This window comes from Pseudomonas sp. KNUC1026 (assembly GCF_021650705.1).
GTDB lineage: Bacteria > Pseudomonadota > Gammaproteobacteria > Pseudomonadales > Pseudomonadaceae > Aquipseudomonas.
Map to the genome: position 1 here is coordinate 745779 of NZ_CP087138.1, position 115343 is coordinate 861121.

Consider the following 115343-nt stretch of genomic DNA (forward strand, 5'->3'; position numbering starts at 1 on the left):
CGCGAGCAGGTTGTTGAAGTCGTGGGCGAGGCCGCCGGTGAGTTGGCCTACAGCTTCCATCTTCTGTGATTGCCGAAGTTGATCTTCCGAGCGCAGCAGCTCTTCGGTTCTTTCAGCCACGCGTTGCTCGAGTGAGTCGGTCAGTGCCCGCAGCGCAGCGATCGCGCTGTCGCGCTCACCTTCCACGGCACGGCGCCCTTCCAGGTCGATCAGCACACCTGGAAACGTTGAGGGCACCCCATCGGCGCTAAGCCTCACCTGCCCGTTGGCTTCGAGCCAGTAATACTGGCTGTCGGCGCGCCGGGTCCGGTATTGGTAGACGAAATGGCCGCCACGACCCACGGCTTCATGAATAGCGGCCAGCAGGCCGTCCTTGTCATCCGGGTGAACGGTTTCGACAACTTGTTCCAGAGGGAACCCTTTACGGCCGAGGGCAGGGTTCAGCCCGAAAGTGACCGCGAAGGATTCATCGACCGAAAACAGATCTTTTTGTATGTCCCAGACCCAGGTGCCGATGATCGCTCCGGCCGACAGCGCGAGCTGTACCCGCTCGATATTTTCGCGTGCCAGCGCCTCCGCCGCTTTTCGACCGGTGATATCCCGGAACAGGATCGAAACCTGGCGCCTGGAGGCCGGCTCTACCCGCGAAGCCGATACTTCGATGTCCCGGCCTGCCGCAAGGAAGTAGCGCTCGAAGCGAACAGGCTGGCCGGTTTGGAGGACTGCGCCATACAGCGCTACCCACTCATCTGCGTCCTCTGGTTCGAGCTCCCTGATGGTTTGCCCCAGGATGTCGGCGATGCCGGTCTGCCGTTCATAGCCAAGATTCGCTTCCACGTGCCGGTAGTCGCTCAACGGCCCGTGAGGGCCGTCGAAGAACTCGATCACGCAGAACCCATCGTCGATTGCCTCGAACAGCACCCGATAACGGGCGTCGCTCGTTGTGCGGGCCTCGTCCGCCTGGCGCTGCGAAGTGATGTCGCGGGCCGTGCCAGAAAACCGCACCGGTTTGCCATGGCTGTCTGTCTCCATCAGGCCGGTACGGTTGATCCACCTGACCTCGCCGGTGTCCGGCCGTTGAATACGATAGTCGACATTGGCGATGTATTCACCTTGTGCGCGACCCGCAGCGGTCGAAACCCGGCTCGCGTCTTCGGCAATGACCAGTGCCTGGACGTCGACCGCAGGATAACTGGCCGCTGGCGTCAGCCCATACAGCCGGAAAAACTCAGGCGTCCCATACAGCACATCATTTGCCAGGTCGACATTGAACAGCCCTACGCCGCCCGCTTCCTGGGCTCGGCGAAGCAACTGCTCGGTTTCCTTCAGCGCTTTGCCGGCCAGATGCTCGGCCGTGCGGTCCCGGAAGATCTTGACGAAGCCGATGTGCTCGTCTTGCTCATCACGCAACGGCATCATTTCGCCCGATGCCCAGAAACGCTCTTCGCCCTTGCGCAAATGCCAGCGCTCGTCGGTTGCACGCCCCTCTCTCAGAGCGCAGCGCATTTCGTATTCGGCGCGGCCCTCGGCGCGGTCCTCCGGCACAAAAAATCGCGAAGCGTCCTGGCCGCGCATTTCCTCCGCCGTCCACCCCATCACCTGTTCAGCGCCAGCGTTCCAGTCGGTGATGATGCCTGCCGTGTCGGTCACGACGATGGCGAACTCGGTGGCGCTATCGAACACTGCCTTGGCGCGGGCGGTGTCTGCGCCTGAGTGCCTAGCCTTGGCGCGAAGTTGATGAATCTCGGCTTCAAGCGCCTCACGAGAGAGATGGCTCAGGTGGTCTTGGGACAACGAACGACTCCCTATGGCCGCTGGCCATGAATTGGGCAGGAAACTCCACGTGCGACATCGGCAGATGGCAAATGACTGCCGAAGTGAGGCAGCACGGCGCATGGGCCCCGGCTATTGGTGCGCAACGCAAGTGATGCTACCGGACTTGTGCCATCCCGGCTGGCACGCCGACGATCGGTCGACGGCTACCTTCTGATGGGTGGCCCGCGCCTTGAGGATTCGCCCTCGACCACTCCTTGAACGGCCCAGTGAGTTCTTGCCAGCATCGCAAGATGCACCCGCACTTTCGGACGATTCACCCTTGAACCCTTCGGCACTACACGTATTGAGGCTCACATTTTTTATCGGATGTGTACATTGCCGAATCCCCGTGGCGATAGGCCGTTATGGCCTTCCTCGTGCTGGGGACGAGGGCCTACATTCGCGCCCCTCGAGCTTTTGCCCGGGAAGTATTCATCGACAAGGAGCCAAGCGTTGAGCGCCATCAACACCCTCAAGTACCTCTTCCTGTGTGTCGGCCTGCTCATGCTCGCCGGCGCGGTCACAAGCTGGAACAACTCGCGCACGTTCATGGCCACTGCGCTCACCGCTCAAGGAGAAGTGATCGACCTGCTGCCTGAACGCAGCGAGAACGACTCGTTGACCTACAGCCCTGTGGTGGCGTTTATCACCGCAGAAGGTGAACACATCGAGTTCACCAGCTCCACCTCAAGTTACCCACCGGCCTATGCGCCGGGTGAGCAGGTAGAGGTGTTCTATCAGCAAGGCAAGCCGCAGGATGCGAAGCTTGGCGGCATGTTCGAGCAGTGGGGGGTGGTGCTGATTTTCGGTTTCATGGGCCTGAGCTTCGGCGCTATCGGTGCGGGAAAACTGCTCGTTCAGCGCCTGAAGCGCAGTCGTCGGGAAGGGCTGATACGCACAGGCAAAGCTGTCACTGCCAAGGTCGAGTCGGTTGCGCAGAAACCGAGGGTGAAGGTCAACGGCCGGCACCCTTGGGTGATTCACTGCCAATGGCACAACCCGGCTACCGGCCAGGTGCATCTGTTCATCGATGCACGCAATCCGCGCCAAACACCATGTGGACATGCGCTCGCTGCCTGCGCTGGCGGGTTGATCAAGGCGTTGGATATATCCGCGCGGCGAAGGCTTTGTCCTGCTCACTGAGCTCAAGGTTGTGGCCGACTTCCCAATCACCGTGCGTCAGCTCGTTGCGCACCGGGTAGTGCATGATCGATGAGCGATCGTAGCGGGTGAAACCGTGGCCTCGCTCGGGCAGGCGGCCGAGTACCTGGTCGTCCACGGTTGCCTTGTCATGACCTTTTTCGGCGTACCAGGCGTAGACCTTGTCGAGGTCCCAGGGAATATTGGCTTGCGGGTGCTGATGTTCATGCTCCAGCCCCAGGGCATGCCCGAACTCGTGCATGACCGTAGCTTCGAAGCGTTCCTCGCCCGGGCGTACGCTCAACACCATGGTGGGTACCCAGGGATCATTGGCTTTGGCATCGGTACCGATCAAGGAGTAGTTGCCAGGGCCTTGCACACTGATGCGGATATCACCCTTGCCTTCGCCCGGCTCACCTTCACGCCCATCGATGAATTCCAGTGTCAGGTTGATGTGCGGCTGCCATTTGAGCACGGCGTGCTGGATGGCCTGCCAATGAGCGAGGTCCATCGGGTCATCGATCCAGGCGATGTTCAGCACGCGGCCGTTGGCCCAGAAGCGCGAATGAGCGCCGGCCGCACGCTTGCGCCGCGACTTGCCGGCGGGTGCAGCTTCGGGCGCTCGCTCAGCGCGGCTTCACGTGAATCGAAAAAATCAGGCGTATGGGGGTGCTGGCAGTTGATCAACATGGTTGAAGCTCCAGTGAAGTGGCCGGCGACAGTAGGTCAACAGGCTCGGCTAACCGGAACATTCATGTGCCACCCGAACAATGTGTTATGCCACCTGAGCACTCGCCTGCCGCCCCGGCACCGCCTCCAGCAATGCCTGGGTGTACGGATGAGCCGGTTGCCCGAACACCTGCCAGGCCGGGCCTTGCTCCACCACCTCGCCCTGGCGCATCACCATCACTCGATCCGCCAGTTGCGCCACCACCGCCAGGTCGTGGGACACGATCACGCAGGCGATGCCCAGCTCGCGCTGCAGTTCGGCCAGCAGGTCGAGGATCTGCCGCTGTACGGACACATCCAGCGCCGACACGGGTTCATCCAGCAATAACACCTTCGGCGCCAGCGCCAGTGCCCGGGCAATGGCCACGCGCTGGCGTTGGCCGCCGGACAGTTCGTGAGGCAGCCGATCCAGAAAATGCACGGGCAAGTGCACCTGTTCCGATCAGGCGTTGCGCCGCCTGCTCCAGCGCCGCACCCTTGGCGATGCCGAAGGCCAGCAGCGGCTCGACGATGCTGTCGAACACCGTCAGCCTCGGGTCGAGCGCCGCGAAGGGATTCTGCTGCACCAACTGGATCTGCCGGCGCAACGGGCGAAATTGCCGCCAGCGGTAGCGGCTGACGTTCTGCCCGGCGACCCACACCTGGCCGCTGTCGGGCTGCTCAAGCCCGAGCGCCAGGCGCAAGGTGGTGCTTTTGCCGGAGCCTGACTCACCGACGATGCCCAGGGTTTCACCTGCGCGCAGTGCCAGGCTCATCCCTTGGAGAGCCTGGAAGCTCGTCGGCTGGCCCTTGATACGCGGCAGCGCGTACGCCTTGCTCACATCCTCCATCTTCAGCAGCGGCTCGCCCTGCCGCGCGGGCCGGGCTTCGCGTGGTACGGCAAAGGCCGGTGCGGCGGCCAGCAACTGGCGCGTGTAAGGCTGCGCCGGGCGCGCCACCACTTGCCGCGCAGGGCCTTGCTCGATCACCTGGCCGTTGTGCATCACCAGCAAACGGTCGGCCCGCTCGGCGGCCACGCCCAGGTCGTGGGTGATGATCAGCAGCGCGATGCCGCGCTCGCGCACCAGCTGCTCCAGGTGGTCGAGAATGCGCCGCTGCACGGTCACGTCCAACGCGCTGGTGGGCTCGTCGGCGATGATCATTTGCGGCTCGCCCGCCAACGCGATAGCGATCAGCACCCGCTGGCGCATGCCGCCAGACAACTCGTGGGGATACTGGCGAGCGCGCAGGGCAGGGTGGTCGATGCCGACCTGTTCCAGCAGTGCGAGCACGTCCTGGTCGACGCTGCGGTAACGCCCACCTTTGCTCAGGCTCAAGGCTTCGCCGATCTGCCGGCCGATGCGCTGGGTAGGGTTGAGGCTGACCATCGGGTCCTGCGGCACCAGGCCGAGCGTGCTGCCGCGCAGGGCGCGGCGCTGGCGTTCGCTGGCGTGGCTGTAATCTTGACCGTTGACTCGCAACTGGCCGGCGCTGATGCGCGCGTTACCGGGCAGCAGGCCGAGCAGGGCGTTGGCCAGGGTGGTCTTGCCCGAGCCTGATTCGCCGACGATGGCCAGGGTTTCACCGGGCCGGATCGCCAGCGACACCTCACGCAATGCCAGGACCGTTTCGCGGCCGGCCTGGTAGCTCACGCTCAACTGGCGCAGGTCGATCAAGGTGGATGCTCACTCATCGCGAGGTCTCCTCCAGGGTGCGGGCAATGTGATTGAGGCTGAACACCACCGCCACCAGAAACGCGCCCGGCAGCAGCGACACCCAGGCGCTGTGATCAGAAAGTGCCGGCCGGTGGCGATCAGCGTGCCCCATTCAGCCGCCGGCGGGGCCGCGCCGAAGCCCAGGAAGCTCAAGCCGGCCGTCGCGAGAACGGCTGCGCCGAAGTCGAGGGTGGCCAACACTGCCACCGGCCCCCAGGCGTTGGGCAGAATGTGCCGGCGCAGCGTGCCGAGCCAGCTGACCCCGCCAAGGCGGGCGGCCTCCACATAGGGCAAGGTCTTGACCCGCAGCACCTCCGCGCGGGTGGTACGGGCGAAGCCCGGGACGATGCCCACGCCCACCGCCACGGCCACCGGCAACGTGCCGAAGCCGATGGCGGTGACGATCGCCAAGGCCAGCAGCAGGCCGGGCAGCGCCAGCAGCACATCGATCACCCGCATGATCAGCGCATCCACCCGGCCACCAGCAAAGCCTGCGAGCACGCCCAGCCCAAGCCCGCCCAGCAGGGCCAGGCCTACGGCGAGCAAGGCGGCGCTGATCGACAGGCGTGCGCCGTACACCACCCGCGTATACAGGTCGCGCCCCAACTCATCGGTGCCGAACCAATGCTGCGCGTTGGGCGCGATCAGCTTGGCCAACGGGGCAGTGGCATTGGGGTCGAATGCGCTGAGCGTCTGAGGCAACAGCGCCGCTGCCAGTGCAAACGCCACCACCAGCACGGCCAGGACGAAACCTGGCCGGCGCCATAACCGCCGGGTGGCGGCCCACTGGCGAGCCCAGCGGCCCTGGCGGCGCCAAGCCTTGCGGCCAGCGGTGTTCAGCGCCAGGGGCGCTTCGGAGGCGATGGGCATGTCAGGCTCCTGAAGGGGCAGGGGTTCGGTGAGTGATGCGCGGGTCGAGCAGCGGGTAGATCAGGTCCACCAGCAGGTTGACCAGCACGAAGGCGGCCGCCGAGACGCTGACGATCGCCAGCACCACGGGAATGTCCTGGCGCAGCACGGCCTCCTGCGCCAGCCGGCCCACGCCGTTGCGGCTGAAGATGGTTTCCACCAGCACTGCGCCGGAAACGGTATTGCCCACCTGCAGGCCGAACAGCGTGAGGATCGGCAGCGCAGCGTTCTTGAAAGCGTGGCGCCACTGCACCTGCGCCCGGCTCAGGCCCTTGGCGTAGGCGGTGCTGATGTAAGGCTCGCGCCATACGCCCTGAAAGCCCCGCTGCAACACCTGCGCGTACACCGCCGCACTCGGGATCGCCAGCGTGATGGCGGGCAATACCAGGCTTTGCACACCCTGGCTGCCGGTGGCGGGGAACCAGCCCAGCCCGAAGGCGAATACCTGGATCAGCAGCAACCCCATCCAGAACACCGGCACCGAAAACCCCAGCGACGGCAGCCTTGCCAGTGCGGTTTTGAGCGGCTGCCAGCGCACCAGCGCGGCCAGGTAACCCAGGCCAACGCCGCCGAGCACCGACAGCAACACTGCCAGGCCGGCCAGTTGCAGGGTTTGCGGCAGGCGCTCGGCCAGCAGTTGCGCGACCGGCCGGTTCAGCGACAGCGACTGGCCGAAATCCCCGTGCAGTGCGCCGCCCAGCAGGTGGAAGTACTGCGCGAACAGGCCGCGGTCGAGCCCGTAGTAGGCCTGCGCCTTGGCGAGATCCTCCGGCGACAGCGAGTCCGCCTCCATGCCCGCAGCGCTGAGCATGATCGACAAGGTGTCGCCTGGCAGCAGGTAAAGGATGAAATAGGTAATGGTGTAAGCGCCCCACAATACCAGCAGCGCCTGGCCGAAACGCCGCACCAGGTAGCGGCTCATGGCGTGCTCACCTTGATGTCGCCCAGCAGTGCGAAGCCTTCGGCCGTCCAGTGGAAGCCCTGCACCTTGGAGGAGGTGGCGGCCTGCCACACCCGCTCGTAGATCGGGAAGGCAGAAGCCTCGTCCAGCAGCAGGTCTTGCAGGTCGCCGTAGGCCTGGGCGCGCTGGCCGTTGTCGGTGGCGGTGATGCCGGTGTCGAACAATGCCGTTGCCCTGGCCAGGGTCTGCGGCTCGATAGGTATTGGTGGCGAAGGTGGAGCTGTTGGCGCTGCGTGGGTCGAGGATGGTTTGCAGGATGATCGGGTCGGCGCGGGTCATGTAGGTCGAGCTCAGGTCGTAACGGCCCTGGCTGTTGACGGCGGTCCATTCGGCGCGGGTGACCACCGAGAGTTTGAGGTCGATGCCCACCTTGCGCAGTTGGTCCTGCACCAGCACGTCGCCTGCGGTCTCGCTGGTGTTGATGTTGTAGCTCAGCGCCAGGCGCTTGCCGTTCTTCTGGCGGATGCCGTCCGCGCCTTTCGACCAGCCCGCCGCATCGAGCAGGCGTTCGGCGCCGGCCGGGTCGTAGGCGAGCTTGGCTGCCTGGTTCTTGAAGTAAGGCGTGGTGCTGTCGTACACCCCGCTCACCACCGGGAACTGCGGGCTGTAGACGGTACTGGCGTAGGTCTTGCGGTCGATGGCCTTGAGCAGCGCCAGGCGCACCTGTTTGTCACCCAGGATCCGCCCGTCACGGGTGTTGGGGTACAGGTTCAGTGCCGGGCCTGGCAGGGCGCGGCTCTGAATGGTCGCGCCCTTGGACTGGTAGAGCTTGGCGTCGACTTCCGAAAACGGGTTGCGTGGCCAGAGGATGTCGGCCTGGCCCTGCAGGAACAGGCCGTTGCGCACGCTCTCCTCTGGCACATAACTGATGTCGACGCTGTCGAGGTAGGCCTCGCCCTGGTTCCTGGTATTGGCCGACGCCCAGTGGTAACCGGTGCGCTTGACCAGCCTGGCGCCCACTTCCGGGGTGTAGTGCTCGAGCACGAAAGGGCCGCTGCCGATGATCTTGCCCAGCGAGCGTTCCTTGGCACTCAGCGCATAAGACGCAGGGGCCAGGATCGCAAGGTTGGTGGTGGAGGCGGCCTGCAAGAAGCCCGCGTTGGGTTTGGCCAGCACCAGTTTCACGGTAAAGGGGTCGACCACTTCGGCGTGGTCATAGCCGGCCAGGTAGGTTGCGCCAAAGGTCGCCGGCAGCTGGCTGGCGAAGGCCTTGTCGCTGTCGAAGGCGGTTTTCACCGCCTGCGCGTCGAAGCGTTCGCCATTGCTGAAGGTCACGTCGTCGCGCAGGTGGAAGGTGTAGGTCAGCGCGTCGCCGCTCACTTCCCAGCTTCTGGCCAGCCACGGGATGATCTTGCCGGTGTCGGGGTCCTGGTCGGTCAGGGATTCGGCCACATTGCGCAGCAGCACCCGGTGCTCCAGCCAATAGACCTGAAAAGGGTCGACGCTCACCAGTGTGGTGTTGTCGCCGAAGAACGCGATCTTGAGGGTCTTGGCCTGGCTTTGCGGCGTAGAGGGCGAGCAGCCGGAGAGCCCGCTCAGGGCGCCGGCCAGGGCCAGGGTGGTCAGGGCCAGGCGCCACGGCCGGGCTTTTACGGTGGGCTGCATGCAGAAACGTCCTTGATCGAGAGGGCGGCGGGCGAATCAGTCGGCGTAGGCCAGGGTTTCGCGGTCGAGCTGGCGAATCAGCGCGTCCCAATGCAGCTGGATGACCGGGTTGTCGCCCGAAGCGGTCGCGGCCGACTGCTCACGCACTTTTTCGATGGCCGCTGGCGGGGCGTGCAGCAGGTCGGCATTGCCGCCGGCCTGGGCGGCGATCTGGATATTGCAGGCGCGCTCCAGGCCATGCAGCTCGCGGAAGGCATGCTCGATGCTGACCCCGCCGGTGAGCAGCCCGTGGTTGCGCAAGATCAGGATGTTGCTGTCGCCCAGGTTGGCCACCAGGCGCTGCTGTTCGTCCAGGTCCAGCGCAACCCCTTCGTACTCGTGGTAAACCACGCGGCTGTAGTAGGCCAACGCGTGCTGTGACAGCGGCAGCAGGCCACCGCGCTGCGCAGACACCGCAGCGCCGTCGCGGGTGTGGGTGTGCAGCACGGCTTTCAGGTCGGGCCGAGCGCGGTGGATGGCGCTGTGGATCACGTAGCCTGCCTGGTTGATGCCCAAACCCAGCGGGTCGTCGACCAGGGTGCCGTCGATGTCCACTTTCACCAGGTTCGAGGCGCTGATCTCGTCGAACAGCAAGCCATAGGGGTTGATCAGAAAATGCTCGTGTTCGCCGGGCACCCGTGCGGAAAAGTGTGTGTAGATATGGTCGGTCCAGCGCAACTGCGCGGCGATGCGGTAGGCCGCAGCGAGCGTGACGCGTACTTCCCATTCTTCCGGGAAACGCGCTGGCGAAGCGTGGGGCGGGTGGCGAGGTTGGCAAGCGAGCTCATGGGGGCTCCTGATACGAATCAGCGAAGGTGCCCATGGCGGTGAACCCTGGGCGCGGAAAGCAGCACGGTTGCAGGCTGCGTAGGCGCCTCAGGGCGATGAGGTGGCTTGGAAACGACGATATTTTTATATTCGAAGGCTGTAAAAGGTTATTTGGCTATAAGCTAATCATCAGTATTTCTGAATTAAAAAGCGGCAGATTATGCGCCGCTGGAATATTCTGGGCGCTTGTCGAGGCCGGAGAACCCTTGCATGAAAATAGATGACATCGATGCTTTCATCGCCGTGGTGCGCTCGCAATCCCTGGGCGTAGCGGCCGAGGCCCTGCAACTTACGCAATCGGCCATTACCCGCCGCCTGCAGAATTTCGAGGAAGCGCTGGGTGCAGTTCTGCTCGATCGCCACACCAAGCCGATGAAGCCGACCGCCATCGGCTGGCGAGTGTACGAACGCTGCCAGGCGGTGATGCGCGAGGTGGATGCGCTGCGCGAGCTGGTGGCCGAAGATGCCAGCCCTTCGGGCACGCTGCGCCTGGGCGTGCCACAGACCATTGGCGATGCGGTTTTGCTTGAGGCACTCCAGGGCATGAAGGCGCGCTTCCCCGAGCTTCAGGTGCAGGTGGCCCACGGCTGGGGTGGCAACCTGGTGCAGCGCATCGAACGCCGTGAGCTTGATGCTGCTGCGGTGTTGTTCCCGGCGGGCAAGGTGTTTCCCGAAGGCGTTACGGGGCAGTCGCTGGCACAGATGCCTTTGGTGGTGGTCGGGGCCAAGGACGCATCTGCGCGCAAACGTTGCAAACTGGCCGAGTGCCAGGCGCAGGGCTGGGTGCTCAACCCCGATGGTTGCGGGTTCCGCGCCGGGCTGCAGCGGGCCCTGGCCGAACAGGGGCAGGGTTTGAAGGTGAACCTGGAAATCTTCGGCACCGACCTGCAACTGGGCCTGGTCGCCAGCGGCATGGGCCTGGGGCTGGTGCCCGAGCCGCTGCTGCAGGGCAGCCGCCACCGCGAGCGGCTGGAGGTGATCAACGTCAGTGACTTCCGCCCCGTGATTGACCTGTGGCTGGTGCAGGCTGCGTTCGTCGGCAACCTGCAAGGCGCGGTAGACCTGTTCGGCGATGTCGTCGCAGCAGGGGCTGGCAGTGCGCGCGCAAGTGGCTTGAGGTGCGTTTTCGGCATATTAGGATATGCCTAAATTGAATTTCACTCAGGTGGTGGTGGGCCTTTAACGTAGCGCTCAGTTCAACCACGTCTTGAGACCGCGCACGCGGATCGGGCTCCTCGATCAATGGAGACGATCTTGCCAGCGCCACCTGCCAACCCGCTCGACCCTGACTTTCTCGCCCAACTGACCGCGGCGCTGGCCGAGCACGCCGAGCGCTACGACCGCAGCGGCGAGTTCCCTGCCGATTGCATCGCGTTGCTGCGCGAGCGTGGCCTGCTGGCGCTCACGGTGCCGCAGGCCTTCGGCGGTGGCGGCGCAAGCCTGGCCACCGCGCGCCAGGTGGTCAGCGCTGTGGCGCAGGGTGAACCCTCCACCGCGTTGATCCTGCTGATGCAATACATCCAGCACGCCCGGCTGCACCACAGCCCGCGCTGGCCCGCGCACTGGAAGCAGCGCCTGGCGCTGGATGCGGTTGAAACCGGCGCGTTGCTCAACGCGTTGCGGGTCGAGCCCGACCTGGGCAGCCCGGCCCGCGGTGGCTTGCCCGCCACCATCGCCCGGCGCACCCCGGAAGGCTGGCGCCTGAGCGGGCGCAAGATCTACTCCACCGGCAGCCATGGCCTGAGCTGGCTGCAGGTGTGGGCGCGCAGCGACGATCCCGACCCGCTGGTGGGCAACTGGCTGGTGCGTAACGGCAGCCCTGGCATTCGTATCGAACCCACCTGGGACCATCTGGGCATGCGCGCCACCTGCAGCCATGACATGGTCTTCGAGGACGTGCTGGTGCCGCTGGACCAGGCGGTCAGTGTGTCGCCGGCCAGTGCGCCGCATGCCGAATTCGACAATGAAGACCAGCTGTGGATGGCAGTGCTGCTAAGCAGCCTGTATGACGGCATCGCTCGCGCCGCCCGCGACGACTTTCGACGCTGGCTCAAGGCGAGGGTGCCCGCCAACCTCGGTGCGCCACTTGCGACACTGCCGCGCTTTCAGGAGCGCCTGGGGCAGATCGAAAGCCTGCTGCTGGCCAACCAGGCGTTGCTCGACAGCGCTGCCGAGGGCCGTGTGAGCCCGGCCCAGGCCCCTGCGATCAAGTACCTGGCGACCCGCACCGCCATCGAAGCCGTGAGCCTGGCCATCGAGGCGGGTGGCAACCCCGCGCTGGACCGGCGCAACGCCCTCGAACGGCACTACCGCAATGTCCTTTGCGGGCGCATCCACACCCCTCAGGACGACAGCGCCCTGATTGCCATGGGCAAGTTGTCGCTGGCCGGGTAATTCACATTGCTCGGGCCGCTTCAGGCCCGAGCAACATTGGCGCCCTCGGTACGGAGGCTGCACTTCAAGCGACGTGATCGCGCGTCGCCGCCTTGCTGTAGCGATTCTCCGGCCGTGCCAGGCCAAGGTGCTCGCGCAGCGTCACGCCGCTGTACTCCCTGCGTGCCAGGCCCCGTTGCTGCAGCAGCGGCACCACGTAGCGGGTGAAATACTCGAGGCCGTCGGGCAGCACGTTGTTGACGATGAAACCGTCGGCGCCACGCTGTTCGAACCAGGTTTGCAAACGGTCGGCGACCTGTTCGGGTGTGCCGGTGAATTCGCGGGTGGGCTTGGCAAAGCGCAGGGCGACTTCGCGCAAGGTGAGGTTTTCGTTTTGCGCCAAGGCTTTGATCTGCTCGGAAGTGCCCTTGTGGCTGTTGGCGCCTAGTTCGCCAAGATTCGGGAAGGGGGCGTCCAGGTCGTGGCGAGTGAAGTCGTAATCATTGAACGGCCGGCCCAGCGCAACGATAGCGTCCTCGATGCTGACCAGGCCCACCGCTTGCTGATAGCGCGCCTCGACCTCTTCGGGCGTCAAGCCGACGATAGGGCGGATGCCCGGCAGGATCGACAGCGTTTCGGGATCGCGCCCGGCCTGCGCAGCTCGTTGTTTGAGGTCCCGGTAGTAGGCTTGGGCCTCGCCGAGGCTGGCCTGATGGCAGAAGATGGCGTCGGCGTTCTGTGCAGCGAAGCTGCGCCCGTCATCGGAAACGCCAGCCTGGAAAATCACCGGCTGCCCCTGCTGCGAACGGGCGATGTTCAACGGGCCTTTGACCTTGAAGAACTCACCCTGGTGATTGAGGACGTGCAGCTTGCCGGGTGCGAAAAACTCGCCACTGCTTTTGTCATAAGTGAAGGCGTCGTCCTCCCAGGAATCCCACAACCCCTTGACCACATTCAGGTGCTCTCGGGCGATGCGATAGCGCACTGTGTGAGGTGGGTGCTCGGCCTTGCCGAAGTTGTCGGCGGTGCCCGAGAGCCAGGAGGTCACCACATTCCAGCCGGCGCGGCCGCCGCTGATGTGATCGAGCGAGGCCAGTTGCCGCGCGACCTGGTAGGGCTCGGTGTAGCTGACGGTAATGGTGGCCACCAGGCCGATGCGTTCGGTGACCGCCGCCAGGGCCGAGAGCACCGTCAGCGGCTCGAAGCGGTTCAGGTAATGGGGGCTCGAGCGTTGGTGGATGTGCAGGCTGTCGGCGATGAAGGCGAAGTCGAACTTTGCAGCTTCTGCGAGGGCAGCTTGCTGCTTGTAGAAGGGAAAATGCGTGCTGGCATTGGGTAGCGCATCGGGGTGGCGCCATTCGCCCCAACCGTGACCGACGCCGTGGATCATTACCCCGAGTTTCAATTGCCGTGTGCTCATGCCGTGCGCTCCTGATGGTCGTGGACGATGGGCCTCCACCAGGCGAGGGGTCGGCATGCGTTCACGCTAGAGGCATGGGCTGCGCTTGTGAAATCACTTTTGGTTCTAAATTAATGATTCGTTTCTGGAAACTTGCCCGGCACAGATCATGCGAGCCGGGCAAGTTGCCGCTTTTAGCGTGTGACGAATTCACGAATGCGCTGCGCGCCTTCGATGCACTCGGCCAGCGGTGCGACCAGGGCCATGCGCACACGCCCGGCACCCGGGTTGTGGCCATTGGCCTCGCGAGGAGATAAGAACCAGGCACTACGGTCACGTGTTGCTGCTCGAACAGCTCGCGGCAGAACGCTGCATCGTCGCCGCCCACGTTCGGCCACAGGTAGAAGCTGCCGTCGGGGCGCTGTACGTCCATCACCGGCGACAGGATGTTCAGCACCGCGTCGAACTTCTCGCGGTACAGGTCGCGGTTGGCACGCACATGGGCTTCGTCGTTCCAGGCGGCGATGCTGGCCAGCTGGGTTTGCACCGGCATGGCGCAGCCGTGGTAGGTGCGGTAAAGCAGAAAGGCTTTGAGGATGTCGGCGTCGCCGGCCACGAAGCCTGAACGCAGGCCGGGCAGGTTGGAGCGCTTGGACAGGCTGTGGAACACCACACAGCGTTTGAAATCGCTGCGGCCCAGCTCCGCGCAGGCGGTCAGCAGTCCGGGTGGCGGGGCGCTCTCGTCGAAGTACAGCTCGCTGTAGCACTCGTCGGCGGCGATCACGAAGTCGTGCTCGTCAGCCAGGGCGATCAGGCGTTTCAGGGTGTCGAGAGGAATCAGCGCACCGGTCGGGTTGCCTGGCGAGCACAGGAACAGGATCTGGCAGCGCTGCCACACCTGGGCCGGCACGGCGTCGAAGTCCGGGTTGAAACCGTGGCTGGCCAGGCATGGCAGGTAGTGCGGCTGCACGCCGGCCAGCAACGCTGCGCCTTCGTAGATCTGATAGAACGGGTTGGGGCTGACCACCAGGCCGTCGGCGCCACGCTGGGCAACGGTTTGCACGAACGAGAACAGCGCCTCGCGCGTGCCGTTGACCGGCAGCACGTGGCGGGCCGGGTCGAGCCAGCCGGCGGGCACGCTGAAGCGCCGCTCGCACCACTGCGCAATCGCCTCGCGCAGTGCCGGCAGGCCAGCCGTGGTGGGGTACACCGCCATTTGCGCGAGGTTGTCGCGCAGTGCCTGGGCGACGAACTCGGGCGAGGCGTGCTTGGGCTCGCCGATCGACAGGGCGATGTGGCGCCGCCCCTGGGTGTGTTCGGCGCCCGCAAGCAGCGCGCGCAGTTTCTCGAAGGGATAGGGTTGCAGCTGGTTCAGGGCGTCGTTCCATGGAAGTGTTCGCAGGTCAGATGCTGATGCGCGACAGGTCCGGCTGCTCGACCGATAGCTGTTTGACGATCGCCTCCTGGAGGCGCGCACACAGTTGCGGGTCGGACAGCGGCTGGTTGGCCGCGTCGGTGATGAAAAAGACGTCTTCGACGCGCTCGCCCAAGGTGGCGATCTTGGCGTTCTGCAGCGAGAGGTCGAAGTCCAGGAAGATCTTGCCCACGCGCGCCAACAGGCCCGGGCGGTCGGGCGCGGCCAGCTCCAGCACCGTCACCGGGCGCTGGGCATCGTTGTGGATGGTCACCTGCGGCGCAAAGGCGAAATGCTTGAGCTGGCGCGGCACCCGGCGCTGGATGATGGTGGGGTAGTCGTCGGGGTTGCGCAGTGCCTCGGTCAGGCCCAGGCGGATACGTTCGATGCGTGCAGGGTCGTTGCCGATCGAGCCACCTTCGTTGTCCAGCACGATGTAGGTGTCGAGGGTGAACTGGCTGCTGGAGGTGATGATGCGCGCGTCATGGATGTTCAGGTTGAGCTGGTCCATGGCGGCCACGGTCACGGCGAAGAAATCGTGCTGGTCAGGGGCGTAGATGAAGATCTGCGTGCCGCCTTCGAATTCGCGCTGGGTGGTTTCCTTGATCAGCACCAGCGGGTCGCCGCTGGGCGGCTGCTGGAGGATCGCATCGGTGTGCCAGGCCACATCCCCCGAGGTATGGCGCAGGAAATAGTCATCGCCCAGCTGCGACCACAGCTGCTCGACCTCGTCCGGGTCGGTGCCGCCACGTACCAGGGTGTCGAGGGCAGCGTTCTGGGTGTGGCGGATCTGCTGCTCGCGGTCGACCGGGTTTTCAAGGCCCCGGCGCAGTGCCAGCTTGGTTTCGGTGTACAGCTGGCGCAGCAGGCTGGCACGCCAGGAGTTCCATAGCGACGGGTTGGTGGCGTTGATGTCGGCCACGGTCAGCACGTAGAGGTAGTCCAGGTGCGTCTGGTCGCCGACGAACTGGGCAAAGTCGTGAATCACCTGCGGGTCGGAGAGGTCCTTGCGCTGGGCGGTGGTGCTCATCACCAGGTGGTTCTGCACCAGCCACACGATCAGGCGGCCGTCCCAGGCGGGCAACTGATGCCGTGCGCAGAAGGCCTCGGCGTCTACCGCGCCCAGCTCGGAGTGGTCGCCACCGCGGCCCTTGCCGATGTCGTGGTACAGGCCGGCCATGTAGATCAGCTCAGGCTTGGGCAGCTTGCCCATCAGCTTGCTGGCCAGCGGGAATTTCTCGGAAATGGGCGTGTACTGCAGCTTGCGCAGGTGCTTGATCAGGTTGAGCGTGTGCGCATCGACCGTATAGATGTGGAACAGGTCGTGCTGCATCTGCCCGACGATGTGGCCGAACTCCGGCAGATAGCGGCCCAGGATGCCGTAGCGGTTCATCCGGCGCAGGTTGCGGTGGATGCCCACCTCGCACTTGAACAACTCGACGAACAGGCTGGTGTTGCGGATATCGTTGCGGAAGGTGTCGTCGATCAGGTGCCGGTGTTCGCGCAGCAGGCGGATGGTGTCGGCGCGCACACCTTTGATGTCCGGGTTTTGCGCCATCAGCACGAAGATTTCCAGCATCGCGAAGGGCGTGCGCCGGAACACATTGGCGTGGGTTGCTTCGATGTAGCCGTCGTGCAGCTGGAAGCGCGAATTGAGCGGGGTGAGCGTGCGGCTGCTGTCGTCGGCCAGGATCACTTCTTCGTAATGCTGCACGATCAGGTCGCTGAGTTCGGCGATGCTCATCACCACGCGGTAGTACTGCTGCATGAAGCGCTCGATGGCAAGCTTGGCGTCGCCGTCGGTGTAGCCCAGCAGCTCGGCGATCTTGCGCTGGTAGTCGAACAGCAGCCGGTCTTCGGCGCGGCCGGCGAGCATGTGCAGGGCGTAGCGCACCTTCCAGAGGAACTCCTGCGAAGACGCCAGCAGGCTGATCTCGCTCTCCACCAGAAAGCCCTGGCTGGCCAGGGCCTGCAGGTTCAGGGTGCCGAAGTGCCGGCGGGCTACCCATAGCAACGTCTGGATGTCACGCAGCCCGCCAGGGCCGCCCTTGACGTTGGGCTCCAGGTTGTATTCGGTGTCGTTGTACTTGTGATGGCGCGCCCTCTGTTCCTCGCGCTTGGCCAGGAAGAACTCGCGGCTGGGCCACATCCGCTCGGTAGCGGTGGCTTCGAGCATGCGCTTGCGCAAACGGTCGGGGCCGGCAACGGTTCGGCACTCCATCAGGTTGGTGATGACGGTGAGGTCCGCCTGCGCCTGTTCGGCGCACTCGTCCACCGAGCGCACGCTCTGGCCCACTTCCAGGCCTATGTCCCAGAGCAGGGTGAGGAACCGTTCGATCGGCTCGCGGAACACTTCGTGGTCTGCGCTTTCGAGCAGGATCAGCAGGTCGATGTCCGAATATGGATGCAGCTCGCCGCGGCCGTAGCCGCCGACCGCGACCAGGGCGATGTCGGCGTCTTCGCTCCAGTCGAACTGGGCCCAGGCCTGCTGCAACAGGCAATCGACGAACCAGGCGCGGTCTTCGACGAGTCGGCGCACGTCGCGGCCCTCGATGAAGCGCTGATCGAGCACTTCGCTGGCCTGGCGGATGGCCTTCTTGAAGGCAGCGATCGGGCTGGCCTTGAGGGCCAGCTCGGCCTGGAACTGGCCACGGTCGAACAGCTCTGGGTCCATCTGGGGCATCGGGCGGCCTTCCTTTATATGAGTGCGAGCACCAGTCAGTTGCTGCGGGCGAGGGTGTCGTCGCTGCGCAGGGTCAGGATCTCGTAGCCGGTGGCGGTCACCAGAAGGGTGTGCTCCCACTGGGCCGAGAGCTTGCGGTCCTTAGTGATGGCGGTCCAGCCGTCGCCGAGCAGGCGGGTGTCGGCCTTGCCCTGGTTAATCATCGGCTCGATGGTGAAGGTCATGCCTTCCTTGAGTTCCAGGCCTTCGCCGGCAACACCGTAGTGCATAACCTGCGGTTCTTCGTGGAAGACCTTGCCGATGCCGTGGCCACAGAACTCGCGTACCACCGAGAAGCCGTTCTTCTCGGCGTGTTTCTGGATGACCGCGCCGATATCGCCCAGGCGCGCACCGGGGCGCACGACCTCAATGCCGAGGTACAGGCACTCCTGGGTGATCTTCGACAAGCGCTCGGCCCACTGCGGGACGGTGCCTACGTTGAACATGCGGCTGGTGTCGCCGTGGTAGCCATCCTTGATGACGGTGATGTCGATGTTCAGCAAGTCGCCGTTTTTCAGTGGCTTCTCGTTGGGAATGCCGTGGCACACCACATGGTTGATCGAAGTGCAGATCGACTTGGGGAAGCCCTTGTAGTTGAGCGGGGCGGGGATGGCCTGCTGCTCGTTGACGATATAGTCGTGGCAGATGCGGTCCAGTTCCTCGGTGGTCACCCCGGGCTTGACGTAAGGTTCGATCATTTCCAGCACTTCGGCGGCCAGGCGGCCGGCGATGCGCATTTTCTCGATATCCTCGGGCGTCTTGATGGTCACGGTCATGAATGCTCTCTTGGCGCCGGAGCGCTTGAAACGGTGTGTAAAGCGGCGATTCTACCAGAGCCGTCAACGGTACGCCGGGGCCGCTGGCGGGGTGCCATTGTTGCGCGATTGGCGGCAGGGCGCAAAATAGGCAGTGCCGGCTTCGGGGCGGTTCCTTCTGTCAGGGAACTGTGGTATAAAGTGCGCCGCTTCGCGGGGGTGTCCCTGCGAGGCTCAAACCCACACACGTATCGACACGATGACCTGGGTGCCGAAGGCCCTGTGCCGGAGGTTGGATCATTGGGATACGTGGAGGCCTAACCCGACTTATCAAGGAACTATCATGTCCCAAGTCAACATGCGCGATATGCTGAAGGCCGGTGTGCACTTCGGCCACCAGACCCGTTACTGGAACCCGAAAATGGGCAAGTTCATTTTCGGCGCGCGCAACAAGATCCACATCATCAACCTGGAAAAAACCCTGCCGCTGTTCAACGAGGCTCTGACCTTCGTCGAGCGTCTGGCCCAGGGCAAGAACAAGATCATGTTCGTCGGCACCAAGCGTTCCGCTGGCAAGATCGTCGCCGAGCAGGCTGCTCGTTGCGGTTCGCCGTACGTCGATCACCGCTGGTTGGGCGGCATGCTGACCAACTACAAAACCATCCGCCAGTCGATCAAACGCCTGCGCGAGCTGGAAACCCAGGCTGAAGACGGTACCTTCACCAAGCTGACCAAGAAGAAGCTCTGATGCGCTCGCGCGATCTGGAGAAGCTGGACCGTTCGCTGGGTGGTATCAAGGACATGGGCGGCCTGCCTGATGCCCTGTTCGTCATCGACGTCGATCACGAGCGCATCGCCATCAGCGAAGCCAACAAGCTGGGCATCCCGGTCATCGGTATCGTCGATACCAACAGCAGCCCGGAAGGCGTCGATTACGTCATCCCAGGCAACGACGACGCCATCCGCGCCATCGAGCTGTACATGACTGCCATGGCTGACGCCGTGATTCGTGGCCGCAACAACGTGGGTGGCGGCACCGAAGAGTACGTGCAGGAAGAAGCCGCCAACACCGCGGCTGAAGGCTGAGTCGTAGGCCAACTGGCACGGCTTGTCACGCAAAAGGGGGCTAGGCCCCCTTTTGCCACCTTCAGGATCGGCGCCCGCGTTCGTAACCTTCGCGCGCGATGATCCAAGATTCGAGCGCCCGCACCGTCGGGTGGTCTGGTCGAAACTTATCCAAGAGGATTTTGAAATGGCAGAAATTACTGCAGCGCTGGTCAAGGAACTGCGTGAGCGTACCGGCCAAGGCATGATGGAGTGCAAGAAGGCTCTGGTTGCCGCCGAGGGCAATATCGAGAAGGCCATCGACGATATGCGCGCTTCCGGTGCCATCAAGGCTGCCAAGAAAGCCGGCAACATCGCCGCTGAAGGCGCCATCGCCGCTCGCGTCGAAGGCGGCCGTGGCCTGATCATCGAAGTCAACTCGCAGACCGACTTCCTGGCTTTGCAGGACGACTTCAAAGGCTTCGTCAAGGACAGCCTGAACGAAGCGTTCGAGCAGAACCTCACCGACGCCGCTCCGCTGATCGCTTCGCGCGAATCGGCCCGCGAGGCGCTGGTTGCCAAGTGCGGCGAGAACGTCAACATTCGCCGCCTGGCCTCCGTTGCCGGCGACACCGTCGGTGCCTACCTGCACGGCCACCGCATCGGCGTTCTGGTTGTGCTCAAGGGCGGTAACGAAGAACTGGCCAAGCACGTTGCCATGCACGTTGCTGCCAGCAACCCTGCCGTAGTTTCGCCTGATCAGATCTCTGCCGACCTGGTTGCCAAGGAAAAGGAAATTTTCCTGCAGCTCAACGCCGACAAGATCGCTGGCAAGCCAGAGAACATCGTTGAAAACATGGTCAAAGGCCGTATCAACAAGTTCCTGTCCGAAGCCAGCCTGGTCGAGCAAGCGTTCGTCATGGACCCTGAAGTCAAGGTCGGCGAACTGGTCAAGAAAGCCGGTGCAGAAGTCGTTTCCTTCGTTCGTTACGAAGTGGGCGAGGGCATCGAGAAGCCGGTCGACAACTTCGCTGACGAAGTTGCTGCCCAGGTAGCTGCAGCCAGCAAGCAGTAATTCGGTTTCGCTGGTTGTGAACAGAGGCTGCCCGCTGACGCGCGCAGCCTCTTTTTCAAAGCAGGGCAGGGTGTGTACGAAAGGTTGGCGATTGCCTGTCTTTCGTACACAACTTGAAACCCGGCGCCAGGCTTATCCGGCCAGGTCGGGATGGCGCGATAGCGCTAGAGTTATCCGGGGCATAAAGTGCTCCAGGGATTTTTGAAAACAAACGCCGCAGGAGAGATACGCAATGGCCCAGCAGGTGAGTGGTCGGCAGCCTCGCTACAAACGCATTTTGCTCAAACTCAGTGGCGAGGCCCTGATGGGGTCCGAAGACTTCGGTATCGATCCCAAGGTGCTGGATCGCATGGCGCTCGAAGTTGGCCAGCTGGTTGGCATCGGCGTGCAGGTCGGCCTGGTGATCGGTGGCGGCAACCTGTTCCGCGGCGCCGCATTGAGCGCTGCCGGCATGGATCGAGTCACTGGCGACCACATGGGCATGCTGGCTACCGTGATGAACGCGCTGGCGATGCGTGACGCGCTGGAGCGTTCGAATATCTCCGCTATCGTCATGTCCGCCATCTCCATGGTCGGTGTGACCGATCATTACGATCGCCGCAAAGCCATTCGCCACCTCAAGACCGGCGACGTGGTGATCTTCTCGGCCGGCACCGGCAACCCGTTCTTCACCACCGATTCCGCGGCCTGCCTGCGTGCGATCGAGATCGACGCGGACGTGGTGCTCAAGGCCACCAAGGTCGATGGCGTCTACACGGCCGATCCGTTCAAGGATCCGCATGCCGAGAAATTCGACCGCCTCACGTATGATGAGGTGCTGGACCGCAAGCTGGGCGTGATGGACCTCACGGCGATCTGCCTGTGCCGTGACCACAAGATGCCGCTGCGAGTCTTCAACATGAACAAACCCGGTGCCCTGCTCAATATCGTGGTGGGTGGCGCCGAAGGTACTCTGATCGAGGAAGGTGTGGAATGATCAACGACATCAAGAAAGATACCCAGGAACGCATGGGCAAGACCCTGGAATCGCTGAGCCATAACCTGGGCACCATCCGTACCGGCCGCGCGCACCCGAGCATCCTCGAAAGCGTGAAGGTGCCGGCCTGGGGTAGCGAAATGCCGCTCAACCAGGTGGCTGCAATCTCCGTGGAAGACGCCCGTACCCTGAAGATCGTCGCTCATGACAAGTCGCTGGGGCTGCCATCGAGAAGGCCATTCTGACCTCCGACCTGGGCCTGAACCCCTCCAGCGCCGGTACCACCATCCGTGTACCGATGCCGCCCCTGACCGAAGAAACCCGCAAGGGCTATACCAAGCAGGCCCGGGGCGTTGCAGAGGACGCCCGGGTTGCTGTGCGTAACGTGCGCCGCGACGCCTTGGCCAAGCTCAAGCAACTGACCAAAGACAAGGAAATCAGCGAGGACGAAGAGCGCCGCGCTGCAGACGAAATCCAGAAGCTGACCGACAAGCACATCGCTCAGGTCGATACGGCGCTGGAAGTCAAGGAAAAGGACCTGATGGCCGTCTGAGGCCAAGCTTGCCCCATGGAAAAGACCAAGCCCGTTATGCCACAGCAAGTCCCTCGACATGTGGCGATCATCATGGACGGCAACAATCGCTGGGCCAAGAAGCGCCTGCTGCCCGGTGTCGCCGGGCACAAGGCCGGGGTCGATGCGGTGCGTGCGGTGATCGAGGTGTGTGCCGAGGCCAAGGTCGAGGTGCTGACCCTGTTCGCGTTTTCCAGCGAGAACTGGCAGCGCCCGGCCGACGAGGTGGGCGCGCTCATGGAGCTGTTCTTCACCATGCTGCGCCGCGAGGCGCGGCGGTTGAACGACAATGGCATCAGCTTGCGCATCATCGGCGACCGCAGCCGCTTTCATCCCGAGTTGCAGGCTGCCATGCGCGAAGCCGAGGCCCAGACGGCGGGCAACCAGCGTTTCATTCTTCAGGTCGCCGCCAACTACGGTGGCCAGTGGGATATCGCTCAGGCGGCGCAGCGCCTCGCGCGTGAGGTGCAGGCCGGGCACCTGCGCCCGAAGACATTACCCCGGGTTTGTTGCAAACCTGCCTGTCCACGGGTGATCTGCCGCTGCCGGACCTGTGCATTCGCACGGGTGGCGAGCACCGTATCAGCAATTTCCTGCTATGGCAGTTGGCCTACGCGGAGCTTTATTTTTCCGACCTGTTCTGGCCGGACTTCAAACACGAAGCCATGCGCACCGCGCTGGCCGATTACGCCTCGCGCCAGCGTCGCTTTGGCAAGACCAGCGAGCAAGTCGAGGCCGGAGCCCGAGCCTGATGCTAAAACAACGCATTCTTACCGCGCTGGTGCTGTTGCCCATCGCTCTGGGAGGGTTTTTCCTTCTTGAAGGCGGCTGGTTCGCCTTGTTCATCGGCGCGGTAGTCAGCCTCGGTGGCTGGGAATGGGCCCGCATGGGCGGCCTTCAGGCTCAGTGGCAGCGAGTAGCCTACGGCCTGTTCGTCGCCCTGGTGCTGTTCGTGTTCTACCTTTCACCAGGTGTGGCACCCTGGGTGCTGGGCCTTTCGGTGATCTGGTGGGCGTTGGCGACCTTCCTGGTCCTTACCTATCCGCGCAGTGCCGCACACTGGGACAACGTTGCCAGCAAGCTGGTGATCGGCCTGTTGATCCTGTTGCCGGCCTGGCAGGGCCTGGTTCTGCTCAAGCAATGGGCGCTGGGTAACTGGCTGATCGTGATGGTGATGGTGCTCGTGTGGGCAGCCGACATCGGCGCGTATTTCTCCGGGCGTGCCTTTGGCAAGCGCAAGTTGGCGCCCCAGGTGAGCCCTGGCAAAAGTTGGGAAGGCGCCTATGGTGGGTTGGCGCTCAGCCTGCTCATCACCCTGGGGGTGTCTTTCTATCGGCACCTGGGCGCGCTGGAGGTGGTGCTGGCTTTGCTCGGCGCGGCTCTGGTGGTTTTCATTTCGGTGGTGGGTGATCTCACCGAGAGCATGTTCAAGCGCCGCGCAGGCATCAAGGACAGCAGCCAGCTGCTGCCAGGGCATGGCGGGGTGATGGACCGTATCGACAGCCTCACCGCCGCGGTGCCGCTGTTCGCCGTGCTGCTTCGGGCCGCCGGCTGGGGCGCGATGTGAGCGCGGTGCAACGTATCACGGTGTTGGGTGCGACCGGCTCGATCGGGCTGAGCACGCTGGATGTCATCGCTCGCCACCCCGAACGTTACGAAGTCTTCGCGTTGACCGGCTACAGCCGTATCGAGCAGCTGCTGACGTTGTGCGAGCGGCATCGGCCGGTTTTCGCAGTAGTGCCGAGCGAACCTGCTGCGGTCGCCCTGCGCCAGGGCCTTGAGGCTCTCGGCCTGGGTACGGAAGTTCTGCTTGGTGAGCAGGGGCTGTGCCAGGTTGCCCAGGCGCCTGAGGTCGACGCGGTGATGGCCGCTATCGTGGGTGCAGCTGGCCTGGCACCAACGCTGGCAGCGGTGCACGCTGGCAAGAAGGTGCTGCTGGCCAACAAGGAAGCGCTGGTGATGTCTGGCGCCCTGTTCATGAAGGCAGTGCGCGAAAGCGGGGCAGTGCTGCTGCCCATCGACAGTGAACACAATGCGATTTTCCAATGCATGCCTACGGATTACCGCCGCGGCCTGGCGCCTATCGGTGTGCGCCGCATCCTGCTGACTGCCAGTGGCGGGCCGTTTCGCGAAATGCCCGCGCAGGCGTTGGCGCAGGTCACGCCCGAGCAGGCCTGCGCCCACCCCAACTGGTCGATGGGGCGCAAGATTTCAGTGGATTCGGCCAGCATGATGAACAAGGGGCTCGAACTGATCGAGGCTTGCTGGCTATTCGATGCGCGGCCCGACCAGGTCGAGGTGGTCGTGCATCCGCAGAGCGTGATCCATTCGCTGGTCGATTACGTGGATGGCTCGGTGCTTGCGCAGTTAGGCAATCCCGACATGCGCACGCCTATCGCCAATGCGCTGGCCTGGCCCGAGCGTATCGACTCAGGTGTTGCTCCACTGGATCTGTTCAGCATCGCCCGCCTCGACTTCCAGCCCCCGGCGCTGGATCGTTTTCCGTGCCTGGCACTGGCCTTCGAGGCTGCGCGGGCGGGCGGCAGTGCGCCGGCAACGCTGAACGCAGCCAATGAAGTCGCCGTGGCGGCGTTTCTGGATGGGCGTATTCGCTTTACCGACATTCCCTGCCTGATCGACGCGGTGCTGCAAGCCGAGCCGGTGGTGGCGCTTCAGGCCCTGCCGGCGGTGTTCGAAGCCGACGCCAGGGCCCGCGCACAGGCTAATCAATGGTTGACTCACGCAGGGCAATGAGGTCCGATGAGGCGCACGCATCCGCCTCTTGACGCCTGGCCTTCCCGAGACTGGAGACACGAATGAGCGCGCTCTACATGATTCTCGGCACCCTGGTTGCACTGGGTGTGCTGGTCACCTTCCATGAGCTTGGCCATTTCTGGGTCGCGCGCCGCTGTGGCGTGAAGGTACTGCGGTTTTCCGTGGGCTTCGGTACGCCGCTGGTGCGCTGGCATGACCGCCATGGCACCGAGTTCGTGGTTGCGCTGATTCCCTTGGGCGGTTACGTGAAGATGCTCGACGAGCGGGAGGGCGACGTGCCCGCCGTGCTGGCGCATCAGGCATTCAACCGCAAGCCGGTGCTGCAACGCATCGCAATCGTGGCTGCAGGCCCGATTGCCAACTTCCTCCTCGCGATTGTGTTTTTCTGGGCGCTGGCAATGCTGGGCACCCAGCAGGTACGGCCGGTGATCGGCCAGGTACAACCGGGTAGCCTGGCGGCTGTCGCGGGCCTGGCCCCTGGCCAGGAAATCGTCTCGGTCGATGGCCGGGAAGTGCAAGGCTGGGCAGGCGTGAACCTGGCGCTGGTCAGGCGCCTGGGTGAAACGGGCGGCCTGGCCCTGGGCGTTATCCAGGAAGGCAGCACCCTGCCGGTGGTGCATCAGGTGCAGCTTGATCGCTGGCTGCAGGGTGCCGATGAACCAGACCCGATCCGCTCGTTGGGCCTGCAACCGTGGCGGCCGGCGCTGGAGCCGGTGCTGGCCGAGCTCGATCCTGAAGGGCCGGCGCAGGCTGCGGGATTGCGAGCCGGCGACAAGCTGCTCGCGCTGGACGGCCAGGCGCTGGGCGACTGGCAGCAGGTGGTTGATCGGGTACGTGAGCGTGCTGGCGCCAAGGTGATTTTCAGCATCCAGCGCGGTGATGAGCGCCAGCAAGTGCCCGTCACGCTCGCCAGCCGCGGCGAGGGCAAGGCGGCAGCCGGTTACCTGGGTGCAGGTGTGAAACCGGTGCAATGGCCGGCGCAGATGCTTCGCGAGGTTCGCTATGGTCCGCTTGAGGCAGTAGTAGAGGGTGCGCGCCGTACCTGGTCGATGAGTGTGTTGACCCTTGATTCGCTGAAGAAAATGCTGTTCGGCGAGCTATCTGTAAAAAACTTGAGTGGGCCGATAACCATTGCTAAAGTGGCGGGCGCTTCGGCCCAGTCGGGCCTTGGGGATTTTTTGAACTTCCTGGCGTACCTGAGCATTAGCCTTGGAGTTCTGAATTTGCTGCCCATCCCTGTACTGGATGGCGGGCATTTGCTGTTTTACCTGATCGAGTGGGTGCGGGGCCGTCCCGTATCGGATCGGGTGCAAGGCTGGGGGATCCAGATTGGTGTCAGCCTGGTGGTCGGGGTCATGTTGCTTGCCCTGATCAACGATCTGGGTCGGTTGTTGTAACGCATCGCTCAATTGCGAACCTGCCGCCTGTGCGGCAGTTTGTTTATTGCCGTAAGGAACAAGAAAGGACTTCATGAAACGTCTGCTGCTTACCGCGGTGCTTTCCGCACTGATGATCGCCGAAGTTCACGCCGAGTCCTTCACTATCTCCGATATCCGTGTCAATGGCTTGCAACGGGTCTCCGCCGGTAGCGTGTTCGGTGCGCTGCCCATCAACGTCGGTGACACCGCTGATGACACACGCCTGGTGGATTCCACCCGCGCGCTGTTCAAGACCGGTTTCTTCCAGGACATCACCCTGAACCGTGATGGCAACGTGCTTGTCATCAACGTTGTCGAGCGCCCGTCGATCGCCAGTATCGAGATCGAGGGCAACAAGGCCATTTCCACCGACGACCTGCTCAAGGGGCTGCGCCAATCCGGCCTGTCCGAGGGTGAGATCTTCCAGCGTGCCACGCTCGAAGGCGTGCGTAACGAGCTGCAGCGCCAGTACGTTGCGCAGGGTCGCTACTCGGCGTCGGTCGACACCGAAGTGGTCACCGAGCCGCGCAACCGTGTTGGCCTGAAGATCAAGATCAACGAAGGTACCGTCGCTGCCATTCAGCACATCAACGTGGTGGGCAATACCGTCTTCCCCGAGGACGACCTGCGCGACCTGTTCGAACTCAAGACTTCCAACTGGTTGTCGTTCATCAAGAACGACGACAAGTACGCTCGCGAGAAGCTCTCCGGTGACCTGGAGCGCCTGCGTTCCTACTACCTGGACCGCGGCTACATCAACATGGACATCACCTCCACCCAGGTGTCCATCACCCCCGACAAGAAGCACGTCTACATCACCGTCAACATCAACGAAGGTGCCAAGTACACCGTTCGTGACGTGAAGCTGGCCGGCGACCTCAAGGTGCCCGAGGACCAGATCAAGGCCTTGCTGCTGGTGCAGAAGGGCCAGGTCTTCTCGCGCAAGGTGATGACCAATACCTCCGAGCTGATCACCCGTCGCCTGGGTAACGAAGGCTATACCTTCGCCAACGTCAACGGCATGCCACAGCCCCATGACGATGACCACACCGTCGACATCCTGTTTACCGTCGACCCGGGCAAACGTGCCTATGTCGATCGCATCAATTTCCGTGGCAATACCAAGACCGACGACCAGGTACTGCGCCGCGAGATGCGCCAGATGGAAGGCGGCTGGGCGTCTACTTACCTCATCGACCAATCCAAGACTCGCCTCGAGCGCCTTGGCTACTTCAAGGAAGTGAACGTCGAAACACCGGCCGTGCCAGGTGTCGATGATCAGGTTGACGTGAACTACGCAGTTGAAGAGCAACCCTCCGGCTCGATCACCGCCAGCGTCGGTTTCGCCCAGAGCGCGGGCTTGATCCTGGGTGGTTCGATCAGCCAGAACAACTTCCTGGGTTCCGGTAACAAGGTCGGCATCGGCCTGACCCGGTCCGAATACCAGACCCGCTACAACTTCAACTTCGTCAACCCGTACTTCACCCCCGATGGCGTGAGCCTGGGTTACAACGCCTTTTACCGCAAGACCGACTACGACGAGCTGGATGTCGACGTTGCAAGCTATGCGGTGGACAGCCTAGGCGCAGGCCTGAACTTCGGTTATCCGATCAGCGAGACCTCACGCCTGAACTTCGGCCTGACCGTGCAGCGCGACAACATCAACACCGGTACCTACACCGTTGGCGAGATCTACGACTTCATCAACCGTGAAGGCGATAGCTTCACCAACTTCAAGGCATCGGCCGGCTGGTCCGACTCGACGCTCAACCGCGGTACCCTGCCGACACGTGGCCACTCGCAGAGCCTGACCTTCGAGACCACTACCCCGGGCAGCGACCTGTCGTTCTACAAGATCGACTACCGTGGCCAGGTGTTCGCACCGATCACCGACACCTACACCCTGCGCTTCCATACCGAGCTGGGCTACGGCGACGGCTATGGCTCCACTTCGGGCCTGCCGTTCTACGAGAACTACTACGCGGGCGGTTTCAACTCCGTTCGTGGCTTCAAGGACAGCACTCTGGGCCCACGCGGCACACCTGCTACCGCCGATCCGGATCAGGACGATGTGGCCTTCGGTGGCAACGTGCTGATCACCGGCGGCGCCGAGATTCTGTTCCCGATGCCGTTCGTGAAGGATCAGAAGTCATTGCGTACCTCGTTGTTCTGGGACGTGGGTAACACCTTCGATTCCAAGTGCCAGTACAAATCGAGCAACGATGCAGCGCACCCGGTACGCAATCAGGACTGCGGCACCATCGACTTCTCCAACATGGCGGCTTCCGTCGGTGTCGGTGTGACCTGGATTACCGCTCTGGGGCCACTCAGCTTCAGCCTGGCGATGCCGGTCAAGAAGCCTGACAATGCCGAGACGCAAGTATTCCAGTTCTCCCTGGGCCAGACGTTCTGACGTCTGCCCTTCAACATCACACAAGGTTTCTGCAGGAGTTCATCGTGCGCAAGCTCACCCAATTGGTCATCGTCGCAGCGGCCATGATCGCTACCCCGGCATTTGCCGAAATGAAGGTCGCTGTTCTGAACTATCAGATGGCCCTGCTCGAATCCGATGCCGCCAAGCGTTACGCTGTCGATGCGGAGAAGAAGTTCGGCCCGCAACTGAACAAGCTCAAGGCTCTGGAAGCCAGTGCCAAGGGCATTCAGGATCGCCTGGTCAGCGGTGGCGACAAGATGCAGCAAGCCGAGCGCGAGCGCCTGGAGCTGGACTTCAAGCAAAAAGCGCGCGACTTCCAGTTCCAGTCCAAGGAATTGAACGAAGCCAAGGCGGCAGCCGACCGTGACATGCTGCAGCAACTCAAGCCCAAGCTCGATGGCGCTGTAGAGTCGGTCATCAAGCAAGGCAACTTCGACCTGGTACTTGAGCGTGGCGCCGTGGTTGACGTGAAGCCTCAGTTCGATATCACCCGCCAGGTGATCGAGCGTATGAACCAGGCCAAGTGAGCAGGGCATTGAGCATAACGCTCGGCCAGCTGGCCGCTACGCTGGGCGCCGAACTACGCGGCGCCGAAGCGCTTGAAATTACCGGGCTTGCCACCTTGCAGGAGGCAGGCCCGTCGCAGTTGAGCTTCCTTGCCAACCCCCAGTATCGAAAGTTTCTCGATACTTGCGCGGCAGGCGCAGTGTTGCTCAAGGCGGCAGATGCAGAGGGCTTCGCCGGTAATGCGTTGATCGTGCCCGACCCGTACCTTGCCTATGCACGCATTTCCCATCATTTCGATCCTAAGCCCAGGTCGCCTGCGGGCGTGCACCCCAGCGCGGTGATCGCTGCCGATGCGGTGGTAGACCCGTCGGCCAGTATCGGCCCTTTTGTGGTGATCGAGGCCGGTGCGCGGATTGGTGCGGGCGTTACGCTCGGCGCCTATTGCTTCATCGGCGCGCGCTCCGAAGTGGGTGACGGCGGCTGGCTGGCGCCTCGCGTAACGCTGTATCACGACGTACGCATCGGCAAGCGGGTGGTTATCCAGTCAGGTGCTGTGCTGGGCGGGGAGGGCTTCGGTTTCGCCAATGAAAAAGGCGTCTGGCAAAAAATCGCCCAGATCGGCGGCGTAGTCGTCGGCGACGACTGCGAGATCGGCGTGAATACCGCCGTCGACCGTGGTGCGCTGGCCGACACCGTGCTCGGCAACGGGGTGAAACTCGACAACCAGATCCAGATCGCCCACAACGTGCAGATCGGTGACCACACCGCGATGGCGGCCTGCGTAGGCATCTCCGGCAGTACCAAGATCGGCCGTCACTGCATGCTGGCCGGCGGAGTTGGCCTGGTGGGGCACATCGAAATCTGCGACAACGTCTTCATCACCGGCATGACCATGGTGACCCGCTCGATCACCGAACCGGGCGCCTATTCATCAGGCACTGCGATGCAGCCTGCCGCAGAATGGCGCAAGAGCGCTGCGCGCATTCGCCATCTTGATGACATGTCGCGGCGGCTCACACAGGTCGAAAAGCGTGTCGATGCCGTGACCCAAGGCAGCGCCGCGCCATCTGATGGCTGATATCCGCTCACTATCAAGCACGCGCCGCCTATAATCTGCCGTCTTGATCTTATGAAGGGGCGCCGCGTATAGGCGGCGCCTGACTTTCCATATACAGGCTTTTCCACGACATGATGGACATCAACGAGATTCGCGAATACCTGCCTCACCGTTACCCGTTCCTGCTGGTGGACCGCGTGGAGGAGCTGGACGTCGAGGCCAAGCGCATTCGCGCGTACAAGAATGTCAGCATCAACGAGCCTTTTTTCAATGGTCACTTCCCCGCGCACCCGATCATGCCGGGCGTTCTGATCATCGAAGCAATGGCTCAGGCGGCCGGTATCCTGGGTTTCAAGATGATGGGCGTCACGCCTGCCGATGGCACCCTCTACTACTTCGTCGGCTCCGACAAACTGCGTTTCCGCCAGCCCGTTCGCCCAGGTGACCAGCTGGTGTTGGAAGCGCGCTTCGTGAGCAGCAAGCGCCAGATCTGGAAATTCGACTGCGTCGCCACCGTCGCCGGCAAGCCGGTGTGCTCGGCCGAGATCACTTGCGCGGAACAGAAACTATGAGTTTGATCGACCCTCGCGCGATCATCGATCCCTCGGCGAAGCTCGCCGAGGGTGTCGAGGTGGGCCCGTGGTCGATCGTTGGCGCGGATGTAGAAATCGGTGAGGGCACGGTCATCGGCCCTCATGTAGTGCTGCGTGGCCCCACGCGGATTGGCAGGTTCAACCGGATCTACCAGTTCTCCTCGATAGGTGAGGACACCCCTGACCTGAAATACAAGGGTGAGCCCACCACGCTGGTGATCGGCGATCACAACGTCATCCGTGAGGGCGTGACCATTCACCGTGGAACAGTGCAGGATCGGGGCGAAACCACTCTGGGCGACCACAACCTGATCATGGCCTATGCCCACATCGGCCACGACAGCGTCATCGGCAACCACTGCATTCTGGTCAACAACACCGCCCTGGCCGGCCATGTTCATGTGGGCGACTGTGCGATCCTGTCTGGCTATACGCTGGTGCATCAATACGTGCACATCGGCGCCCACGCCTTTTCCGGGATGGGCACTGCTATCGGTAAGGATGTCCCAGCCTTCGTGACGGTCTTCGGCAACCCGGCCGAGGCGCGCAGCATGAACTTCGAAGGCATGCGCCGCCGTGGGTTCAGCGATGCCTGCATGCAGGCCCTGCGCCGCGCCTACAAAACGGTCTACCGAGAAGGGCTTACCGTCGAGCAGGCGCTCACCGCTCTTGAGGCCCCGGCCCAGCAGCATCCCGAAGTCGCAGTGTTCCGTGATTCGGTAGCGCAGTCCAACCGCGGCATCACTCGCTGATGGAGGGCGCAAAGCCCTTGCTCATCGCCCTGGTGGCCGGTGAGGCGAGCGGTGACATCCTCGGCGCCGGGTTGATGCGCGCACTCAAGGCGCGCCACCCCGACGCGCGTTTCATTGGCGTGGGTGGGCCGCTGATGGAAGCCGAAGGCATGCAATCGTACTTCCCGATGGAACGCCTTGCCGTCATGGGCCTGGTCGAGGTGCTGGGCCGCCTGCGCGAGCTGCTGGCGCGGCGCAAGGCGCTGGTGGCCGACCTGCTTTCAGCCAGGCCGGATCTCTTCGTCGGCATCGATGCGCCTGATTTCACCCTCAATATCGAACTGCAATTGCGCCAGGCCGGTATCAAGACCGCGCACTATGTCAGCCCATCGGTTTGGGCGTGGCGGCAGAAGCGGGTGCTCAAGATTCGCCAGGGCTGCGACCTGATGTTGACGCTGTTTCCTTTTGAGGCACGCTTCTACGAGGAGCAGGGTGTGCCGGTGCGTTTCGTCGGGCATTCACTGGCCGATACCATCGCTCTCGAGCCAGACCGCGCGACAGCCCGCCAGGCCCTCGGCCTGCCGGAGCAGGCTCAGGTGGTAGCGCTGATGCCGGGGAGCCGAGGCGGGGAGGTGAAACGCCTGGGTGCATTGTTCTTCGATACCGCCGAGCGACTGCTCGCGCAGCGGCCAGGCCTTCGCTTCGTGCTGCCCTGCGCCAATGCGCAGCGTCGTCAGCAGCTCGAGGCAATGCTGGCCGGCCGCGCGCTGCCGGTGACGCTGCTCGATGGTCAGTCGCACCTTGCGCTGGAGGCCTGCGACGTGGTGCTGATCGCTTCCGGTACTGCAACCCTTGAAGCATTGCTGTACAAGCGCCCGATGGTGGTGGCCTACCGCCTGGCGCCGCTGACCTTCTGGCTGCTCAAGCGGATGGTCACAAGCCCATGGGTGTCGCTGCCCAACCTGCTGGCGCAAAAAGCGCTGGTGCCCGAAGTGCTGCAGGATGACGCGACGCCCGACCGTCTGGCCGAAACCTTGTCGCCGTTGCTCGATGGCCAGCAGCACCAGACCGAAGGCTTCGATGCCATCCACCGCACGCTGCGCCGTGACGCCTCCAACCAGGCCGCCGAGGCCTTGTTGCAATTGATTCACCGCTAACACAGAGGAGCGCTCAGCCATGGCATCCAGGCAGCTGCAAATGGGGCTCGATTTCGAGCTGGTCGAAGAATACGTCGCGGGTGTGGACGAGGTCGGCCGCGGGCCGCTTTGTGGCCCGGTGGTGACGGCCGCGGTGATCCTGGACCCGGCACGCCCGATCCTGGGGCTCAACGACTCGAAGAAGCTCAGCCAGGCGCGCCGCGAAGCGCTGTACGACGAGATTCGTGAAAAGGCGCTGAGCTGGCACATCGCCCGCGCCGAAGTGGTGGAAATCGACACCCTCAATATTCTTCACGCCACGATGCTCGCGATGCAGCGTGCGGTCGAGGGCCTGCACATCACACCGCGCCGCGCCCTGATCGACGGCAATCGTTGCCCGCGCCTGGCTATGCCTGCCTCTGCGGTTGTGCAGGGGGACTCCAAGGTTCCGGCCATCGCTGCAGCCTCGATCCTGGCCAAGGTCAGCCGTGACCGGGAAATGGCCGAGATGGAGCTTGCCTACCCTGGCTACGGTATCGGCGGCCACAAGGGCTACCCGACGCCTGTGCATCTGGAAGCCTTGGCGCGCCTGGGTGCGACGCCTATCCATCGGCAGTCTTTCGCCCCCGTACGCGCCGCTCTGGAAGCGCGTGGCGGCTTGATTACCCTGGCAGCGTTGCCTGCATGATCGCCGGCAGCGCGTGCTGCCGGTACAATCGTTTTTTCGCCCATCGCCACAGACAGGATCAGCATGTCGGTCTCTTTCGTCCATCTGCGCCTTCACACCGAATATTCCCTGGTAGACGGCCTGGTCCGGATCAAGCCGCTGGTCAAGGCACTGGCGGGCATGGGCATGCCGGCGGTGGCGGTTACCGACCAGTCGAACATGTGCTCGCTGGTCAAATTCTACAAGGCCGCCATGGGCGCGGGCGTGAAGCCCATCTGTGGCGCCGACCTCTACCTGGCGGGCAAGGATGCCGATGCGCCGCTTTCGCGTATCAGCCTGCTGGCGATGAACGGCGAGGGCTATCGCAACATCACCGAACTGATCTCTCGCGGGTTCATGGAAGGCCAGCGCGACGGCCTAGTGGTGTTGCAACGCCACTGGATCACCGAAGCTTCTGCCGGTGTGATTGCCCTGTCGGGGGCAAAAGAGGGCGACATCGGGCAGGCGCTGATGGGCAGCAGCCCCGCAGAAGCGGATGCGTTGCTGGCCGGCTGGATGAGCACTTTTCCTGGCCGGTTCTACGTCGAACTGCAACGCACCAATCGCGCAGGTGACGAGGAGTACCTCCACGCGGCTGTAGCGCTCGCTGATCGCCACGGCGCTCCGCTGGTGGCTACCAATGATGTGCGCTTCATCAAGGCCGAAGATTTCGAAGCGCATGAAACACGGGTGTGCATCGGTGAAGGCCGGGCGCTGGACGATCCGCGCCGCAACCGTGGCTACAGCGACCAGCAATACCTCAAGAGCGCGGAGGAGATGGCCGAGCTGTTCAGCGACTTGCCCGAGGCGCTGGAAAACACCGTCGAGATCGCCAAGCGCTGCAACATCGACGTGAAGCTGGGCAAGCACTTCTTGCCCGACTACCCGATCCCCGATGGTATGACCATCGACGAGTTCTTTCGCAAGGTGTCGTTCGATGGCCTCGACGATCGCCTGGCCGTTGTCTTGCCGCCGGAATCGGAGAATTACGAAGCGCGCAAGCAGGTCTATCTCGACCGCCTGAATTTCGAGATCGACATCATCCTGCAGATGGGCTTTCCCGGTTACTTCCTGATCGTGATGGACTTCATCCAGTGGGCCAAGAGCAACGGCGTGCCCGTGGGCCCCGGCCGCGGCTCGGGTGCCGGCTCGCTCGTTGCCTATGTGCTGAAGATCACCGACCTTGACCCGCTGGAATACGACCTGCTGTTCGAGCGCTTCCTCAACCCCGAACGGGTATCGATGCCCGACTTCGACGTCGACTTCTGCATGGACGGCCGTGACCGGGTGATCGATTACGTGGCCGACAAATACGGCCGCAACGCCGTGAGCCAGATCATCACCTTCGGTTCGATGGCGGCCAAGGCGGTAGTGCGTGACGTAGCGCGGGCCCAGGGCAAGTCTTTCGGCCTGGCCGACCGGCTGTCGAAGATGATCCCGTTCGAAGTGGGTATGACGCTGGAAAAAGCTCATGAGCAGGAGGAGATGCTCCGGGATTTTCTCACCAGCGACGAGGAAGCTGCCGAAATCTGGAGCATGGCGCTCAAACTCGAAGGGGTTGTGCGTAACGTCGGCAAGCACGCCGGTGGTGTGGTCATCGCGCCAACCAAGCTCACCGATTTCTCGCCCATCTATTGCGATGAGTTCGGCGATGGCCTGGTAACCCAGTTCGACAAGGACGACGTGGAAGCCGCCGGCCTGGTGAAATTCGACTTCCTCGGCCTGCGTACGCTGACGATCATCGACTGGGCCCTGGAGACCATCAACCGCGACTGCGAAAAGACCGGCGAGGCACCGCTCGACATCGCGCACATTCCGCTGGACGACAAGCCGACCTACGCGCTGCTGCAAAAGGCTGAAACCACGGCGGTCTTCCAGCTCGAATCCCGCGGCATGAAAGAGCTGATCAAAAAGCTCAAGCCCGACTGCCTCGAAGACCTCATCGCACTGGTGGCGCTGTTCCGCCCAGGCCCGTTGCAGTCGGGCATGGTGGACGACTTCATCAACCGCAAGCATGGCCGTGCCGAGCTTGCCTGGCCGCACCCGGACTACCAGTACGATGGCCTGCAGCCGGTGCTTGCGCCCACTTACGGCATCATCCTGTATCAGGAACAGGTGATGCAGATCGCCCAGGTGATGGCCGGCTACACCCTTGGCGGTGCCGACATGCTGCGCCGGGCGATGGGCAAGAAAAAGCCCGAGGAGATGGCCAAGCAGCGCGGCGCGTTCATCGAAGGTTGCACGGCCAACAATATCGACCCGAACCTGTCGGGCAACATCTTCGACCTGGTAGAGAAGTTCGCAGGCTACGGCTTCAACAAATCCCACTCCGCTGCCTATGGCCTGGTGTCGTACCAGACTGCCTGGCTGAAAGCGCACCACCCTGCAGCGTTCATGGCGGCGGTGCTGTCGGCGGACATGCACAACACCGACAAGGTCGTGACCCTCATCGAGGAAGTGCGCAGCATGAAGCTGCGCCTGGACACCCCCGACGTGAACATGTCCGAGTTCAAATTCACGGTGAACCTGGACGGGCGCATCGTCTATGGCCTGGGCGCGATCAAGGGCGTGGGCGAGGGCCCGGTGGAGGCGATCGTCGAAGCCCGCGCCAGCGGCCCGTTCACCGACCTGTTCGACTTCTGCAGCCGGGTCGACCTCAAACGCATCAACAAGCGCACGCTCGATGCACTGGTGCGCAGCGGCGCACTGGATCGCCTGGGGCCGTTCTTCAACGATGAGCTCAAGGCGTACCAGGCGACCGTCGACCAGAACCGCGCGACGCTGCTGGCGGCAATGGAAGAGGCGATCAAGTCCGCCGAGCAAGCGGCCCGCAGCCACGACAGCGGCCATGTCGACCTGTTCGGCGGGCTGTTCGAGGCAGAGGATGTGGATGTCTATGCCAGCTATCGCAAGGCCCGCCCGCTCGCGCTCAAGGAGCGGCTCAAGGGTGAAAAGGACACGCTCGGCCTTTACCTCACAGGCCACCCTATCGATGAATACGAAACCGAAGTGCGGCGCTTCGCCCGCCAGCGCATCGTCGACCTCAAGCCTGCACGCGATACCCAGACCATCGCCGGAATGATCGTGGCCATGCGGGTGATGAAGAACAAAAAGGGCGACAAGATGGGCTTCATCACCCTCGACGACCGCTCCGGGCGAATCGAAGCTTCGCTGTTCGCCGATGCCTTCGTGGGCGCCCAGCACCTGCTGCAGAACGATGCGGTCGTGGTGGTTGAGGGGGAGGTGAGCAACGACGACTTCTCCGGTGGCCTGCGCTTGCGCGTCAAGCGGGTCATGACCATCGAGGAAGCGCGCACGCAATTGGCTGAAAGCCTGCGGGTGAAAGTTGCAGGCACCGAGCTTGCGCGGCATATGGGCTGGCTGGGAGAAACCCTGCAGCGCCACCGCGGTGCGTGCCCGGTTACGGTCGACTACACCGGCAGCGACGCCAAGGCGGTACTGCAACTGGGGGAAAGCTGGCGAATCGACCCTGCCGATGCGCTGATTCAAGCGCTGCGTGACCAGTTCGGGCGGGAGAACGTCTTCCTCCAGTATCGTTAACCAAGATTTTATCTCGACCTCAAGGCGCCATTTACGTATGGTATGGCGCCACACGGATCAACCGGCCGCCAGGCCGTCGACCCAAGACGGAAAGCTATGAACCCGAATTTTCTGGATTTCGAACAGCCCATCGCGGACCTGCAAGCCAAGATCGAAGAGCTGCGTCTCGTTGGTAATGACAATTCGCTGAACATCAGTGACGAAATCTCGCGGCTGCAGGAAAAAGCAGCACGCTGACCGAAAGCATTTTCGGCAACCTGACCAGCTGGCAGATCGCGCGCCTGGCCCGCCACCCGCGCCGCCCGTACACCCTGGACTACCTCGAGCACATCTTCACCGAGTTCGAAGAGCTGCACGGCGATCGCCACTTCTCCGACGACGCGGCCATCGTGGGCGGTACCGCGCGTCTTGATGGCAAGCCGGTCATGGTCATCGGCCACCAGAAGGGCCGCGAAGTGCGCGAAAAAGTACGCCGCAACTTCGGCATGCCGCGCCCGGAGGGCTATCGCAAGGCCTGCCGCCTGATGGAAATGGCCGAGCGCTTCAAGATGCCGATCCTTACCTTCATCGACACGCCCGGCGCCTACCCGGGCATCGATGCCGAGGAGCGCAACCAGTCTGAGGCCATTGCCTGGAACCTGCGCGTGATGGCTCGCCTGAAAACCCCGATCATCGCAACCGTCATCGGCGAAGGTGGCTCCGGCGGCGCCCTGGCGATCGGTGTGTGCGACCAGCTCAACATGCTGCAGTACTCCACCTATTCGGTGATCTCCCCAGAAGGTTGCGCGTCGATCCTGTGGAAAACCGCCGAGCGCGCTTCCGATGCTGCCGAAGCCATGGGCATCACTGCCGATCGCCTCAAAGGCCTGGGCATCGTCGACAAAGTCATCCCTGAGCCGTTGGGCGGGGCGCATCGCAATATCGCCGAAGCCTCCTCAAGCATCAGTGATTCGCTGATCGAACAGCTCGACAAGCTCAAGGCACTGGACATGCCCAGCCTGCTCGACCGCCGCTATCAGCGCCTGATGAGCTACGGCCTCTGAGGCTGAGCGTGAGCGGGGCGCGGCGATGAACCTGGCCGACGCCCTGCTCGAGCACCTGGCACCCTGGCGCGCTGCGCCGGGCTGGGTGGTCGGCCTTTCCGGAGGCCTTGATTCCACTGTCCTGCTGCATCTTCTGAGCGATCTCGCTCGCCATCACACGCTGCCGCCCTTGCGCGCCGTGCATATCCATCATGGTCTTCAATCTGTAGCCGATGCCTGGCCCGTGCATTGCGAACGGCTATGCCATGCGCTTGGCGTCGAGTTGCGTGTGTTGCAGGTAGCGGTTGCCAGCGGCGCCAGCATCGAGGCGAGGGCGCGCGAGGCTCGCCATCGGGCATTGGCCGGCCAGCTTTGCCCGGGTGAGGCATTGCTGTTGGGGCATCACCGTGACGACCAGGCTGAAACCGTGCTGTTTCGCCTGCTGCGTGGGGCAGGGGTCAAGGGCTTGAGCGGCATGGCCGGCCATCGCCCTATGAGCCCCGGGACCCTGCTCCGGCCGCTGCTGGCGGTTCCTCGTCAGCATCTGGAAGCCTACGCAGAGGCCCATGGATTGGAGTGGGTCGAAGACCCGACCAACGCGCAGGCCGACGCTGACCGCAATTTCCTGCGGCATCGGATCCTTCCGGAGTTGAGCAAGCGTTGGGCCACTGCACCGGCGCGCATTGCCCAGGCGGCGGAGCACATGGCCGAGGCGCAGGCATTGCTGGACGAGCTTGCGGTTCAGGACCTGGCGGCAGCCAAGCCTGCCGCTTTCACCTGGCTTGGGCTGCCTTGCCTTGCGCTTGATCCGTTGCGCCGGCTGTCACCTGCGCGCCAACGCAATGCGCTGCGGCATTTCCTCCAAACTCTGACGCTCATGCCAGATGCCCGCCACTGGCAAGGCTGGGAAGACCTGCGTGACGCACGGCTGGCGGGTGAGCCTGCCTGGCGCCTGGCAGGGGGCGAGCTGCGCCGCAGTGGTGAATACCTCTGGTGGCTGGCAAGCCCATGGTTGCAACCTGTGCCGGATGCGCCACCTGGCTGGCCGGCTCCGCACCAGCCTCTGGCGCTCCCCGGTAACGGCCACGTCCTGCTCGCGCACGTTCCGCCAGGGGCATTGCAGGTGCGCTACCGCCAAGGTGGGGAAACGCTGGTGTTGCCGGGGCGTGGCCGCCGCGACCTCAAGCGCTGGTTACAGGAGCAAGGTGTGCCGGCGTTCGCGCGCGGTCGCTGGCCTTTGCTGTTCGCAGATGGCCAGCTGGTAGCGGTGGCAGGGTTGGCGATGGCAGCAGGCCAGGAGCCCCTGCTGCGCTGGTGCCCGCCGACGAACGCGCAGTGTTTGTGATGAAAGGGCAGTTCCGGTAGACTACCCTCCCTTCTTGATACAGCTTCCGGCAGGCCCTTCAGGGCACCGGTAGCTGGCGATTCTCCTTCGCTTTCCCGGGCGGCCAAGGCCGCTTTAACGCAGACTTCTAGGGTTTTTCATGACGCGCTACATCTTCGTCACGGGCGGTGTTGTTTCTTCTTTGGGGAAAGGCATCGCGTCGGCTTCATTGGCGGCCATCCTGGAGGCGCGGGGGCTGAAGGTCACCATGCTCAAGCTGGACCCGTACATCAACGTCGACCCCGGCACCATGAGCCCGTTCCAGCATGGTGAGGTCTTCGTGACCCACGACGGTGCCGAGACCGACCTCGACCTGGGCCACTACGAGCGGTTCATCCGCACCACCATGACCCAGAACAACAACTTCACCACCGGCCGCGTGTACGAGCACGTATTGCGCAAGGAGCGCCGTGGTGACTATCTGGGCGCCACCATCCAGGTCATCCCGCACATCACCGACGAGATCAAGCGCCGTATCATCAAGGGCGCCGGCGATGCCGACGTCGCGCTGGTAGAGATCGGCGGTACCGTTGGCGACATCGAGTCGCAGCCGTTCCTCGAAGCCATTCGCCAGCTGCGCGTCGAAGTGGGCGCCAAGCGTGCCATGCTGATGCATCTCACCCTGGTGCCGTACATCGCCACCGCAGGCGAAACCAAGACCAAGCCCACTCAGCACTCGGTCAAGGAGCTGCGCTCGATCGGCCTGCAGCCAGACGTGCTGATCTGCCGCTCCGACCACTCCGTCGACAGCTCCTCGCGCCGCAAGATCGCCCTGTTCACCAACGTCGAAGAGCGTGCGGTGATCTCCCTGGAAGACGTCGACACCATCTACAAGATCCCGGGCGTGCTGCATGCCCAGGGCCTGGATGACTTCGTCGTGGAGCGTTTCGGCCTGCAATGCGGCAGCGCTGACCTCGCCGAATGGGACAAGGTCATCGACGCCAAGCTCAACCCCGAGCATGAAGTGACCATTGCCATGGTCGGCAAGTACATGGAACTGCTCGATGCGTACAAGTCGCTGATCGAGGCCATGAGCCACGCCGGCATCCAGAACCGCACCAAGGTCAATCTGCGCTACATCGACTCCGAGGACATCGAGAATCAGGGCACTGGCCTGCTCGAGGGTGTCGACGCAATCCTGGTACCAGGTGGCTTTGGCCTGCGCGGTGTCGAAGGCAAGATCAAGGCGGTGCAGTTCGCCCGCGAGAACAAGGTGCCTTACCTGGGTATCTGCCTGGGCATGCAAGTGGCGGTCATCGAGTTCGCCCGTAATGTGGTGGGTTGGGCTGACGCCAACTCCACCGAGTTCGAGCGCAACAGTGCGCACCCGGTAGTGGGCCTGATTACCGAATGGGCCGACGCGACCGGCGCAGTCGAAACCCGTACCGAAGCCTCCGACCTGGGCGGCACCATGCGCCTGGGCGCACAGGAATGCCAGCTGCACGCAGGCTCCAAGGTGCACGATTGCTACGGTAAGGACGTAATCGTCGAACGCCATCGCCACCGCTACGAAGTGAACAACAACCTGCTGCCGCAACTGCTCGACGCAGGCCTCGTGGTTTCCGGCCGTTCCGGCGACGGCGCACTGGTCGAAGTGGTGGAAGGCAAGGATCACCCCTGGTTCGTGGCATGCCAGTTCCACCCGGAATTCACCTCCACTCCGCGTGATGGCCATCCGCTGTTCAGCGGTTTCGTCAAGGCGGCGCTGGCACAGCGCGCGAAGGGCTGACCATGACTCAGAAAACCATCCGCGTCGGTAACATCGAGCTGGCCAACGACAAGCCCATGGCGCTGTTCGGTGGCATGAACGTGCTCGAATCCCGTGACATGGCCATGCAGGTGTGCGAGGCCTATGTCAAGGTGACCGAAAAGCTCGGCATCCCTTATGTGTTCAAGGCCAGCTTCGACAAGGCGAATCGCTCGTCGATCAACTCCTATCGCGGCCCCGGGCTGGACGAAGGCCTGAAGATCTTCGAAGAGATCAAGAAGACCTTCAACGTACCGTTGATCACCGACGTGCACGAGCCTCATCAGGCAGCGCCGGTGGCCGAGGTGTGCGACATCATCCAGTTGCCCGCCTTCCTGTCGCGCCAGACCGACCTTGTCGTCGCGATGGCGAAAACCAATGCGGTCATCAATATCAAGAAGGCGCAGTTCCTTGCGCCTCAGGAAATGAAGCACATCCTCACCAAGTGCGAGGAGGCCGGCAACGAGCGGCTCATTCTGTGCGAGCGCGGCTCGAGCTTCGGCTACAACAACCTGGTCGTCGACATGCTTGGCTTCGGCATCATGAAGCAGATGGGCTACCCGGTGTTCTTCGACGTGACCCACTCGCTGCAGATGCCGGGCGGCCGCGCCGACTCGGCCGGCGGGCGCCGCGCCCAGGTCACTGAACTGGCCCGCGCGGGTATCAGCCAGGGGTTGGCCGGGTTGTTCCTGGAGGCCCATCCGGATCCTGACAACGCCAAGTGCGACGGCCCCTGTGCCCTTCGCCTGGACAAGCTGGAGCCATTTCTGGCCCAGCTCAAGGCGCTGGATGAACTGGTCAAGGGTTTTCCGATCATAGAAACCGCCTGACCCGACAATGCCCGGTTCGCCGGGCATCGTTGTATTCATACATCGCTCAGCCGGGGCGGCTGCAGTCCCCGAGCGCGTAAATTTTCAATCCGTTGCGTCGTATTTCGTCCAAATATTGGAGTGCTTACAACAATGGCAAAAATCGTCGAGATCAAAGGCCGTGAGGTTCTGGATTCGCGTGGCAACCCAACCGTGGAGGCCGACGTCATCCTCGACAACGGCATCATCGGCAGCGCCTGCGCACCGTCTGGCGCCTCCACCGGCTCTCGTGAAGCGCTGGAGCTGCGTGATGGCGACAAGAGCCGCTACATGGGCAAGGGTGTGCTCAAGGCGGTCGCCAACATCAACGGCCCGATCCGCGACCTGCTGCTGGGCAAGGACCCTGCCGAGCAGAAGGCGCTCGACCACGCCATGATCGCGCTCGACGGCACCGAGAACAAAGGCAAGCTGGGCGCCAATGCCATCCTGGCCGTCTCGCTGGCTGCCGCCAAGGCTGCTGCCCAGGACCTGGACCTGCCCCTGTACGCACACATCGCCAACCTCAATGGCACCCCTGGCCAGTACTCGATGCCCGTTCCGATGATGAACATCATCAACGGCGGTGAGCATGCCGACAACAACGTCGACATTCAGGAATTCATGGTGCAGCCGGTTGGCGCGAAAACCTTCGCCGACGCGCTGCGCATGGGCGCCGAGATCTTCCATCACCTCAAGGCAGTGCTCAAGGCCAAGGGCCTGAGCACCTCGGTGGGCGACGAGGGCGGTTTCGCACCGAACCTTGGCTCCAACGCCGAAGCCCTGTCGGCCATCGCCGAAGCTGTGGCCAATGCCGGCTACACCCTGGGTGACGACGTGACCCTGGCCCTGGACTGCGCCTCGAGCGAGTTCTACAAAGGCGGCAAGTACGACCTGGCCGGTGAAGGCAAAGCGTTCGACGCCGAAGGTTTCGCCACCTATCTGGCCGGCCTGACCGAGCAGTTCCCGATCATCTCCATCGAAGACGGCATGGACGAATCGGACTGGGCTGGTTGGAAAGTGCTGACCGACAAGATCGGCAGCAAGGTGCAACTGGTCGGCGACGACCTGTTCGTGACCAACACCAAGATCCTGAAGGAAGGCATCGACAAGAAGATCGCCAACTCCATCCTGATCAAGTTCAACCAGATCGGCAGCCTCACCGAAACGCTGGAGGCCATCCAGATGGCCAAGGCCGCCGGTTACACCGCCGTGATCTCGCACCGTTCGGGCGAAACCGAAGACTCCACCATCGCGGACCTCGCAGTCGGTACCGCTGCCGGCCAGATCAAGACCGGCTCGCTGTGCCGCTCCGATCGCGTCTCCAAGTACAACCAGCTGCTGCGTATCGAAGAGCAGTTGGGCGCCAAGGCGCAGTACCGTGGTCGGGCCGAGTTTCGCGGCTGATCCGAAGATGGTAAAAAGGCGCCTGGGCTACCGATGAATGTCGGCGGCCCAGGTTCCCCGAGCCTGGCCTTGGTGCCAGGCTCGTTGCTATCTGGGGGCGTTAGTCTCAACACTGGACATTTTCCATGCGCAGTCACTATTGGTTGTTCCTCATCCTGATCGCGGTGCTCGCCGGTTTGCAGCATCGCCTGTGGCTTGGCAATGGCAGCTTCAAGCAGGCGGCCGAGCTCAAGCAGCAGATCGCCGATCAGCAGGTGGAGAACGAGCGGCTGCTCGAGCGCAACCGAGTGCTGGACGCAGAAGTCGTCGAGTTGAAAAAAGGCACCGAAACCGTTGAAGAGCGCGCCCGCCATGAGCTGGGCATGGTCAAGAACGGCGAGACTCTCTACCAGATCACGCAATGACACCTTTCCCCGAATTCTGGGCAGTGATTCCCGCTGCCGGGGTCGGCGCGCGCATGGCCGCCGACCGCCCCAAGCAATACCTGCCAGTGGCAGGCCGCACTCTGATCGAACATACCCTGGCCTGCTTCCTCGATCATCCCGCCTTGAAGGGCGTGGTGGTGAGCCTGGCCGAAGACGACCCCTTCTGGCCTTCGCTGGCCTGTGCTCAGGACGCCCGCGTGCAGCGCGCAAGCGGTGGCCGCGAGCGGGCAGACTCTGTGCTCAATGCACTGCTGCACCTCAGTGCCCAAGGCGCCGGTGAAGATGACTGGGTACTGGTGCATGATGCCGCCCGGCCCAACCTGGCGCGCAGTGACCTGGATCAGCTGTTGACCCTGCTGGCTGATGACCCGGTCGGCGGCTTGCTGGCCGTGCCGGCGCGCGACACACTCAAGCGCGCAGACGCCAACGGCCGCGCCCAGCAGACCATCGACCGCAGTGTGGTGTGGCAGGCCTATACGCCGCAGATGTTTCGCCTCGGGCCACTGCAGCGCGCACTGGCCGATGCGATGGTCGCAGGCATAGCGGTCACCGACGATGCCTCTGCCATGGAGTGGGCAGGGCAGTTCCCCCGCCTGGTCGAAGGCCGCGCCGACAACCTCAAGGTCACCTGCCCCGAAGACCTCGCCTGGCTGGCTCGGCTCAAGGGCTAGCCTGATACTCGGGCCTTTCGGCCAGCCCGGCGCGCAGGTGATCGACCAACCCTCGTACTTTCGGCGATAAATGCCGCTGTTGCGGATAGAGCGCCCACACAGCGGTGTTCGGTGGCTGATAGCTCTCCAGCAGAGAAATCAGCGCACCACTGCGCAAATGCTCCAGCACGTAATAATCAGGCAGCTGGCACAAGCCCATGCCTTTTAGTGCGGCGTCGAGCACCGCCTGGCCGCTATTGCAGCGCCAGTTACCTTGAACGCGCTGGTTGAATTCGCGCCCCTCAACGAACAGTGGCCATTGATCGGTGCTGCCGATCAGGCAGTTGTGCCGGGCTAGCTCCGACACGCTGTGGGGGCGGCCGTAGCGGTTCAAATAATCGGGCGATGCGCATACGTACATGCGCCTGGGCGCCAAGCGCGCCGCTACCAGCCGTGACTCGTTCAGGCGGCCCAGGCGAATGGCCAGATCCAGGCCTTCATGCACGATGTCCAGGGTTCGATTGCTCAGTTCCACATCCAGGCGGATCTGCGGGTAGCGTGCCATGAAGTCATTGAGCAGCGGCACGATGAAGCGTTCGCCATAGGCTACCGCGCAAGTCAGGCGCAACAGCCCTTTAGGCTCGCTGCCCAGATCATGAATCGCACGCAAGGCCTCGTCGCGCCCATCCTGCAAGCGTTGGCAGTGATGAAGGAATGCCATGCCAGCCTCGGTGAGGGTCACGCGCCGAGTGCTGCGGTAGAACAGGCGCGTTTGCAGCCGTTCTTCAAGCTGTGCCACTTGCCGACTGATGTGCGAGGACGAAACGCCCAGGCGCTCTGCTGCAGCGGTGAATTGGCTCGCCTCGGCCACTGCGACGAATTCGTCGATACCGTCCCAGCGCTGAGCGGGCATGAGATTGTCCCTGTGTGGCAATAATGTTTTGTCGCGCGCCGGATTATTCATCAAAACCGAGTGAATTACACTCAAGCTCATCCTCACTGCAGAATATGGAGCCTCCCTACATGATCAAGTCCCGCGCAGCCGTCGCCTTCGAAGCGAACAAGCCTTTGGAAATCGTCGAAGTCGATGTGGCCATGCCCAAGGCCGGTGAGGTCTTGCTGCGGGTGGTTGCCAGCGGCGTCTGCCACACTGACGCCTACACCCTGTCCGGTACTGACCCCGAAGGCATCTTCCCTTCCATCCTCGGCCATGAGGGCGGTGCGATCGTTGAAGCGATAGGTGAGGGTGTGACGTCGGTCGCGGTGGGCGACCATGTGATCCCGCTCTATACCCCTGAATGCCGCCAGTGCAAATTCTGCCTTTCCGGCAAGACCAACCTGTGCCAGGCCATTCGCGCCACCCAGGGCAAAGGCCTGATGCCCGACGGCACTTCGCGCTTTTCCTATAAAGGCCAGACCCTGTTCCACTACATGGGCACCTCGACCTTCTCCGAATACACCGTACTGCCTGAAATCTCCGTTGCGCGCATTCCCAAAGAAGCGCCGCTGGAAAAGGTGTGCCTGCTGGGGTGCGGCGTCACCACCGGCATCGGCGCGGTGCTCAACACTGCCAAGGTCAAGCCCGGTGACACCGTAGCGGTATTCGGCCTGGGCGGCATCGGCCTGTCGGCGATCATCGGCGCGGTCAAGGCAAAGGCCAGCCGCATCATCGCCGTGGACATCAACCCGGCCAAGTTCGAGATCGCTCGCCAGCTTGGCGCCACCGACTGCGTTAACCCCAAGGGCTATGATCGCCCGATCCAGGAGGTCATCGTCGAGCTGACCGATGGCGGCGTGGACTTCTCCTTCGAATGTGTCGGCGTGCCAGCGCTGATGCGTGCGGCGCTCGAGTGCTGCCACAAGGGCTGGGGCGAGTCGGTGATCATCGGTGTGGCCGGTGCCGGCCAGGAAATTTCCACTCGCCCGTTCCAACTGGTGACCGGACGTGTATGGCGCGGGACTGCATTCGGTGGCGTGCGTGGCCGTACCGAACTGCCTAGCTACGTGGAAATGGCCGAGAAGGGCGAGATTCCGTTGGACACCTTCATCACCCACACCATGGGCCTGGAAGACATCAACAAGGCCTTCGACCTGATGCATGAAGGCAAGAGCATCCGCAGCGTCATCCACTTCTGAGAGGAGGCGCCATGAGCCTTGAAAACATTTCCTGCCAGAAAAGCTTCGGCGGCTGGCACAAGCGTTACAAGCACCGCTCCGAGGTACTCGGCTGCGACATGGTCTTTGCCGTTTACCTGCCGCCGCAGGCGGAGCAGGGCGGCAAGCTGCCGGTGCTGTACTGGCTGTCTGGCCTGACCTGCACGGATGAGAACTTCATGCAGAAGGCCGGCGCTCAGCGCCTGGCCGCCGAGCTGGGCTTGATCATCGTTGCGCCCGACACCAGCCCACGCGGCGCAGACGTTCCTGACGATCCAGACGGCGCCTGGGATTTTGGCCTGGGCGCAGGCTTTTACCTGAACGCCACCCAGGCTCCCTGGAGCCAGCACTACCGCATGCACGACTATGTGGTGCAGGAGTTGCCGGCGCTGGTCGAGGCGCACTTTCCGGCCTCTGACGCGCGCAGTATCAGTGGCCATTCCATGGGCGGGCACGGTGCGCTGGTGTGCGCACTGCGCAACCCGGGGCGCTACCGCTCGGTGTCGGCGTTCTCGCCTATCACCCACCCGATGGAATGCCCTTGGGGTGAAAAGGCCTTCACCCACTACTTGGGTGAAGAGCGCGCCAAGTGGCGCGAGTGGGATGCCTGCGTGCTGTTGGAAAACGCTCAAGAACGGCTGCCGTTGCTGATCGACCAGGGCGACCGTGATGATTTTCTCGAGAAGCAGCTCAAGCCTGAGGCACTGGCTCAGGTCGCCAAGGCAGTCGGCCACCCTCTGACGCTGCGCTTGCAGCCGGGCTACGATCACAGCTATTTCTTCATCGCAAGCTTCATCGACGACCACCTGCGCCACCACGTCCAGGCCTTGCGCTGAGCACGTCTTGAGCAAAGCAGGTAGAATCCACGCCCTGTCTTCATCAGGGCGTTTTCATTCATGCGTATAGGCCATGGCTACGATGTGCACCGGTTCGGCGAGGGCGACTTCGTCACCCTGGGCGGGGTGCAGGTTCCCTACACCCGCGGGCTGGTGGCCCATTCCGACGGCGATGTGCTGTTGCACGCGTTAAGCGATGCCTTGCTCGGTGCTGTGGCGCTGGGCGACATCGGCCGCCATTTCCCCGACACCGACCCGCAATTCAAGGGTGCCGACAGCCGCGCGCTGTTGCGCCATGTGGTGGCGTTGGTGCGTGGCAAGGGCTGGCAGGTCGGTAACGTCGACGCCACGATCATCGCTCAGGCGCCGAAAATGGCCCCGCACATCGAGCAGATGCGTGAGCGCATCGCAGAAGATCTTGGCGTTGCGCTCGATCAGGTGAATGTAAAAGCCACTACCACCGAAAAGCTCGGCTTCACCGGGCGTGAGGAAGGCATCGCGGTGCACGCCGTGGCGCTGCTGCTGCCTGCATGATCAGCGACGATCTCTTGCTGGGCCCGCGTGCCCATGGCGAGGCGCTGGGCCGTGCGACGCTCAAGGCCAGCGCCGAGGATTTCCAGGTCGACGAGGTGCTCGACATCCCGCTCGACGGCGAAGGCGAGCACCTGTGGCTGTGGGTCGAAAAGCGTGAGCTCAATACCGAAGAAGCTGCCAAGCGGCTGGCCCGGGCGGCCGGCGTACCTGCCAGGCTGGTCAGCTATGCGGGCCTCAAGGATCGCCAGGCGCTGACGCGCCAGTGGTTCAGCCTGCATCTGCCCGGCAAGGCCGACCCTGAGCTGGCTGCTGCCGAGGGCGACAGCCTGCGCATCCTCGAGCGCAAGCGCCATCGGCGCAAACTTCAACGCGGCGCGCATTCGGCCAACGGTTTTCGCCTGCGGCTGCGCGATATCAGTGTGCCGCAGCAGGAAATCGAGGCCAGGCTTTGCCAATTGCGTGATCAGGGCGTTCCGAATTACTTCGGCCTGCAGCGGTTCGGTTATCAGGGCGGCAATGTGGAACAGGCCCTGCATTACGCCGCAGGCGGCAAGTTGCCTGAACAGCGCAACGTCCGTTCGAGGTTGCTCTCGAGCGCGCGCTCGTGGCTGTTCAACCAGGCGTTGGCAGCGCGTGTTGCCGAGGGTTCCTGGTATCAGGCGCAGGAGGGCGACCTGTTGGCCTTCACCGACAGCCGCAGTTTCTTCCCCGCCGGCGTCGCCGAGTGCTCGGACCCGCGCCTGGCGCAGTTGGACCTGCACCCGACCGGGCCGTTATGGGGCGAGGGGCAGAGCCCTGCTGCCGGCCACGCCGCTGAGCTGGAAGCTGCGATCGGCGCGCAGCAGCCTTTATTGTGTCAATGGCTTGCGCAAGCAGGCCTGGCACACGAACGTCGCATTCTGCGGCTGCCCATAGGCCGCCTGTCATGGCATTATCCCGTCCCTGACATTCTGCAACTGGATTTCGTCCTGCCTTCCGGGTGCTTCGCCACTGCCGTAGTGCGCGAGCTGTTCGACACGGAAGCGGGGCAGACGGACAGCCCATGCGTATTCTGATTTCCAACGACGACGGGGTGAACGCCCCCGGCATCGCCGCGCTCCACGGCGCGCTGGCGGATTTCGCCCAGTGCGCGGTGATCGCACCCGACCAGGACAGAAGCGGCTGCGGCAGCGCCCTGACCATCGACCGGCCACTGCACCCTCGCACGCTGGAAAACGGCTTCATCAGCCTCAATGGCACACCGACCGATTGCGTTCACCTCGGCATCAACGGCCTGCTGGAGCAACCGCCTGAAGTGGTGGTGTCGGGTATCAACCTGGGTGCGAATCTGGGCGACGATGTGATCTATTCCGGTACCGTCGCCGCAGCATTGGAAGGGCGATTTCTGGGTGGTGTCTCCTGGGCATTCTCGCTGGTCTCGCGCCAGCCTGAACACCTCGCCAGTGCTGCCTGGTACGCCCGCCGCCTGATCGAGGCACATCCGGTGTTGGCCCTGCCGCCGCGCACCGTCGTCAACGTCAATGTGCCCAACTTGCCGCTGGAGCGCATCCGCGGGTTGCGCCTGACGCGCCTGGGCCATCGCACCAAGGCCGCGCAACCCAGTTATGTGGTCGACCCGCGCGGCAAGGGCGGTTACTGGATCGCCGCTGCCGGCGATGCCGAGGATGGCGGCGAGGGCACGGATTTCCATGCGGTGATGCAAGGTTACGTTTCGGTCACGCCCATGCAGCTCGACCGCACGTTCAACCCGGCCTTCGAGGCGCTCGCCGATTGGCTGGAGGCGCTGCACTGATGCGAGGGCGCGACGAGATGCACCATGGAATCGGCATGACCTCGCAACGGACCCGTGAGCGGCTGATCCAGCGCCTTCATGAGGAAGGCATCGCCGATAGCCGTGTGCTGGACGTTATCAGGCGCATCCCTCGCCACTTGTTCGTCGATGAGGCGCTGGCACACCGGGCTTACGAAAACACGGCGCTGCCGATCGGCAACAACCAGACCATCTCCCAGCCCTGGATGGTTGCAAGGATGAGCGAGCTGCTACTGGCCGCCGGGCCGCTGGACAAAGTCCTGGAAATCGGTACCGGTTCGGGCTACCAGACCGCCGTGCTGGCGCAACTGGTGGAGCGAGTATTTTCAGTAGAGCGCATCAAGGTCCTCCAGGACCGCGCCAAGGAGCGCCTGCAGGCACTGAGCCTGCGTAACGTCGTCTTTCGCTGGGGCGATGGCTGGGAGGGCTGGCAGGCGCTTGCGCCTTACAACGGCATCATCGTGACGGCGGTGGCAGCCGATGTGCCGCAGGCCTTGCTTGACCAGCTTGCGCCAGGTGGGCGCATGGTGATCCCGGTGGGGGCGGGTGAGTTGCAACAGTTGCTGTTGATCATCCGCGAGGAGGACGGCAGCTTCACCCGCCATCCATTGGGCGCCGTACGTTTTGTGCCGCTGCTCAATGGCCCGCTCGCCTAGGGGAATTCCCGGCTGGCATACCGGTCACAACAGGCGCGCCAGGCTGTCTTGCCAAGCACTTGTTTGCGAAGATATTTCACACCGTGAGCCGTAGCGCGTTGCTGCTCGGTTATAATGCCGGCACTTTTTTCGACACCACAAAAGGGAGCAGTGGGTGAGCCCGACATTCCTTCGGCAGCCAGCCGGTTTTCACGCAGTAAAGCTCCTGGCAGCCGCGATGGCGATGGCCAGCCTTCTCGGCGGTTGCTCCAGCTCTCCCAGTAGCGGGGTCCGGGTGATCGATCGAGGGGCTGCGCCAAGCAATCCTAACCCCCAGGTCACTACCGGGCAGTACACCGTCAAACGCGGTGACACTTTATATTCCATTGCTTTCCGATATGGCTGGGACTACAAGGCCCTGGCTGCTCGTAACAACATCCCTCAGCCCTACACGATCCACCCGGGGCAATCGTTGCGTTTCGACGGTGCGGCGGGGGCAGCGCCCGCTGTCGTCTCGCCCACCGCGCCGGCGACAGTGGCCAGCCAAAGTGCGCCATCCTCGGCAGGTGGCTTCAAAACCACGATCATTCGTAAACCTAACTCGAATACCCCGACGAACGGCGGCAGCGCGGTGCCGGTGCCTACACCATCGCAGCCAGTGGCCAGCACCCCCGTACCGGTGCCCGTGCCTGCTGGGGAACGCAATGCGGCAGGCTGGACGTGGCCTTCCAATGGCACATTGATCGGCAAATTTGCCTCAAACGGTAGTTTGAATAAAGGCATTGATATCGCTGGAAATTTGGGACAGCCTGTTTTTGCAGCGTCTGATGGCTCAGTGGTCTACGCCGGTAGTGGCCTTCGGGGGTACGGCGAACTGGTGATCATCAAACACAGCGATACCTACGTGAGTGCCTACGGTCATAACCGCAGGCTGTTAGTCCAGGAGGGGCAGCAGGTCAAAGCCGGGCAGACAATCGCCGAGATGGGTTCCACCGGAACGGATCGCGTCAAGCTGCACTTCGAGATCCGCCGCCAGGGTAAGCCTGTCGACCCACTGCAATTCCTGCCGCGCCGCTGATACTGCTTCCCTGCCTGTGCCCATCACGTAATCGGGACAGGCATCGCAATGCGCACGGAGTTAGCGCTTTGCGAGGCTTGAGGTCGGACTCAGCAAGGGATTACAACAATGGCTCTCAACAAAGAAGCGCCGGAGTTTGACATCGACGATGAGGTACTCCTGATGGAGGCCGAAATCGATCTGGAAACGATGTCGGAGGAAGAACCTGCGGCGCCTGCCCGTGCCAAGAACAGGCAAGCTGGTGCGCTCAAGCAGCACAAGTACATCGACTACAGCCGGGCACTGGATGCTACGCAGCTGTACCTCAATGAAATCGGCTTCTCGCCACTGCTCTCTCCGGAAGAGGAAGTGCACTTCGCGCGCTTGTCCCAAAAAGGCGACCCGGCAGGCCGCAAGCGGATGATCGAAAGCAACCTGCGCCTGGTGGTGAAGATAGCGCGCCGTTACGTCAATCGCGGGCTGTCTCTGCTCGACCTGATCGAGGAAGGCAACCTGGGGCTGATCCGCGCTGTCGAGAAGTTCGATCCGGAGCGAGGCTTCCGCTTTTCAACCTACGCCACGTGGTGGATCCGCCAGACGATCGAGCGGGCCATCATGAACCAGACCCGTACTATCCGATTGCCGATTCATGTGGTCAAAGAGCTGAATGTTTACCTGCGCGCAGCCCGTGAGCTCACGCAGAAGCTCGACCACGAGCCGTCGCCCGAAGAGATCGCCAACCTTTTGGAAAAGCCGGTAGGCGAGGTCAAGCGCATGCTGGGCCTAAACGAGAGGGTCTCCTCGGTCGATGTATCACTGGGGCCTGATTCTGACAAAACGTTGCTCGACACCCTGACTGACGATCGCCCTACCGACCCGTTCGAGTTGCTGCAGGATGACGACCTGTCGCAAAGCATCGATCAGTGGCTGTCCGAGCTCACCGACAAACAGCGGGAAGTGGTGGTCCGTCGCTTTGGCTTGCGCGGCCATGAAAGCAGCACGCTGGAGGATGTTGGCCTTGAGATTGGCCTGACGCGCGAACGTGTTCGGCAGATTCAGGTTGAAGGGCTCAAGCGTTTGCGCGAGATTCTCGAGAAGAATGGGTTGTCCAGCGAGTCCCTGTTTCGATAATCAACGTGGTAGTAAAAAAACCAGCTTGTTAATAGCTGGTTTTTTATTGTCTATTTATGTTGGGAAGTTACAGGATGTATTGTCATTCTTTCGTCATGTTGCTTTTTGAAAGAATCACTCGCTTGTGCGAATGATTTGATCCCGTATTATTCGACCTGTGCTCACGGACGGGCACAGGCACTCAAGGAAGAGTGCATCAGGATTTCGCAAGATGCGAACGATCAGGACGATCAACAAGGACGTGGAAAAGAAAGGGGGTGAGCAGTGCTCACCCCCTTCCTGCAAAAGCAGCACGGCACGGCTCATGCGCCTTAGCCTGGGTAATTCAGCGGATCAATTCCTTGACCTTGCCCTTCACACCATCATGCTCTTCGGCGTCAGGCAGCGGGTCTTTTCGCTCAGTGATGTTCGTCCATACTTCAGCGAGTTCCTTGTTTATTTCAATGAACTCCTGCATGTCATCCGGAACTTCATCTTCCGAGAAGATGGCTTGCGCGGGGCATTCTGGCTCACACAGGGCGCAGTCGATGCACTCGTCAGGGTGAATGACCAGGAAGTTCGGGCCTTCGTAAAAGCAGTCCACCGGACACACTTCTACGCAGTCGGTGTACTTGCACTTGATGCAGTTGTCGGTGACGACGAAGGTCATTTCTAGTTTTCTCCTCAGGCGGCAAACGCGGCGCTCGTGTATCAGGGCCCGCGCGGTCTGGCGTTGGTCGCTGAGCCCGGCTAATAGCCCAGGGCCCGCCAAGACCGCGCGGGATTCTAGCAGCTAATGGAATTGCACGTTAGATCTTTGCCTTCCATGCATATAGCAAATCCATCGCCTGGCGCGGGGAGAGCCCGTCGATGTCCAGGTGGCTCAGCGCATCTATGACCGGATGCGGGAGGCTGGCGAACAGGTCGCTCTGATGGGGTACTTGCCGCTTGCCTGGCTTGGGCAGTGCAACAGGGGCATCTTTGGGCAGGCTGGCGGTTTCAAGCCGGCCCAGATGTTCCCGCGCGCGCGTGATGACGTCGCCCGGCACGCCCGCCAGTTGTGCCACGGCCAGGCCATAGCTCTGGCTCGCGGGGCCTGGCAGCACATGGTGCAGGAACACGATGCGGTCATTGTGCTCTGTGGCATTGAGGTGCACGTTGGCGACTACCGGCTCGTGGTCCGGCAGCACGGTCAATTCGAAATAGTGCGTGGCGAAAGAGTGAACGCGCGCAGCGCCGCCAGCCGCTCTGCGGCGGCCCATGCCAGTGAAAGGCCGTCGAACGTGCTGGTGCCGCGGCCCACCTCGTCCATCAGTACCAGGCTGCGGTCAGTGGCGTTGTGGAGGATATTGGCCGTTTCACTCATCTCCACCATGAAGGTCGAGCGCCCGCCGGCGAGGTCGTCACTGGAGCCGATACGCGTGAAAATTCGGTCGACCAACGAAAGCCGGCAACCGGCTGCCGGTACGTAGCTACCGATGTGCGCCAACAATACGATCAGCGCGGTTTGCCGCATGTATGTCGACTTACCGCCCATGTTCGGGCCGGTAATCACCAGCATGCGGGTATCGTCGTCCAGGGCCAGGTCATTGGCGACAAAAGGTGTGGTCAGCACCTGCTCGACAACCGGGTGGCGGCCCTGGTCGATATGAATGCCGGGCTCCTCAATGAACTCGGGCCGGTTCAGGTCGAGGTTGAGCGCGCGTTCAGCCAGGTTCGCCAGCACGTCCAGTTCGGCTAGCGCTGCTGCGGTGTCCTGCAGCGGTGCGAGGTGGCCGATCAGGTTCTCGAGCAAGCCCTCATACAGCATTTTCTCCCTGGCCAGCGCACGGCTCTTGGCAGAAAGCGCCTTGTCTTCGAATGCCTTGAGCTCAGGTGTGATAAAGCGCTCTGCACCCTTGAGCGTCTGCCGGCGGATGTAGTCGGCCGGTGCGCTCTCGGCCTGCCTGGTCGGCAGCTCGATGAAGTAACCATGGACTCGGTTGTAACCTACCTTCAGGTTGGCCAGGCCCGTGCGCGCCTTTTCGCGGGCTTCCAGGTCGATCAGGAACTGCCCGGCGTTTTCGCTCAGGGCCAGCAGTTCGTCGAGCTCGGCGTCATAGCCGGTCTTGAGCACGCCGCCGTCACGGATCACCGCCGGCGGGTTGTCGATGATCGCTGTTTGCAACAACTGGGTAAGGTCGGGGTAAGTGCCCACGATCGCCGCCAGTTGAGCCAGGTGAGGGGCTTCCAGGTCGGCCATGGCGCTTTGCAGCTCTGGCAACGCTGCCAGTGCGTCGCGCAGCCTTGCAAGATCGCGGGGGCGGGCATTGCGCAGGCCGATACGCGCAAGGATGCGCTCGACGTCACCGATGTCCTTCAAGTGCGGTTGCAAGCTTTCGAAACGGTATTGATCGAGCAGGCAGGCTATCGAGCCCTGCCGCGCCTGAAGCACTTTAAGGTCGCGCAGCGGGCGGTTCAGCCAGCGGCTGATCAGGCGGCTGCCCATGGCCGTCTGGCAGCGGTCCACCACTGACTGCAGCGTGTTATCCCGCCCGCCTGCCAGGTTCACGTCCAGTTCAAGGTTGCGCCGGGTCGCGCCGTCGAGCACCACGGTGTCGTCCAGGCGTTCATGGCGCAGGCCGCGCAGGTGAGGCAGCGCCGTACGCTGGGTCTCCTTTGCGTAGGCCAGCAGGCACCCCGCGGCACCGACGGCCAGCGTCAGGCCTTCGCAGCCGAAGCCTTTGAGGTCTTGCGTACCGAATTGCTGGCACAGGCTTTTGCGCGCGGAGTCACGGTCGAAGTCCCACGGTGCGCGGCGCCGCGACCCTTTGCGTTTCTCGGCAGGCAATCCTTGCGGCCAGTCGTCGGGGATCAGCAGCTCGACCGGGTTGATACGCTCCAGCTCTGCCAGCAGGGTTTCCCAGCCTTTGAGTTCCTGCACGGTGAAGTGGCCGCTGGTGATGTCCAGCACCGCCAACCCGAACAGGCGCTCGTCACCCAGCAGGGCGACGATCAGGTTGTCGCGGCGCTCGTCGAGCAGGGCTTCGTCGCTGATGGTGCCCGGGGTGATGATGCGCACCACCTGGCGCTCCACCGGGCCCTTGCTGGTGGCCGGGTCGCCGATCTGTTCGCAGATCACCACCGACTCGCCCAGCTTGACCAGCTTGGCGAGGTAGGTTTCCACCGAATGGAACGGAATGCCGCACATCGGGATCGACTGCCCTGCCGACTGCCCACGCGCGGTCAGCGTGATATCGAGCAACCTGGCGGCCTTTTTCGCATCCTCGTAGAAGATTTCGTAAAAGTCGCCCATGCGATAGAACATCAGCAGGTCCTGGTGTTGCTGCTTGAGCTTCCAGTACTGCTGCATCATTGGGGTGTGTGCGGAAAAGTCAGACATTTCAGTAACTTGGCTCGATTGCTCGGCGGGTTGGCAGTCAATGAGCCGGTCATACTACAGCAAATTTCCGCAAAGGCCTGTTGCGTATCTGGCGTGGACAACCTCGCGCCAGGCGGCGAAAGTCACTGCCGCCGTTTCCCGGCAATGCATTTCCAGGAGAACCTTCATGGACGTCGTTTCAACGCTTTCCGCTCGCCTTGGCGAGCAGCTGCTTGCCTGCCAGGCCAGTGTCACTACCGCCGAATCCTGTACAGGTGGTGGCATCGCCGAGGCCATCACTCGCATAGCCGGCAGCTCGGCCTGGTTCGAGGCCGGCTATGTGACGTATTCGAACCGGCAGAAGACAGCTCAGCTGGGTGTGCCTGAACCCCTTTTCAGCGCAGTCGGAGCGGTCAGCCAGGAGGTGGTCCAGGCCATGGCTCTGGGCGCCCGCGATCGCGCGCAGGCGCAATTTGCCGTCGCGGTCAGCGGCGTGGCCGGGCCCGCCGGTGGCTCGGACGCCAAACCGGTGGGCACTGTATGGCTGGCCTGGGCCTGGGACAAGGGTTGTGTTGCGCAGCGCTGCTATTTCGAGGGTGACCGCGAAGCGGTACGCCGGCAAACGGTCATTCATGCACTCGAAGGCCTGTCGCGACTGGTAGTGGGAGAAAATCCGGCGCAGGGGTAGGCGAGGCGTTTGTACTGTGTATAATACTGGCTACTTATACAGTTATCGGGGCCGCGCCCCGTCATCGAATTCGAGAGGGGTCTAATGGACGACAACAAAAAGCGTGCCTTGGCTGCGGCGTTGGGTCAAATCGAACGCCAATTCGGCAAAGGCGCGGTCATGCGCATGGGCGACCATGAGCGTCAATCCATTCCAGCTATTTCCACCGGCTCGCTTGGCCTGGATATCGCGCTGGGCATCGGCGGCCTGCCACGTGGGCGTATCGTCGAAATCTACGGTCCGGAATCTTCGGGTAAAACCACGCTCACCCTGTCGGTCATCGCCCAGGCGCAAAAGCTTGGCGCTACCTGTGCTTTCGTCGACGCCGAGCACGCACTGGACCCCGAGTATGCCGGCAAGCTGGGCGTCAATGTAGACGACCTGCTGGTCTCGCAGCCTGATACTGGCGAGCAGGCGCTGGAGATCACCGACATGCTGGTGCGTTCCAACGCGGTCGACGTGATCATCGTCGACTCCGTGGCTGCGCTGGTACCCAAGGCCGAGATCGAAGGCGAAATGGGCGACATGCACGTCGGCCTGCAGGCTCGCCTGATGTCCCAGGCGCTTCGCAAGATCACCGGCAATATCAAGAACGCCAACTGTCTGGTCATCTTCATCAACCAGATCCGTATGAAGATCGGCGTGATGTTCGGCAGCCCGGAAACCACCACCGGTGGTAACGCCTTGAAGTTCTACGCCTCGGTGCGCCTCGACATCCGCCGTACCGGTTCGGTGAAGGAGGGCGACGACGTGGTCGGTAGTGAAACGCGCGTCAAGGTCGTCAAGAACAAGGTATCGCCTCCCTTCCGCCAAGCCGAGTTCCAGATCCTGTACGGCAAGGGCATTTACCTCAACGGCGAGATCATCGATCTTGGTGTTGCCAACGGCCTGGTCGACAAATCTGGCGCCTGGTATGCCTACAAGGGCAACAAGATTGGCCAGGGTAAAGCAAACGCTGCCAAATACCTTGAAGAAAACTCCGAGGTCAAGGCCGAGATCGAGAAGCAGATCCGCGAAAAGCTGTTGAACAACGGTACGCCACCCGTCGACAAGAAAGCCGCTGCCGCAGCTCAGAAGGAAGACGACATGGCTGGCCTGGAAAACGACTTCTAAGCCGTGCCAGAGACTGTGTTGGACACGCCCGTCGCAGTGCGGCGGGCGGCGATGGACCTTCTCGCTCGTCGTGAGCACGGGCGCGTAGAACTCGAACGCAAACTGCGCAAGCGCGGCGCGCCAGATGAACTGCTGGCCGCTGCGCTTGACCGCTTGAGTGATGAAGGCCTGCTGAGTGAGGCCCGGTACCTGGAAGCCTATATTCGCTTCCGTAGCACTGGTGGCCATGGCCCGGCACGTATTCGCGAAGAGTTGCTGCAACGAGGCTTGGCAAAAGCCGCTATAAACGAGGCGCTGGCGCAGTCGGGTATCGACTGGTCGGAGCTTTTGCAAGAGCTATGGCAGCGCAGATTTTCAGGGGTACTCCCCACTGATCAAAAGGAGCGAGCCAAGCAGGCTCGCTTCCTGGCTTATCGAGGGTTTTCGCTTGAAATGATCGGCCGCTTGCTCAGCGGCCGATCCATCGACGACTAAGCCCAGTGTTCAGGATGGTTGACGAAGTCGACCAGCTCCCTCAGCCGCCCATAAGCGCGCCCGGTGAAGTGAAATGACAACCTCACCAGATGGCTGAGCTCTGGCTCGTCAGGCGTGGGCGAGTTGGCCAGGTCATGCTGTTCGAAGGTGCCGCTGGTGAGTAGATCGCCAAAGTGCTCGCCCAGCCCGGCCAGCGCTACCGCATTCAGGCCATGGCGCAGGCGCAGGATGAACAGCCGATTCAGCCAGCGGCTCGAGTGGTAATTGGCATAGAAGCGCTCAATTTCTTCGACAGCCGATTGCGGGTCGGTCACCCGCCGGATCAACCTGAGGTCCGTAGGCAGAATGTACCGTTTGGCCTCCAGCTCATTGCGAATGAACGCCTCAAGCCCTTCCCAATAAGTGCCACCAGGCTCATCCAGCAGCAGGATGGGCACCAACGGGCTTTTCCCGGTCTGCACCAGCGTCAGTACCTCAAGTGCCTCATCCAGCGTACCGAACCCCCCGGGGCAGAGGACGAGCGCGTCGGCTTCCTTGACAAAAAACAGCTTGCGAATGAAGAAGAAGTGAAACGGCAGCAGCTGCTCGCTACCAGCAAGTGTGGCGTTGGCGTGTTGTTCGAAAGGCAGGGCGATGTTGAAGCCCAGGCTGTGCGCAGGGCCAGCCCCTTCATGGGCAGCGGCCATGATCCCGCCGCCGGCCCCCGTGATGACCATCAGGTCTGCAGCAGCCAATGCACTGCCCAACTCCCTGGCCTGTAGATAAAGGGCGTGGTCGGGCACAGTGCGGGCCGAGCCGAATACCGTGACCTTGCGGCGTGGGCGAAAGCGCTCCAGCGTTCGGAAGGCATGGTCCAGCTCGCGCAGGGTCTGCAAGGTGATCTTGGCGTTCCAGCGATTGTGATCGTCTTGCGCCATACGCAGCACGGTAAGCAACATATCGCGGTAGAGGGCCAGGTTCGGGCTGGTGGGGGCTACTTGTTGAAGCTGGGCATCGACCTGCTCGGCCATCTCCAGCCCTTGGGCCAGAAAGTGTTCCGCCAGGCGGGGATCGGCTTTATAGGGCATGCGAACCTCCAGAATGCAGGGCTGGCACCACGCAGGTTGAGCTCGCCAGCGCGAGCCGCTCCGTACGTGAGCTACGCTTTCACTCTCACTACAGATGCGCGAGTGCCGCGCATTACATGCCGCAATCCTGCGCTGTATAGCGATGGGTCGCTACGGGTTTCTTGGTTTTGTACTCGGAGAAGTCGTAACGCATGATCGCGCCCTGCGCCATCAGCTTGCGGAAGCTGGGGTCGCGGCAAACACTGGCGCCCAGTTGCAGGTAAACGGTCTGGGGGTTGGCGCGCATCTGCGCAGCGTGGCTGGGCTGAACGGCCAGGTGGTCGACCAGTTCCTTGCCCTGCACGGTGAAGCCCATGTCCATGATGTCTTCGTTGATCGCTCGCGGCGTACCGACGCTGCTTTCCTTGGCCACTTTCTGCAGCATCTGGTTGAGGTTGTAGTCGGCTGCGGATGCGCCGAAGGTGGCCAAGGGTGCGGCGAACAGCAAGGCGGCGAAGGGCAGGGTGACACGCAGCATGAAACTCTCCTGTGGTGAAGCGAACGCGGATGGGTTGGACCCGCCTGCAGGCACGATGTTCAACATGCGCCCAGAGTACAGGCATTGCACCGCCTGGCACAGGGGAGGTGGGCAAGCGGCGTGGCGGGCGCTATGCTGCGCGCCCGCTGCAATGCTTGCCGTGACCGATCATGCCCCATGCCGTTTCCCGCCTGCGCGATGAGCGCCTGGCGCGCAGTTCCAAACCCTTCATCGCGCGTGGCTCGAAAGCCCCGCGTTGCGCTCGTTGCCGTGTGGTGCACAGCCACTGCCTGTGCCCATGGTTGCCGGTAGCCGACGGCGAAGCGGGCGTGTGCCTGGTGATGCACGATATCGAGGCGCTCAAGCCCAGCAACACAGGCTGGCTGATTGCAGACGTAGTCAAGGATACGCATGCCTTTACCTGGTCGCGTACGGAGGTGGCGCCGGCGCTTATTGCGCTGCTCGATGATCCGCAATGGCAACCCTACATTGTGTTCCCTGGCGAATTCGTTGCCCCTGAGCGGGTGACCGAACAGGTAGCGCCAGCGCCCGGTAAAAGGCCGCTGTTCGTGTTGCTGGACGCGACCTGGCCAGAGGCTCGCAAGATGTTTCGTAAAAGCCCATGGCTGGATCGCTTTCCGGTCCTGAGCCTGGCGCCGGAACAGCTGTCGCGCTATCGGCTGCGACGCTCCAAGCGTGAAGATCACTTCTGCACCGCCGAGGTGGCCGCGCTGTGCCTGGGCCTTGCCGGTGAGGAGGAAGTGGCTGACCGCCTCGATCACTGGCTCGATGCTTTCAGCCAGCATTACCTGGCCGCCAAATACCAACGCCCCATCGACCCGCAGGATGCACTGCACCAGCATCTGGCCGATGATCAGGCCGCGATGGTGCGCCTGGGCCAAAGCTGAGCCAGCAGCATGCCGGCAAGCATCAGTGCGCAGCCCAGGTAGCCGCGGGCACTCAGGCTTTCATCCAGAAAAACTGCCCCCGCGATGGCCGCAAACACGGCCTCGAGTGAAAAGATCACTGCAGCGTGTGAGGGTAGGGCGCCTTTCTGGCTGATTACCTGCAACGTGAAACCGAGCGCCACGGCCACGACACCGCCGTAGAGCAGCGCAGGCCCAGCAACCAGGATCGCGGTGGCATCCCATGGTTCGAGGATCAGCGCCAGCAGCAGGCTGACCAGCCCGCAGACCACAAACTGAATGAACGCCAGGCGCAGCGGGTCATGGCGGTTGGCAAGCATGCCCACGAGCAACACATGGCCGGCCCAGGCGAAAGCTCCCGCCAGTTGCAGCAGGTCGCCCCAGGCAACTTTCAAACCGTCGCCAATGCTGAGCAGCGCCATGCCGGCCACCGCAGCCGATGCCCCCAGCCAGGTGCCTGTGTGGGCTCTTTGGCCAAACGCCAGGCCCAGCAGCGGCACGATGATCACGTACAGGCCTGTGATGAAGCCTGAGTTCGTCACCGAGGTGAATAGCAACCCGACCTGCTGCAGGTTGATGCCGCAGGCCAGCACCAGGCCCATGGCGGCGCCACCTGGCAGTGGCCAGCGGCTGCCACTTTTTGGCAACGCGGGCGCGGTTTTCGCCTTCAGTACCAAGGGCAGCAAGCACAATGCGCCCAGGCTGAAGCGCAACCCGGAGTAAAGAAAGGGGCCGATGTGTTCCATGGCTTTTTGCTGCATCACGAAGGCCGATCCCCAGATCATCGCCGTGAGCAGCATCAGCGCGTCAGTGCGCAACGTAGAGCGGTGCATGCGAAGCGGGTACTCGCGTCAGGTTTAAGGCACAATAGTGGCGCACACTGTGCCCGAGCCTGCGCACCTTGACCACCCCGGCAGGCCCCTGCATGCTTGGCGCCGCCCCGTACAGGACCCGCAGCCGATGGCCACCTACGACATCCTGATTGCCGATGATCACCCGTTGTTTCGCAGCGCGCTGCGCCAGGCGTTGAGCCTTGGCCTGGGCAATGAGGCAAGCCTGGTAGAGGCTGCCAGCATTGCCGAGCTGGAAGCGTGCCTTGCGCAAAAGGCCGACTGGGATCTGGTGCTGCTGGACCTGAACATGCCTGGCGCCTATGGCTTCTCGGGCCTTGTGCTGCTGCGCGGGCAGTATCCGCAGGTGCCGGTGGTGATGGTGTCGGCCCAGGAAGATGCCAGCGTGGTGGTGCGGGCGCGTGAGTTCAATGCCAGCGGGTTCATCCCCAAATCCAGCCCGCTTGAAACCATCCAGAGTGCCGTGCGCAACGTGCTCGATGGTGATCAGTGGTGGCCGCCGCAGGCCTTCGAAGCCGTGCCGGTCTCGGATGAGGCACGCGCTGCCAGCGAAGGGCTGGCGAGCCTCACGCCACAACAGTTCCGGGTATTGACGATGGTCTGCGAAGGCCTGCTCAACAAGCAGATCGCCTACGAGCTGAGCGTCTCGGAGGCAACCATCAAGGCGCACGTTACGGCCATTTTCCGCAAGCTCAACGTACGCACCCGTACCCAGGCTGCACTGCTGCTGCAGCAGATGGAATCGGTCAGCCCGGCCTGAGCACTCTTTCACTGTTTTTTGACCGCGCCCGAGCTAGCCTGCGCGCCGTTTCCCAGACCTTCAGAGCTCCCGCCACATGTCACCCTACAAGGGCCACAAAGGCCTCAAGCGTATCTTCAATGCCGCTGGATATTCGTTCGACGGCCTGCGTGCCGCATTCACCGGCGAAGCAGCGTTTCGCCAATTGGTATTGCTCAATGTTGCGCCGGTGCCCCTGAGCTTCCTGCTAACGGTCACTCGCGTAGAGCGCGCAGTGCTGATCATGGCCTGCTTGCTGGCGCTGATCGTCGAGCTGATCAATTCGGCCATCGAAGCGGCCATCGACCGTATCTCGCTCGAACGCCATCCGCTTTCCAAAAACGCCAAGGACATGGGCAGCGCTGCGCAATTCGTGGCGCTGGTCATGATTGCGATTGTCTGGGCGACCATTCTGCTCTGAAGCTTACGCAACGGTCGGCAGCACGATTTCGTCGCTGCGCTGCGCTCCAGCAGTGAAGGTGCGGCATAGCTCAAGGAATTCGCGCATCGCTGAAGTCTGGTACTTGCGCTTGTGCCAGATGAAGTAGAACTGCCGCTTCAGGTCCAGCTCCGGCGTGGCGATCTCCACCAGGCTGCCCCTGCGAAACGCATCCCGCAGGGCCAGGCGAGAGATACATCCGATCCCAAGCCCCGACTCCACCGCGCGTTTGATGGCCTCGGTGTGCTCAAGCTCCAGTCTGATGTTCAGCGCCGAGCGGTGATGGCGCATGGCCTGGTCGAAGGTGAGCCGGGTGCCTGAGCCTTGCTCGCGCAGAATCCAGGCCTGCTCTGTGAGCGACTCGGTGCTGGCCAGGCCGTGTTGTGCCAGCGGATGGGAGGGGGCACAGAACACCGCCAGCTCATCGGCGACCCACGGTTGTACTTCCAGGTCTGGATGATTGCAGTCGCCTTCGATCAACCCCAGGTCCAGCTCGTAATGCGCAACCTGCTGCACAACGTGAGCGGTGTTCTGTACATGCAACTTCACCTGGCTTTCGGGGTGTACCTGCATGTAGCTGCCGATCAGCAGGGTAGCGAGGTAGTTGCCGATGGTCAGCGTCGCGCCGACAGCCAGCGCACCGAAACCGGCCTTGCCGCCCAGCAGGTCTTCTATTTCCTTGGCCTGGTCGAGCAGTGCCACGGCCTGTGGCAAAAGCTGATGCCCCAGCGCATTGAGGCTCAGCCGCTTGCCGGCGCGGTCGAAGAGCTGGCAACTCGATTGCCGCTCCAACTCGGTGATGGAAGTGCTGGCGGCAGATTGCGAAAGCGCCAGCTGGGATGCTGCGCGCGAAACGCTTTCGTGCTGGGCCACGGCCACGAATACCTGGAGTTGCCTGAGTGTGAATCGCATATCTATATAACCGATTACCTATATCTTGATAATTCGTTTAACAGATATTGTCGCCGCCGCTAGAATACCGCGCAATCGTGCCTGCACCAGGCGCATGCCTTTTCTTCGGAGTTTTCGGTCAATGAGCAACTTCAATCACGAACGCGTTCTGAGTGTTCACCACTGGAACGACACCCTGTTCAGCTTCAAGTGCACCCGCGACCCGGGCCTGCGCTTCGAAAACGGCCAGTTCGTGATGATCGGCCTGCAGCAGCCGACCGGCCGCCCACTCATGCGCGCCTACTCGGTGGCCAGCCCGAACTGGGAAGAGCACCTGGAGTTCTTCAGCATCAAGGTGCCTGATGGCCCGCTGACTTCCCAGCTGCAGCATCTCAAGGAAGGCGATGAAGTGCTGATCAGCAAAAAGCCCACCGGTACGCTGGTGCTCGACGACCTGACTCCGGGCAAGCATCTTTACCTGCTCAGCACCGGCACTGGCCTTGCGCCCTTCATGAGCGTCATCCAGGACCCTGAAACCTACGAGCGCTTCGAGAAAGTGATCCTCGTGCACGGTGTGCGCTACGTCAACGAAGTGGCTTACGAAGAGTTCATCACCCAGGTCCTGCCGGAGCACGAGTACCTGGGCGAGGCGGTGAAGGAAAAACTGATCTACTACCCCACCGTCACCCGTGAGCCTTTCCGCAATGCTGGCCGCCTGACCGACCTGATGCGCAACGGCAAGCTGTTCGACGACATCGGCCTGCCGCCGATCAACCCGCGTGACGATCGCGCCATGATCTGCGGCAGCCCGGCGATGCTCGACGAAACCAGCGAAGTGCTCGACAGCTTCGGCCTGAAGATCTCCCCGCGCATGCGTGAGCCGGGCGATTACCTGATCGAGCGTGCCTTCGTCGAGAAGTGACCCGCGCTTCAAACCTATCGCCCGGCTAAGCCGGGCGATGTCGTTTCAGGGGTGGATGACGGCGAGGGCAATATCCAGTACCCGGATCAGCCCGGGTTCGGGGTAATGCCAGTGTACGTCCACGTCCCACAGGCGAGCGCCGTAGCGCCGCTCCGGCACAGGTGCTTGATAGGCGGGGCGGGGGTCCTGCGCCAGGCATTGCTCGATCAGAGCCACCAGCGGTTCTTTCAGGCGTTCGCCGTGTGCATGTGCGGCCTCCAGTGCTGCGCCTGCCCACTGCACGGGAATCAGCACGGGCGGTGCGTCGGCCATGCCGTTGAAGGCCTGCGGCACCTGATCGGCGTAAGGCACATAGGGTTTGATATCGAGCACCGGCGTACCTTCGAGCAGGTCGATGCCGCTGAGCCACAGCCGCCCGGGCTCTACGCGCTCCAGGCGCACTACCGACTGGCCGATGCCGTTGGGCCGGTGGGTGGCGCGGGTGGCGAACACACCCATGCTTCGGTTGCCACCCAGCCTCGGCGGGCGCACCTTCAGCCGCGGGCTGCTCTCGAGCGCCTGATGGAACATGAACAGCAGCCACACATGGCTGACTTGCTCCAGGCCCTGCACGGCATCACCGTTGTCGTAGGGTGCAACCAGCTCAAGCGTGCCGCGTGCTGCCGGCGCCAAGGCGGGCTGGCGAGGGATGGCGAACTTCTCCTTGAAACAGGAGCGGATGAAGCCCACCGGCTCGACCTGATAGGCCATGCTCAGCCACGCACGCGCAGGGTCAAGCCCTTGAGGAAGTTGCGCAACAGCTGGTCGCCGCAAGGGCGGAAGTTGTCATGGCCGGCCTTGCGAAACAACGCGCTGAGTTCAGGCCGGGATACCGCGAAACCGGCGGCTTCCAGGATCTGGCGGATGTCGTCTTCCTTGAGCTCGAAGGCCACACGCAGTTTCTCGAGCACATCGTTGTTGGTCACCGGCACCACGATCGGTTGGGGCGGGCGGCTCTCGTCCTTGCCGCGCTTGTGAGTTACCAGGCCATCCAGAAAATGCGCCATCAGCGTATCGGGGCAGCGCTGATAGCCGGCTTCTTCCTCTTTCTTGAGGTAATGGCCCAGTTCGGCCACCGTGACCTGGCCGCCGCTGAGGCGAATGATATCGGCCAGCTTGCCGTCGCTTATGTTGAGCAGGTAGCGCAGGCTGCGCAGTACATCGTTGTGGATCATCGAGAGTGTCGTATGCCGAAGGGTAGGGCGGGCATTGTAGCGCAAGCGCCCGCGCGAATCCGGCTTGCAGCCGGACGGCAGGCTGCCGGTGCGGGCGGCCCCTGCCAGGGCTCGCCCGAGGCGGGTGTTTAGAGGGTTTCAGCCCAGAGGTCGTACTCGTCGGCCTCAGTGATGCGGCAACGCACCTTGTCGCCAGGCTTGAGCGGCTGATTGCTCTCGACGTAGACGTTGCCGTCGATTTCCGGGGCGTCGAAGAAGCTGCGGCCGATGGCGCCTTGCTCGTCCACTTCGTCGATCAGCACTTCGATCTCGCGGCCGACGCGCTGTTGCAGCCGCGCGGCACTGATGGCCTGCTGATGCGCCATGAAACGCTCCCAGCGTTCCTGCTTGACGTCGTCCGGCACCGGGTCGGCCAATTCATTGGCCGGTGCGCCTTCCACAGGCGAGTACTGGAAGCAGCCGACGCGGTCCAGCTGCGCTTCGGTCAACCAATCGAGCAGGTACTGGAAGTCCTCTTCGGTTTCGCCGGGGAAGCCGACGATGAAGGTCGAGCGGATCACCAGCTCCGGGCACTGTTCGCGCCAGGCCTTGATTCGCGCCAGGGTGCGGTCTTCGAAAGCCGGGCGCTTCATGGCCTTGAGCACTTTGGGGCTGGCGTGCTGGAAAGGGATGTCCAGGTACGGCAGCACTTTGCCGGCGGCCATCAGCGGGATGATTTCGTCCACATGCGGATACGGGTAGACGTAATGCAAGCGCACCCAAACGCCCAGGCTGCCCAGTGCTTCGCACAGCTCGGTCATGCGGGTCTTGACCGGCTGGCCGTTCCAGAAGCCGGTGCGGTACTTGACGTCCACGCCGTAGGCGCTGGTGTCCTGGGAAATCACCAGCAGTTCCTTGACCCCGGCCTTGACCAGGCGCTGCGCTTCGTCGAGCACGTCGCCCACTGGCCGGCTGACCAGTTTGCCGCGCATGGACGGGATGATGCAGAAGCTGCAGCTGTGATTGCAGCCTTCGGAGATCTTCAGATATGCGTAGTGGCGGGAGTCAGCTTGATGCCTTGCGGTGGCACCAGGTCGATCAGCGGATTGTGGTCGGCCTTTGGTGGCACCACCTCATGAACGGCTTGGACCACCTGCTCGTACTGCTGCGGGCCGGTGACTGCCAGCACACTGGGGTGCACGTCACGGATGGTGTTTTCTTCAACGCCCATGCAACCGGTGACGATCACCCGGCCATTCTCGGCCAACGCCTCGCCGATGGCATCGAGCGATTCTGCCTTGGCGCTGTCAATGAAGCCGCAAGTGTTGACCACCACCACGTCTGCGCCCTGATAAGTGGGCACCACTTCGTAGCCTTCCATGCGCAGTTGGGTGAGGATACGTTCGGAGTCGACCAGGGCTTTGGGGCACCCCAGCGAGACGAAACCAACCTTCGGGGTGGCGTGTGTGGTGGACATGACTAACCTCGGTATCGGATACGGGCCGCCGACCGTTGAGTTGGGGCGTGCCTGGTGGGCGCTCTGGGCGCCTCTGATCAAAAAGCGCGCAATTCTAGCGAGCGCACGTGCGCTTGACCAGTGGAAATACGACGAACGCGGGCGCTGTCGTTCTGATTGATATCGCGCCAGCCTGCAAGCTCTGCTTGAGGAAATCTGCCATAGGACTGGTCTGTGCATACTTGCACGCGGGCTTGTCGCTCAGTTGAAAGCCTATGCAGTTTCAGACTCGATCGCGGTTACCAAACAGCCCGGGCAGGTTAGTCTTGGCTACTTTGATCTGTTATCCAATTCATCCTTCGGGCAAAACGAGCGCATTGAAAGCGTGATGCTGTCCGACAGTGATGTCTGCGCTCCATGGATCATGCAACCGAAGACAGGCTGAAGTGCTGACTTCTCCAACCTTACTTACGTTTATCCAACGGTTTCATCATTTGAACTAGCTTGCTGCGAGAGGGCTATTTGTGCCGTCGCCGGCGAGCTCACCTGGGTTTTAAATGGAGGGAAAATTGAAGTCCGTCCCCCGTGCGGGTCTTGCACCGTGACTCCCCAACGTCGCTGCCCGTTTTCCGAACAGTGATACTGCATCGCTTTGATACGACGCGAGTACCGCCGCACGATGGCATCATAGTTCGGATGGGTATGGACGTTGTTAAACGGCCCATCGCAGACAGTGCGACCAGCTATTGGATATAAGATCGTCGAGCAAATGAGATCGGCAATCTGCAGACACGCATGGTTGTCGCTTATCCCGAAGACAGCAGCTTCTTCAATCGAGGGGTAAGCGTCCCCGCCCCCGCCCAGTTTGTGCTTCTGCGTGAAAATTGAGTGAGCCACATAACTGTTTCTGGCAGGATCTCGAAAGTCCGCGATCATCATGCCTCGAGATTCGCGGTCAATTAGAAAATGCTGAAAGCGCTTCGCAATCTGCTGTGCGGTGACGGTATAGACCGACTGGTCCGCCAAGGCTTGACCGTAGTGCTTGACTCACACGCGCGCAACCAGTTTGATATCGTGCGTCTTGCAGATAGCCAAAATGCCATCAATAAACCTGAAGTGGTGTTCTACGATAGAATGCGTAACGGGATGTCGTCTGACATCGCTTCTCAGTTCGGAACCCTTGATTTCCCTAAGTAACACATTAAGAGCATGCTTCTCGTTTTTGAATAGTTTGGGATAAAAACTGGCGCTTGAGGCAGATGAACTCATCGGTAACCCTACTGATGCGCTGTGCGTCGACAAATAGTCCGGCAACAATGAGCATTGGTTGCTGGTTGTCGACATTACTTCGGACAGGTTGCGAATCGCCAGACTCGTCGATATAACAGATATGCATTAACGGACACCAGAAATAGAACAGCCACCTTTGAGGTGGCTGCGGTCTGCTTTCGCAGTATCGCGTGCCGGACTTAACCGACACTTGGATCAACCGTTCAACGGCTGTGCGTGAATGATGGTTATTTTCCAGCAACGTGGCAACTGTCGGCAGGCCATTTCCGCAGATGCATGGGCGTGAGCCTGCAAAGCGGGCGATGGCTCATTTTGTCAATGGATAGGGCGCCCCAAAAGATCAGATCGGTCTGGGAAATGCCGTATAGGCTTGGCCTGCCGCAGCGATCCTTCGCCAAACAGAGTGCTTGGTCAGCGAGGGTCAAGAAAAAGGCTAGAGACTCCCAAGATGCTCGCGCCGCTTGACCAGCGTCTGGCAGAAGAAATGCGCCGCGCGCTGCGCTAAGCTTGGCGGCGCCGCGCGGGGCTGCCCGCGCATCAATTCAGAACAAGCCGTCAACAAGCGGCAAACCACAAGCTGCAGGAGAAGTGGATGGGTCACGCAAGCAGTGAGGAGCGGGGCGGCCATGGCGCCGCACGGCCTCTGAGCATTCTGGTGGCAGCGGTGGGTGTGGTGTATGGCGACATCGGGACCAGCCCGTTGTACACCCTCAAAGAGGTGTTCACCGGTGGCTATGGTTTGAACGTCAGCCACGATGCGGTATTGGGAATCCTGTCGCTGATCTTCTGGTCGCTGATCTGGGTGGTGTCGATCAAGTACGTGCTGTTCGTGCTGCGCGCCGACAACCAGGGCGAGGGCGGCACCATGGCGCTGCTGGCACTGGCCCGGCGTGCTGCCCAGGGGCATCCGCGCCTGAGCGCGGTGCTGGTGGTGTTCGGGCTGTGCGGCACGGCACTGTTCTATGGCGACAGCATGATCACTCCGGCGGTGTCGGTGCTTTCGGCAGTCGAGGGGCTTGAGCTGGCCGTGGACGGGATCGAGCACTGGGTAGTGCCCATTGCCCTGGTGATCCTGATCGGGCTGTTCGTGCTGCAAAAGCACGGCACGGCGCAGATCGGCAAGCTGTTCGGGCCGGTGATGGTCTGTTGGTTCGTGGTGCTGGGTGCGCTGGGCGTCGATGGCATCGAGCAACACCCTGAGGTGCTCAAGGCGCTGAACCCGTACTGGGCACTCAACTTCTTCCAGGTGCATCCGGGCATCAGCATCGCCGCCCTGGGCGCAGTGGTGCTGGCACTCACCGGCGCCGAAGCGCTTTACGCCGACATGGGCCACTTTGGCCGCAAGCCGATCGCACGTGCCTGGTTCGGCCTTGTGTTGCCGGGGCTTGTGCTCAACGATTTCGGCCAGGGCGCTTTGCTGCTGGCCGACGCCGAGGCGGTGCGCAACCCGTTCTTCCTGCTGGCGCCGGGCTGGGCGCTGGTGCCGATGATCGTGCTGTCGACCGTTGCCACCGTGATCGCCTCGCAAGCGGTGATTTCCGGGGCCTTCTCCCTGACTCACCAGGCTATTCAGCTGGGCTACATCCCGCGCATGCACATTCAGCACACCTCCAGCAGCGAACAGGGCCAGATCTACATCAGTGCGGTGAACTGGACGCTGATGGTCGGCGTGATTCTGCTGGTGCTGGGCTTCGAGTCTTCCGGTGCGCTGGCTGCGGCCTACGGCGTGGCGGTGACCGGCACCATGCTGTGCACCACGGTGATGATCTCGGTAGTGATCCTGCTGCTGTGGAAATGGCCACCGCTGCTGAGCGTGCCGGTGCTGGTGGGCTTCCTTGCCGTCGACCTGCTGTTCTTCAGCGCGAACGTGCCCAAGATCGTGCAGGGGGGGCGTTCCCGGTAGTGGCCGGGCTGGTGCTGTTCGTGCTGATGACGACCTGGAAACGCGGCAAGCAGTTGCTGGTCGAGCGCATCGACGAAGGCAGCCTGCCGCTGCCGATCTTCATCGGCAGCATCCGTGTGCAGCCGCCGCATCGGGTCCAGGGCACAGCGGTGTTTTTGACCGCTCGCCAGGACGCCGTGCCTCATGCGCTGCTGCACAACCTGCTGCATAACCAGGTGCTCCACGAGCAGGTGGTGCTGCTGACGGTGGTCAACGCCGATGCGCCGCGCGTGCCGCGCGACCAGCGTTTCGAGGTTGAGTGCTACGGCGAAGGCTTCTTCCGCGTCGTGCTGCACTACGGCTTCATGGACGAGCCGGACGTACCGGCGGCGCTCTCGCTCTGTCATCTGGAAGGGCTCGACTTCAGCCCGATGCGCACTACCTACTTCCTGAGCCGTGAGACGGTCATCTCGTCCAAGCTGGCCGGCATGGCGCGCTGGCGCGAGGGGCTGTTCGCCTTCATGCTCAAGAACGCCAACGGCAACCTGCGCTTCTTCCGCCTGCCGCTGAACCGGGTGATCGAACTCGGAACCCAGGTAGAGATATAAGCTTCAAGCTTCAAGCTTCAAGCTTCAAGCTGAAAGTAAAAGCTGATGGTGTGTCACCGCTTTACTGGACACCTGACTTGAGCGGCAGCACGGTTTCATAGGGGGTTTTGTATCCCAGTGAGCCGTGCGGTCGTTCGAAATTGTAGTACTCGATATATTCCTGGATCAGCCGTTTTGTCCGCGCATGAGGTTGGGCGCCCCAGCGCTTGAGCCACTCGCGCTTCAAAAGACTGAACCAGCTCTCGGCGCAGGCATTATCCCAGCAGTTACCTTTCCGAGACATGCTTTGGGCAAAGCCATGTTGCAGGAGCCAGTGGCGTACCCGCTCGCCACGATATTGGACGCCCTGATCACTATGAAACAACCCCTGGTGCGTTAGTCCTTCTGCTCTTCTGGCCATCTCGAGGGCCTTGATCACCAGCCCTTCCCGGGGCTGCAAACTCATCGAATGGCCGATCAGACGACGATTGGGCAATGACAGCACGGTCGCCAGATAAAACCAGCATCCATTTTCCAGGCGCAGTTGCGTGATGTCCGAGACCCATGTTTGCTTGGCCGGCGGGTTGTCGAACTGTCGCTCAAGCAAGTTGGGACGCGCAGGGTCGAGTACGCGCGCATATCGACGTTTGCGAGGCACGTAACAGGCGCGGCGGTCCATTTTTCGCATCAGGCGATGAACCCGATTGCGGCCGACTTTGACACCTTCCTGAGTCAATTGGTGGTGGATCTTACGGCTGCCCAATATCTGCATGGACTGGTCATGCAACTGCTCGATCCGCTCACTCAAAGCCATATTCTCCTGCTTGCGCAGGGAGCCGGGCCCCTGAGAGCTGGCCAGCCAAGCGTAGTAACCACTGCGCGCGACGTTGAGTACCCGACAGCACACCGCAACGGGCCATTCGTTCATTTGGTCGCGAATGGCCACATAAATTACTGCTGGCGCTTTGCAAAGTACTCTTCGGCCTTTTTTAAGATGGCAGTCTCCATCTTCAGTCGCTCGATTTCACGCTTCAGCCGCTTGTTCTCGCGCTCAAGATCCGCATTGCTGCGAGCAGGCGGTTCCGGTTTTTCTGCCATGGTGTGTGCCCCTATTCTGCCGGTACGAGAATACTCAGTACGCCAACGGCTGAGTACCGCGAGATGGATACCCAGCTCTTTGGCGGTTTCAGTGAGCGTACCGGCAGACTCGATTGAGCGCTTGACCGCTTGAGCTTTGAAAGCGTCGCTGAAGCGACGACGATGTTGGCATTGCATGGACACCCCTCCGTTTGAAAGGGTGTCCAGCAAATTGGTGACACACCAGGGCCCTGCGTATTCGGCAGGCCCCGCTTTTTTGCTCTTGCTCTTGCTCTTGCTCTTGCTTGCAGCTTAAAGCTTGCAACTTGAAGCTGCTTTATTGCGGCCTTGCCGCCTTCCATTTTTCGAGAACCGCCACCAGCTTCTTGGCCAGCGATGGGTAGTTCTCGTCGAAGTGGTGGCCACCTGGCAGGGGCATCTTCTCGCCCACGGCGGTGGTGTCGGTGCAGCCGCTTTCCGCAGCTTCTTCGGTGCCATAGACGCACAGCACTTTAGCCGGCGGCAGCTTGGCCATTTCCGGGCCGGTTGGCGCTTCCTTGCCTTCCTGGCCGAGCCAGCCTTCGACTTCGATCTCGAAGCTGCCGCTGCGAGCGAAGGCGAGCAGGATCATGCCGTCGACCTTGCTCTGCTCGCTCTCCGGCAGCTTGTTGTAGATGGCCGGCAGCACGTCGGCGCCGAACGAATAACCGGCCAGCACGAAGTGCTTGGCGCCCCATTTGTGCTGGTAGTACTCCATCACCTCGGTGAGGTCTTCGGCACTTTCGGCTGGCGCGTGGTGCTGCCAGTAGTAGCGCAGCATGTCGATGCCCACCACCGGGTAGCCCATCTGCGCCATGTAGCCTGCGGTGTCCTTGTCCAGGTCGCGCCAGCCGCCGTCACCGGAAAGGAACAGTGTCACGGTATCGTTGTTGCCGCTGGCAGGCACTTCCACCACCGGCATCTTCAAGGTGGCGCTTTCTTCGCCCAGCAGGGCTCCGGTCAGCTGGGTCTTGAGCAGTTGCGGCAGCTTCACGTCGTAATCGGAGATGCTGTTCTCGGCATTGGCCTGGCCGCGCACGAAGGCAGCAGCGGTATCATCCGGCCAGTCGTTCCAGGCTGCGTACCAATGGCCATGCTCGGCCTTTTTCGGCCAGGCGATCTTGCAGTCCGGCGTTTCCAGAGCGAAGCCCACCGACACGGCCTTGGCCTTGTCGTTGTTCTGGCCGGCAAGCCACGCCCACGCCTGGCTCGCGCCAAGGTTGATGCCGCCCACCACGTTCGGCGCCTCGCCCAATTGTTTAAGGCCCGCGTCGAAGGTGGCCTGCTGCACGGTGCAGTCGGCCTTGGGCAGCACCACCTGAATGATCTTGGCCGCCGCCTGGCGGCTCAGGTCGGTGAGCTGTTTTTCATTCATCGCTTCTTCAGATGGTACTGCCACCAGCACGGCATTGCGCTGGCGCTGGCCGGGCGTGGCCAGGGTAGCGCTGCTGCCGTCGCTCAGGGTCAGGTTTTGCAAGGTCGGGGAGGGCACCGGGCGGCTCCACCACCAGTAACCGGCAGCAGCAGCGGCCAGCAGCACCACCAGCGTAATCAATACAACGCGCCAGTAACGTCGAATCATCAGCGTTTCACCAGTCCAGTCAGGCCGCCCGCGATCAGGGCGGCGGTATCGGCCAGGGCCACCAGCGGGTCAAGGCCCGCCGGCACGGCCATGTAACGGGGTTCCCAGTCGGGCTGGAACTTGTCCTTGAAGCGGCGCAGCCCCTGGAAGTTGTAGAGGTGCTCGCCACGGTTGAACACCATCGAACCCAGGCGCTGGGTCGATGGGGCGCCCTTGCGTGGCTGCAGGCCTGAAAGCGGGACCATGCCCAGGCTGAAGCGCTCGTAGCCTTGCGCTTTGTAGTACTGGATCAGCCCGACCATCATGAACTCCATGGTCAGCTTCGGCGCTTCGGGGTGCGAGCGCATCAGATCGAGGCTCGCCAGGTGCTTGCTGTCGGTTTCGAGCAAGTTGGCGAATGCCACCGGGCGGCCCTGGAAATGAATGATCACCATGCGGAAGTGTTTGAGGTAGTCGGGGCTGAAACGCCCGAGCGAGAACCCTTTCTCGCGCACATTCTTACCCGAAAGCCAGGCGTCGGAGATGATTTTAAGTTCATCCAGCGGCGCCGTGCCGGCCTCGTACACCTCCATCGACAAGCCATCACGGCTGCCGCGGTTCCAGGTGTAGCGCAGGTCTTTCATTTCCTTGCCCTTGGCCTCCAGGTCGAAGGCGAGCAGGTTCACCCGTGCCTCTTCACCCAGCTTGATGGCGGTCAGGCCGATGTCCATGTAGTAGGGCAGGTTCTCGGCGCGTACCTGGTAGAACACCGGGCGCGCGTGGTGGAAGTCGCACAGGTCGCGGAACTGCCAGATCATCTCGGCGCGCGGCTGGGTCGGGCCGATGGGGTCGTACAGCGCCACCAGGCTGCGGCCGCGGCGGGCGTACATGATGAAGGCCTTGTCCTGCGGGTGGAACAGCAGCGCCTTGTCGCCGGTCAGTGCCAGGCCGCCGTCGGGTTGGTGCGAGTGCTTGAGAATCCGTGCCGCCCGTTCCAGTTCCTCGGCGTTTGGCAGGTGAATCACCGGCCGCGCAGTGCGCAGCAGCCAGGTCAGAGCGACGATCACCAGCAATACAGCGCTGCCCAGTGCCGAGCGCATACCGCGTGGTGCATCGCCGTCCAAAGCGAATTGCCACCACAGCTTGTTGCTGTACGGCACGTCTTGGTATGCGAAGAACAGCAACCAGATCGATGCACCCACTACACAGGCCGCAGCGATGAGGAATAGCGGGGAAAGTGGCAGTTCCATGAGCCGGCTGGGGCGGTAGAATGAGCGGCGGAACACCGCCAGCAACGATGCTGTGATGATCAGGATGCTCGCTTCCTCCCAGTCGAAGCCCTTGAGCAGCGACATCAGCGCGCCGGCCAGCAGCAGGGTCATGGTCAGCATCCAGGCGGCCGACAACCGCCGGCGCAGGCCCTGGGCCAGCAGCAGGCAGAGCACGCCAATCAGGCTGGCGATAAAGTGCGATGCGTCGATCAGCCGATGCGGCAGCAAGAAGCCCATGTGTTCAAGGCGCGTGTCGATCTCAGGGGTGGTGCCGGAGAACAGCAGCACCACGCCGGACAGGAACACCAGCACCGCGAGGATCGGCGCGGCCAGGCCCGAGGCAACCCGGATGGCCTGGCGAGCGAACAGCAGGCGCTTGCCCTCATTGACCAGCAGCGTGAGGCTCGCCACCAAAAACGGCAGCATGACGTAGATCAACCGATACAGCAGCAGCGCGGCAGCCAGCGGCGCTGCGCCCAGTTCATTGGAGAACGCCGCCAGCAGCACCGCCTCGAACACCCCCACACCGCCGGGAACGTGGCTGAGCACGCCTGCGGCCAGTGCCAGCAGGTACACCAGCACGAAGGCGCCAAAGGGCGGAGCTTCAGGCAGCAGGCAATACAGCACCGTCGCCGCCGCAGCGACGTCCAGCGCTGTGATTACCAGTTGCAGCAGTGTCAGGCGTACCGAGGGCAGGCGCAGTGTCTTGCTGCCTACGCGCACGATCAGGTTGTGCGCCAGTGGTTGCTCATCCAGCCGGCGGCGGTAGACGCCGATCACCAGTGCAATGGCCAGGCCCAGGATTGCCACCGAGACCAGGCCCAGCAGCGGCGCAGGTAGCCGCAGCGCGGTGGAAGCTGCGTCCAGGTCGCTCAGGGTGGCGAGCGCCGCGAGTGGCGGCAGTGCGCACCCCAGCGACAGCGCTGCGAACAGCGACATGCGTGCCACTTCGGCTGCGCCCACGCCCAAGCGCGAGTACAGCCTGTAGCGCACCGAGCCGCCCGACAGCAGTGCCAGGCCCACCGCGTTACCAATGGCGAATGCAGTGAAGCCACCCAGCGCAAGGGCGCGCGGCGGCAAGGAGGCATTGGCGTAGCGCGCGGCTGACCACTCGTAACCGAGCAGGATCACGAACCCGGCGACAGTCGCAGCGAATGCCCCGAGCAATGCGCGGCTAGGCGTACTCATCACCGCGTCGTGCAAGGCGTAGAAGTCCACCTCTGCCAGGATGTGCCGGCACGCCAGCAGAGCCATAACGAACATCAGCAGTGTTACGCCCAGGCCGACCTGCTGGCGGTTGCGGTTCAGCCACTGCAGCGCGCGGTGGCGTGGCGCAGGCACAGGCGTGGAGGAGGGGGCGGTGACGACGTCTTCGTTTACTTCAGGCGTTTCAGGGCGCATCAATAACCTCGCGGATTGTGCGCGACAGGATGTGAATATCCAGCCAAGAGACCAATCCCTTTGATAACAAATGTGCCGGGATATTACCCCGTCGGCCGTTACACTGCGACCTGACCCTCAGCTATAGGGCAAGTTTCATGGTCTCGCCATGTGACCCGTTGCGCAAAACGCCACTTTCAGGCGTAAGCGACTGACCCCACAGGTTTTTCACGCATAAAAAAAGGCCACGCTGTGCGTGGCCTTTTCAAGATGGTTGCGGGAGCCGGATTTGAACCGACGACCTTCGGGTTATGAGCCCGACGAGCTACCAGACTGCTCCATCCCGCGTCATGTGGTGCGCATTCTACAGACTGCGCTGAAAGCGTCAAGCCTTTTATTTCAAAAGCTTACCTGACCCTTTAATGAAGAACGCCACCCTGGTAGGTGGCGTTCTTCTGTATCTGGTTGCGGGAGCCGGATTTGAACCGACGACCTTCGGGTTATGAGCCCGACGAGCTACCAGACTGCTCCATCCCGCGTCAGTGGGGCGCATTCTACAGCCTGGCCGCAGGCTGTCAAGCCTTGAAGCAGAAAAAATGCAGTTCATTCAATTATTTACTCTCGTTGTAGCGCAGCGTTCAACCCGTGCGCGCTGTACGTAGTGGCCTGTTACTGTATATTTGTTCACTGGTTCCAACGAGCACTGGCCATGGCGCAACGCAAGATCATCCACATCGACTGTGACTGTTTTTACGCAGCCATCGAAATGCGCGATGACCCGGCTCTGCGCGGCAAGCCCATGGCCGTGGGTGGTTCGGCCGAGCGCAGGGGAGTGATCGCTACCTGCAATTATGAAGCGCGAGCCTTTGGCGTGCGCTCGGCGATGGCCTCTGCCCATGCCTTGAAGCTGTGCCCTGACCTGATCATAGTCAAGCCGCGCTTCGAGGCTTACAGAGAGGCCTCGGCCAGCATCCATCAGATATTCCGTGAGTACACCGATCTCATCGAGCCGTTGTCGCTCGACGAGGCCTATCTGGATGTTTCGCAATGCGATCACTTCGGCGGCAGCGCCACACGCATTGCCCAGGACATCCGCCGCAAGGTGGCGCAAAGCCTGGGGATTACCGTTTCAGCGGGCGTTGCACCCAACAAGTTTCTCGCCAAGATTGCCAGCGACTGGCGCAAGCCCGATGGGCTATTTGTGGTGACGCCCGACCAACTGGAGGCGTTCGTGGCACAGTTGCCGGTCGCACGCCTTCATGGCGTGGGAAAGGTCACGGCGCAAAAACTTGAGCGGCTTGGTGTCGAGTTCTGCTGGCAATTGCGCCAATGGCAGCGCCTGGCGCTGGTCCGCGAGTTCGGCAGCTTCGGCGAACGGCTGTAGTAACCTGGCCCACGGCATCGATGAGCGGCCCGTGCAGAATGACAGCCGCCGCCAGTCGGTGAGTGTCGAGCACACCTATGATCAGGACCTGCCGAAGCTGGAAGACTGCCTGGCTCAGTTGCCTGCCCTGATGGCAACCCTGGAGGAGCGTCTGAAGCGGCTGGACAGCAGTTACCGGCCAGTAAAACCATTTGTGAAGGTCAAGTTCCATGACTTTACCCAGACCACGCTGGAGCAGGCGGGGGCTGCACGGGACCTGGCCAGCTATCAGCTGTTGCTGGCTCAAGCATTTGCGCGTGGCGGCAAGCCTGTGCGGTTGCTGGGCATCGGTGCGCGACTGGACGACCTGCGCGGCCGCCACGAGCAGTTGGAGCTGTTTCAGCGTTGATGCTTGAGGGCGGCCAGGTATTCGCGTTGCAGTTCCGGGTCGTTGCGGGTCAGCTCGATCAGGCTCTGTTCAAGCTCTTCGGCTTCCTGAGGTAGCCCCAGCTGGCGCAGGCGTTTGCTGCGCTGTACCCATTGCGCCACGCTGTCGTCTTCAAGGTCATCGTAGATCAGTGAGCGCGCTTCGGCGAGCCGCCCGCGCAATCCATGAGCCAGCGGCAGCCATGCATCCGCCTGCGCATGGTCGTCCTCATCCTTGGCGTTGAAACCCAGGCGAGTGATGCGGTTCAGGTCCTGGTCAGCGAAGGGGCTGTCGAGCAGGTCGATACGCAAGTAGCCCTTGGCGTCAGTGTCCAGGGGGTAGAGCTTGGGCCCCGCCGTGACCTCAACGGTGCGGTTCGCCCAAGGGCTGTTGACCGTCTCTTCACGCTGGCCAGTTTGCGTGCGCTCGACACTTGCCAGGTTCTGCTCGGCGCGGCCATTGGCCGGCGCATTCATGAACGGGTTGATCCCGGCCACGCCATAGCTGATCCAGCCGTGGGTCATGCTGCCAGGCAGGTGCCCCAGTGCAAAGACGTTCGCCACGTTGGCGCCAACACCTGCTACCAGCGCCACCGCACCCAGCGGAATTTCGTAGACCTCGCGCCAGGGCTGGTAGGGGGTGTAGCGATCGTAGCGGCGTGTCACCAGCCAATCAGTAACCTGATAGCGGTGAACCTCGCTCACGCGGATACGCCGGCGTGGCTGTTCGAGGTCAGTGGGCTCGCCGACGTCTATTCGCAGGTCATGCGACAGCAGGGTGCGCTCGACGCCTGCCTCCTGGTCGCTGCGTTGGGGCAGGTGATTGGCGCAGCCAGCGAGCACCAGGGCGCAACCGAGGGTTACGCCCTGCCGGGTGATGGGAGAGGTCATAGGAAGCCGAGCGATCAGTGCTTGACCCGCGCCTTGACGAAGGCCAGGGCATCGTTTGCGTCGATGCTCTGTGCCTCGCTTTGCGTGCGGTGCTTGTACTCCAGCTTGCCCTCGGCCAGGCTGCGGTCACTGACGACGATGCGGTGCGGGATACCGATCAGCTCCATGTCGGCGAACTTGATGCCGGGGCTGGTTTTCTTGTCGCGGTCATCAAGCAGTACATCGAAACCGGCAGCCGTCAGCTCGGCATAGAGCTTGTCGGTGGCTTCACGAACCTGTTCGGTCTCGTAGCGCAGCGGCACCAGTGCAATCTGGAAAGGCGCCAGGGTGTCGTTCCAGATGATGCCGTTGGCGTCGTGGTTCTGCTCGATAGCAGCGGCGACCACACGGGAAACACCGATACCGTAGCAGCCCATGGCCAAAGTGACCGGCTTGCCGTTCTCGCCCAGCACCTGGCACTTGAGCGCCTCGCTGTACTTGGTGCCGAGCTGGAAGATATGGCCGACTTCGATACCGCGCTTGATCACCAGGGTGCCCTTGCCATCCGGGCTTGGGTCGCCCTCCACCACATTGCGCAGGTCGGCCACTTCCGGTAGCGGCAGGTCGCGCTCCCAGTTCACGCCGAAGTAGTGCTTGTCGTCGATGTTCGCGCCTACGGCGAAGTCGCTCATCATGGCCACCGAGCGGTCGATCACTACCGGCAGCGGCATGTTCAGCGGGCCCAGCGAGCCAGGGCCAGCGCCTACGATCGCGCGAATCTCGGCTTCGGTTGCCATTACCAGCGGTTCGGCGACCTGAGGCAGCTTGGTCGCCTTGATCTCGTTGAGTTCGTGGTCGCCACGTACCACCAGCACCACCAGCTTGCCTTCTTCGGCGGCGCGGACGATCAGCGTCTTGACCGTGCGCTCGATCGGCAGGCCGTGATTTTCAACCAGTGCGGCGATGGTCTTGGTGTCTGGCGTATCGACCAGATGCATCTGCTCGGAGGCAGCGGCGCGCTCGGTCTCCCGAGGGATCGCCTCGGCCTTTTCGATATTGGCGGCGTAGTCGGAGGTGTCGCTGAAGATCACATCGTCTTCACCGGAGCTGGCCAGCACGTGGAATTCATGGGAGCCGGCACCGCCGATCGAGCCGTTATCGGCCTCGACGGGGCGGAAGTCCAGGCCCAGGCGGGTGAACACGTTGCAGTAGGCCTTGTGCATGCGGTCGTAGGTCTGCTGCAGGGAGGCCTGGTCTGCATGGAAGGAGTAGGCGTCCTTCATGATGAACTCACGGCCGCGCATCAAGCCGAAGCGCGGGCGGATTTCGTCGCGGAATTTGGTCTGGATCTGGTACAGGTTCAGTGGCAGCTGCTTGTAGCTGGCCAGTTCGTTGCGCGCCAGGTCGGTGATCACTTCTTCGTGGGTGGGGCCCACGCAGAATTCACGGTCGTGCCGGTCGCGCACGCGCAGCAGCTCGGGGCCATATTGCTCCCAGCGGCCAGACTCCTGCCACAGCTCGGCGGGCTGAATGGCGGGCATGAGCACTTCCAGGGCACCGGCGGCGTTCATTTCCTCGCGCACGATCGCCTCGACCTTGCGCATCACGCGCAGGCCCATCGGCAGCCAGGTGTACAGGCCCGAGGCAAGCTTGCGGATCATGCCGGCGCGCAGCATCAGCTGGTGGCTGATGACCACTGCATCGGACGGGGTTTCTTTGAGCGTGGCGAGCAGGTATTGACTAGTGCGCATGGTAAGCCAGTGTCTTTGCTGGATTTTGTCGGAAGCCGGCATTGTACGGCGCGAGGGCGGTAACGTACACCCAAAGAAAAGCCCGGCGCAGGGCCGGGCTTTCGATACAACGGGCTTGCGCCTGGATTACAGGATCGAGATCGGGTAATCGACGATCAGGCGGAACTCGTTGATGTCGCCGTCGGCCTGGGCGGTGTTGCCACGGTGCCAGGCTTGGCGGATGCGGAAGGACAGATCCTTGGCCGCGCCGCTCTGGACAACGTATTTGGCTTCCAGGTCGGTTTCGTGGTGTTTGCCACCATCGCCATAGCCATAGCCACGGTACGGGCTGTCGGCAGCCATCTTGGTGCCGTCGATGCCGTCGCCGCGCAGGTAGCGGGTCATGAAGCTCAGGCCCGGTACGCCGTAAGAGGCCATGTTCAGCTCATATTGCAGCTTCCAGGACTTCTCGCCCGGGCCGTTGAAGTCGGAATACTGAACCGAGTTGGCCAGGAAGATCGAAGTCGCCGCCCTTGTTCGAGCCCAGGCTGCCAGGCTTGCCGCCGACACCGATGTAGTCGAACGGGGTGTCGCCGTTAACCTTCTGGAAGGCCAGGGTTACGGTGTGCGCGGTCAGGAACGAATAGGCAGCTGCCAGAGAGAAGGTGTTGTTGTCGATCGTGCCGGCTTTGGCGCTGCCTTCGTCGGTGGTGCGGTAGTAGTTGAAGTCGAAGGCCAGGGACTGGTCGCTCGCCAACGGCAGAACGTAGTTCACGTTACCGTAGTATTGGTTCCAGATGTCTTCGAGCTTGGAGGCGTACAGGCCAACGGTCAGTTGATCGTTGATCGCGTAGCGGCCACCGAGGTAGTCGATCGAGTTGGCGGTAACGCCGGCATAGTTCGCGTACAGCTCGCCGTCACGCGCAGTGGTGTTGTAGCTGGTGCCGGAGTAGAAGTGGCCGGCTTCCAGGTCGAGGCCTTTGAGCTCGCTGCTCATCAGGCTGAAACCGCTCGCGGTTTGCGGTACCAGGCGGCTGCCGCCGACGGCGAAGACCGGGCTGGTGCTCGGCGACTGGTCGCCGATCTTCAGCATGGTGTTGGAAACGCGCAGTTTCAGCGCGGCGCCGGCCTTGCCGAACGAGGTGTTGTTGTCGGTGCTGCCGTCAGAGCCGCGATCCAGGGTCAGGTTACCCGAGCCTGCATAGCGGTCTGCGGCCCCACAGCTTCACGCCGCCATAGGCGAACGCATCGACGCCGACACCCACGGTGCCTTGGGTGAAACCGGAGCTGAAAGTGCCCTGAACGCCCTGGGTCCAGTCGCGGCTGTCACCACCGCCGTTCTTGCCATCGCGGTTCCAGTAGTAGTTACGCAGCAGTACGTTGAGGCTGCTGTCTTCAACGAAGCCTTTCGAGTCGGCCTGGCTGGTAACGAACGGCGCGGCGATTGCCAGTTGCGAGGTTGCAGCGGTAACAGCTACTGCGATTGCGCTCCACTTCATCACTCTCATCGTGACTTGCTCCTTTGGTTTTCAGGAAGATTGCCGCCGGCCATTGGTTTTTTTGCTGGCCAGCTCTTCTTTTTCTGGTGTACAGGCGCTTGCCATGTACTTCTTTTGCTTGCGATGGCCGGGGAAGCTCTGGTCGGCTTCTTGATTCCGTTGTCGGCCCGGTACCGGTTGTATCTCCAAACTACCTGCCGCGCGGTACTAGCTGCGGGCGCTGATAGAACCTTTAGCAACAAGCGTGCTCAACTGTGCCACCTCATCACGCTTTTTTCACTTTTTCGCGCCCTCGTCAAAAGCCCGATAACTCGGGGCTTTGGCTGGGTTGCGAAATAAAACTTGCTCGAAGTGTGGGCGCCGTGCATGCCTGAGGAGAACTCTACAAACGTTACCGCTGTACGGTTACCGCGTTCCCTTTTGGGCAGGTGACGTGCACCAAATCGTACTTGCCGACCTGAAATGGTGCGAAAAGTAGCACTGGGTCAGAGGCTAGCCGAGCTTGCTACTTTGGCAAGTCCTCTCGTGGTACGTCTGCCTTGCGGGTGTGCGGTTGGGAAGTCGAGGCAAGCACGCTATTCTTGGCAGCTTGACTGTGTAGAAGGTAACGCCCTGTGTTCTCACTCGATCCTCGCCTGCAAAACGACACCCTTCATCTGGGCGATCTGCCGCTGTGCCGCCTGCTGCTGAGCAACGACAGCCAGTACCCCTGGTTCATCCTGGTGCCCCGCGTGGCAGGCGTCAGCGAGGTGTTCGACCTCAGCGCTGCCGACCAGCAGGCGTTGTGGAACGAAAGCAGCTGGCTGGGCGAAGTGGTCAAGGCTGCGTTCGCCGCACGCAAGGTCAATATCGCAACCCTCGGTAATGTAGTCAGCCAGTTGCACATGCATGTCATCGCGCGTTTTGCCGAAGATCCGGCATGGCCGGGCCCGGTCTGGGGCAAGTTGCCTGCCAGGCCTTATGCGCCCGAGGAGGTCGAGCAATTGTGCGAGCGCCTGAAAGCACAAGCCGATGGCCGCATCGAATGGGTGCAGGCATGAGCGGGGAACTGGAAACGAGGGTGATGGAGCTGGAAACTCGTGTGGCTTTTCAGGACGACACACTGGCTGAGCTCAACGAGGTACTGGTGGAACAGAGCCGGGTAGTGGACCACCTGCGCCGGCAGATGGCGGAGTTGATCAAGCGCTTCGATGACGTGGCTGGGCAGATGCCGGGGGCGGCAGGGAGGATGCGCCGCCGCCTCATTATTGAGGCAGCGGCGCAAATGGTTCAGCGGCGTGGCGCCAGGGAGGGAACCACGTCTTCGGCCTGAAGGCCTTTGTCACGCGTCATTACCGAGAACTCCACGCGCTGGCCTTCCACGAGTACGCGATGGCCTTCGCCACGGATGGCGCGAAAGTGCACGAAGATGTCATCGCCCGAGTCGCGGGAAATAAACCCGAAGCCCTTCGAGGTGTTGAACCACTTGACGGTGCCGGTATCGCGGCGCGCTGGGTCGTAGTTGGCAGGCGCCACAGCGGCCTGCGGCTTCTTGGGCAGGCTGGCGAGGCCCTGCAGGATCACGGCCATGGCGGTGGCTGCAAGGCTCAGCAGCACGGCTGGCTGGCCGGCGACCAAGGGCAGGGGAGCCAGCAGCACCAGGGCCTGGAGAACCACTGCGGCGACCAGCAACGCACTGACGAACGCCTGCAGGTGCTGGCGTGGGGTTTTTTTCCATACCGGCACGATTGGGGCGATCAGCAGGTTGGCAAGGCCGACGAACGCCAGATAGAGCGCGTCGGGCTGTTCCAGCCAGGGCAGGGCCTGTGGGTGAAAGCTGGGCAGGCAGGAAAGCACCAGCGCTGCTGCGCCTGCCAGGATGTGGACGATTTTCAACATGGTGTTGGACTCATTTTCAGGATCACGAAAGAAGAACGGGCACCGGCAGGGTGGTCAGGAGAGGGGTGACTCGAAAGAAACCTGGAGGGGCCCGCGTAGCGGCTGCCCAGGGAAAGCCAGGCGAGCGCGCGGGCGTTATTTAACCGCAAAGCCTGTGCGCACTCAAACCCGCTGAGCGGAGTGTCGAATCCAGAAGAATTTCAGGCTGTTACCAAGAGCGCCTATAGCAGCCATAGATGCAACCTGGCTGCGCAGGGCAACATCACTTGTTACAGTATGTGGGTGTGTCACTTACCGTAATGAGGGAAACATTCATGGCTATCGATATCGGTATCAGCGAGCAGGATCGCAAGGAAATCGTCGACGGGCTGTCGCGCCTGCTGTCGGACACCTATGTGCTTTACCTGAAAACCCACAACTTCCACTGGAACGTCAGCGGCCCGATGTTCCGCACTCTGCACCTGATGTTCGAGGAGCAGTACAACGAGCTGGCGCTGGCGGTAGACTCCATCGCCGAGCGCATCCGCGCGCTGGGCCACCCGGCGCCAGGCAACTACGCTACCTACGCGCGCCTTTCCACCATCAAGGATGAAGAGAGCGTTCCTGCCGCAGAGGCCATGATCCGCCAACTGGTGGATGGCCAGGAAGCCGTTGTGCGCACCGCACGCAGTATCTTCCCTGTCGTGGAAAAAGCCAGCGATGAGCCGACCGCCGACCTGTTGACTCAGCGCATGCAAACCCACGAGAAAACCGCCTGGATGCTTCGCGCGCTGCTCGAAGGCTGATCCTGCCATGGCCGCGCGGCGCCTCCTGCGCGGTCAGTTTCCCGCAATATCGCGCGAACCTTCCTACGCCTTTCGTTGCCTCCAGGCCATCACGCGCACAGGTGCTCCAGCGCTTCCATAGCTTGCGCTGCGGCAGCCTCGCTGCGGCATTGGCCAACGGACCATGGAAGGTGATTCGATGTCACAGCAACCGCATTCGGCGCAGGAGCGCCAACGTCGCTGCCTGTATGCGCGCGATCCATTCATCGCACAATTCGACATGGACCTTGCGATACCACAGTCGCGCTCGGTCCGCCTCAATGGCTTCGCCACGTGCCTTCGGCTGGAGCGGGTCTACTGGAAGATCCTCGAACGTATCGCCGGCGACAACGCTTGTTCGGTAAGCAGCATTCTTTCGTATCTGGACCGCGAGGTGCACCTGCGCTACGGCGGGGTGAAGAATTTCAGCGGCCTGGTGCGGGTAGTGTGCGTGGCCTATCAGGCACGCCATGGTGGCTGAGCGGGCTGCACAGCGGCCATTTACCGGATATACTCCCGCTCTTTGCCACCCTTGCGCGCAGGCGCAATGCACCGAGCCGAGACACCGGGAAATGCCGCTCTACAACTATCAATGCGATGGCTGTGGCCATCATCTGGAAGCGCTTCAGAAGATCAGCGAGCCGGCCTTGGTCGAGTGCCCGGCCTGCAACGCGCAAAGCTTGCGCAAGCAAGTGGCCAACGCCGGCTTTCGCCTGAGCGGCAACGGCTGGTACGAAACCGATTTCAAGACCGGTTCGAAGAAGAACCTGGCCGGCGAAAAGGCCGACTGATTTGCCCGGGCCTCACAGGCCCGCCACACTGCCCGCAGGCGGGCATGCCCGAACACCGAATGACTGGAAGTGAATAGACCATCATGATGCGCAGCCATTATTGCGGCCAACTGAACGAAAGCCTGGACGGCCAGGAAATCACCCTTTGCGGTTGGGTCCACCGCCGCCGTGACCACGGCGGGGTGATCTTCCTCGACATCCGCGACCGTGAAGGCATGGCCCAGGTGGTGTTCGACCCCGATCGCGCCGACACCTTCGCCACTGCCGACCGTGTGCGCAGCGAGTATGTGGTGAAGGTCACCGGCAAGGTGCGCCTGCGCCCGGCCGGCGCGGTCAACCCGAACATGGCCTCTGGTGGCATCGAGGTGCTGGGTTACGAGCTGACCGTGCTCAACGAAGCCGAAACTCCGCCGTTCCCATTGAACGAATACTCCGACGTCGGCGAGGAAACCCGCCTGCGCTATCGCTTCATCGACCTGCGCCGCCCGGAGATGGCCGACAAGCTGCGACTGCGTTCGAGCATCACCAGCAGCATTCGCCGCTACCTGGACGAAAACGGCTTCCTGGATGTGGAAACCCCCATCCTGACCCGTGCCACCCCTGAAGGTGCTCGCGATTATCTGGTGCCCAGCCGTACACACCCCGGCAGCTTCTTCGCCCTGCCGCAGTCGCCGCAACTGTTCAAGCAGCTGCTGATGGTCGCCGGCTTCGACCGCTACTACCAGATCGCCAAGTGCTTCCGCGACGAAGACCTGCGTGCCGATCGCCAGCCTGAATTCACCCAGATCGACATCGAGACCAGCTTCCTCGAAGAAAGCGACATCATGGGCCTGACCGAGGGCATGATCCGCAAGCTGTTCAAGGAAGTGCTGGGCGTCGAGTTCGGCGAGTTCCCCCACATGACCTACGCCGAGGCCATGCGCCGCTACGGTTCCGACAAGCCCGACCTGCGTATCCCGCTGGAGCTGGTCGATGTAGAGGATCAACTCAAGGCGGTCGACTTCAAGGTGTTCAGCGGCCCGGCCAACGACCCCAAATGCCGTGTGGCGGCCTTGCGCGTGCCGGGCGGTGCAAGCATGCCGCGCAGCAAGATCGACGAGTACACCAAGTTCGTCGGCATCTATGGTGCCAAGGGCCTGGCCTACATCAAGGTCAACGAGCGCGCCAAGGGTGTAGAAGGCCTGCAATCGCCGATCGTCAAGAACATTCCCGAGGCCAGCCTCGACACCATCCTCGATCGCGTGGGCGCGGTCGACGGTGACATCGTGTTCTTCGGCGCCGACAAGGCCAAGGTCGTCAGCGAAGCCCTGGGCGCACTGCGGATCCGCCTGGGCCACGATCTGGAGTTGCTGACCCAGCAGTGGGCGCCGATGTGGGTCGTCGACTTCCCGATGTTCGAAGAAGACGACGAAGGCCATTTCGCTGCCTTGCACCACCCCTTCACCGCGCCCAAGTGCTCTCCGGCGGAGCTTGAGGCCAACCCGGGCACGGCACTTTCGCGCGCTTACGACATGGTGCTCAACGGCACCGAGCTGGGCGGCGGTTCGATCCGTATTCACCGCAAGGAAATGCAGCAGGCGGTGTTCCGCATCCTCGGCATCGAGGCGGCCGAACAGGAAGAGAAGTTCGGCTTCCTGCTCGACGCTCTGAAGTTCGGCGCCCCACCTCATGGTGGCCTGGCCTTCGGCCTTGACCGCCTGGTGATGCTGATGACCGGTGCTCAGTCGATCCGCGAAGTGATCGCTTTCCCGAAAACCCAGAGTGCCGCCGACGTCATGACCCAGGCGCCGGGTGCGGTCGATGCCAAGGCGCTGCGCGAGCTGCACATTCGCCTGCGCGAGCAAGCCAAGGCCGAGTAAGGTCACAGGGCGCGGCGGGCCATCGCCCGCCGCGCCTTGTCATTCAAAGCAATAGATTCGGAGTCGATATGGCCGGTCATTCCAAATGGGCCAACATCAAGCACCGCAAGGAACGGCAGGATGCCAAGCGCGGGAAGGTCTTCACCAAGTGGATTCGTGAACTGACCGTCGCTGCCAAGCAAGGAGGCGGGGACCCGGCCTCCAACCCGCGCTTGCGCCTGGCACTCGACAAGGCACTGGGCGCGAACATGAGCCGGGACATCATTGACCGTGCCGTGGCCCGCGGGGCTGGTACCAACGACAGCGAAAACGTCGAGGAACTCAGCTACGAAGGTTATGGTGCCGGTGGTGTGGCGATCATGGTCGAGGCCATGACCGACAACCGCAATCGCACCGCCGCCGCAGTGCGGCATGCGTTCAGCAAGTGCGGCGGCAACCTGGGCACCGATGGTTCTGTGGCCTACCTGTTCGAACGCAAGGGCCAGTTGAGCTTTGCGCCAGGCGTTGATGAAGACGCGTTGATGGAGGCTGCGCTGGAGGCGGGCGCTGATGATGTCGTCGGTAACGACGACGGTTCTGCGGAAGTCTTCACATCCTTCGCCGACTTCTACGCCGTGCGTACAGCGCTTGAAACTGCCGGTTACAAGGCTACCGACGCGGAAATCATCATGCAGCCCAGCACCAGTGCCGAGCTCGATGAAGAGACCGCCGAGAAGGTCGTGAAGCTGATCGACATGCTCGAGGACCTGGACGACGTGCAGAACGTCTATTCCAACGCCTCGATTTCCGACGAGATCATGGAAAAGCTCGGCTGAGCCGATGTTTTCCAGGGCCGGGGCCGGTCACCGCAACGTGGTGGCCGGCCCTTTTGCCATTCAGGACTGCTGCATGACCCTCATACTTGGCATCGACCCTGGCTCGCGTATCACCGGTTACGGTGTGGTCCATGATCTTGGCCCTGGGCGTGGATGTGCCTACGTCGCCTCCGGTTGCATTCGAACCGGCAGCGGCGAGTTGCCTGAGCGCCTGCAGATCGTGTTTCGCGGTGTCGGCGAAGTGATTCGCCTGCATGGCCCGGTCACCATGGGGATCGAGCGGGTGTTCATGGCGCGCAATCCCGATTCGGCGCTCAAGCTGGGCCAGGCGCGCGGCGCGGCTATCGTCGCGGCAGCCGAGGCGGGCCTGGAGGTGGCAGAATATTCTGCCACCCAGGTCAAGCAGGCAGTCACCGGCACCGGCGGCGCCAACAAGGAACAGGTGCAACTGATGGTCATGCACCTGCTGGGTTTGACGCAAAAGCCGCAGATCGATGCCTCGGATGCCCTGGCCATCGCGTTGTGTCATGCTCACACCCGCTCAAGCCTGGTGCCTCATGGCCTGAGCAGCGCGCGGCGGCGGGGCGGCCGCCTGCGTTTGTAACGATCAATCATTCAATGGCAGAGCCCTGGCGCTGCCTGGCAGGAATATCTTGTGATAGGACGCTTGCGTGGCACTCTGGCGGAGAAGCAGCCGCCGCATCTGATCATCGACATCGGCGGGCTGGGCTACGAGCTCGAAGTGCCGATGACGACTTTGTATCGGTTACCTGCGGTTGGGCAGCCGGTGACACTGCACACGCATCTGGTCGTTCGCGAGGATGCACATCTGCTCTACGGTTTTTTCGAAAAGCGCGAGCGCGAGCTGTTCCGGGAATTGATTCGCCTGAACGGCGTGGGGCCGAAACTGGCGCTTACTCTGATGTCAGGTTTCGAGGCCGATGAGTTGGTGAAGGTGGTTCAGGCTCAGGACAGCTCTGCGCTGGTGAAGGTGCCGGGGGTGGGCAAGAAGACCGCCGAGCGCCTGCTGGTCGAGCTCAAGGATCGCTTCAAGGCCTGGCAGACCAGCCCGGCGATGTTCGAATTGGTGCCCCACGAAGCGGCAGCGCCTGCCGAGGTTCCGCAGGCATCCGCAGAGGCTGACGCGGTCAGCGCACTGATTTCGCTGGGTTACCGGCCACAAGAGGCGAGCAAGGCGATCAGCGCTATCAAGGAGAAGGGCCTGGCCAGTGAAGAGCTGATTCGCCGCGCCCTGAAGGGGATGATCTAGTGATCGATGCTGACCGCCTCATCTCCGCAACTGGCGGGCGCGACCGTGAAGAGCAGCACGACCGCGCCATCCGCCCGCTGCGCCTTGCCGAATACATTGGCCAGCCAGTGGTGCGCGACCAGATGGAGCTGTTCATCGAGGCGGCACGTTCGCGAGGCGAGTCGCTTGACCACACCTTGATCTTCGGTCCGCCGGGCCTCGGCAAGACAACCCTGGCCAACATCATCGCCGAGGAAATGGGTGTGTCGATCAAGAGCACGTCCGGCCCGGTGCTGGAGCGGCCAGGCGACCTCGCAGCCATGCTGACCAACCTGGAGCCGCATGACGTGCTGTTCATCGACGAGATTCACCGGCTGTCGCCGATCGTCGAAGAGGTGCTTTACCCGGCCATGGAAGACTTCCAGCTCGACATCATGATTGGCGAAGGCCCTGCCGCGCGTTCGATCAAGCTCGACCTGCCGCCATTCACGCTGGTGGGGGCGACCACTCGTGCCGGGATGCTGACCAACCCGTTGCGGGACCGCTTCGGGATCGTGCAGCGGTTGGAGTTCTACAACAGCGCCGACCTGTCGACCATCGTGTCTCGTTCCGGGGGCATCCTGGGCCTGGAGATCGACGAAGGCGGCGCATTCGAAATCGCTCGCCGCGCCCGCGGTACACCACGGATCGCCAACCGCCTGCTGCGCCGGGTGCGCGATTACGCGCAGGTGCGCGGCAGGGGGCACATCGACAAGCCGGTAGCTGACCTTGCGCTGAATCTGCTCGATGTCGATGAGCGCGGTTTCGACCACCAGGACAGGCGCCTGCTGCTGACGATGATCGAGAAGTTCGACGGTGGCCCGGTGGGCCTGGACAACCTGTCGGCAGCCATCGGCGAGGAGCGGCACACGATCGAAGACGTGCTTGAGCCGTATCTCATTCAGCAGGGCTACATTATGCGCACCCCACGTGGCCGAGTGGTCACTCGCCATGCCTACCTGCATTTCGGCCTGAATACGCCCTCCAGCCTGGGCGAATTGCCAGCGCCCGGCGAATGAACGAAAAATCATGCTACACAATGATTTATTCAGCCTTTTTACGGTCCTAGGTGCACAGCGCGGCTTTCGCGTGGGTTTTAGGCAAAAACAGTTGCCTGGCTGGATTGGCAACCCGAGGAGTAACCACTAGAGTATGCGCGCGCAAGATGGGGCAGGGCCGTACGCCATTCGCTGTCGCGTTTATTACGAAGACACCGATGCCGGTGGCGTCGTCTATTACGTCAATTACCTCAAGTTCATGGAGCGGGCGCGCACCGAACGGTTGCGTGCCCTCGGGTTCGTTCAGTCCTCGTTGGCCGGGCAGAACCTGTTGTTCGTCGTTCACAGCAGCGAAGCGCGCTACCTTGCGCCCGCGCGGCTGGATGACGAGCTCTCGGTGAGCGCCGAGGTAGTCGAGCTTGGCCGCGCCAAGGTGCGTTTCCGTCAGCAGGTGCTGCGGGTCGCCGATGGCGCGCTATTGTGCGAAGGGCATGTCGTCGTGGCTTGTGTGCGCGCGGACACTTTCAAACCCCAGGCCATGCCTGTCGCGTTGCGAACTGCGTTCGCCGCCGATGGCCTGGGCTTACAGTAAAACAGCAGGAGAACTCGCGTGGAAGCGAACGCCGTCGACCATACCTCCATGTGGAGCCTGGTCAGCAATGCCAGTCTCGTCGTGCAATTGGTGATGCTGATCCTGGTGGCCGCCTCGGTCACCTCGTGGATCATCATCTTCCAGCGCAGCAACATGATCCGTGCCGGGCGCCGCGCGCTGGAGACCTTCGAAGAACGTTTCTGGTCGGGCATCGACCTGTCCAAGCTCTATCGCCAGGCCGGCAGCAACCCTGACCCGGACTCGGGGGTCGAGCAGATCTTCCGTGCAGGCTTCAAGGAATTCTCTCGCCTGCGCCAGCAACCGGGCGTCGACCCTGATGCAGTGATGGAAGGCGTGGCCCGGGCCATGCGCGTGGCCATTTCACGGGAGGAAGAGAAACTCGAGCAGACCCTGCCGTTCCTGGCCACTGTCGGCTCCACCAGCCCGTACGTTGGCCTGTTCGGTACCGTGTGGGGGATCATGAACTCCTTCCGTGGCCTGGCCAGTGCACAGCAAGCCACCCTGGCGACCGTAGCGCCCGGCATCGCCGAGGCCCTGATCGCCACTGCCATCGGCCTGTTCGCGGCAATCCCTGCGGTGATCGCCTATAACCGGTTCGCCGCTCGCAGTGAAACCCTGATCGGCCGCTATTACACTTTCGCGGACGAATTCCAGGCCATCCTGCACCGCAAGGTGCACACCAGCGAAGAATGAGCAGGTAATTAGCAATGGCTCGAGTCCGGCAAAAACGCAAGCCGGTAGCGGAAATGAACGTAGTGCCCTACATCGATGTGATGCTGGTGCTGCTGGTCATCTTCATGGTTACCGCACCGATGATCCAACAGGGCGTGAAGGTTGACCTGCCCAAGGTCTCCAGCCAGGCCCTGCCGCAGGATAACAACTTCCAGATCCTGACCATCTCGATCAAGGCCGACAAAACCTACTATTGGAACGTCGGCACTGAAGTCGATACCAAGACCCAGACCGATCGCGCCCAGACTCTGGACCAGATGGCCCAGGCCGCTGGCGCGATCATTCGCCAGGGTACCCAGAACGGCAAGAAGACTCAGGTGTTCATCCGCGCCGACAAGGCCGTCGACTACGGCTCGGTCATGGGTGCGATGGGTGGGCTGCAGAAGGCCGGTATCGACAACGTCGGCCTGATCACCGAGGCGCCGTAATGCGACAGCGTGAGCCCTCCAGCTCGGAAAGCTACTTCTGGCCCAGTTTCTGGGCCATCGTGCTGCACGTCATCATTTTCGGCGCGCTGTTCGTAAGCTTTGCGTTCGCGCCTGAGCTGCCCCGAGCAAGCCGGTGGTGCAGGCGACCCTTTATCAGCTCAAGTCCAAGAGCGCTGCCACCACCCAGACCAATCAGAAGATCGCAGGCGAAGCCAAACGCACTGCTGCCAAGCAAACTGAAATCGACCAGATGGAGCAGAAAAAGGTCGAACAGGAGCAGCAGGCCGAAGCGGAACAAAAGAAAGCCGATGCGGCTCAAAAAGCCGAACAGGCCAGGCAGGCTGATGAAGCCAAAAAGGCTGCTGCCGCCGCTGCAGACGCCAAGAAGGCCGCAGACGCCAAGGCCGCTGCCGACACTGCCAAGGCTGCTGAAGCCAAGAAGATAGAAGAGGCAGCGATCAAGAAGAAGGCTGACGACGAGGCCAAGAAGCAGGCCGAGGAGGACGCCAAGAAGGCTGCCGACGACGCCAAGAAGCAGGCTGCAGAAGACGCGAAGAAGAAAGCGGCCGAGGACGCCAAGAAAAAGGCTGCCGAGGACGCGAAGAAGAAAGCCGCCGACGACGCCAAAAAGGCTGCTGCTGCTGATGCTGCGAAGAAAGCTCAGGACAAGGCACGCAAGGCTCAGGAAGACAAGAAGGCTCAGGCTCTGGCCGACCTGTTGTCCGACAAGACCGAGCGCCAGCAGACCCTGGCCGATGAGCACAGCGATGACAGCGTAGCGGGCAACTTCGACGATCTGATTCGCTCGCGCGCTGCAGATAACTGGAACCGGCCGCCATCGGCTCGCAAAGGCATGGCGGTGCAAGTACGGATCAACATGTTGCCTGACGGCACTATCAGTAACGTGCAGGTGGCAAAATCGAGCGGTGACGCTACGTATGACGCCTCTGCCGTGGCTGCGGTGAAGAACATCGGCAAGCTGACCGAAATGCAGGGGTTGAGCTCTCAGGACTTCGCCCCCTACCGTAACTTCATTATGACCTTCACACCCGAGGACCTTGCGCTGTGAGAACTCTTCTACGAGGCCTGCTCGTCATGCTCTGCTTCACCGCAGGGCTGGCCACCGCAGATGAAAAGAACATCGTGGTCAGCAGTGGTACAGACCGCGCCACTCCGATCGCCGTGGTGCCCTTCGGCATGCAGGGTGGGTCGGTGCTGCCCGAGGACATGGCCGACATCATTGGCAACGACCTGCGCAACTCCGGTTACTACGCGCCGATCCCACGCCAGAACATGATCAGCCAGCCTACCCAGCCGGCCGATATCATTTATCGCGATTGGCAGGCGCTGGGCGCTCGCTACGTGATGATCGGCAGCATCGCCCCGAGCGGCGGCCGGCTGCAGGTCACCTACGGCCTGTACGACACTACCTCGCAGCAGCAGGTACTGACCGGAAGCGTTTCCGGCGGCACCGACCAGTTGCGCGACATGGCGCACTTCATCGCCGACCAGTCGTTCGAGAAGCTCACCGGCGTGAAGGGCGCGTTCTCCACGCGCATCCTCTATGTGACTGCCGAGCAATTCTCTCCTGGTAACACCCGCTACACCCTGCAGCGCTCCGATTACGACGGCGCCCGCGCGGTGACCCTGCTGCAATCGCGCGAGCCGATTCTCTCGCCGCGTTACGCAGCAGACGGCAAGCGCATCGCCTACGTTTCGTTCGAGCAACGCAAGCCGCGTATCTTCATCCAGTATGTCGACACCGGCCGACGTGAAATGATGACCAACTTCGAAGGGCTCAACGGCGCCCCGGCGTTTTCGCCCGACGGCAGCAAGCTGGCGTTTGTGTTGTCCAAGGACGGCAACCCCGAGATCTACGTGATGGACCTGGGCAGCCGCAACATCACCCGCGTGACCAACAGCCCGGCCATCGACACCGAGCCGACCTGGGGTAAGGACGGCCGCACCATCTATTTCACTTCGGATCGCGGTGGCAAGCCACAGATCTACAAAACCACCGTCGGTTCGGGTAATGCAGAACGTGTAACGTTCGTCGGCAACTACAATGCTGCGCCGAAACTTTCGGCTGACGAAAAGACTCTGGTAATGATCCATCGCCAGGACGGCTTTACCAACTTCAAGGTCGCTTCTCAGGACCTGGAGCGCGGGAACGTCAAGATTCTCACTGATTCAAGTCTTGATGAGTCCCCTACTGTTGCGCCCAATGGCACCATGGTAATCTACGCCACCCGCTCGCAGGGGCGGGGCGTCTTGATGCTTGTGTCCTTGAACGGACGCGTCAGGATTCCACTTCCAACCGCGCAAGGCGAAGTAAGAGAACCTTCCTGGTCCCCTTTCCTGAACTGACGCGGCGCAAGACGTTTTACTTAACACACTGGGGTTCATTAGGAGTTTCACAATGGAAATGCTGAAGTTTGGTAAGTTCGCTGCTCTGGCACTGGCCATGGCCGTAGCTGTAGGTTGCTCCTCCAAAGGTGGCGACGACGCTGGCGCTGGCGCTGGTGGTGCTGTTGATCCGAACGCTGGCTACGGTGCAAACACCGGTGCCGTCGACGGCAGCATGAGCGAAGAAGCCGCTCTGCGCGCTATCACCACCTTCTACTTCGAGTACGACAGCTCCGACCTGAAGCCGGAAGCCATGCGCGCTCTGGACGTACACGCCAAGGACCTGAAAGCCAACGGCGCCCACGTCGTTCTGGAAGGCAACACCGACGAGCGCGGTACCCGCGAGTACAACATGGCTCTGGGCGAGCGTCGTGCCAAGGCCGTTCAGCGCTACCTGGTTCTGCAGGGCGTTTCCCCTGCTCAGCTGGAGCTGGTTTCCTGACGGTGAAGAGCGTCCGGTTGCCACCGGCCACGACGAGCAGTCCTGGGCTCAAAACCGTCGCGTCGAACTGCGTAAGTAATTCGCCATGCGAAAGTGCCGCTCTGTAGTAACTGCTTTGGCGTTGTCCTTGCCTCTTTCGGCAATGGCGGCGGTTCCCGTGGTTGATGGTGCCAATAACTATGGCAGCAGCGAATCCACCTTCCGGTTACGGCACGAGCGGCGCTTATGCCGGAACGGGGGCCCAACAGGCCCCTGTTTCCGCGCAGGGTGAGTTGTTCATGCAGTTGCAGCAAATGCAGGAAGACATCGCGCGTTTGCGCGGTCAGGTAGAAGTCCAGCAAAACCAGATCCAGCAGATGAAACAAGATGCATTGGATCGTTACAAAGACCTGGACAGCCGTATTGGTTCCGGTGCTCCTGCACAGCAGGCCGCGCCAGCCGACAATTCTTCCGCCAACGGCGCTTCGAACGCCGGGGGCGCCGCTGCAGGCGATACCCAAGCCTCTCAGCAACCCGCCGCAGGTACCGAGCCTGGTGACCCTGCCAAGGAAAAGCTTTACTACGATGCCGCCTTCGACCTGATCAAGGCCAAGGACTTCGACAAGGCCAGCCAGGCGTTCAGCGCCTTCTTGCGCCGTTACCCGCAGAGCCAGTACGCCGGCAACGCCCAGTACTGGTTGGGTGAAGTGAACCTTGCCAAGGGCGACCTGCAGGGAGCAGGTCAGGCTTTCGCCAAGGTAAGCCAGCTGTACCCCAAGCACCCCAAGGTGCCTGACTCGCTTTACAAGCTGGCTGATGTCGAACGCCGGCTCGGCCATACCGATCGGGTAAAGCCTATTCTTCAACAAGTGATCAGCCAGTATCCCGGTACTTCCGCCGCGCAATTGGCGCAGCGTGATATCCAGCGTATGTGAACCCCAGTGACCTTTCACGAAGAAACCCGCGCTTGCCGCGGGTTTTTTCGTTAGAATCAGCGCCCCTTTTATCCAGCCCCCAGGAATCGCGCTCTAGCGGGTTCGTGGTGGGTGCTAACGGAGGCGGATGGCCTGTTTAGCCGTTACGCCCGTGGCGAGCATGCAAAAAACATTACGCATTACCGAAGTCTTCTTCTCACTGCAGGGGGAGGCTCGGACCAGTGGTTTGCCTACTGTGTTCGTACGCCTGACCGGCTGCCCCTTGCGGTGCCAATACTGTGACAGCGCCTACGCCTTCACCGGCGGTACGCAGCGCACGCTCGACGACATCCTGGATCAGGTCGCCAGCTATCGGCCTCGCTATGTGTGCGTAACCGGCGGCGAGCCCCTTGCCCAGCCCAACGTGCATCCCTTGCTCGAACGCCTGTGTGATGCGGGTTACGAGGTGTCTCTGGAAACCAGCGGGGCCCTGGACATCAGCGCGGTGGATTCACGCGTTAGCCGTGTGGTCGACCTCAAAACTCCGGACTCGAAAGAGTCGCACCGTAATCGCTACGAAAACCTGGCCTTGCTCACGCCTAATGATCAGGTGAAGTTCGTGCTGTGTTCGCGGGGTGACTACGATTGGGCCGTGAGCAAGCTGATCGAATACCGTCTGGAACAGCGCGCGGGCGAGGTGCTTTTTCGCCCAGCGCCAGCGAGCTCAAAGGGCGTGACCTGGCCGACTGGCTGGTGAGCGACAACCTTCCAGTGCGCATGCAATTGCAACTGCACAAGATCCTTTGGAACGACGAACCTGGCCGTTGAGGAGAGCCTTGCCATGAACGAGAAAAAAGCGGTGATTCTGCTGTCGGGCGGCCTGGATTCGGCTACGGTCGTCGCCATGGCCAAAGCCGAGGGCTACAGCTGCTATACCATGAGCTTCGATTACGGCCAGCGCCACCGCGCCGAATTGAACGCCGCCGCCCGCGTCGCGAGAGACCTGGGTGTGATCGAGCACAAGGTGATCGGCCTGGACCTCAATGGCATCGGCGGCTCGGCGCTCACCGACAGCAGCATCGATGTGCCGCAAAGCCCAACCGAGGGCATCCCGGTCACTTACGTCCCCGCACGCAATACCGTGTTTCTCTCCCTCGCGTTGGGATGGGCCGAGGTACTGGAGGCACAGGACATTTTCATCGGCGTGAATGCCGTGGATTACTCCGGCTACCCCGACTGCCGGCCTGAATTCGTCGAAGCTTTCGAGCGCCTGGCGAACCTTGCGACCAAAGCCGGTGTGGAGGGCAACGGCTTCCGTATCAAGGCCCCGCTGCAGATGATGAGCAAGGCTGACATCGTCCGCGCCGGCACCGGCCATGGCGTGGACTACAGCCTGACCGTCTCGTGCTACCTCGCGGATGACGACGGCCGTGCCTGCGGCAAGTGCGACAGTTGCCGCCTGCGTGCCGAAGGGTTTGCCGCTGCCGGTGTGCCAGACCCAACCCGCTATTTTTGATTTTTTAAAGGTGGGGGTATTGAATACTGCTTAAAAATCAGTATCATGCACGCCACCAAGAGGGTCGTTAGCTCAGTTGGTAGAGCAGTTGGCTTTTAACCAATTGGTCGTAGGTTCGAATCCTACACGACCCACCATACATTGACTGGAACCCTCCTTGCGGAGGGTTCTGGCATTTCTCTCATGCTGGCTAGCAGCCGTCTGCCGCGAAACCTCAGCGCAAAGCTTTCCGCCAGCTCGTCATAGCGTGCTCCAATCCAACGATTATCTTTTAGCCGGCCGAACATCCGCTCGATGATTCTCCGTGCCACAAAACATGCTCCAGTGGGTATGTGCAGCGCGCTGGTGCACCCACCCACTGGCACAAACCTGCGCCGATCACTGCTGGCGTGACCTCACGCCGTTCGCTTGCTCCCCGTCTCCATGTCGGTGCTGCCCCAGGGCCGCCAGTCGTCGGTGTGCCTGACGCTGCCATGCGGCCCGCTGGAGGTGGTGCCACCTGCTAGGAATTTCTCCCACAGGTTCTTGCTTTCAGGGTCGCCGTCCTTGTGCAGGTCAGGGCGCCAGCCGTGCCAGGGAGCTACCTTTTTGCCTTCGGTTTCCTTGAAGTGTTTCCACTCGTCCGCCTGGTACTCGAACATCGACTTGTCGCCCGGCGTGTCGCGGCCGCCGTACATGTAGCTGGCATAGCGCGCGTACTCGAGCTTGTCGCCCCAGTCGTCCTTGGTTACGCCAGCGTCGGCGAGGTCCTTGAAGAACTTGCCTTGGGAGTCGGTGAGCTTTTGTAGTTTGGCGTGCTCGACCGCCTCGGCGATCAGGGTGCCAGCTACGCCGAAGATCACACCGGCCACGGCGAACACCGGCCCTGCAATGCGGGCGCCAATAGCGAGCCCGCGTACCACCGTTGCGGCAACGTCGCCGGCCAGTTTCCCAGCCAGGTGCGCCCCTTTGGGAGCGAACATCGAGATGGTATTAGCAATCGCCATGCCGGTGCCGGATGCACCGCCGCCGATCGTGAAGGCGGCGTCGGTTTTCTCAAGTGCAGTCTTGGCATTTTTAAGCTTGCGCGCACCGGAGACGATATCCATCACGCCGCCGGTCAGGTCCAGGCCGGAACCGGCCATGAAACGCAGGAAAGAGCGCCCGGAGGCGATGGCGATCTCGGACTTCGACGCTGGGCTGCCGCTGCCGGGGATGTTCTTGACGCCCATCTGTTCGCCCAAAGCTTTGGCGGCTTTGTCGTATTCCTTGGCCTCGTCGGCCGACAGGTTGCCGACATCGAGCTTATCCAGGGTTTCGGAGGCCTCTTTGACCCGGGTGCTGATCGAGGCTGCCAGTGCGTCGGATTTTTCGGCAGTTTTCTTGCCCCAGATATCCGGCAGGTTCTCATCGAGCAGGCCGAGCCATTGTGTGGCTTTGATTTTGGGTGGGCCTTTGCCGTCGGTGTCCACGGCAGGGTCGTAGGTCTTGCGGCCCCCCAGGGTTTCCACGATGTTCGAACCGAACTTGAGGAAGTCGTTGGTGAAGCTCAGACCAGACACCAGATCCTTGGCAGCAGCGATCTTCTGGTCGTCGGTCATGTTGCCGCCGCCATTGGCCAGCTGCAGGGCGCCGCTGACCAGGCTCATGGTGCCTGCCATGGCACTGAGGCCGCCGGTGGAGCTGGCGGTGTGAAGCAGTTGCTTCAAGGAGCCGGCGGTCGCCTCGCGGTTGGCACCTAGCCCTTTGAGTTGGTTATCGACCACTTTGTCGATGGCTTTCGGATCGCCGCTGGCCGCCGCTTGGCGTATGGCCGCTGCGATCTTCTGGTTTTCGGCCGGGGTAAGCCCTTTGATATGGCCATCGAGGATGTCGATCTCATCCTTCATTTTCTTGTACATGTCGTAGGCTTTATCGCCCTTGTCCAGCCCGCCCAGGGCGGCGTTGATCCCCCCTTTGACCATTGTGAAGGTGGCTTTCAACCCGCTTTCGGTGTTCTCCGGCGACACCTTGTCGGGGTTTTCCATGTAGGTGTCGAGCTGGTGCGTCATCATGTTCTGGTCGAATGTCTGACGGCGTGCGGTGTAGCTGTCAGGTTCAAGAATGCGCAGCGACTCGAAATAGCGGTCGACGTCCAACTCGGCGATTTCCGATTTCTTTGGGTCGCCTGAATCATTCATGGCGATCACATAGTTTTCGAAGTCGAGGTTGGCCTCGCGTGTACCCTCTTTGAACAACGCAGGGAACACTTGTTCACGAACTTCGTCCAGTCGATCTTTCGACAAACTACTGACACTCTTCTGGAGTTCCGCGTCGTAACGGCCCTTTATACCTTCCTTGCCCATCAGTTCGGAAATTTCCTTCGCGAGTTTATCCTCGTCGACCAACTCCTTAACGTCATTGCCGGTCAATTTGGTCGGGTCTTTGTCCGTTTCGCGATAAGTGCCGCTGCCCAGGTTGATGCTCTCGGCATAGCCGTACAGGTCATAGCCATTGTCCAGTGCTGCCTGGGCGTCCATCAGCTTGACGAGCTTGGCCTCGTCCGAATCTTCGGCCAATTTGCCGCTCTTGATGTCATCGCGGATGCCCTGGACAAAGTTCTCAGCGGTTTGCCCGCCGACCGTCTTGTCGTTGGGCAACTCCATGTCCATCAAGCCTTCGGCGCCGAAGGTGGGGATGTTGTACTTGTCGCGCAGGGCCTGCACATCCTTTGGCTCGTCGGGCGGTGCGGCCTTGTCGGTATGTGTGGCGTCTTTCACGTGCATCAGGTCGCCCTTGAGGCTCGAGTAGCCGTACTTGCCGAAATCCTGCAAACGCCCGGCCTCGGTGCCGTGGCGGGCTTCCTTGTCTTTGGTGAAACCGTCGATGCTGTCGTTGTCTTTGTTGCGGGCATCGTAGCCGGTCAGCAGTTTGCCGTTTTCATCGAGGCTGACCACGTGCTCCAGCACCTGGCTGGCGCGGTAGGCAGCGTCGGCATCGTGCTCGAAATCGCCCACCTGCTTTTTGAGGTTGTCTTTCACATGGCTCTGGTTGCCCAGGTTTTTCAGCAGCGGCGTGGCATCGATGATCTCTTGGGCTGAGCGTGTGTCGCCGTCGGGGCGTTTTTGTTTCTCGCCCAGGTCTGACTTCACCACCTCGCCGCGCAGGCTCGAATAGCCATACTTGCCGAAATCCTGCAGGCGGCCGGCCTCGGTGCCGTGCCGGGCCTCGCCGTCTTTGGTGAAGCCGTCGATGCTATTGTTGCCGACGTTTTCGCCGGTGGTCAGTTTGCCGTTTTCATCGACGTATTCGACATGCTCCAGCACCTTGGAGGCGCGGTAGGCGGCGTCTGCATCTTTCTCGAAGTCGCCAACCTGTTTTTTGAGGTTGTCCTTGACCCCACTCTGGTTGCCCAATCGTGCAAGCAGTGGCGTGTCATCGATGATCTGCTGAGCGGAACGGGTATCACCCTCCGGGCGCTTTTGGCCTTTACCCAACTCATCCTTGGGTGCGGATGCATTTTTAACGGAGCGTTCCCAGGCAGCAACGTTGCTTTTGTTGTTGTTGACCGTGTTGTCCTTTGGTGTCGTTTCGACTTTCGATACCATGGTTATTCTCCTTATGCAGGGCACCGCCGGCAACTATATGAACGCGCACGGCCGCGCAACTTCCTGGTTAATTAACCCGAGGCTGTTCAATGAATAACAAGAGTGCGACCTTGGTGGGCGGCCGCTGCGCATAAATATTACGAAATGCAGCGTGCGGGAGCTTAGCACGCGTATTTGGCTAATCCGTGAACGCTTCACAACAATTCACAACATCAGGCTCTGTACTGAACCAGGCGTTTTGAACACCGCAATGAGCCTGCCAGCCAAACCATAGTGACAGAGCTATCCGCCAACGCCGATCATGACGCAGGGGTCGGCCTCTGCGGCAAATGGACTGCGGTATGTGTTTGGCTGAGCTTCTGCCAATTACGGACAGCGTCCAGAATTGACGCTCGAAAAAAGCAGGTGCCCGCAAAGTGGCTGGCGGGGAGGGTGCCTCACTGGGCGAGGCTGCAATTGCGTTCAGGGGATGATCCAGACTGCCGAGCATACCCCTCGGCGAGCAGTCTGAGACTTCGATGATAATGGCGCCCATCCGGATTGAATGCCACCGTGGGCGCACGCCCATGGTGCTCGTCCAGGACCAGATATTTGCAGGCGATCAAGACGCGAATTTCTTCGATGTCTTCAAGCTTTAGATCGCTCCAGCGTCTGGTTTTGATGATATCCAGCAAACGGAGGTGGCGCGCGTCGTAATCATTCATGGATTTTAGAGCAAATAGTCTAGAGTGATGTCATTGTGCCTTCTCTCTGATTGGTTTGCTGTTCAATCCGATAAAGTACGCCAGATACCCCCACGCTAATAAATCTGCTCTTCAAATGTGAGCCAACTCGCCCGCGTCCACTTGAGCAAAAGGCCCGATGGCTGCTGATACCCGGCTTCAGGTCTTGAAGCGAGTCACCATCTGGTTCAGGTTCACCGCCAGTTGTGACAGCTCGTTGCTGGCGACCAGCGTCTGCTGAGTGCCTTCACTGCTCTGCAGGGCCAGGTTGCGGATGCTCACCAGCGCCCGATCCACCTCTCGGGCCACATGCGCCTGCTCTTCCGACGCCGTAGCGATCTGGTGGTTGCGGTCATCGATCAGTTGCACCGAGTCAGCGATGGCCTGAAGCGACGCCCCGGCCTCATCGGCGGTGCGCTGGGTGTCATGCACTTGGGCAGTGCTGCTCTTCATCGACTCGACCACCTGCGAGGTGCCTGCCTGGATGTTGGAGATCATCTTGTCGATCTCCTGGGTGGAGACCTGCGTGCGGTGGGCCAGGGCACGGACTTCGTCGGCCACCACCGCAAAGCCACGGCCCTGCTCGCCGGCGCGAGCCGCTTCGATGGCAGCGTTCAACGCCAGCAGGTTGGTCTGTTCGGCGATAGTGCGGATGACCCCCAGTACCTTGCTGATGTCCTGTACCTGATCGGCCAGGCCCTGGACCTGCTCGGAAGTCATCTCTACCCGGCCGGTGAGGCTGCGCATGGCGTGCAGGGTTTCGCCGACTTTCTGGTTGCCGGTGGCGGCGGCTCGGGTGGAATCCTTGGCGGCTTCGGAGGTGGATGTGGCGTTGCGCGCCACTTCGTCAACGGCGGCGCTCATCTGGTTGACGGCTGTTGCGGCCTGCTCGATCTCGCTGTTCTGCTGCTGCAGGGTGCGGCTGGCGCTTTCGGTGATGGAGGTCATCTCCACGGCGGCAGAGCTGAGCTGCGCTGAGGCGTCGGAGATCTGCCCGATGGTGCTGCGCAGGTTGCCCTGCATGGTGTTGAGGGCGCGCATCAGGCGGGCCGACTCATCGTTGCCCTTGACCTCCAGGCTCAAACGCAGGTCGCCTGCGGCGATTTCCTCGGCCAGTTTCAACGAGGCGCCAATCGGCTGAACGATGCTGCGGGTCAGCAAAGTCGCCAGCAACAGCGTGAGCACCAGGGCGGCGAGTACGACCCCGTCGACGATCGTGATGCTATGGGCATACACCTCGCTTGCAGTGATGCCGGATGCGGCGGCGCCATCGGTATTGTACCGGCGCAGTTCGGTCAGCTTGGCCTGGTAGCTGGCGGCTCGATCACGCTGTTCGGTGTTGGCAAAGGTCACGGCCTGCTCATGCTGAGCAGCATTGAGGTCGATTATTTTTTGCAGCCCCTGCAGATAGCTGTTCATCACCGGGAGTACCGCTTCGAATCGAGCGCGCTCTTGTGGATCTGAAATCAGATTCTGGCGGTAGAAATCGGTCCTCTCATTGAGTATCTGCTTGGCCGCGTCCAATTGCTGCAAAGCAACTGCCTGTTCTTGAGGATTCGAGGTTGCCAGTAGTCGAATGCTTTCCAGGCGGGCGCTGAGCAACGCAATCTGCAGGTCATCGGCGGCTTGCACACTCACTAGCCAGTTTTTCTCGATGTCCTGCTCGGTAGTACGAAGTTTGCCGAGCTGGACGTAGGCGAAGCCGCCCAGAGCGATCACCAGCAGTGTGATAAGGCCGAAACACAAAGCCGCGCGGGGCGCGATGTTGAGTAAGCGCAGGTTCATGGCGATGCTCCGATGCATACCGCTGGGTGCTCATTGAGCGTGTCAGAGGTTATCGGCATGTCTTGCGCTATCTGAAAGACGGCTGGTCACTTTGCTGGGTTGCAGCGCGTAACGGTTGGGCGCGGCTCAGCCGCTATGCGCGCCCACGCAACACCTCAACCGCCTTGGAAATGTCCGGCGCCAGCCAGCGGTCCTGCTCATAAGGCGGCACCACCACTCGCAAACGCTGCCAGGCCAGCGCGGTGCCGTCACCAAACCGGCGCGCCTTGAGGAACTCGAATGCCTGCGCCGCCAGCAGGTACTCGATGGCCAGGATGCGCGTGGTGTTTTCGATCACTCGTAGCAGCTTGAGTGCAGCGCCCGTTCCCATGCTCAGGTGGTCTTCCTGCAAGGCGGAGGTGACGAAGTTTTCGACCACCGCAGGTTGCGCGAGCTGGCGGTTTTCACCGGCGTGGGAGGCCGCCACGTATTGGGCGATCATCATGCCGGAGTTCACGCCCGGGTGCGCCACGAGAAAAGGCGGCAGGCCGCTGACCAACGGGTTCACCAAACGGTCCAGGCGCCGCTCGGCGATGCCGCCCAGTTCTACCAGGGCGATGGCCAGCAGGTCGGCTGCCATGGCGACCGACTCGCCGTGTGGATTGGCCTGGGACACCACCCGGTAACCCTCTGGCGTGCTCAGCACCAACGGATTGTCCGTGGCGCCCGCCAGCTCCAGGTCGACCTGCCGTGCTGCGTGTTCGAGCTGATCGCGGCAGGCGCCGTGTACCTGCGGGATGGAGCGGATGCTCAAGGCGTCCTGGGTGCGTATGCCTTTGAAGCCTTCGACCACTTCGCTGTTGGCGAGCAAGGCGCGCAGGTTCTCGCCCACCTGTTGCATGCCGGGGTGAGGCTTGAGCGCCAGGACCTGCGCATCGAAGGCGGCGATCTGCCCGCCGAGCGCCTCGAAACTCATCGCACCGATGCAGTCGGCCCATTCCACCAGGTTGTAGGCATCGGCCAGCGCCAGGCTGGTGAGGCCGGTCATGCAGGGCGTGCCATTGACCAGGCTGAGGCCATCCTTGGCACCCAGCACCAGGGGCGGCAGTTGCGCGGTTTGCAGGGCGTCGCTGGCACTGATGATGCGGCCGCCCCAGCGCACTTCGCCCAGCCCCAGCAGTGCCACGCCAACGTGCGCCATGTGGGTGAGGTAGCCGACTGAGCCGTCACGAGGCACCAGCGGGGTGATCCCGAGATTCAGCAGCGCCAGCAGCGCTCGCACCACACCTGGGCTGATGCCCGAATAACCGTGGGCGTAGTTGTTGATGGCGACGCAGATGATGGCGCGTGTCTGCTCGTCGGGGAGCGGCTCGCCGACGCCACAGGCGTGGCTGAGCAAGGTATTGCGCGACAGCTCCGCCAGTTGCGGGCCTTCCAGCAGCACGTCGCACAAGGCGCCGAGGCCCGTGCTGATGCCGTAGGCGCGCTCGCCGCGGGCGACCAGGCCATCGACGATCGCGCGGGCGCTTTCGATGCGCTGCCAGATCTGTTCGCTCAGCTCCAGTGGGGCACCGTTACGGGCGACGGAGACGATTTCCCGCCAGGTCAGGGAAACATCGCCCCGCACGACAGTGGCCACGGAAACGAGGGGAGGGGAGGCTTGGGTCATGGGCATCACTCGCCGCTCCGCAGTTGATGGCTTGAAACGAATTGACGGAAACGTTCTGTCGGCAAGCCCTCGAACAATTCATCCGGCGTGCCTTGAGCGTCGATCTGGCCCTGGTGCATGAACACCACGCGGTTCGACACATGCCGAGCAAAGCCCATCTCGTGGGTTACCACCAGCATGGTCATGCCCTCATCGGCCAGCGAGCGCATCACCTTGAGCACTTCGCCGACCAGCTCAGGGTCGAGCGCCGAAGTGGGCTCGTCGAACAGCAGCGCACCGGGCTCCATGGCCAGTGCCCGGGCGATGGCCACCCGTTGCTGCTGGCCGCCGGAGAGGTGCGCCGGGTAGTAGTCGCGCCGCTCATCAGAGGCCGACCCGCTGCAGCAGGCGCTCCGCCTGCTCGCGGCATTCGGCGGGTGAGCGCTTGAGCACCCGCAGCGGCCCTTCCATGACATTCTCCAGCACGCTGCGATGCGACCACAGGTTGAAGCTTTGAAACACCATGCCCAGGCGGGTGCGCAGCCATTCGACCTGCTTCTGATCGGTGGCCTTGAGCGCACCGTCACGCTGGCGGCTCAGGCCGATGGCCTGGCCTTCCAGGCTGATGCTGCCGTGGTCGGGCATCTCCAGCAGGTTGATGCAGCGCAGGAAGGTGCTCTTGCCCGAGCCGCTGGCGCCGAGGATGGAGATCACGTCGCCCGAGTGCGCCTGGAGCGAGAGGCCCTTGAGCACCTCCAGGCTGCCGAAGGCCTTGCGAATATCGTTGACGACGAGCGTCGCGGCGGCTTGCTGACTCATCAAGAAGCTCCAGAGGCAAATCACAGATCGGCGGAAGGTTGGGCGTTGGATGCGCTGGCCTGGGAGGCGGGCGGAACCCGGCGCGGCGGCGCCAGCTTGCGCTCCAGCCAGGCCACGATGCGCACCAGCAGGAAGTTGAGCACCAGGTAGATGGCCGCGGCGCAGACGAACACCTCCATGGTGCGGTAGGTGCGCTGGATGATCTGCTGCGCCACCCCGGTGACGTCCCAGACCGTGACCAGGCTGGCCAGCGCGGTCGACTTCACCAGCAGGATCGCCTCGGTGGAGTAGGCCGGCAGCGCCTGGCGCAAGGTGACCGGTGCGATGACACTGCGCAGCACCTGCCAGCGCGTCATGCCCACTGCCAGCGCCGCCTCGACCTGGCCACGCGGCACCGCGAGCAGGCCACCGCGGATGATCTCTGCGGTATAGGCAGCGGTGCACAGAGCCAGTGACAGCACCGCGCAGCCGAACGGCGAGCGCAGCAGCGGCCAGGCAAAGCTTTCACGCACCGCGCTGAGCTGGCCCAGGCCGTAGTAGATCAAAAACATCTGCACCAGCAGGGGCGTGCCACGAAACAGCGCGATGTAGCCGCGTGCCGGCACGCTGAACCAGGGCCTGGAGCTGACTCTGAGAGTGACCACCAGCAGCGCCAGCAGGATGCCGCAGACCAGCGACAGGCCGAACAGCGCCAGAGTGGTCGGCAGCGCCGCTCAGCAGCCGCGTCATGACGTCGGCGAGAAAGGCAAAATCAGGCATGGGTCAGGCTCCGTGCTGCAGCGGCCGGTGGGTGCGTTGCACCCGCGCTTCGGCGATCTGGAACAGCCGGCTCGAAAGGCCGGTGAGCAGCAGATAGCCCACCCCGGCGATGATGTAGAAAGTGAAGTACTGGCGAGTGGAGCCTGCGGCCACCTGGCTGGCGCGCATCAGCTCCACCAGCCCGATGACCGACACCAGCGCCGAGTCTTTCAGGCTCATTTGCCAGACGTTGCCCAGGCCCGGCAGGGCGAAGCGCCACACCAGCGGGATGACGATGCGCCGCAGCAGCAGCGAGCGCGACATGCCGATCGCCTTGCCGGCCTCGAACTCGCCCGGTGCGATGGCCAGGTAGGCGCCACGATAGACTTCGGCTTGATAAGAGCCTGAGATCAACCCGACGGTGAGCGCACCGACCCAGAACGGCGGCAGGTCGATGTACCCTTCGCCACCGAACCAGTAGCCAATGGCGGTCACCAGGCTGGCGCCGCCAAAGAAGAACAGGTAGATGATCAGCAGCTCCGGCACGCCGCGGAACAGGATCGAATAGCTTTCGCCCAGCAGCCGCAGCGAGCGTTTCGAGGACAGCTTGGCGCTGGCCACCAACGCGCCGAACACAGCGCCGATCAGCAGCGCGCTGAGGGTCACCAGCAAGGTAGTGCCCATGGCCGCGATCGAGAGAGGCGCCCCAGCCACCTTCGCCAAAACTCAGAAGTGTCAGGAAATTCATCAGGCAATCCACACGTGGGAGAGGGCGAGGCGGGCGTGGCCGCCTCGCCTGGGAGTCAAGGCGTCAGGTCGACCTTGAACCATTTCTCGCTGAGCTGCTTCACGGTGCCATCGGCGATGGCGGCCTTGAGCGCTTCGTCGAACCTGGCCTTGAGCTCCGGATCACGTTGGCGGAAGGCCAGCGCCTCGCCATCGCCCCAGATCGGCCCGGCCAGCTCCGGCCCGGTGAATGCCACCTGCTGGTTGCCGGGCTGGGCCATGATGGAATTGAGAAAGGTGACGTCGTCGAACACCGCATCGATGCGCCCGGCGGTCAGGTCCAGCACCGCCTCGGCGGAGGTGGTGTATTCGCGCACGGTGGCGACCTTGCCGAAGTAAGTATCGATGAACCCGGTATAGACGGTGCCGGAAGCGATACCGATGGTTTTGCCGGCCAGCGCCTTTTGCAGGTCGGCGACGCCTGCGGCGATCTCGTTGGCCTGGGTGCTCAGGGTGCGCACGCCTTTGGGGCCGGGTTCGCCGGGCAGCAAGCCGGCCTTGAGCGCGGCGAAGCTGGCGGGCGTACGGGCGTAAGGCACAGAGAAGGCCACCGCCTGTTTGCGCTCATCGGTCACCACGATGGCGTCCATCAGCACATCGACCTTGCCGGCATTGAGGCTGGCGATCATGCCATCCCAGTTCTGCACGACGTACTCGCATCTGAGCTGCATTTTCTGGCAAAGCTTGTCCATCAGTTCAGGTTCGAACCCCCCAGCTTGCCGCCTGGCAGCGTGAGGTTCCAGGGTTCATAGGCGCCTTCGGTGGCGATCTTCACACTGGTCCACTCCTTGGCGTGTACCAGGCCGCCTGCCAGCAGCAAAGCCATGCCGGCCGCCAGTGCACTCAAACGTCGCGTCTGTCCCATCATTGCTCCTCAGCGCTGTCTATAGATACCGATGATGTTGGTTACACAAACATGTATGTACAACCATAAGCAAATATAAGGCCACATCGTTTCGATCAGGGTTTATTGGGTTTCAGAAGGTGCCAGAGCGCTATTGCCAGGGGTTTTTGCCTCTGGAAGAGGCAATTGTGCAGGGTGCTGCACCGATTCGGAGCGTTGCGCTTCGAAAGCCAGGCCGGGCGCTTGGATACCTTTGGTAACACGCCCGTCACCCATTCTCAGGTAGGCCCCAATGGCTGGAGCCTGATCAGGCACACCTGCGCGTCGCCTCGCAGGTGAAGCACGGGCGGTGTATGGCCGGCTTCGATACGCAAGGCATCGAGTGTGCCAAGTGTTGCGTGCTCATGCCCCGCGTGAACGGCCAGGGCTCCCTGGGCGCAAAACGCAATGCAGGACGGCGCGGCGTCTACCTGCAGTTGGCCTTCGATGTGCAGCCAGCTCAAGGCTGCCTGGTAGCGGTCGGCGCGGTAGATGAGGTTGAAGTCGCGGATAGGCCCGTCAAGCAACTGGCAGTCAACCTGAGCGTCGCCGGAGAAAACGAATGCTTCCCAGCAGCCAAGCTTCGGGGTCGGGGGCGCCTTCTATGTTCAGCACCATCCCGGCCCCTTCGATCACGCTGATGATGCGCGTCATGCCGGGGAACGGTGAGAAGGCTCCGGATTGCGCGACATCGGCCAGGGAAACCCGCCAGTTCCAATCCTCGGCGGCCGCGGGGGTATCCCGCGCGATCTCCAGCGTGCTGCCCAGGCAGTTGCGCCAGAGCATGCGCCGGTGCTGCGCGGCCGGCAGTAGCGTGAATGCGCTCATGAGCCGAAGTGCCCCTCCAGCCGGTAGCGGCTGCCAGGGTAAAGCAGCCGGGCACTGGTGACTGCGCGCCGCCCCGACCAGGTGCGCCGGCGGATCATCAGGCAGGGTTCTTCAGCGGGGATGTTCAGCAACTGCTGCTCCTCACGCGAAGCCAGCACCGCCTCGACCACATGCTCGCCTTCGGTCAGCGGGGCAAGCCTGTTCAGATCAGAGGTAGGGAGTTTCAAGGCTGAAATCCTGTTCCAGATAATGCGGCGCCACGGCAGGGTTCACGTAGCGGTCCTCGATCTGCACTGGCACGTCGTTTTCGAAATGCACGATCAGCGAATGGAAGACCGGCTGGCCTTCACGCACGCCCAAGGCTACCGATTGCTCGCCGTTGGCCGTTTCGCTTTTCAGCCAGATGACTTCGAGCCGGTGCTCATGGCCGCGCGAGGCGATCTCGTCGGCGATGTTATGGACTTCGAACAGTGCTGCCTGGCCCTTGGGCTCGGCAACGAAAGTGCCAACGCCCTGCATCCGCACCAGCAGCCCGTCACTGGTCAACTCACGCAGCGCGCGGTGTACGGTCATGCGGCTGAAGCCCAACTGAGCGACCAGCTCGGCTTCTGACGGTATCTTCTGGTGGGGTGGCCAGGCGCCGGAGTGGATCTGGTTCAGGATGAGCTGCTTGACCTGCTCGTAGAAGGGAGCCGGAGCGCCCTTGTTCGATGGCACGGTAAGTGGTGATGACGGCATGAGAAGCCCTCGAAAAGACGAAGAACAGTTTACGGCATCCCCTTACGTCTGTATATGTATATACATATCAATGGGGCCAGTGTGGTTGGATTATGCCGATTTTCTTTGCTGCAAGGGCGTTATTGCCTGAGGGGTGGGCTGAAAACGTTCGATTCGAGGTCGATGCGCGTGGGTACCTGCACAGCGTGCAGCGCGGCAGCACACCAAGCGGCGCCGAACTGCTCCAGGGCCCGGTGGTGCCGGGCATGCCCAACCTGCACTCGCATGCCTTCCAGCGCGCCATGGCGGGCCTCGCCGAGGTGGCGGGGGCAACCCAGGACAGCTTCTGGACCTGGCGCGACCTGATGTACCGCATGGTCGGCCGGCTTGAGCCCGAACACCTCGAGGTGGTCGCCCGCCAGCTCTACATCGAGATGCTCAAGGCCGGCTACACCAGCGTTGCCGAGTTCCATTACGTCCACAACGACCCCCAGGGTGTGCCTTATGCCAACCCTGCCGAGCTGGGCGGGCGCATTGCTCAAGCCGCTTGCAGCGCCGGCATTGGCCTGACGCTGCTGCCGGTGCTCTACAGCTACAGCGGCTTCGGCGCTGCCGCCCCCTCCGAAGGCCAACGCCGGTTCATCAACAGCACCGACAGCTACCTCTCGCTGCTGCCACAGTTGGCGGCCACGCTCGACGACACCCAGCGCCTGGGCCTGTGCTTTCACTCCCTGCGCGCCGTCAGCGCCGAGCAGCTCACCACAGTGCTTGGCGCCACTGACGCCCGCTGGCCCGTGCATATCCACATCGCTGAACAGCAGAAAGAGGTCAACGACTGCCTGGCCTGGAGCGGCCGGCGGCCGATCGAGTGGCTCTACGACCAGGTGGCGGTGGATGAGCGTTGGTGCCTGGTGCACGCAACGCATGCCGAGCCCCATGAAGTTGCCCTGATGGCGCAAAGCCGCGCGGTTGCCGGGCTATGCCTGACGACCGAGGCCAACTTGGGCGACGGCCTGTTCCCGGCGACGGACTTTCTGGCAGCCGGCGGCCGCTTCGGCATCGGTTCGGACAGCCACGTCAGCGTCAGCCCCGCCGAAGAGCTGCGTTGGCTCGAATACGGCCAGCGCCTGCGCGATCAGCAGCGCAATCGCCTGGTGGGCGCGCAGCAGCGCAACGTTGGGCAGCACCTGTATGAGCAAGCGCTGCACGGCGGCGCTGCAGCGCTGGGCCAGCCTGTGGGCGCATTGAGCGTGGGCCAGCGTGCCGACTGGGTGGTGCTGGACGGTGCCGATCCCTATCTGAGCAGCGTACCCGCCGAGTCGGTACTCAACCGTTGGCTGTTCGCCGGTGGTGATCGCCAGGTGCGCGATGTGATGGTGGGCGGGCGCTGGGTGGTGCAAGCGGGCCGCCATCGTGACGAAGCAGCCAGCGCTACCGAATTTGCCAAGGTGCTCAACACGCTGCTCGCCTGAGTTTCGAATCGCCGGCCCCGGGTTTATCGGGGCCTGCTTCGGTCAACGGCCGTAACGCTCGCGGCCCCAGGCCAGGGTGGCTTCCAGCAAGCGTTGCAACACCGCCTGGGTCGGCTGGGCGAGGTCCTGCCGATAGCCGAACGGTGGCGCCTCGTCCATGTAGGTGCGTTGCGCCAGTTCCAGTTGCACGGCGTGGATGTTTTCGCTGGGCGCACCGTACTGGCGAGTGATGTAGCCGCCCTTGAAGCGGCCATTGAATACGTAGGTCAGCCCCTGTTGATCGGCGGCGACCGATTGCAGGCGGCTGGCCAGTTCCGGATCGCAGCTGGCGCCGTCGAAGGTGCCGAAGTTCAGGTCCGGCAACTGCCCCTCGAACAGCCGTGGCACCCGCGAGCAGATCGAGTGAGCATCCCACAGCAGGGCATAGCCGAACGTTTCACGCAGGCGCTGCAGCTCTTGCTTCAACGCCAGATGGTAAGGCCGCCAGATGTTCTCCAACGCTTGCTTGCGTGCAGCAGCATCCGGCACCTGGCCTTCCTGAAAGAGTGGGCTGCCGTCGAACAGCACCTCGGTGAACAGCCCGGTCGTGGCGCCGCTGTAGAGCGGCACGTCGTCGTCCGGCCGATTCAGGTCGATCACGTAGCGCGAGTAGGTGGCCTCAAGGCAGCTGGTGCCCAGGGCGCTTGCCATTTCATACAGCCGAGGGATATGCCAGTCGGTGTCGGGCAGGGCATGGCCTCCGGGGACCAGCGCCCGCTCGATCACAGGCGTCAGGCGCGTGCCGGGGTGCGGCATGCTGATCAGAAGTGGCACCTGGCCTTGGGTGAAACGCAGGGCGTCAGACATGGGTGAGTTCCTTGCCATGGCGGAAGATACGAGTTTGGAGTTGCCCGCCCAGCCAGTAGGCCAGCTCGGCAGGGCGGTTGATGTCCCAGGCGATGAAGTCGGCATACTTGCCCGCTTCCAGGCTGCCGTAGTGCTCGGCCAGGCCCAGCGCCTGGGCGGCATGCCGGGTAACGCCGGCGAGCGCTTCTTCGGGCGTCATGCCGAACAGCGTGCAGCCCAGGTTGAGCATCAGCCGCAGCGACAACACTGGCGAAGTGCCCGGGTTGGCATCGGTCGACAGGGCAATCGGCACGCGGTGGGCACGTAGCGCTTCCATCGGCGGCAGTTTCGTTTCACGCAGGGTGAGGAAGGCGCCCGGCAGCAGCACCGCCACAGTCCCGGCGCCCGCCATGGCTACCACGTCTTCTTCGACCAGGTATTCCAGATGGTCGGCCGACAGCGCTCCATAGCGGGCGGCCAGTGCCGCACCATGCTGCACCGACAACTGCTCGGCATGCAGCTTGACCGGCAGGCCGAGCCGCGTGGCCACCTGGAAAACCCGCTCCACCTGCGCCGGTGTGAACGCCAGGTGCTCGCAGAAGGCATCCACCGCATCGACCAGCCCTTCGGCAGCCAGTTGCGGCAGCCAGTCGTCGCAAATGGCAGTGATGTAGTCGTCGGGCCGCCCGGTGAATTCCGGGGGCAGGGCATGGGCGGCAAGGCAGGTGGTGCATACAGTGACCGGCAGCACTTCGCCCAGCCGGCGAGCGACACGCAGCATCTTGCGTTCGCTGGCAAGGTCCAGGCCGTAGCCGGATTTCACCTCCAGCACCGTGACGCCTTCAGCGAGCAGTGGGCGGGCGCGGCGCAGCGCGCTTTCGAGCAGTTCGGCCTCGCTCGCCGCGCGGGTGGCGCGCACGCTGCTGGCGATGCCGCCACCGGCAGCGGCGATCTGCGCGTAGCTCACCCCTTGCAGCCGTTGTTCGAACTCGCCGCTGCGGTCCCCGCCGAACACCAGGTGGGTGTGGCAGTCGATCAACCCGGGCGTGACCCAGGCACCGGCCAGGTCATGGCGTTCGTTGATCGCCACCTCAGGCAGTTCGGCCAGCGGGCCGACCCAGTGCAGGCGCTCGCCATCGACCAGCAGCGCGGCGCCTTCGATGATGCTGTAGGTGCCACCTGCCATCGTGGCGGCGTGGCAGTTGTACCAGAGTTTCATGGGGTGCCCTCGTCGAGTAGGCCGGGCCACGCGGCGCCTGGCGAGCAACCAGTAAAGCAGCGCGGGCAGCACCAGCCCGATGATCCAGGAAATGTCGACACCGCCCAAGGCTGCCACCAGCGGCCCGGTGTAGAGCTTGGTCGACAGGAACGGCAATTGAACCAGCACGCCGAAGGCGTAGACCGCAAGCCCGGTTCGGTTCCAGCGCCCGTAGCGCCCGTTGGGGTCGGCCAGTGCTTTCAGGTCGCACCGTTCATGGGAGATGAAGTAATAGTGCACCAGGTTGATCGCACTCCACGGCGTGAAGAACGTCAGCAGGAACAGGATGAACGACTTGAACGCCAGCAGGAATGCACCTTGCCCCAGCAGCGCGATCAGCGTGGCCGTGCCGACGATGCCGAGCACGAACAGCAGCCGCTGCCGTGGGCTGACCTTGAGCTCGCCGCCAAAGCCGCTGATCAAGGTGGCGATGCACATGAAGCTTCCGTAGGAGTTGAGCGTGGAGATGGTCACCTTGCCGAAGGCGATGGTGAAATACAGCAATGCCGCCGTGGCGCCGGCACCGCCCAGGCCAACGATGAAGGCCACCTCGTGCCCCATGAATTGCCCGCCCGCCATCGCGGCTGCGAAACACCCAGCACCATGGCCGCCTGCGCGCCCAGCACCGAGCCTGCACCCACCGCCAGGAAAGTCTTGAGCGATGAGGTGCTGGCCGGCAGGTAGCGCGAATAGTCGGCCACGTACGGCCCGTAGGCGATCTGCCAGGAGGCGGCCAACGATACCGCCAGCAGAAATCCGCTCCAGCTGAAGTGGCGAACCTGCAACAGCGCCGGCACATCGCCGACGCTGAACACACGGCTGAAGAGGTAGCAGAAGGCGATGATGCCCAGCACGCTCGCCACCCGCCCAAGCAGGTGAATGGCGCGGTAGCCCAGCACCGTCACCAGCACGATGACCGCCGCGAACAGCAGGATGCCGACACTGTCACTGACGCCGAACAACTGCCCGAGCGCCTGCCCGGAGAGCACCGTGCCGGTGGCGGTGAAACCCAGGTACATCAGGCACACCAGCACCAGCGGCACGGCGGCGCCCTGCACGCCGAACTGCACTCGGCTCGAGATCATCTGCGGCAGGCCCAGTTGCGGGCCTTGGGCTGCGTGCAACGCCATCACCGCGCCGCCCAGCAGTTGCCCAAGCAGCAACCCCCACAGCGACCAATAGACGTCGCCACCCAGCACCACCGCCAGGGCGCCAGTGACGATGGCGGTGATCTGCAAATTGGCGCCCAGCCACAGGGTGAACTGGCTGTACAGCCGGCCATGGCGCTCGGCGTCAGGGATGTAGTCGATGGAACGCCGCTCGATCAGCGGCGACTGCGGAGAGATTCAGACTCTGGCATGAAAGGGCCTGCGCAATGACGGCCTCGCCCCAGCGCCTGAGGGGGCGGCCAGGGGAGGCGAGGCAAGGGAGCACGGCAAGCCACTGCCGCGCCGATCCAGTGGCTTAGCGGCCGGTGATCAGTCGGCAGGTTCAGGCCCTGCTCGCGCGCGCACTCGATAGCGATGTCGTAACCGGCATCGGCATGGCGCATCACCCCGGTGGCCGGGTCGTTGGTGAGCAC

87 protein-coding genes, 3 tRNA genes and 24 pseudogenes (2 of these 114 cut by a window edge) are annotated in these 115343 nt (G+C 62.5%); 64 read left to right on the forward strand and 50 right to left on the reverse strand.

Features of this window, described 5'->3' with window-relative positions; translation table 11 throughout:
• Positions 1 to 1794: the 5' portion of a PAS domain-containing hybrid sensor histidine kinase/response regulator gene (locus tag LN139_RS03130; RefSeq protein ID WP_236358617.1), read on the reverse strand. 1068 nt of this gene lie to the left of the window's left edge; 1794 of the gene's 2862 nt are visible here — the first part of the coding sequence; its start codon is at positions 1792 to 1794; its stop codon lies off the left edge, out of view.
• 474 nt (positions 1795 to 2268) lie between these two features.
• Between LN139_RS03130 and LN139_RS03135 the strand changes: the two genes are divergently transcribed.
• Positions 2269 to 2958: a DUF3592 domain-containing protein gene (locus LN139_RS03135; protein WP_236358620.1), complete on the forward strand. Its 690-nt coding sequence runs from the start codon at positions 2269 to 2271 to the stop codon at positions 2956 to 2958.
• Here LN139_RS03135 and LN139_RS03140 read toward each other — a convergent pair.
• The 6 genes and pseudogenes from LN139_RS03140 to LN139_RS03165 form a co-directional block, all read right to left on the reverse strand.
• Positions 2909 to 3496, reverse strand: coding sequence for a M12 family metallopeptidase (locus LN139_RS03140; RefSeq protein ID WP_236358622.1), 588 nt, complete (start codon positions 3494 to 3496; stop codon positions 2909 to 2911). The genes LN139_RS03135 and LN139_RS03140 overlap by 50 nt on opposite strands.
• Before the next feature lie 234 nt (positions 3497 to 3730).
• Positions 3731 to 5339, reverse strand: a pseudogene (locus LN139_RS03145) (dipeptide ABC transporter ATP-binding protein).
• A gap of 13 nt (positions 5340 to 5352) precedes the next feature.
• Positions 5353 to 6248: pseudogene (locus LN139_RS03150) on the reverse strand (ABC transporter permease).
• A 1-nt stretch (position 6249) separates the two neighbouring features.
• On the reverse strand, positions 6250 to 7209 hold the full coding sequence (locus LN139_RS03155; RefSeq protein ID WP_236358625.1) for an ABC transporter permease: 960 nt from the start codon (positions 7207 to 7209) through the stop codon (positions 6250 to 6252).
• A pseudogene (locus tag LN139_RS03160) lies at positions 7206 to 8853 on the reverse strand (ABC transporter substrate-binding protein). Before LN139_RS03160 ends, LN139_RS03155 begins: the two are co-directional and overlap by 4 nt.
• A 36-nt stretch (positions 8854 to 8889) precedes the next feature.
• A pseudogene (locus tag LN139_RS03165) lies at positions 8890 to 9680 on the reverse strand (class II aldolase/adducin family protein).
• A 250-nt stretch (positions 9681 to 9930) separates the two neighbouring features.
• Here LN139_RS03165 and LN139_RS03170 point away from each other — a divergent pair.
• Both LN139_RS03170 and LN139_RS03175 read left to right on the forward strand, forming a co-directional pair.
• On the forward strand, positions 9931 to 10869 hold the full coding sequence (locus LN139_RS03170) for a LysR family transcriptional regulator (RefSeq protein WP_236358627.1): 939 nt from the start codon (positions 9931 to 9933) through the stop codon (positions 10867 to 10869).
• A 93-nt stretch (positions 10870 to 10962) separates the two neighbouring features.
• Positions 10963 to 12114, forward strand: coding sequence for an acyl-CoA dehydrogenase family protein (locus LN139_RS03175; RefSeq protein WP_442964373.1), 1152 nt, complete (start codon positions 10963 to 10965; stop codon positions 12112 to 12114).
• 64 nt (positions 12115 to 12178) lie between these two features.
• Here LN139_RS03175 and LN139_RS03180 read toward each other — a convergent pair whose 3' ends face one another.
• The 4 genes and pseudogenes from LN139_RS03180 to map form a co-directional block, all read right to left on the reverse strand.
• The gene (locus LN139_RS03180; RefSeq protein ID WP_236358631.1) at positions 12179 to 13513 is read right to left on the reverse strand and encodes an LLM class flavin-dependent oxidoreductase; all 1335 of its coding nucleotides are present in this window, start codon (positions 13511 to 13513) and stop codon (positions 12179 to 12181) included.
• Positions 13514 to 13686: 173 nt separating this feature from the next.
• Positions 13687 to 14894 (reverse strand): annotated as a pseudogene (gene dapC, locus LN139_RS03185) (succinyldiaminopimelate transaminase).
• A 1-nt stretch (position 14895) separates the two neighbouring features.
• A complete protein-coding gene (locus LN139_RS03190) occupies positions 14896 to 17589 on the reverse strand; it encodes a [protein-PII] uridylyltransferase (protein ID WP_236358633.1) in 2694 nt (897 codons plus the stop codon).
• A 35-nt stretch (positions 17590 to 17624) separates the two neighbouring features.
• The gene (map, locus tag LN139_RS03195) at positions 17625 to 18404 is read right to left on the reverse strand and encodes a type I methionyl aminopeptidase (RefSeq protein WP_236358636.1); all 780 of its coding nucleotides are present in this window, start codon (positions 18402 to 18404) and stop codon (positions 17625 to 17627) included.
• A 322-nt stretch (positions 18405 to 18726) separates the two neighbouring features.
• Between map and rpsB the strand changes: the two are divergent.
• The 23 genes and pseudogenes from rpsB to ispD all read left to right on the forward strand — a co-directional run bounded on the left by rpsB (position 18727) and on the right by ispD (position 44468).
• Positions 18727 to 19469: pseudogene (gene rpsB, locus LN139_RS03200) on the forward strand (30S ribosomal protein S2).
• A 166-nt stretch (positions 19470 to 19635) separates the two neighbouring features.
• Positions 19636 to 20502 carry a translation elongation factor Ts gene (gene tsf, locus LN139_RS03205; protein ID WP_236358638.1) on the forward strand — a complete coding sequence of 289 codons (867 nt, stop codon included), beginning with the start codon at positions 19636 to 19638 and terminating at the stop codon, positions 20500 to 20502.
• Between the two features lie 232 nt (positions 20503 to 20734).
• Positions 20735 to 21478, forward strand: coding sequence for a UMP kinase (gene pyrH / locus LN139_RS03210; protein ID WP_097083328.1), 744 nt, complete (start codon positions 20735 to 20737; stop codon positions 21476 to 21478).
• Positions 21475 to 22031, forward strand: a pseudogene (frr, locus tag LN139_RS03215) (ribosome recycling factor). Before pyrH ends, frr begins: the two are co-directional and overlap by 4 nt.
• Positions 22032 to 22046: 15 nt before the next feature.
• A pseudogene (uppS, locus tag LN139_RS03220) lies at positions 22047 to 22801 on the forward strand (polyprenyl diphosphate synthase).
• On the forward strand, positions 22801 to 23616 hold the full coding sequence (locus tag LN139_RS03225) for a phosphatidate cytidylyltransferase (RefSeq protein ID WP_236358640.1): 816 nt from the start codon (positions 22801 to 22803) through the stop codon (positions 23614 to 23616). The pseudogene uppS and the gene LN139_RS03225 overlap by 1 nt, the downstream one beginning before the upstream one ends.
• The gene (gene ispC / locus LN139_RS03230; protein ID WP_236358643.1) at positions 23613 to 24803 is read left to right on the forward strand and encodes a 1-deoxy-D-xylulose-5-phosphate reductoisomerase; all 1191 of its coding nucleotides are present in this window, start codon (positions 23613 to 23615) and stop codon (positions 24801 to 24803) included. Before LN139_RS03225 ends, ispC begins: the two co-directional genes overlap by 4 nt.
• Positions 24804 to 24865: 62 nt before the next feature.
• Complete coding sequence (gene rseP / locus LN139_RS03235) at positions 24866 to 26221, forward strand: RIP metalloprotease RseP (RefSeq protein ID WP_236358645.1); 1356 nt, start codon at positions 24866 to 24868, stop codon at positions 26219 to 26221.
• 73 nt (positions 26222 to 26294) lie between these two features.
• On the forward strand, positions 26295 to 28655 hold the full coding sequence (gene bamA, locus LN139_RS03240; protein WP_236358647.1) for an outer membrane protein assembly factor BamA: 2361 nt from the start codon (positions 26295 to 26297) through the stop codon (positions 28653 to 28655).
• Between the two features lie 44 nt (positions 28656 to 28699).
• Positions 28700 to 29203 carry an OmpH family outer membrane protein gene (locus tag LN139_RS03245; protein ID WP_236358649.1) on the forward strand — a complete coding sequence of 168 codons (504 nt, stop codon included), beginning with the start codon at positions 28700 to 28702 and terminating at the stop codon, positions 29201 to 29203.
• The gene (gene lpxD, locus LN139_RS03250) at positions 29200 to 30261 is read left to right on the forward strand and encodes a UDP-3-O-(3-hydroxymyristoyl)glucosamine N-acyltransferase (protein WP_236358651.1); all 1062 of its coding nucleotides are present in this window, start codon (positions 29200 to 29202) and stop codon (positions 30259 to 30261) included. The genes LN139_RS03245 and lpxD overlap by 4 nt, the downstream gene beginning before the upstream one ends.
• A gap of 110 nt (positions 30262 to 30371) precedes the next feature.
• Entirely contained in the window at positions 30372 to 30812 is a 441-nt protein-coding gene (gene fabZ, locus LN139_RS03255; RefSeq protein ID WP_236358653.1) for a 3-hydroxyacyl-ACP dehydratase FabZ, read from the forward strand.
• Positions 30809 to 31585, forward strand: a complete 777-nt coding sequence (gene lpxA, locus LN139_RS03260; RefSeq protein WP_236358655.1) for an acyl-ACP--UDP-N-acetylglucosamine O-acyltransferase — start codon at positions 30809 to 30811, stop codon at positions 31583 to 31585. The genes fabZ and lpxA overlap by 4 nt, the downstream gene beginning before the upstream one ends.
• Positions 31585 to 32721, forward strand: coding sequence for a lipid-A-disaccharide synthase (gene lpxB / locus LN139_RS03265; protein WP_236358656.1), 1137 nt, complete (start codon positions 31585 to 31587; stop codon positions 32719 to 32721). Before lpxA ends, lpxB begins: the two co-directional genes overlap by 1 nt.
• A 34-nt stretch (positions 32722 to 32755) precedes the next feature.
• Positions 32756 to 33388: a ribonuclease HII gene (gene rnhB / locus LN139_RS03270; RefSeq protein ID WP_236360243.1), complete on the forward strand. Its 633-nt coding sequence runs from the start codon at positions 32756 to 32758 to the stop codon at positions 33386 to 33388.
• Between the two features lie 63 nt (positions 33389 to 33451).
• Complete coding sequence (gene dnaE / locus LN139_RS03275; protein ID WP_236358658.1) at positions 33452 to 36967, forward strand: DNA polymerase III subunit alpha; 3516 nt, start codon at positions 33452 to 33454, stop codon at positions 36965 to 36967.
• A 96-nt stretch (positions 36968 to 37063) separates the two neighbouring features.
• A pseudogene (gene accA / locus LN139_RS03280) lies at positions 37064 to 38010 on the forward strand (acetyl-CoA carboxylase carboxyl transferase subunit alpha).
• Between the two features lie 25 nt (positions 38011 to 38035).
• Complete coding sequence (gene tilS, locus LN139_RS03285; protein ID WP_236358660.1) at positions 38036 to 39334, forward strand: tRNA lysidine(34) synthetase TilS; 1299 nt, start codon at positions 38036 to 38038, stop codon at positions 39332 to 39334.
• Positions 39335 to 39473: 139 nt separating this feature from the next.
• Entirely contained in the window at positions 39474 to 41102 is a 1629-nt protein-coding gene (locus tag LN139_RS03290; protein WP_236358662.1) for a CTP synthase, read from the forward strand.
• Between the two features lie 2 nt (positions 41103 to 41104).
• Positions 41105 to 41950, forward strand: a complete 846-nt coding sequence (kdsA, locus tag LN139_RS03295; RefSeq protein ID WP_236358664.1) for a 3-deoxy-8-phosphooctulonate synthase — start codon at positions 41105 to 41107, stop codon at positions 41948 to 41950.
• Between the two features lie 132 nt (positions 41951 to 42082).
• A complete protein-coding gene (gene eno, locus LN139_RS03300; RefSeq protein WP_236358666.1) occupies positions 42083 to 43372 on the forward strand; it encodes a phosphopyruvate hydratase in 1290 nt (429 codons plus the stop codon).
• A 125-nt stretch (positions 43373 to 43497) separates the two neighbouring features.
• Positions 43498 to 43776 (forward strand): cell division protein FtsB, encoded by a 279-nt coding sequence (ftsB, locus tag LN139_RS03305; RefSeq protein WP_236358668.1) that lies wholly within the window; start codon positions 43498 to 43500, stop codon positions 43774 to 43776.
• Positions 43773 to 44468, forward strand: coding sequence for a 2-C-methyl-D-erythritol 4-phosphate cytidylyltransferase (gene ispD / locus LN139_RS03310; protein WP_236358670.1), 696 nt, complete (start codon positions 43773 to 43775; stop codon positions 44466 to 44468). Before ftsB ends, ispD begins: the two co-directional genes overlap by 4 nt.
• Here the strand turns inward: ispD and LN139_RS03315 are convergent.
• The gene (locus tag LN139_RS03315) at positions 44458 to 45360 is read right to left on the reverse strand and encodes a LysR substrate-binding domain-containing protein (RefSeq protein ID WP_236358672.1); all 903 of its coding nucleotides are present in this window, start codon (positions 45358 to 45360) and stop codon (positions 44458 to 44460) included. The two genes, ispD and LN139_RS03315, sit on opposite strands and share 11 nt — an antisense overlap.
• A 110-nt stretch (positions 45361 to 45470) precedes the next feature.
• Between LN139_RS03315 and LN139_RS03320 the strand changes: the two genes are divergently transcribed.
• From LN139_RS03320 to rpoS, 8 genes are all read left to right on the forward strand, one after another.
• Entirely contained in the window at positions 45471 to 46583 is a 1113-nt protein-coding gene (locus tag LN139_RS03320; RefSeq protein WP_236358674.1) for an S-(hydroxymethyl)glutathione dehydrogenase/class III alcohol dehydrogenase, read from the forward strand.
• A gap of 11 nt (positions 46584 to 46594) precedes the next feature.
• A complete protein-coding gene (gene fghA / locus LN139_RS03325; protein WP_236358676.1) occupies positions 46595 to 47437 on the forward strand; it encodes an S-formylglutathione hydrolase in 843 nt (280 codons plus the stop codon).
• Positions 47438 to 47497: 60 nt separating this feature from the next.
• Positions 47498 to 47971, forward strand: a complete 474-nt coding sequence (gene ispF / locus LN139_RS03330) for a 2-C-methyl-D-erythritol 2,4-cyclodiphosphate synthase (protein ID WP_236358678.1) — start codon at positions 47498 to 47500, stop codon at positions 47969 to 47971.
• Positions 47971 to 49026, forward strand: coding sequence for a tRNA pseudouridine(13) synthase TruD (truD, locus tag LN139_RS03335; protein ID WP_236360245.1), 1056 nt, complete (start codon positions 47971 to 47973; stop codon positions 49024 to 49026). Before ispF ends, truD begins: the two co-directional genes overlap by 1 nt.
• Entirely contained in the window at positions 49014 to 49763 is a 750-nt protein-coding gene (surE, locus tag LN139_RS03340) for a 5'/3'-nucleotidase SurE (RefSeq protein WP_236358680.1), read from the forward strand. The genes truD and surE overlap by 13 nt, the downstream gene beginning before the upstream one ends.
• A gap of 35 nt (positions 49764 to 49798) precedes the next feature.
• Positions 49799 to 50437, forward strand: coding sequence for a protein-L-isoaspartate(D-aspartate) O-methyltransferase (locus LN139_RS03345; protein ID WP_236358682.1), 639 nt, complete (start codon positions 49799 to 49801; stop codon positions 50435 to 50437).
• Positions 50438 to 50591: 154 nt separating this feature from the next.
• Positions 50592 to 51494, forward strand: coding sequence for a peptidoglycan DD-metalloendopeptidase family protein (locus LN139_RS03350; protein WP_442964374.1), 903 nt, complete (start codon positions 50592 to 50594; stop codon positions 51492 to 51494).
• 108 nt (positions 51495 to 51602) lie between these two features.
• A complete protein-coding gene (gene rpoS / locus LN139_RS03355; RefSeq protein WP_236358684.1) occupies positions 51603 to 52604 on the forward strand; it encodes an RNA polymerase sigma factor RpoS in 1002 nt (333 codons plus the stop codon).
• Between the two features lie 325 nt (positions 52605 to 52929).
• On the opposite strand, the gene fdxA is transcribed toward rpoS, so the two are convergent.
• Both fdxA and mutS read right to left on the reverse strand, forming a co-directional pair.
• The gene (gene fdxA / locus LN139_RS03360; protein ID WP_236358686.1) at positions 52930 to 53253 is read right to left on the reverse strand and encodes a ferredoxin FdxA; all 324 of its coding nucleotides are present in this window, start codon (positions 53251 to 53253) and stop codon (positions 52930 to 52932) included.
• 139 nt (positions 53254 to 53392) lie between these two features.
• Positions 53393 to 55965: pseudogene (mutS, locus tag LN139_RS03365) on the reverse strand (DNA mismatch repair protein MutS).
• Positions 55966 to 56131: 166 nt separating this feature from the next.
• On the opposite strand from mutS, the gene LN139_RS03370 reads away from it, so the two are divergent.
• From LN139_RS03370 to recX, 3 genes are all read left to right on the forward strand, one after another.
• The gene (locus tag LN139_RS03370; RefSeq protein ID WP_236358688.1) at positions 56132 to 56632 is read left to right on the forward strand and encodes a CinA family protein; all 501 of its coding nucleotides are present in this window, start codon (positions 56132 to 56134) and stop codon (positions 56630 to 56632) included.
• Between the two features lie 84 nt (positions 56633 to 56716).
• Entirely contained in the window at positions 56717 to 57784 is a 1068-nt protein-coding gene (gene recA / locus LN139_RS03375; protein ID WP_236358690.1) for a recombinase RecA, read from the forward strand.
• Between the two features lie 15 nt (positions 57785 to 57799).
• Positions 57800 to 58258, forward strand: coding sequence for a recombination regulator RecX (gene recX / locus LN139_RS03380; RefSeq protein WP_268944867.1), 459 nt, complete (start codon positions 57800 to 57802; stop codon positions 58256 to 58258).
• Here the strand turns inward: recX and LN139_RS03385 are convergent.
• Together LN139_RS03385 and LN139_RS03390 are read right to left on the reverse strand one after the other, a co-directional pair.
• Positions 58255 to 59325 (reverse strand): LOG family protein, encoded by a 1071-nt coding sequence (locus LN139_RS03385; protein ID WP_236358692.1) that lies wholly within the window; start codon positions 59323 to 59325, stop codon positions 58255 to 58257. The genes recX and LN139_RS03385 overlap by 4 nt on opposite strands.
• A 112-nt stretch (positions 59326 to 59437) precedes the next feature.
• Positions 59438 to 59842, reverse strand: coding sequence for a PA3611 family quorum-sensing-regulated virulence factor (locus LN139_RS03390; protein WP_236358694.1), 405 nt, complete (start codon positions 59840 to 59842; stop codon positions 59438 to 59440).
• A gap of 170 nt (positions 59843 to 60012) precedes the next feature.
• Between LN139_RS03390 and LN139_RS03395 the strand changes: the two genes are divergently transcribed.
• The gene (locus LN139_RS03395) at positions 60013 to 60750 is read left to right on the forward strand and encodes a tRNA-uridine aminocarboxypropyltransferase (protein WP_236358696.1); all 738 of its coding nucleotides are present in this window, start codon (positions 60013 to 60015) and stop codon (positions 60748 to 60750) included.
• On the opposite strand, the gene LN139_RS03400 is transcribed toward LN139_RS03395, so the two are convergent.
• Positions 60717 to 61601 carry a DMT family transporter gene (locus LN139_RS03400; protein ID WP_236358698.1) on the reverse strand — a complete coding sequence of 295 codons (885 nt, stop codon included), beginning with the start codon at positions 61599 to 61601 and terminating at the stop codon, positions 60717 to 60719. The two genes, LN139_RS03395 and LN139_RS03400, sit on opposite strands and share 34 nt — an antisense overlap.
• Before the next feature lie 127 nt (positions 61602 to 61728).
• Here LN139_RS03400 and erdR point away from each other — a divergent pair, with 127 nt between their 5' ends.
• Together erdR and LN139_RS03410 are read left to right on the forward strand one after the other, a co-directional pair.
• Positions 61729 to 62379, forward strand: coding sequence for a response regulator transcription factor ErdR (gene erdR / locus LN139_RS03405; RefSeq protein ID WP_236358700.1), 651 nt, complete (start codon positions 61729 to 61731; stop codon positions 62377 to 62379).
• A gap of 76 nt (positions 62380 to 62455) precedes the next feature.
• Positions 62456 to 62818: a diacylglycerol kinase gene (locus LN139_RS03410; protein WP_236358702.1), complete on the forward strand. Its 363-nt coding sequence runs from the start codon at positions 62456 to 62458 to the stop codon at positions 62816 to 62818.
• Between the two features lie 3 nt (positions 62819 to 62821).
• Here LN139_RS03410 and LN139_RS03415 read toward each other — a convergent pair whose 3' ends face one another.
• Entirely contained in the window at positions 62822 to 63748 is a 927-nt protein-coding gene (locus LN139_RS03415) for a LysR family transcriptional regulator (RefSeq protein WP_236358703.1), read from the reverse strand.
• 121 nt (positions 63749 to 63869) lie between these two features.
• Between LN139_RS03415 and fpr the strand changes: the two genes are divergently transcribed.
• A complete protein-coding gene (gene fpr / locus LN139_RS03420; protein WP_236358705.1) occupies positions 63870 to 64649 on the forward strand; it encodes a ferredoxin-NADP reductase in 780 nt (259 codons plus the stop codon).
• 45 nt (positions 64650 to 64694) lie between these two features.
• Here the strand turns inward: fpr and tsaA are convergent, their stop codons facing one another.
• The 5 genes and pseudogenes from tsaA to LN139_RS25370 form a co-directional block, all read right to left on the reverse strand.
• Positions 64695 to 65399, reverse strand: a complete 705-nt coding sequence (tsaA, locus tag LN139_RS03425) for a tRNA (N6-threonylcarbamoyladenosine(37)-N6)-methyltransferase TrmO (protein ID WP_236358707.1) — start codon at positions 65397 to 65399, stop codon at positions 64695 to 64697.
• A gap of 2 nt (positions 65400 to 65401) precedes the next feature.
• Positions 65402 to 65863, reverse strand: coding sequence for a DUF1456 family protein (locus tag LN139_RS03430; RefSeq protein ID WP_236358709.1), 462 nt, complete (start codon positions 65861 to 65863; stop codon positions 65402 to 65404).
• Positions 65864 to 65991: 128 nt separating this feature from the next.
• Positions 65992 to 67319, reverse strand: a pseudogene (rimO, locus tag LN139_RS03435) (30S ribosomal protein S12 methylthiotransferase RimO).
• Between the two features lie 453 nt (positions 67320 to 67772).
• A complete protein-coding gene (locus LN139_RS03440) occupies positions 67773 to 68324 on the reverse strand; it encodes a DUF3800 domain-containing protein (protein ID WP_236358711.1) in 552 nt (183 codons plus the stop codon).
• A 175-nt stretch (positions 68325 to 68499) separates the two neighbouring features.
• Positions 68500 to 68694, reverse strand: a complete 195-nt coding sequence (locus LN139_RS25370; protein WP_442964375.1) for a DUF3800 domain-containing protein — start codon at positions 68692 to 68694, stop codon at positions 68500 to 68502.
• A gap of 486 nt (positions 68695 to 69180) precedes the next feature.
• On the opposite strand from LN139_RS25370, the pseudogene LN139_RS03445 reads away from it, so the two are divergent.
• Positions 69181 to 71078: pseudogene (locus tag LN139_RS03445) on the forward strand (potassium transporter Kup).
• 61 nt (positions 71079 to 71139) lie between these two features.
• Here LN139_RS03445 and LN139_RS03450 read toward each other — a convergent pair.
• The 6 genes from LN139_RS03450 to LN139_RS03475 all read right to left on the reverse strand — a co-directional run bounded on the left by LN139_RS03450 (position 71140) and on the right by LN139_RS03475 (position 76924).
• The gene (locus tag LN139_RS03450; RefSeq protein WP_236358596.1) at positions 71140 to 72003 is read right to left on the reverse strand and encodes an IS3 family transposase; all 864 of its coding nucleotides are present in this window, start codon (positions 72001 to 72003) and stop codon (positions 71140 to 71142) included.
• A 5-nt stretch (positions 72004 to 72008) separates the two neighbouring features.
• On the reverse strand, positions 72009 to 72332 hold the full coding sequence (locus tag LN139_RS03455; protein WP_236355192.1) for a transposase: 324 nt from the start codon (positions 72330 to 72332) through the stop codon (positions 72009 to 72011).
• Positions 72333 to 72471: 139 nt separating this feature from the next.
• Positions 72472 to 73755, reverse strand: a complete 1284-nt coding sequence (locus LN139_RS03460; protein WP_236358713.1) for a virulence factor family protein — start codon at positions 73753 to 73755, stop codon at positions 72472 to 72474.
• Positions 73755 to 76406 carry a bifunctional lysylphosphatidylglycerol flippase/synthetase MprF gene (mprF, locus tag LN139_RS03465; RefSeq protein ID WP_236358715.1) on the reverse strand — a complete coding sequence of 884 codons (2652 nt, stop codon included), beginning with the start codon at positions 76404 to 76406 and terminating at the stop codon, positions 73755 to 73757. Before mprF ends, LN139_RS03460 begins: the two co-directional genes overlap by 1 nt.
• A 250-nt stretch (positions 76407 to 76656) precedes the next feature.
• Positions 76657 to 76733, reverse strand: a tRNA-Met gene (locus LN139_RS03470).
• A 114-nt stretch (positions 76734 to 76847) separates the two neighbouring features.
• Positions 76848 to 76924, reverse strand: a tRNA-Met gene (locus LN139_RS03475).
• A gap of 170 nt (positions 76925 to 77094) precedes the next feature.
• Here LN139_RS03475 and dinB point away from each other — a divergent pair.
• A pseudogene (dinB, locus tag LN139_RS03480) lies at positions 77095 to 78157 on the forward strand (DNA polymerase IV).
• Here dinB and LN139_RS03485 read toward each other — a convergent pair.
• From LN139_RS03485 to LN139_RS03495, 3 genes and pseudogenes are all read right to left on the reverse strand, one after another.
• Positions 78148 to 79065, reverse strand: a complete 918-nt coding sequence (locus LN139_RS03485) for a hypothetical protein (RefSeq protein WP_236358716.1) — start codon at positions 79063 to 79065, stop codon at positions 78148 to 78150. The pseudogene dinB and the gene LN139_RS03485 sit on opposite strands and share 10 nt — an antisense overlap.
• Positions 79066 to 79079: 14 nt before the next feature.
• Positions 79080 to 80795: a proline--tRNA ligase gene (locus tag LN139_RS03490; RefSeq protein ID WP_236358719.1), complete on the reverse strand. Its 1716-nt coding sequence runs from the start codon at positions 80793 to 80795 to the stop codon at positions 79080 to 79082.
• A gap of 126 nt (positions 80796 to 80921) precedes the next feature.
• Positions 80922 to 82282: pseudogene (locus LN139_RS03495) on the reverse strand (OprD family porin).
• A gap of 605 nt (positions 82283 to 82887) precedes the next feature.
• On the opposite strand from LN139_RS03495, the gene LN139_RS03500 reads away from it, so the two are divergent.
• Together LN139_RS03500 and LN139_RS03505 are read left to right on the forward strand one after the other, a co-directional pair.
• Complete coding sequence (locus LN139_RS03500; RefSeq protein ID WP_236358721.1) at positions 82888 to 83313, forward strand: HIT domain-containing protein; 426 nt, start codon at positions 82888 to 82890, stop codon at positions 83311 to 83313.
• Positions 83310 to 83524: pseudogene (locus LN139_RS03505) on the forward strand (SlyX family protein). Before LN139_RS03500 ends, LN139_RS03505 begins: the two are co-directional and overlap by 4 nt.
• An 18-nt stretch (positions 83525 to 83542) precedes the next feature.
• Here the strand turns inward: LN139_RS03505 and LN139_RS03510 are convergent.
• Together LN139_RS03510 and LN139_RS25080 are read right to left on the reverse strand one after the other, a co-directional pair.
• Entirely contained in the window at positions 83543 to 83788 is a 246-nt protein-coding gene (locus LN139_RS03510) for a cold shock domain-containing protein (RefSeq protein ID WP_236360251.1), read from the reverse strand.
• A 48-nt stretch (positions 83789 to 83836) separates the two neighbouring features.
• Positions 83837 to 84151 (reverse strand): annotated as a pseudogene (locus tag LN139_RS25080) (cold shock domain-containing protein membrane protein); the annotation flags it as partial.
• 314 nt (positions 84152 to 84465) lie between these two features.
• Between LN139_RS25080 and LN139_RS03515 the strand changes: the two are divergent.
• The 18 genes and pseudogenes from LN139_RS03515 (at position 84466) to LN139_RS03600 (ending at position 97872) form a co-directional block, all read left to right on the forward strand.
• Positions 84466 to 84936 carry a Dps family protein gene (locus LN139_RS03515; protein ID WP_236358722.1) on the forward strand — a complete coding sequence of 157 codons (471 nt, stop codon included), beginning with the start codon at positions 84466 to 84468 and terminating at the stop codon, positions 84934 to 84936.
• A gap of 178 nt (positions 84937 to 85114) precedes the next feature.
• Positions 85115 to 85435, forward strand: a complete 321-nt coding sequence (locus LN139_RS03520) for a ribbon-helix-helix domain-containing protein (protein WP_236358725.1) — start codon at positions 85115 to 85117, stop codon at positions 85433 to 85435.
• Positions 85436 to 85526: 91 nt separating this feature from the next.
• Positions 85527 to 85745, forward strand: a complete 219-nt coding sequence (locus LN139_RS03525; RefSeq protein WP_236358726.1) for an FmdB family zinc ribbon protein — start codon at positions 85527 to 85529, stop codon at positions 85743 to 85745.
• A gap of 83 nt (positions 85746 to 85828) precedes the next feature.
• Positions 85829 to 87604, forward strand: a complete 1776-nt coding sequence (gene aspS, locus LN139_RS03530; protein WP_236358728.1) for an aspartate--tRNA ligase — start codon at positions 85829 to 85831, stop codon at positions 87602 to 87604.
• A gap of 68 nt (positions 87605 to 87672) precedes the next feature.
• Positions 87673 to 88419, forward strand: coding sequence for a YebC/PmpR family DNA-binding transcriptional regulator (locus LN139_RS03535; RefSeq protein ID WP_236358730.1), 747 nt, complete (start codon positions 87673 to 87675; stop codon positions 88417 to 88419).
• 73 nt (positions 88420 to 88492) lie between these two features.
• The gene (ruvC, locus tag LN139_RS03540) at positions 88493 to 89023 is read left to right on the forward strand and encodes a crossover junction endodeoxyribonuclease RuvC (protein ID WP_236358732.1); all 531 of its coding nucleotides are present in this window, start codon (positions 88493 to 88495) and stop codon (positions 89021 to 89023) included.
• A gap of 51 nt (positions 89024 to 89074) precedes the next feature.
• Entirely contained in the window at positions 89075 to 89689 is a 615-nt protein-coding gene (gene ruvA, locus LN139_RS03545) for a Holliday junction branch migration protein RuvA (RefSeq protein ID WP_236358733.1), read from the forward strand.
• On the forward strand, positions 89689 to 90726 hold the full coding sequence (gene ruvB, locus LN139_RS03550) for a Holliday junction branch migration DNA helicase RuvB (protein WP_236358735.1): 1038 nt from the start codon (positions 89689 to 89691) through the stop codon (positions 90724 to 90726). The genes ruvA and ruvB overlap by 1 nt, the downstream gene beginning before the upstream one ends.
• A 133-nt stretch (positions 90727 to 90859) precedes the next feature.
• Entirely contained in the window at positions 90860 to 91297 is a 438-nt protein-coding gene (gene ybgC, locus LN139_RS03555) for a tol-pal system-associated acyl-CoA thioesterase (protein ID WP_236358737.1), read from the forward strand.
• A gap of 18 nt (positions 91298 to 91315) precedes the next feature.
• Positions 91316 to 92011 (forward strand): protein TolQ, encoded by a 696-nt coding sequence (tolQ, locus tag LN139_RS03560; RefSeq protein ID WP_236358739.1) that lies wholly within the window; start codon positions 91316 to 91318, stop codon positions 92009 to 92011.
• 14 nt (positions 92012 to 92025) lie between these two features.
• Positions 92026 to 92478, forward strand: a complete 453-nt coding sequence (gene tolR / locus LN139_RS03565) for a protein TolR (protein WP_236358741.1) — start codon at positions 92026 to 92028, stop codon at positions 92476 to 92478.
• Positions 92478 to 93547, forward strand: a pseudogene (gene tolA, locus LN139_RS03570) (cell envelope integrity protein TolA). Before tolR ends, tolA begins: the two are co-directional and overlap by 1 nt.
• Positions 93544 to 94845 carry a Tol-Pal system beta propeller repeat protein TolB gene (tolB, locus tag LN139_RS03575; RefSeq protein WP_442964376.1) on the forward strand — a complete coding sequence of 434 codons (1302 nt, stop codon included), beginning with the start codon at positions 93544 to 93546 and terminating at the stop codon, positions 94843 to 94845. Before tolA ends, tolB begins: the two are co-directional and overlap by 4 nt.
• A gap of 52 nt (positions 94846 to 94897) precedes the next feature.
• A pseudogene (pal, locus tag LN139_RS03580) lies at positions 94898 to 95405 on the forward strand (peptidoglycan-associated lipoprotein Pal).
• 6 nt (positions 95406 to 95411) lie between these two features.
• Positions 95412 to 96240, forward strand: a pseudogene (gene ybgF, locus LN139_RS03585) (tol-pal system protein YbgF).
• A 160-nt stretch (positions 96241 to 96400) separates the two neighbouring features.
• A pseudogene (gene queE, locus LN139_RS03590) lies at positions 96401 to 97047 on the forward strand (7-carboxy-7-deazaguanine synthase QueE).
• A gap of 13 nt (positions 97048 to 97060) precedes the next feature.
• A complete protein-coding gene (gene queC / locus LN139_RS03595) occupies positions 97061 to 97735 on the forward strand; it encodes a 7-cyano-7-deazaguanine synthase QueC (RefSeq protein WP_236358745.1) in 675 nt (224 codons plus the stop codon).
• 61 nt (positions 97736 to 97796) lie between these two features.
• Positions 97797 to 97872: transfer RNA gene (locus tag LN139_RS03600), tRNA-Lys, on the forward strand.
• A 258-nt stretch (positions 97873 to 98130) separates the two neighbouring features.
• Here the strand turns inward: LN139_RS03600 and LN139_RS03610 are convergent.
• The 12 genes and pseudogenes from LN139_RS03610 to hutC all read right to left on the reverse strand — a co-directional run bounded on the left by LN139_RS03610 (position 98131) and on the right by hutC (position 110227).
• Positions 98131 to 101301 carry a hypothetical protein gene (locus LN139_RS03610; protein WP_236358747.1) on the reverse strand — a complete coding sequence of 1057 codons (3171 nt, stop codon included), beginning with the start codon at positions 101299 to 101301 and terminating at the stop codon, positions 98131 to 98133.
• Positions 101302 to 101738: 437 nt separating this feature from the next.
• Positions 101739 to 102005 carry a hypothetical protein gene (locus tag LN139_RS03615; protein WP_236358749.1) on the reverse strand — a complete coding sequence of 89 codons (267 nt, stop codon included), beginning with the start codon at positions 102003 to 102005 and terminating at the stop codon, positions 101739 to 101741.
• 177 nt (positions 102006 to 102182) lie between these two features.
• Positions 102183 to 103826 carry a methyl-accepting chemotaxis protein gene (locus LN139_RS03620; RefSeq protein WP_442964377.1) on the reverse strand — a complete coding sequence of 548 codons (1644 nt, stop codon included), beginning with the start codon at positions 103824 to 103826 and terminating at the stop codon, positions 102183 to 102185.
• Positions 103827 to 103941: 115 nt separating this feature from the next.
• A complete protein-coding gene (locus LN139_RS03625) occupies positions 103942 to 105462 on the reverse strand; it encodes an HAL/PAL/TAL family ammonia-lyase (protein ID WP_442964378.1) in 1521 nt (506 codons plus the stop codon).
• Positions 105462 to 106254: pseudogene (locus tag LN139_RS03630) on the reverse strand (ABC transporter ATP-binding protein). The gene LN139_RS03625 and the pseudogene LN139_RS03630 overlap by 1 nt, the downstream one beginning before the upstream one ends.
• A gap of 20 nt (positions 106255 to 106274) precedes the next feature.
• Positions 106275 to 106961, reverse strand: coding sequence for an ABC transporter permease (locus tag LN139_RS03635; RefSeq protein WP_236360256.1), 687 nt, complete (start codon positions 106959 to 106961; stop codon positions 106275 to 106277).
• A 55-nt stretch (positions 106962 to 107016) separates the two neighbouring features.
• Positions 107017 to 107676 carry an ABC transporter permease gene (locus LN139_RS03640; protein ID WP_236358753.1) on the reverse strand — a complete coding sequence of 220 codons (660 nt, stop codon included), beginning with the start codon at positions 107674 to 107676 and terminating at the stop codon, positions 107017 to 107019.
• Between the two features lie 119 nt (positions 107677 to 107795).
• On the reverse strand, positions 107796 to 108470 hold the full coding sequence (locus LN139_RS03645; RefSeq protein ID WP_236358755.1) for a transporter substrate-binding domain-containing protein: 675 nt from the start codon (positions 108468 to 108470) through the stop codon (positions 107796 to 107798).
• A complete protein-coding gene (locus tag LN139_RS03650) occupies positions 108470 to 108643 on the reverse strand; it encodes a hypothetical protein (RefSeq protein WP_236358757.1) in 174 nt (57 codons plus the stop codon). The genes LN139_RS03645 and LN139_RS03650 overlap by 1 nt, the downstream gene beginning before the upstream one ends.
• Positions 108644 to 108900: 257 nt before the next feature.
• Positions 108901 to 109188: a HutD family protein gene (locus LN139_RS24675; protein ID WP_268944812.1), complete on the reverse strand. Its 288-nt coding sequence runs from the start codon at positions 109186 to 109188 to the stop codon at positions 108901 to 108903.
• Positions 109189 to 109195: 7 nt separating this feature from the next.
• The gene (locus LN139_RS24680) at positions 109196 to 109489 is read right to left on the reverse strand and encodes a HutD/Ves family protein (protein WP_268944813.1); all 294 of its coding nucleotides are present in this window, start codon (positions 109487 to 109489) and stop codon (positions 109196 to 109198) included.
• A pseudogene (gene hutC, locus LN139_RS03660) lies at positions 109486 to 110227 on the reverse strand (histidine utilization repressor). The gene LN139_RS24680 and the pseudogene hutC overlap by 4 nt, the downstream one beginning before the upstream one ends.
• Positions 110228 to 110319: 92 nt before the next feature.
• Between hutC and LN139_RS03665 the strand changes: the two are divergent.
• Positions 110320 to 111678: a formimidoylglutamate deiminase gene (locus tag LN139_RS03665; protein WP_236358759.1), complete on the forward strand. Its 1359-nt coding sequence runs from the start codon at positions 110320 to 110322 to the stop codon at positions 111676 to 111678.
• Between the two features lie 42 nt (positions 111679 to 111720).
• Here the strand turns inward: LN139_RS03665 and hutG are convergent, their stop codons facing one another.
• The 4 genes and pseudogenes from hutG to hutU form a co-directional block, all read right to left on the reverse strand.
• Positions 111721 to 112524: an N-formylglutamate deformylase gene (hutG, locus tag LN139_RS03670; protein WP_236358761.1), complete on the reverse strand. Its 804-nt coding sequence runs from the start codon at positions 112522 to 112524 to the stop codon at positions 111721 to 111723.
• Positions 112517 to 113722, reverse strand: coding sequence for an imidazolonepropionase (gene hutI / locus LN139_RS03675; RefSeq protein WP_236360258.1), 1206 nt, complete (start codon positions 113720 to 113722; stop codon positions 112517 to 112519). The genes hutG and hutI overlap by 8 nt, the downstream gene beginning before the upstream one ends.
• A gap of 21 nt (positions 113723 to 113743) precedes the next feature.
• Positions 113744 to 115107: pseudogene (locus LN139_RS03680) on the reverse strand (purine-cytosine permease family protein); the annotation flags it as partial.
• Between the two features lie 137 nt (positions 115108 to 115244).
• A pseudogene (hutU, locus tag LN139_RS03685) lies at positions 115245 to 115343 on the reverse strand (urocanate hydratase) (its annotated part continues 1560 nt past the right edge of the window); the annotation flags it as partial.

Bases quoted from the DNA above. Each gene is read 5' to 3' on its own strand.
- LN139_RS03620 (WP_442964377.1), bottom strand. From the start codon at position 103,826: ATGCATCGGAGCATCGCCATGAACCTGCGCTTACTCAACATCGCGCCC.
- LN139_RS03410 (WP_236358702.1), top strand. From the start codon at position 62,456: ATGTCACCCTACAAGGGCCACAAAGGCCTCAAGCGTATCTTCAATGCC.
- LN139_RS03395 (WP_236358696.1), top strand. From the start codon at position 60,013: ATGCCCCATGCCGTTTCCCGCCTGCGCGATGAGCGCCTGGCGCGCAGT.
- LN139_RS03415 (WP_236358703.1), bottom strand. From the start codon at position 63,748: ATGCGATTCACACTCAGGCAACTCCAGGTATTCGTGGCCGTGGCCCAG.
- LN139_RS03175 (WP_442964373.1), top strand. From the start codon at position 10,963: ATGGAGACGATCTTGCCAGCGCCACCTGCCAACCCGCTCGACCCTGAC.
- LN139_RS03390 (WP_236358694.1), bottom strand. From the start codon at position 59,842: ATGCTGCGTGTCACCCTGCCCTTCGCCGCCTTGCTGTTCGCCGCACCC.
- LN139_RS03650 (WP_236358757.1), bottom strand. From the start codon at position 108,643: ATGGGACAGACGCGACGTTTGAGTGCACTGGCGGCCGGCATGGCTTTG.
- fpr (WP_236358705.1), top strand. From the start codon at position 63,870: ATGAGCAACTTCAATCACGAACGCGTTCTGAGTGTTCACCACTGGAAC.
- rseP (WP_236358645.1), top strand. From the start codon at position 24,866: ATGAGCGCGCTCTACATGATTCTCGGCACCCTGGTTGCACTGGGTGTG.
- ybgC (WP_236358737.1), top strand. From the start codon at position 90,860: ATGCGCGCGCAAGATGGGGCAGGGCCGTACGCCATTCGCTGTCGCGTT.
- LN139_RS03155 (WP_236358625.1), bottom strand. From the start codon at position 7,209: ATGAGCCGCTACCTGGTGCGGCGTTTCGGCCAGGCGCTGCTGGTATTG.
- LN139_RS03315 (WP_236358672.1), bottom strand. From the start codon at position 45,360: ATGCCCGCTCAGCGCTGGGACGGTATCGACGAATTCGTCGCAGTGGCC.
- pyrH (WP_097083328.1), top strand. From the start codon at position 20,735: ATGGCCCAGCAGGTGAGTGGTCGGCAGCCTCGCTACAAACGCATTTTG.
- fghA (WP_236358676.1), top strand. From the start codon at position 46,595: ATGAGCCTTGAAAACATTTCCTGCCAGAAAAGCTTCGGCGGCTGGCAC.
- aspS (WP_236358728.1), top strand. From the start codon at position 85,829: ATGATGCGCAGCCATTATTGCGGCCAACTGAACGAAAGCCTGGACGGC.
- hutI (WP_236360258.1), bottom strand. From the start codon at position 113,722: ATGAAACTCTGGTACAACTGCCACGCCGCCACGATGGCAGGTGGCACC.
- map (WP_236358636.1), bottom strand. From the start codon at position 18,404: ATGACCGTGACCATCAAGACGCCCGAGGATATCGAGAAAATGCGCATC.
- surE (WP_236358680.1), top strand. From the start codon at position 49,014: ATGCGTATTCTGATTTCCAACGACGACGGGGTGAACGCCCCCGGCATC.
- LN139_RS03515 (WP_236358722.1), top strand. From the start codon at position 84,466: ATGGCTATCGATATCGGTATCAGCGAGCAGGATCGCAAGGAAATCGTC.
- tsf (WP_236358638.1), top strand. From the start codon at position 19,636: ATGGCAGAAATTACTGCAGCGCTGGTCAAGGAACTGCGTGAGCGTACC.
- LN139_RS03225 (WP_236358640.1), top strand. From the start codon at position 22,801: ATGCTAAAACAACGCATTCTTACCGCGCTGGTGCTGTTGCCCATCGCT.
- fabZ (WP_236358653.1), top strand. From the start codon at position 30,372: ATGATGGACATCAACGAGATTCGCGAATACCTGCCTCACCGTTACCCG.
- LN139_RS03400 (WP_236358698.1), bottom strand. From the start codon at position 61,601: ATGCACCGCTCTACGTTGCGCACTGACGCGCTGATGCTGCTCACGGCG.
- LN139_RS03180 (WP_236358631.1), bottom strand. From the start codon at position 13,513: ATGAGCACACGGCAATTGAAACTCGGGGTAATGATCCACGGCGTCGGT.
- queC (WP_236358745.1), top strand. From the start codon at position 97,061: ATGAACGAGAAAAAAGCGGTGATTCTGCTGTCGGGCGGCCTGGATTCG.
- dnaE (WP_236358658.1), top strand. From the start codon at position 33,452: ATGTCGGTCTCTTTCGTCCATCTGCGCCTTCACACCGAATATTCCCTG.
- LN139_RS03320 (WP_236358674.1), top strand. From the start codon at position 45,471: ATGATCAAGTCCCGCGCAGCCGTCGCCTTCGAAGCGAACAAGCCTTTG.
- LN139_RS03345 (WP_236358682.1), top strand. From the start codon at position 49,799: ATGACCTCGCAACGGACCCGTGAGCGGCTGATCCAGCGCCTTCATGAG.
- LN139_RS03370 (WP_236358688.1), top strand. From the start codon at position 56,132: ATGGACGTCGTTTCAACGCTTTCCGCTCGCCTTGGCGAGCAGCTGCTT.
- LN139_RS03520 (WP_236358725.1), top strand. From the start codon at position 85,115: ATGTCACAGCAACCGCATTCGGCGCAGGAGCGCCAACGTCGCTGCCTG.
- LN139_RS03485 (WP_236358716.1), bottom strand. From the start codon at position 79,065: ATGACCTCTCCCATCACCCGGCAGGGCGTAACCCTCGGTTGCGCCCTG.
- LN139_RS25370 (WP_442964375.1), bottom strand. From the start codon at position 68,694: ATGCATATCTGTTATATCGACGAGTCTGGCGATTCGCAACCTGTCCGA.
- LN139_RS03170 (WP_236358627.1), top strand. From the start codon at position 9,931: ATGAAAATAGATGACATCGATGCTTTCATCGCCGTGGTGCGCTCGCAA.
- LN139_RS03535 (WP_236358730.1), top strand. From the start codon at position 87,673: ATGGCCGGTCATTCCAAATGGGCCAACATCAAGCACCGCAAGGAACGG.
- LN139_RS03455 (WP_236355192.1), bottom strand. From the start codon at position 72,332: ATGCAATGCCAACATCGTCGTCGCTTCAGCGACGCTTTCAAAGCTCAA.
- LN139_RS03615 (WP_236358749.1), bottom strand. From the start codon at position 102,005: ATGAATGATTACGACGCGCGCCACCTCCGTTTGCTGGATATCATCAAA.
- bamA (WP_236358647.1), top strand. From the start codon at position 26,295: ATGAAACGTCTGCTGCTTACCGCGGTGCTTTCCGCACTGATGATCGCC.
- erdR (WP_236358700.1), top strand. From the start codon at position 61,729: ATGGCCACCTACGACATCCTGATTGCCGATGATCACCCGTTGTTTCGC.
- LN139_RS03665 (WP_236358759.1), top strand. From the start codon at position 110,320: ATGCCGATTTTCTTTGCTGCAAGGGCGTTATTGCCTGAGGGGTGGGCT.
- LN139_RS03640 (WP_236358753.1), bottom strand. From the start codon at position 107,676: ATGGGCACTACCTTGCTGGTGACCCTCAGCGCGCTGCTGATCGGCGCT.
- lpxA (WP_236358655.1), top strand. From the start codon at position 30,809: ATGAGTTTGATCGACCCTCGCGCGATCATCGATCCCTCGGCGAAGCTC.
- LN139_RS03190 (WP_236358633.1), bottom strand. From the start codon at position 17,589: ATGCCCCAGATGGACCCAGAGCTGTTCGACCGTGGCCAGTTCCAGGCC.
- ftsB (WP_236358668.1), top strand. From the start codon at position 43,498: ATGCGCAGTCACTATTGGTTGTTCCTCATCCTGATCGCGGTGCTCGCC.
- hutG (WP_236358761.1), bottom strand. From the start codon at position 112,524: ATGTCTGACGCCCTGCGTTTCACCCAAGGCCAGGTGCCACTTCTGATC.
- LN139_RS03645 (WP_236358755.1), bottom strand. From the start codon at position 108,470: ATGGACAAGCTTTGCCAGAAAATGCAGCTCAGATGCGAGTACGTCGTG.
- LN139_RS03525 (WP_236358726.1), top strand. From the start codon at position 85,527: ATGCCGCTCTACAACTATCAATGCGATGGCTGTGGCCATCATCTGGAA.
- ruvC (WP_236358732.1), top strand. From the start codon at position 88,493: ATGACCCTCATACTTGGCATCGACCCTGGCTCGCGTATCACCGGTTAC.
- LN139_RS03430 (WP_236358709.1), bottom strand. From the start codon at position 65,863: ATGATCCACAACGATGTACTGCGCAGCCTGCGCTACCTGCTCAACATA.
- LN139_RS03385 (WP_236358692.1), bottom strand. From the start codon at position 59,325: ATGCCCTATAAAGCCGATCCCCGCCTGGCGGAACACTTTCTGGCCCAA.
- fdxA (WP_236358686.1), bottom strand. From the start codon at position 53,253: ATGACCTTCGTCGTCACCGACAACTGCATCAAGTGCAAGTACACCGAC.
- recA (WP_236358690.1), top strand. From the start codon at position 56,717: ATGGACGACAACAAAAAGCGTGCCTTGGCTGCGGCGTTGGGTCAAATC.
- ispD (WP_236358670.1), top strand. From the start codon at position 43,773: ATGACACCTTTCCCCGAATTCTGGGCAGTGATTCCCGCTGCCGGGGTC.
- rpoS (WP_236358684.1), top strand. From the start codon at position 51,603: ATGGCTCTCAACAAAGAAGCGCCGGAGTTTGACATCGACGATGAGGTA.
- LN139_RS03460 (WP_236358713.1), bottom strand. From the start codon at position 73,755: ATGATTCGACGTTACTGGCGCGTTGTATTGATTACGCTGGTGGTGCTG.
- tilS (WP_236358660.1), top strand. From the start codon at position 38,036: ATGAACCTGGCCGACGCCCTGCTCGAGCACCTGGCACCCTGGCGCGCT.
- tsaA (WP_236358707.1), bottom strand. From the start codon at position 65,399: ATGGCCTATCAGGTCGAGCCGGTGGGCTTCATCCGCTCCTGTTTCAAG.
- mprF (WP_236358715.1), bottom strand. From the start codon at position 76,406: ATGCGCCCTGAAACGCCTGAAGTAAACGAAGACGTCGTCACCGCCCCC.
- LN139_RS03625 (WP_442964378.1), bottom strand. From the start codon at position 105,462: ATGCCCATGACCCAAGCCTCCCCTCCCCTCGTTTCCGTGGCCACTGTC.
- tolR (WP_236358741.1), top strand. From the start codon at position 92,026: ATGGCTCGAGTCCGGCAAAAACGCAAGCCGGTAGCGGAAATGAACGTA.
- ispF (WP_236358678.1), top strand. From the start codon at position 47,498: ATGCGTATAGGCCATGGCTACGATGTGCACCGGTTCGGCGAGGGCGAC.
- LN139_RS24680 (WP_268944813.1), bottom strand. From the start codon at position 109,489: ATGAGCGCATTCACGCTACTGCCGGCCGCGCAGCACCGGCGCATGCTC.
- lpxB (WP_236358656.1), top strand. From the start codon at position 31,585: ATGGAGGGCGCAAAGCCCTTGCTCATCGCCCTGGTGGCCGGTGAGGCG.
- kdsA (WP_236358664.1), top strand. From the start codon at position 41,105: ATGACTCAGAAAACCATCCGCGTCGGTAACATCGAGCTGGCCAACGAC.
- LN139_RS03610 (WP_236358747.1), bottom strand. From the start codon at position 101,301: ATGGTATCGAAAGTCGAAACGACACCAAAGGACAACACGGTCAACAAC.
- LN139_RS03490 (WP_236358719.1), bottom strand. From the start codon at position 80,795: ATGCGCACTAGTCAATACCTGCTCGCCACGCTCAAAGAAACCCCGTCC.
- eno (WP_236358666.1), top strand. From the start codon at position 42,083: ATGGCAAAAATCGTCGAGATCAAAGGCCGTGAGGTTCTGGATTCGCGT.
- LN139_RS03290 (WP_236358662.1), top strand. From the start codon at position 39,474: ATGACGCGCTACATCTTCGTCACGGGCGGTGTTGTTTCTTCTTTGGGG.